Annotated in this window: 137 protein-coding genes, 4 tRNA genes, 2 pseudogenes and 1 riboswitch (1 of these 144 only partly in view); of the genes and pseudogenes, 111 read left to right on the top strand and 32 right to left on the bottom strand. The window is 62.0% G+C overall.

All coding sequences use genetic code 11. The annotated features are described in order from the left end of the window. The 3 genes in view from cydB to cydC are tightly spaced (at most 58 nt apart) and all read left to right on the top strand, a layout consistent with a single transcriptional unit that may run on beyond the window. Window positions 1-31: the 3' end of a cytochrome d ubiquinol oxidase subunit II gene (cydB, locus tag B0E55_RS08585; RefSeq protein WP_003939727.1), read on the top strand. Its footprint begins 1,013 nt before the window's first position; 31 of the gene's 1,044 nt are visible here — the last part of the coding sequence; the start codon falls outside the window, past its left edge; the stop codon is at window positions 29-31. 58 nt (window positions 32-89) lie between these two features. Then, a complete protein-coding gene (cydD, locus tag B0E55_RS08580; RefSeq protein ID WP_080909535.1) occupies window positions 90-1,778 on the top strand; it encodes a thiol reductant ABC exporter subunit CydD in 1,689 nt (562 codons plus the stop codon). Continuing rightward, window positions 1,768-3,456 carry a thiol reductant ABC exporter subunit CydC gene (cydC, locus tag B0E55_RS08575; protein ID WP_080909534.1) on the top strand — a complete coding sequence of 563 codons (1,689 nt, stop codon included), beginning with the start codon at window positions 1,768-1,770 and terminating at the stop codon, window positions 3,454-3,456. The genes cydD and cydC overlap by 11 nt, the downstream gene beginning before the upstream one ends. A gap of 233 nt (window positions 3,457-3,689) precedes the next feature. Here the strand turns inward: cydC and B0E55_RS08570 are convergent, their stop codons facing one another. The 8 genes from B0E55_RS08570 to B0E55_RS08540 form a co-directional block, all read right to left on the bottom strand. Further along, window positions 3,690-4,730, bottom strand: coding sequence for a type IV toxin-antitoxin system AbiEi family antitoxin domain-containing protein (locus B0E55_RS08570; protein ID WP_080909533.1), 1,041 nt, complete (start codon window positions 4,728-4,730; stop codon window positions 3,690-3,692). A 144-nt stretch (window positions 4,731-4,874) separates the two neighbouring features. Beyond that, window positions 4,875-5,480, bottom strand: a complete 606-nt coding sequence (locus B0E55_RS08565; protein WP_170320401.1) for an FABP family protein — start codon at window positions 5,478-5,480, stop codon at window positions 4,875-4,877. 291 nt (window positions 5,481-5,771) lie between these two features. Continuing rightward, complete coding sequence (locus B0E55_RS08560) at window positions 5,772-6,077, bottom strand: DUF1416 domain-containing protein (protein ID WP_003939797.1); 306 nt, start codon at window positions 6,075-6,077, stop codon at window positions 5,772-5,774. A gap of 2 nt (window positions 6,078-6,079) precedes the next feature. Continuing rightward, window positions 6,080-6,913 carry a sulfurtransferase gene (locus B0E55_RS08555; protein WP_020908929.1) on the bottom strand — a complete coding sequence of 278 codons (834 nt, stop codon included), beginning with the start codon at window positions 6,911-6,913 and terminating at the stop codon, window positions 6,080-6,082. A 74-nt stretch (window positions 6,914-6,987) separates the two neighbouring features. Beyond that, window positions 6,988-7,458, bottom strand: coding sequence for a DUF4395 domain-containing protein (locus tag B0E55_RS08550; RefSeq protein WP_080909652.1), 471 nt, complete (start codon window positions 7,456-7,458; stop codon window positions 6,988-6,990). Window positions 7,459-7,588: 130 nt separating this feature from the next. Continuing rightward, window positions 7,589-7,675 carry a putative leader peptide gene (locus tag B0E55_RS32630; RefSeq protein WP_350318872.1) on the bottom strand — a complete coding sequence of 29 codons (87 nt, stop codon included), beginning with the start codon at window positions 7,673-7,675 and terminating at the stop codon, window positions 7,589-7,591. A 10-nt stretch (window positions 7,676-7,685) separates the two neighbouring features. Then, on the bottom strand, window positions 7,686-8,159 hold the full coding sequence (locus B0E55_RS08545) for a thioredoxin family protein (protein WP_019745090.1): 474 nt from the start codon (window positions 8,157-8,159) through the stop codon (window positions 7,686-7,688). Continuing rightward, window positions 8,156-8,935, bottom strand: coding sequence for an LmeA family phospholipid-binding protein (locus B0E55_RS08540; RefSeq protein WP_080909532.1), 780 nt, complete (start codon window positions 8,933-8,935; stop codon window positions 8,156-8,158). The genes B0E55_RS08545 and B0E55_RS08540 overlap by 4 nt, the downstream gene beginning before the upstream one ends. A 141-nt stretch (window positions 8,936-9,076) precedes the next feature. Here B0E55_RS08540 and B0E55_RS08535 point away from each other — a divergent pair, with 141 nt between their 5' ends. From B0E55_RS08535 to B0E55_RS08475, 13 genes are all read left to right on the top strand, one after another. Then, the gene (locus tag B0E55_RS08535) at window positions 9,077-9,829 is read left to right on the top strand and encodes a winged helix-turn-helix transcriptional regulator (RefSeq protein WP_003939728.1); all 753 of its coding nucleotides are present in this window, start codon (window positions 9,077-9,079) and stop codon (window positions 9,827-9,829) included. Window position 9,830: 1 nt separating this feature from the next. Continuing rightward, window positions 9,831-10,730 carry a mycothiol synthase gene (gene mshD, locus B0E55_RS08530; protein ID WP_020970611.1) on the top strand — a complete coding sequence of 300 codons (900 nt, stop codon included), beginning with the start codon at window positions 9,831-9,833 and terminating at the stop codon, window positions 10,728-10,730. 193 nt (window positions 10,731-10,923) lie between these two features. Beyond that, a complete protein-coding gene (gene pstS, locus B0E55_RS08525) occupies window positions 10,924-12,042 on the top strand; it encodes a phosphate ABC transporter substrate-binding protein PstS (RefSeq protein ID WP_019745088.1) in 1,119 nt (372 codons plus the stop codon). Window positions 12,043-12,104: 62 nt separating this feature from the next. Continuing rightward, a complete protein-coding gene (gene pstC / locus B0E55_RS08520) occupies window positions 12,105-13,196 on the top strand; it encodes a phosphate ABC transporter permease subunit PstC (protein WP_007733846.1) in 1,092 nt (363 codons plus the stop codon). A 3-nt stretch (window positions 13,197-13,199) separates the two neighbouring features. Next, window positions 13,200-14,108, top strand: coding sequence for a phosphate ABC transporter permease PstA (gene pstA / locus B0E55_RS08515; RefSeq protein WP_003940100.1), 909 nt, complete (start codon window positions 13,200-13,202; stop codon window positions 14,106-14,108). Between the two features lie 58 nt (window positions 14,109-14,166). Further along, window positions 14,167-14,943, top strand: coding sequence for a phosphate ABC transporter ATP-binding protein PstB (pstB, locus tag B0E55_RS08510; RefSeq protein ID WP_019745087.1), 777 nt, complete (start codon window positions 14,167-14,169; stop codon window positions 14,941-14,943). A 281-nt stretch (window positions 14,944-15,224) separates the two neighbouring features. Next, complete coding sequence (ureA, locus tag B0E55_RS08505) at window positions 15,225-15,527, top strand: urease subunit gamma (RefSeq protein ID WP_003939800.1); 303 nt, start codon at window positions 15,225-15,227, stop codon at window positions 15,525-15,527. Then, window positions 15,524-15,994: an urease subunit beta gene (gene ureB / locus B0E55_RS32545; protein WP_020908924.1), complete on the top strand. Its 471-nt coding sequence runs from the start codon at window positions 15,524-15,526 to the stop codon at window positions 15,992-15,994. The genes ureA and ureB overlap by 4 nt, the downstream gene beginning before the upstream one ends. Beyond that, the gene (locus B0E55_RS08495) at window positions 15,991-17,700 is read left to right on the top strand and encodes an urease subunit alpha (RefSeq protein WP_019745084.1); all 1,710 of its coding nucleotides are present in this window, start codon (window positions 15,991-15,993) and stop codon (window positions 17,698-17,700) included. The genes ureB and B0E55_RS08495 overlap by 4 nt, the downstream gene beginning before the upstream one ends. 4 nt (window positions 17,701-17,704) lie before the next feature. Then, entirely contained in the window at window positions 17,705-18,394 is a 690-nt protein-coding gene (locus B0E55_RS08490; RefSeq protein ID WP_069145682.1) for an urease accessory protein UreF, read from the top strand. After that, a complete protein-coding gene (gene ureG, locus B0E55_RS08485; protein WP_020908922.1) occupies window positions 18,387-19,130 on the top strand; it encodes an urease accessory protein UreG in 744 nt (247 codons plus the stop codon). The genes B0E55_RS08490 and ureG overlap by 8 nt, the downstream gene beginning before the upstream one ends. Continuing rightward, on the top strand, window positions 19,130-19,867 hold the full coding sequence (locus B0E55_RS08480) for an urease accessory protein UreD (RefSeq protein ID WP_241896035.1): 738 nt from the start codon (window positions 19,130-19,132) through the stop codon (window positions 19,865-19,867). The genes ureG and B0E55_RS08480 overlap by 1 nt, the downstream gene beginning before the upstream one ends. 90 nt (window positions 19,868-19,957) lie before the next feature. Next, entirely contained in the window at window positions 19,958-20,704 is a 747-nt protein-coding gene (locus B0E55_RS08475; protein WP_020970607.1) for an SDR family oxidoreductase, read from the top strand. Window positions 20,705-20,779: 75 nt separating this feature from the next. Here B0E55_RS08475 and phoU read toward each other — a convergent pair whose 3' ends face one another. From phoU to B0E55_RS08450, 5 genes are all read right to left on the bottom strand, one after another. Continuing rightward, on the bottom strand, window positions 20,780-21,475 hold the full coding sequence (phoU, locus tag B0E55_RS08470; protein ID WP_003940130.1) for a phosphate signaling complex protein PhoU: 696 nt from the start codon (window positions 21,473-21,475) through the stop codon (window positions 20,780-20,782). 72 nt (window positions 21,476-21,547) lie between these two features. Continuing rightward, on the bottom strand, window positions 21,548-23,578 hold the full coding sequence (locus B0E55_RS08465) for an LCP family protein (RefSeq protein ID WP_029536959.1): 2,031 nt from the start codon (window positions 23,576-23,578) through the stop codon (window positions 21,548-21,550). A gap of 150 nt (window positions 23,579-23,728) precedes the next feature. Further along, complete coding sequence (gene dusB, locus B0E55_RS08460) at window positions 23,729-24,871, bottom strand: tRNA dihydrouridine synthase DusB (RefSeq protein ID WP_003939756.1); 1,143 nt, start codon at window positions 24,869-24,871, stop codon at window positions 23,729-23,731. Between the two features lie 81 nt (window positions 24,872-24,952). Then, a complete protein-coding gene (locus B0E55_RS08455) occupies window positions 24,953-25,912 on the bottom strand; it encodes an acyl-ACP desaturase (RefSeq protein WP_080909530.1) in 960 nt (319 codons plus the stop codon). A gap of 128 nt (window positions 25,913-26,040) precedes the next feature. After that, on the bottom strand, window positions 26,041-26,919 hold the full coding sequence (locus B0E55_RS08450; protein WP_046379182.1) for a LysR family transcriptional regulator: 879 nt from the start codon (window positions 26,917-26,919) through the stop codon (window positions 26,041-26,043). A 114-nt stretch (window positions 26,920-27,033) separates the two neighbouring features. Between B0E55_RS08450 and B0E55_RS08445 the strand changes: the two genes are divergently transcribed. Then, a complete protein-coding gene (locus B0E55_RS08445) occupies window positions 27,034-28,251 on the top strand; it encodes an MFS transporter (protein WP_080909651.1) in 1,218 nt (405 codons plus the stop codon). A gap of 56 nt (window positions 28,252-28,307) precedes the next feature. Here B0E55_RS08445 and B0E55_RS08440 read toward each other — a convergent pair whose 3' ends face one another. Together B0E55_RS08440 and B0E55_RS08435 are read right to left on the bottom strand one after the other, a co-directional pair. Next, the gene (locus B0E55_RS08440; protein WP_003940105.1) at window positions 28,308-28,898 is read right to left on the bottom strand and encodes a DUF937 domain-containing protein; all 591 of its coding nucleotides are present in this window, start codon (window positions 28,896-28,898) and stop codon (window positions 28,308-28,310) included. Between the two features lie 99 nt (window positions 28,899-28,997). Further along, complete coding sequence (locus B0E55_RS08435; protein WP_020970602.1) at window positions 28,998-29,444, bottom strand: hypothetical protein; 447 nt, start codon at window positions 29,442-29,444, stop codon at window positions 28,998-29,000. 99 nt (window positions 29,445-29,543) lie between these two features. Between B0E55_RS08435 and B0E55_RS08430 the strand changes: the two genes are divergently transcribed. Both B0E55_RS08430 and B0E55_RS08425 read left to right on the top strand, forming a co-directional pair. Next, on the top strand, window positions 29,544-29,921 hold the full coding sequence (locus B0E55_RS08430; protein ID WP_007733864.1) for an MmcQ/YjbR family DNA-binding protein: 378 nt from the start codon (window positions 29,544-29,546) through the stop codon (window positions 29,919-29,921). 45 nt (window positions 29,922-29,966) lie between these two features. Then, window positions 29,967-30,551, top strand: a complete 585-nt coding sequence (locus B0E55_RS08425) for a hypothetical protein (RefSeq protein ID WP_019745075.1) — start codon at window positions 29,967-29,969, stop codon at window positions 30,549-30,551. Window position 30,552: 1 nt separating this feature from the next. Here the strand turns inward: B0E55_RS08425 and B0E55_RS08420 are convergent, their stop codons facing one another. From B0E55_RS08420 to B0E55_RS08410, 3 genes are all read right to left on the bottom strand, one after another. Next, window positions 30,553-31,752 carry a low temperature requirement protein A gene (locus B0E55_RS08420; protein WP_080909529.1) on the bottom strand — a complete coding sequence of 400 codons (1,200 nt, stop codon included), beginning with the start codon at window positions 31,750-31,752 and terminating at the stop codon, window positions 30,553-30,555. A gap of 84 nt (window positions 31,753-31,836) precedes the next feature. Then, complete coding sequence (locus B0E55_RS08415) at window positions 31,837-32,925, bottom strand: NAD(P)-dependent alcohol dehydrogenase (protein ID WP_080909650.1); 1,089 nt, start codon at window positions 32,923-32,925, stop codon at window positions 31,837-31,839. 29 nt (window positions 32,926-32,954) lie between these two features. Next, window positions 32,955-33,428, bottom strand: coding sequence for a DUF4334 domain-containing protein (locus B0E55_RS08410; protein WP_019745072.1), 474 nt, complete (start codon window positions 33,426-33,428; stop codon window positions 32,955-32,957). 120 nt (window positions 33,429-33,548) lie between these two features. Here B0E55_RS08410 and B0E55_RS08405 point away from each other — a divergent pair, with 120 nt between their 5' ends. After that, entirely contained in the window at window positions 33,549-34,091 is a 543-nt protein-coding gene (locus tag B0E55_RS08405; protein WP_029256113.1) for a TetR/AcrR family transcriptional regulator, read from the top strand. Between the two features lie 94 nt (window positions 34,092-34,185). Here the strand turns inward: B0E55_RS08405 and B0E55_RS08400 are convergent, their stop codons facing one another. Continuing rightward, entirely contained in the window at window positions 34,186-35,379 is a 1,194-nt protein-coding gene (locus tag B0E55_RS08400) for a PrsW family intramembrane metalloprotease (protein WP_080909528.1), read from the bottom strand. Then, window positions 35,379-36,050, bottom strand: a complete 672-nt coding sequence (locus tag B0E55_RS08395) for a hypothetical protein (protein WP_080909527.1) — start codon at window positions 36,048-36,050, stop codon at window positions 35,379-35,381. Before B0E55_RS08395 ends, B0E55_RS08400 begins: the two co-directional genes overlap by 1 nt. A gap of 425 nt (window positions 36,051-36,475) precedes the next feature. Between B0E55_RS08395 and B0E55_RS31520 the strand changes: the two genes are divergently transcribed. Next, entirely contained in the window at window positions 36,476-36,742 is a 267-nt protein-coding gene (locus B0E55_RS31520; RefSeq protein ID WP_133053418.1) for a hypothetical protein, read from the top strand. Window positions 36,743-36,803: 61 nt separating this feature from the next. Beyond that, window positions 36,804-37,655: an alpha/beta fold hydrolase gene (locus B0E55_RS08390; protein WP_080909526.1), complete on the top strand. Its 852-nt coding sequence runs from the start codon at window positions 36,804-36,806 to the stop codon at window positions 37,653-37,655. Between the two features lie 244 nt (window positions 37,656-37,899). Here the strand turns inward: B0E55_RS08390 and B0E55_RS32625 are convergent, their stop codons facing one another. Together B0E55_RS32625 and B0E55_RS08380 are read right to left on the bottom strand one after the other, a co-directional pair. After that, a complete protein-coding gene (locus B0E55_RS32625; protein ID WP_443216806.1) occupies window positions 37,900-38,649 on the bottom strand; it encodes a tyrosine-type recombinase/integrase in 750 nt (249 codons plus the stop codon). A gap of 422 nt (window positions 38,650-39,071) precedes the next feature. Continuing rightward, window positions 39,072-39,509, bottom strand: coding sequence for a helix-turn-helix domain-containing protein (locus B0E55_RS08380; protein WP_080909524.1), 438 nt, complete (start codon window positions 39,507-39,509; stop codon window positions 39,072-39,074). Between the two features lie 194 nt (window positions 39,510-39,703). Here B0E55_RS08380 and B0E55_RS08375 point away from each other — a divergent pair, with 194 nt between their 5' ends. From B0E55_RS08375 to B0E55_RS08015, 74 genes are all read left to right on the top strand, one after another. Continuing rightward, window positions 39,704-40,102 carry a hypothetical protein gene (locus tag B0E55_RS08375; protein ID WP_080909523.1) on the top strand — a complete coding sequence of 133 codons (399 nt, stop codon included), beginning with the start codon at window positions 39,704-39,706 and terminating at the stop codon, window positions 40,100-40,102. Window positions 40,103-40,762: 660 nt separating this feature from the next. Continuing rightward, a complete protein-coding gene (locus B0E55_RS08370; protein ID WP_241896034.1) occupies window positions 40,763-41,032 on the top strand; it encodes a helix-turn-helix domain-containing protein in 270 nt (89 codons plus the stop codon). A 65-nt stretch (window positions 41,033-41,097) separates the two neighbouring features. Continuing rightward, window positions 41,098-41,907: a phage antirepressor KilAC domain-containing protein gene (locus tag B0E55_RS08365; RefSeq protein WP_080909522.1), complete on the top strand. Its 810-nt coding sequence runs from the start codon at window positions 41,098-41,100 to the stop codon at window positions 41,905-41,907. Continuing rightward, a complete protein-coding gene (locus B0E55_RS08360; RefSeq protein WP_080909521.1) occupies window positions 41,904-42,110 on the top strand; it encodes a helix-turn-helix domain-containing protein in 207 nt (68 codons plus the stop codon). The genes B0E55_RS08365 and B0E55_RS08360 overlap by 4 nt, the downstream gene beginning before the upstream one ends. Window positions 42,111-42,213: 103 nt before the next feature. Then, window positions 42,214-42,696 carry a helix-turn-helix domain-containing protein gene (locus B0E55_RS08355; RefSeq protein WP_157902077.1) on the top strand — a complete coding sequence of 161 codons (483 nt, stop codon included), beginning with the start codon at window positions 42,214-42,216 and terminating at the stop codon, window positions 42,694-42,696. 111 nt (window positions 42,697-42,807) lie between these two features. Then, window positions 42,808-43,167 carry a hypothetical protein gene (locus B0E55_RS08350; protein ID WP_133053417.1) on the top strand — a complete coding sequence of 120 codons (360 nt, stop codon included), beginning with the start codon at window positions 42,808-42,810 and terminating at the stop codon, window positions 43,165-43,167. A gap of 163 nt (window positions 43,168-43,330) precedes the next feature. Further along, on the top strand, window positions 43,331-43,681 hold the full coding sequence (locus tag B0E55_RS08345; RefSeq protein ID WP_080909518.1) for a hypothetical protein: 351 nt from the start codon (window positions 43,331-43,333) through the stop codon (window positions 43,679-43,681). After that, the gene (locus B0E55_RS08340) at window positions 43,678-44,169 is read left to right on the top strand and encodes a hypothetical protein (protein ID WP_080909517.1); all 492 of its coding nucleotides are present in this window, start codon (window positions 43,678-43,680) and stop codon (window positions 44,167-44,169) included. The genes B0E55_RS08345 and B0E55_RS08340 overlap by 4 nt, the downstream gene beginning before the upstream one ends. Next, a complete protein-coding gene (locus B0E55_RS31660; protein WP_157902076.1) occupies window positions 44,166-44,336 on the top strand; it encodes a hypothetical protein in 171 nt (56 codons plus the stop codon). Before B0E55_RS08340 ends, B0E55_RS31660 begins: the two co-directional genes overlap by 4 nt. After that, complete coding sequence (locus tag B0E55_RS08335; protein WP_080909516.1) at window positions 44,333-44,620, top strand: hypothetical protein; 288 nt, start codon at window positions 44,333-44,335, stop codon at window positions 44,618-44,620. The genes B0E55_RS31660 and B0E55_RS08335 overlap by 4 nt, the downstream gene beginning before the upstream one ends. Further along, window positions 44,617-44,922: a hypothetical protein gene (locus B0E55_RS31515; protein ID WP_133053416.1), complete on the top strand. Its 306-nt coding sequence runs from the start codon at window positions 44,617-44,619 to the stop codon at window positions 44,920-44,922. The genes B0E55_RS08335 and B0E55_RS31515 overlap by 4 nt, the downstream gene beginning before the upstream one ends. Next, entirely contained in the window at window positions 44,915-45,475 is a 561-nt protein-coding gene (locus B0E55_RS08325) for a hypothetical protein (protein WP_080909514.1), read from the top strand. The genes B0E55_RS31515 and B0E55_RS08325 overlap by 8 nt, the downstream gene beginning before the upstream one ends. Continuing rightward, window positions 45,472-46,353, top strand: coding sequence for an ATP-binding protein (locus B0E55_RS08320; RefSeq protein ID WP_080909513.1), 882 nt, complete (start codon window positions 45,472-45,474; stop codon window positions 46,351-46,353). Before B0E55_RS08325 ends, B0E55_RS08320 begins: the two co-directional genes overlap by 4 nt. Further along, window positions 46,350-46,706 (top strand): hypothetical protein, encoded by a 357-nt coding sequence (locus tag B0E55_RS08315; RefSeq protein ID WP_080909512.1) that lies wholly within the window; start codon window positions 46,350-46,352, stop codon window positions 46,704-46,706. Before B0E55_RS08320 ends, B0E55_RS08315 begins: the two co-directional genes overlap by 4 nt. Next, window positions 46,703-47,215, top strand: coding sequence for a WhiB family transcriptional regulator (locus B0E55_RS32620; protein WP_080909511.1), 513 nt, complete (start codon window positions 46,703-46,705; stop codon window positions 47,213-47,215). Before B0E55_RS08315 ends, B0E55_RS32620 begins: the two co-directional genes overlap by 4 nt. Before the next feature lie 808 nt (window positions 47,216-48,023). Further along, entirely contained in the window at window positions 48,024-48,464 is a 441-nt protein-coding gene (locus tag B0E55_RS08300) for a hypothetical protein (protein WP_080909509.1), read from the top strand. Next, window positions 48,465-48,857, top strand: a complete 393-nt coding sequence (locus B0E55_RS08295) for an HNH endonuclease (RefSeq protein WP_080909508.1) — start codon at window positions 48,465-48,467, stop codon at window positions 48,855-48,857. Window positions 48,858-48,892: 35 nt separating this feature from the next. Next, a complete protein-coding gene (locus B0E55_RS08290) occupies window positions 48,893-49,699 on the top strand; it encodes a hypothetical protein (RefSeq protein WP_080909507.1) in 807 nt (268 codons plus the stop codon). Then, window positions 49,696-50,265, top strand: a complete 570-nt coding sequence (locus B0E55_RS08285) for a hypothetical protein (protein ID WP_198538405.1) — start codon at window positions 49,696-49,698, stop codon at window positions 50,263-50,265. The genes B0E55_RS08290 and B0E55_RS08285 overlap by 4 nt, the downstream gene beginning before the upstream one ends. Further along, entirely contained in the window at window positions 50,262-50,825 is a 564-nt protein-coding gene (locus B0E55_RS08280; RefSeq protein WP_080909506.1) for a 3'-5' exoribonuclease, read from the top strand. The genes B0E55_RS08285 and B0E55_RS08280 overlap by 4 nt, the downstream gene beginning before the upstream one ends. A gap of 88 nt (window positions 50,826-50,913) precedes the next feature. Next, a complete protein-coding gene (locus B0E55_RS31650) occupies window positions 50,914-51,090 on the top strand; it encodes a hypothetical protein (protein WP_157902074.1) in 177 nt (58 codons plus the stop codon). Beyond that, the gene (locus B0E55_RS08275) at window positions 51,087-51,494 is read left to right on the top strand and encodes a hypothetical protein (protein ID WP_080909505.1); all 408 of its coding nucleotides are present in this window, start codon (window positions 51,087-51,089) and stop codon (window positions 51,492-51,494) included. Before B0E55_RS31650 ends, B0E55_RS08275 begins: the two co-directional genes overlap by 4 nt. 1 nt (window position 51,495) lies before the next feature. Continuing rightward, complete coding sequence (locus B0E55_RS31645) at window positions 51,496-51,645, top strand: hypothetical protein (protein WP_157902073.1); 150 nt, start codon at window positions 51,496-51,498, stop codon at window positions 51,643-51,645. Next, on the top strand, window positions 51,642-52,460 hold the full coding sequence (locus tag B0E55_RS08270) for a hypothetical protein (RefSeq protein WP_080909504.1): 819 nt from the start codon (window positions 51,642-51,644) through the stop codon (window positions 52,458-52,460). Before B0E55_RS31645 ends, B0E55_RS08270 begins: the two co-directional genes overlap by 4 nt. Window positions 52,461-52,462: 2 nt before the next feature. Beyond that, a complete protein-coding gene (locus B0E55_RS08265) occupies window positions 52,463-52,657 on the top strand; it encodes a hypothetical protein (protein ID WP_080909503.1) in 195 nt (64 codons plus the stop codon). Continuing rightward, the gene (locus B0E55_RS08260; protein ID WP_133053414.1) at window positions 52,654-53,013 is read left to right on the top strand and encodes a hypothetical protein; all 360 of its coding nucleotides are present in this window, start codon (window positions 52,654-52,656) and stop codon (window positions 53,011-53,013) included. Before B0E55_RS08265 ends, B0E55_RS08260 begins: the two co-directional genes overlap by 4 nt. Beyond that, window positions 53,010-53,396 (top strand): hypothetical protein, encoded by a 387-nt coding sequence (locus B0E55_RS08255; RefSeq protein WP_080909501.1) that lies wholly within the window; start codon window positions 53,010-53,012, stop codon window positions 53,394-53,396. The genes B0E55_RS08260 and B0E55_RS08255 overlap by 4 nt, the downstream gene beginning before the upstream one ends. Next, window positions 53,393-53,767 (top strand): hypothetical protein, encoded by a 375-nt coding sequence (locus B0E55_RS08250; protein WP_080909500.1) that lies wholly within the window; start codon window positions 53,393-53,395, stop codon window positions 53,765-53,767. Before B0E55_RS08255 ends, B0E55_RS08250 begins: the two co-directional genes overlap by 4 nt. Further along, window positions 53,764-53,949, top strand: a complete 186-nt coding sequence (locus B0E55_RS08245; protein WP_080909499.1) for a hypothetical protein — start codon at window positions 53,764-53,766, stop codon at window positions 53,947-53,949. Before B0E55_RS08250 ends, B0E55_RS08245 begins: the two co-directional genes overlap by 4 nt. Further along, window positions 53,946-54,152: a hypothetical protein gene (locus B0E55_RS08240; RefSeq protein ID WP_241896033.1), complete on the top strand. Its 207-nt coding sequence runs from the start codon at window positions 53,946-53,948 to the stop codon at window positions 54,150-54,152. The genes B0E55_RS08245 and B0E55_RS08240 overlap by 4 nt, the downstream gene beginning before the upstream one ends. Then, window positions 54,149-54,511, top strand: coding sequence for a hypothetical protein (locus tag B0E55_RS08235; protein WP_080909498.1), 363 nt, complete (start codon window positions 54,149-54,151; stop codon window positions 54,509-54,511). Before B0E55_RS08240 ends, B0E55_RS08235 begins: the two co-directional genes overlap by 4 nt. Further along, entirely contained in the window at window positions 54,508-54,801 is a 294-nt protein-coding gene (locus B0E55_RS08230; protein ID WP_133053413.1) for a hypothetical protein, read from the top strand. The genes B0E55_RS08235 and B0E55_RS08230 overlap by 4 nt, the downstream gene beginning before the upstream one ends. Window positions 54,802-54,947: 146 nt before the next feature. Beyond that, on the top strand, window positions 54,948-55,421 hold the full coding sequence (locus tag B0E55_RS08225) for a DUF6221 family protein (RefSeq protein ID WP_080909496.1): 474 nt from the start codon (window positions 54,948-54,950) through the stop codon (window positions 55,419-55,421). Then, on the top strand, window positions 55,418-55,615 hold the full coding sequence (locus B0E55_RS08220) for a hypothetical protein (RefSeq protein ID WP_080909495.1): 198 nt from the start codon (window positions 55,418-55,420) through the stop codon (window positions 55,613-55,615). The genes B0E55_RS08225 and B0E55_RS08220 overlap by 4 nt, the downstream gene beginning before the upstream one ends. Beyond that, a complete protein-coding gene (locus B0E55_RS08215) occupies window positions 55,612-55,950 on the top strand; it encodes a hypothetical protein (protein ID WP_080909494.1) in 339 nt (112 codons plus the stop codon). The genes B0E55_RS08220 and B0E55_RS08215 overlap by 4 nt, the downstream gene beginning before the upstream one ends. Beyond that, window positions 55,947-56,615, top strand: a complete 669-nt coding sequence (locus tag B0E55_RS08210; RefSeq protein ID WP_133053412.1) for a hypothetical protein — start codon at window positions 55,947-55,949, stop codon at window positions 56,613-56,615. Before B0E55_RS08215 ends, B0E55_RS08210 begins: the two co-directional genes overlap by 4 nt. 429 nt (window positions 56,616-57,044) lie before the next feature. Further along, window positions 57,045-57,614: an NUMOD4 motif-containing HNH endonuclease gene (locus tag B0E55_RS32615; protein ID WP_080909492.1), complete on the top strand. Its 570-nt coding sequence runs from the start codon at window positions 57,045-57,047 to the stop codon at window positions 57,612-57,614. Next, window positions 57,571-58,146 (top strand): PE-PPE domain-containing protein, encoded by a 576-nt coding sequence (locus tag B0E55_RS08200; RefSeq protein ID WP_080909491.1) that lies wholly within the window; start codon window positions 57,571-57,573, stop codon window positions 58,144-58,146. Before B0E55_RS32615 ends, B0E55_RS08200 begins: the two co-directional genes overlap by 44 nt. 9 nt (window positions 58,147-58,155) lie before the next feature. Beyond that, entirely contained in the window at window positions 58,156-58,338 is a 183-nt protein-coding gene (locus B0E55_RS08195; protein WP_080909490.1) for a hypothetical protein, read from the top strand. After that, window positions 58,335-58,523 (top strand): hypothetical protein, encoded by a 189-nt coding sequence (locus B0E55_RS08190; protein WP_080909489.1) that lies wholly within the window; start codon window positions 58,335-58,337, stop codon window positions 58,521-58,523. The genes B0E55_RS08195 and B0E55_RS08190 overlap by 4 nt, the downstream gene beginning before the upstream one ends. 580 nt (window positions 58,524-59,103) lie before the next feature. Next, on the top strand, window positions 59,104-59,307 hold the full coding sequence (locus tag B0E55_RS08185; RefSeq protein ID WP_080909488.1) for a hypothetical protein: 204 nt from the start codon (window positions 59,104-59,106) through the stop codon (window positions 59,305-59,307). 665 nt (window positions 59,308-59,972) lie between these two features. Beyond that, window positions 59,973-60,320 carry a hypothetical protein gene (locus B0E55_RS08175; protein ID WP_133053411.1) on the top strand — a complete coding sequence of 116 codons (348 nt, stop codon included), beginning with the start codon at window positions 59,973-59,975 and terminating at the stop codon, window positions 60,318-60,320. Further along, on the top strand, window positions 60,307-61,338 hold the full coding sequence (locus tag B0E55_RS08170) for a terminase (RefSeq protein WP_108912702.1): 1,032 nt from the start codon (window positions 60,307-60,309) through the stop codon (window positions 61,336-61,338). The genes B0E55_RS08175 and B0E55_RS08170 overlap by 14 nt, the downstream gene beginning before the upstream one ends. Continuing rightward, entirely contained in the window at window positions 61,316-61,915 is a 600-nt protein-coding gene (locus B0E55_RS08165; RefSeq protein ID WP_080909484.1) for a terminase, read from the top strand. Before B0E55_RS08170 ends, B0E55_RS08165 begins: the two co-directional genes overlap by 23 nt. A gap of 18 nt (window positions 61,916-61,933) precedes the next feature. After that, entirely contained in the window at window positions 61,934-63,277 is a 1,344-nt protein-coding gene (locus tag B0E55_RS08160) for a phage portal protein (protein ID WP_157902071.1), read from the top strand. Then, a complete protein-coding gene (locus B0E55_RS08155) occupies window positions 63,267-64,250 on the top strand; it encodes a VG15 protein (RefSeq protein WP_080909482.1) in 984 nt (327 codons plus the stop codon). The genes B0E55_RS08160 and B0E55_RS08155 overlap by 11 nt, the downstream gene beginning before the upstream one ends. A gap of 62 nt (window positions 64,251-64,312) precedes the next feature. Beyond that, window positions 64,313-64,855: a hypothetical protein gene (locus tag B0E55_RS08150; RefSeq protein ID WP_080909481.1), complete on the top strand. Its 543-nt coding sequence runs from the start codon at window positions 64,313-64,315 to the stop codon at window positions 64,853-64,855. Between the two features lie 15 nt (window positions 64,856-64,870). Then, window positions 64,871-65,233: a capsid cement protein gene (locus B0E55_RS08145; RefSeq protein WP_080909480.1), complete on the top strand. Its 363-nt coding sequence runs from the start codon at window positions 64,871-64,873 to the stop codon at window positions 65,231-65,233. Window positions 65,234-65,285: 52 nt separating this feature from the next. Beyond that, the gene (locus B0E55_RS08140) at window positions 65,286-66,194 is read left to right on the top strand and encodes a phage major capsid protein (RefSeq protein WP_080909479.1); all 909 of its coding nucleotides are present in this window, start codon (window positions 65,286-65,288) and stop codon (window positions 66,192-66,194) included. Window positions 66,195-66,205: 11 nt separating this feature from the next. Then, window positions 66,206-66,421, top strand: coding sequence for a hypothetical protein (locus tag B0E55_RS08135; RefSeq protein ID WP_133053409.1), 216 nt, complete (start codon window positions 66,206-66,208; stop codon window positions 66,419-66,421). Next, the gene (locus tag B0E55_RS08130; protein WP_080909477.1) at window positions 66,405-66,800 is read left to right on the top strand and encodes a hypothetical protein; all 396 of its coding nucleotides are present in this window, start codon (window positions 66,405-66,407) and stop codon (window positions 66,798-66,800) included. The genes B0E55_RS08135 and B0E55_RS08130 overlap by 17 nt, the downstream gene beginning before the upstream one ends. Before the next feature lie 23 nt (window positions 66,801-66,823). Further along, complete coding sequence (locus B0E55_RS08125) at window positions 66,824-67,177, top strand: hypothetical protein (RefSeq protein WP_241896031.1); 354 nt, start codon at window positions 66,824-66,826, stop codon at window positions 67,175-67,177. 2 nt (window positions 67,178-67,179) lie between these two features. After that, window positions 67,180-67,359: a hypothetical protein gene (locus B0E55_RS08120; RefSeq protein ID WP_080909475.1), complete on the top strand. Its 180-nt coding sequence runs from the start codon at window positions 67,180-67,182 to the stop codon at window positions 67,357-67,359. Then, window positions 67,359-67,673 carry a hypothetical protein gene (locus B0E55_RS08115; RefSeq protein WP_080909474.1) on the top strand — a complete coding sequence of 105 codons (315 nt, stop codon included), beginning with the start codon at window positions 67,359-67,361 and terminating at the stop codon, window positions 67,671-67,673. Before B0E55_RS08120 ends, B0E55_RS08115 begins: the two co-directional genes overlap by 1 nt. Continuing rightward, window positions 67,673-68,119 carry a hypothetical protein gene (locus tag B0E55_RS08110; protein ID WP_080909473.1) on the top strand — a complete coding sequence of 149 codons (447 nt, stop codon included), beginning with the start codon at window positions 67,673-67,675 and terminating at the stop codon, window positions 68,117-68,119. The genes B0E55_RS08115 and B0E55_RS08110 overlap by 1 nt, the downstream gene beginning before the upstream one ends. A gap of 119 nt (window positions 68,120-68,238) precedes the next feature. After that, a complete protein-coding gene (locus B0E55_RS08105; protein ID WP_080909647.1) occupies window positions 68,239-68,808 on the top strand; it encodes a hypothetical protein in 570 nt (189 codons plus the stop codon). A gap of 17 nt (window positions 68,809-68,825) precedes the next feature. Beyond that, complete coding sequence (locus B0E55_RS08100; RefSeq protein ID WP_080909472.1) at window positions 68,826-69,293, top strand: hypothetical protein; 468 nt, start codon at window positions 68,826-68,828, stop codon at window positions 69,291-69,293. A 29-nt stretch (window positions 69,294-69,322) separates the two neighbouring features. Then, entirely contained in the window at window positions 69,323-69,655 is a 333-nt protein-coding gene (locus tag B0E55_RS08095; protein WP_080909471.1) for a hypothetical protein, read from the top strand. A 66-nt stretch (window positions 69,656-69,721) separates the two neighbouring features. After that, window positions 69,722-74,662 (top strand): phage tail tape measure protein, encoded by a 4,941-nt coding sequence (locus B0E55_RS08090; protein WP_080909470.1) that lies wholly within the window; start codon window positions 69,722-69,724, stop codon window positions 74,660-74,662. After that, window positions 74,663-75,628 (top strand): hypothetical protein, encoded by a 966-nt coding sequence (locus tag B0E55_RS08085; RefSeq protein WP_080909469.1) that lies wholly within the window; start codon window positions 74,663-74,665, stop codon window positions 75,626-75,628. 1 nt (window position 75,629) lies between these two features. Further along, window positions 75,630-77,318: a Gp37-like protein gene (locus tag B0E55_RS08080; RefSeq protein WP_080909468.1), complete on the top strand. Its 1,689-nt coding sequence runs from the start codon at window positions 75,630-75,632 to the stop codon at window positions 77,316-77,318. A gap of 9 nt (window positions 77,319-77,327) precedes the next feature. Next, window positions 77,328-77,939 carry a translation initiation factor IF-2 N-terminal domain-containing protein gene (locus B0E55_RS08075; RefSeq protein WP_080909467.1) on the top strand — a complete coding sequence of 204 codons (612 nt, stop codon included), beginning with the start codon at window positions 77,328-77,330 and terminating at the stop codon, window positions 77,937-77,939. Beyond that, a complete protein-coding gene (locus B0E55_RS08070; RefSeq protein ID WP_080909466.1) occupies window positions 77,936-78,523 on the top strand; it encodes a C39 family peptidase in 588 nt (195 codons plus the stop codon). The genes B0E55_RS08075 and B0E55_RS08070 overlap by 4 nt, the downstream gene beginning before the upstream one ends. A gap of 277 nt (window positions 78,524-78,800) precedes the next feature. Further along, complete coding sequence (locus B0E55_RS32610; RefSeq protein ID WP_108912704.1) at window positions 78,801-79,703, top strand: glycoside hydrolase family 19 protein; 903 nt, start codon at window positions 78,801-78,803, stop codon at window positions 79,701-79,703. Next, the gene (locus tag B0E55_RS08060) at window positions 79,703-80,101 is read left to right on the top strand and encodes a hypothetical protein (protein WP_080909464.1); all 399 of its coding nucleotides are present in this window, start codon (window positions 79,703-79,705) and stop codon (window positions 80,099-80,101) included. The genes B0E55_RS32610 and B0E55_RS08060 overlap by 1 nt, the downstream gene beginning before the upstream one ends. A gap of 3 nt (window positions 80,102-80,104) precedes the next feature. Further along, the gene (locus B0E55_RS08055; RefSeq protein WP_080909463.1) at window positions 80,105-80,368 is read left to right on the top strand and encodes a hypothetical protein; all 264 of its coding nucleotides are present in this window, start codon (window positions 80,105-80,107) and stop codon (window positions 80,366-80,368) included. Then, a complete protein-coding gene (locus B0E55_RS08050) occupies window positions 80,365-80,556 on the top strand; it encodes a DUF7620 family protein (protein ID WP_080909462.1) in 192 nt (63 codons plus the stop codon). The genes B0E55_RS08055 and B0E55_RS08050 overlap by 4 nt, the downstream gene beginning before the upstream one ends. Then, window positions 80,553-81,020: a putative phage holin gene (locus tag B0E55_RS08045; RefSeq protein WP_198538404.1), complete on the top strand. Its 468-nt coding sequence runs from the start codon at window positions 80,553-80,555 to the stop codon at window positions 81,018-81,020. The genes B0E55_RS08050 and B0E55_RS08045 overlap by 4 nt, the downstream gene beginning before the upstream one ends. 3 nt (window positions 81,021-81,023) lie before the next feature. Beyond that, complete coding sequence (locus tag B0E55_RS32440) at window positions 81,024-82,007, top strand: hypothetical protein (protein ID WP_198538403.1); 984 nt, start codon at window positions 81,024-81,026, stop codon at window positions 82,005-82,007. Next, on the top strand, window positions 82,007-82,678 hold the full coding sequence (locus tag B0E55_RS08035) for a glycine-rich domain-containing protein (RefSeq protein WP_080909461.1): 672 nt from the start codon (window positions 82,007-82,009) through the stop codon (window positions 82,676-82,678). Before B0E55_RS32440 ends, B0E55_RS08035 begins: the two co-directional genes overlap by 1 nt. 1 nt (window position 82,679) lies before the next feature. Further along, complete coding sequence (locus B0E55_RS08030) at window positions 82,680-83,264, top strand: translation initiation factor IF-2 N-terminal domain-containing protein (RefSeq protein WP_080909460.1); 585 nt, start codon at window positions 82,680-82,682, stop codon at window positions 83,262-83,264. Next, a complete protein-coding gene (locus B0E55_RS08025; protein ID WP_080909459.1) occupies window positions 83,261-83,668 on the top strand; it encodes a hypothetical protein in 408 nt (135 codons plus the stop codon). The genes B0E55_RS08030 and B0E55_RS08025 overlap by 4 nt, the downstream gene beginning before the upstream one ends. A gap of 9 nt (window positions 83,669-83,677) precedes the next feature. After that, on the top strand, window positions 83,678-84,115 hold the full coding sequence (locus B0E55_RS08020) for a hypothetical protein (protein WP_080909458.1): 438 nt from the start codon (window positions 83,678-83,680) through the stop codon (window positions 84,113-84,115). Window positions 84,116-84,129: 14 nt separating this feature from the next. Then, window positions 84,130-85,230, top strand: a complete 1,101-nt coding sequence (locus tag B0E55_RS08015; RefSeq protein ID WP_080909457.1) for a hypothetical protein — start codon at window positions 84,130-84,132, stop codon at window positions 85,228-85,230. A 153-nt stretch (window positions 85,231-85,383) separates the two neighbouring features. On the opposite strand, the gene B0E55_RS08010 is transcribed toward B0E55_RS08015, so the two are convergent. The 4 genes from B0E55_RS08010 to B0E55_RS07995 form a co-directional block, all read right to left on the bottom strand. Continuing rightward, window positions 85,384-85,725 (bottom strand): hypothetical protein, encoded by a 342-nt coding sequence (locus B0E55_RS08010; RefSeq protein WP_080909456.1) that lies wholly within the window; start codon window positions 85,723-85,725, stop codon window positions 85,384-85,386. A gap of 158 nt (window positions 85,726-85,883) precedes the next feature. After that, window positions 85,884-85,956 (bottom strand) — tRNA-Lys (locus B0E55_RS08005). A gap of 12 nt (window positions 85,957-85,968) precedes the next feature. Next, window positions 85,969-87,360 (bottom strand): MFS transporter, encoded by a 1,392-nt coding sequence (locus B0E55_RS08000; RefSeq protein WP_080909455.1) that lies wholly within the window; start codon window positions 87,358-87,360, stop codon window positions 85,969-85,971. Next, the gene (locus B0E55_RS07995; protein WP_021345391.1) at window positions 87,357-87,848 is read right to left on the bottom strand and encodes a MarR family winged helix-turn-helix transcriptional regulator; all 492 of its coding nucleotides are present in this window, start codon (window positions 87,846-87,848) and stop codon (window positions 87,357-87,359) included. The genes B0E55_RS08000 and B0E55_RS07995 overlap by 4 nt, the downstream gene beginning before the upstream one ends. 405 nt (window positions 87,849-88,253) lie before the next feature. Here B0E55_RS07995 and B0E55_RS07990 point away from each other — a divergent pair, with 405 nt between their 5' ends. The 10 genes and pseudogenes from B0E55_RS07990 to B0E55_RS07945 all read left to right on the top strand — a co-directional run bounded on the left by B0E55_RS07990 (window position 88,254) and on the right by B0E55_RS07945 (window position 97,875). Then, entirely contained in the window at window positions 88,254-88,907 is a 654-nt protein-coding gene (locus B0E55_RS07990; RefSeq protein ID WP_019745065.1) for a TetR family transcriptional regulator, read from the top strand. 111 nt (window positions 88,908-89,018) lie between these two features. Further along, window positions 89,019-89,091 (top strand) — tRNA-Glu (locus tag B0E55_RS07985). A 135-nt stretch (window positions 89,092-89,226) separates the two neighbouring features. Further along, window positions 89,227-89,300, top strand: a tRNA-Asp gene (locus B0E55_RS07980). A gap of 70 nt (window positions 89,301-89,370) precedes the next feature. After that, window positions 89,371-89,447, top strand: a tRNA-Phe gene (locus tag B0E55_RS07975). Between the two features lie 241 nt (window positions 89,448-89,688). Then, complete coding sequence (locus tag B0E55_RS07970; RefSeq protein ID WP_020970592.1) at window positions 89,689-91,317, top strand: ABC transporter substrate-binding protein; 1,629 nt, start codon at window positions 89,689-89,691, stop codon at window positions 91,315-91,317. Window positions 91,318-91,496: 179 nt separating this feature from the next. Next, a riboswitch (SAM riboswitch) is annotated at window positions 91,497-91,592 on the top strand. Between the two features lie 4 nt (window positions 91,593-91,596). Next, window positions 91,597-92,672, top strand: a pseudogene (locus B0E55_RS07965) (LLM class flavin-dependent oxidoreductase). Window positions 92,673-92,701: 29 nt separating this feature from the next. Continuing rightward, window positions 92,702-94,096 carry an NtaA/DmoA family FMN-dependent monooxygenase gene (locus B0E55_RS07960; RefSeq protein ID WP_080909454.1) on the top strand — a complete coding sequence of 465 codons (1,395 nt, stop codon included), beginning with the start codon at window positions 92,702-92,704 and terminating at the stop codon, window positions 94,094-94,096. Window positions 94,097-94,165: 69 nt separating this feature from the next. Then, window positions 94,166-95,527 carry an MFS transporter gene (locus B0E55_RS07955; RefSeq protein WP_198538408.1) on the top strand — a complete coding sequence of 454 codons (1,362 nt, stop codon included), beginning with the start codon at window positions 94,166-94,168 and terminating at the stop codon, window positions 95,525-95,527. Between the two features lie 224 nt (window positions 95,528-95,751). Beyond that, the gene (ftsW, locus tag B0E55_RS07950) at window positions 95,752-97,128 is read left to right on the top strand and encodes a putative lipid II flippase FtsW (RefSeq protein ID WP_020908900.1); all 1,377 of its coding nucleotides are present in this window, start codon (window positions 95,752-95,754) and stop codon (window positions 97,126-97,128) included. Between the two features lie 114 nt (window positions 97,129-97,242). After that, complete coding sequence (locus tag B0E55_RS07945; RefSeq protein ID WP_019745059.1) at window positions 97,243-97,875, top strand: TetR family transcriptional regulator; 633 nt, start codon at window positions 97,243-97,245, stop codon at window positions 97,873-97,875. A 3-nt stretch (window positions 97,876-97,878) separates the two neighbouring features. Here the strand turns inward: B0E55_RS07945 and B0E55_RS07940 are convergent, their stop codons facing one another. Beyond that, a complete protein-coding gene (locus B0E55_RS07940; protein ID WP_198538402.1) occupies window positions 97,879-98,664 on the bottom strand; it encodes an SDR family NAD(P)-dependent oxidoreductase in 786 nt (261 codons plus the stop codon). A gap of 104 nt (window positions 98,665-98,768) precedes the next feature. Here B0E55_RS07940 and B0E55_RS07935 point away from each other — a divergent pair, with 104 nt between their 5' ends. Continuing rightward, entirely contained in the window at window positions 98,769-99,509 is a 741-nt protein-coding gene (locus B0E55_RS07935; protein ID WP_019745057.1) for a VIT1/CCC1 transporter family protein, read from the top strand. A gap of 54 nt (window positions 99,510-99,563) precedes the next feature. Here B0E55_RS07935 and B0E55_RS07930 read toward each other — a convergent pair whose 3' ends face one another. From B0E55_RS07930 to B0E55_RS07920, 3 genes are all read right to left on the bottom strand, one after another. After that, window positions 99,564-100,454, bottom strand: a complete 891-nt coding sequence (locus B0E55_RS07930; protein WP_080909451.1) for a universal stress protein — start codon at window positions 100,452-100,454, stop codon at window positions 99,564-99,566. 48 nt (window positions 100,455-100,502) lie between these two features. After that, the gene (locus tag B0E55_RS07925) at window positions 100,503-102,038 is read right to left on the bottom strand and encodes a CYTH and CHAD domain-containing protein (RefSeq protein WP_080909450.1); all 1,536 of its coding nucleotides are present in this window, start codon (window positions 102,036-102,038) and stop codon (window positions 100,503-100,505) included. Between the two features lie 75 nt (window positions 102,039-102,113). After that, the gene (locus B0E55_RS07920; protein WP_080909449.1) at window positions 102,114-103,037 is read right to left on the bottom strand and encodes a pseudouridine synthase; all 924 of its coding nucleotides are present in this window, start codon (window positions 103,035-103,037) and stop codon (window positions 102,114-102,116) included. A 140-nt stretch (window positions 103,038-103,177) separates the two neighbouring features. On the opposite strand from B0E55_RS07920, the gene B0E55_RS07915 reads away from it, so the two are divergent. From B0E55_RS07915 to puuE, 4 genes are all read left to right on the top strand, one after another. Beyond that, window positions 103,178-105,205, top strand: coding sequence for a CocE/NonD family hydrolase (locus B0E55_RS07915; RefSeq protein WP_080909448.1), 2,028 nt, complete (start codon window positions 103,178-103,180; stop codon window positions 105,203-105,205). A 62-nt stretch (window positions 105,206-105,267) separates the two neighbouring features. Beyond that, on the top strand, window positions 105,268-106,512 hold the full coding sequence (locus tag B0E55_RS07910; RefSeq protein WP_020908894.1) for a DUF6986 family protein: 1,245 nt from the start codon (window positions 105,268-105,270) through the stop codon (window positions 106,510-106,512). A 3-nt stretch (window positions 106,513-106,515) separates the two neighbouring features. After that, on the top strand, window positions 106,516-107,502 hold the full coding sequence (alc, locus tag B0E55_RS07905) for an allantoicase (RefSeq protein WP_080909447.1): 987 nt from the start codon (window positions 106,516-106,518) through the stop codon (window positions 107,500-107,502). A 16-nt stretch (window positions 107,503-107,518) separates the two neighbouring features. Further along, on the top strand, window positions 107,519-108,448 hold the full coding sequence (gene puuE, locus B0E55_RS07900) for an allantoinase PuuE (RefSeq protein ID WP_080909446.1): 930 nt from the start codon (window positions 107,519-107,521) through the stop codon (window positions 108,446-108,448). A gap of 7 nt (window positions 108,449-108,455) precedes the next feature. Here puuE and B0E55_RS07895 read toward each other — a convergent pair whose 3' ends face one another. Then, window positions 108,456-109,232, bottom strand: coding sequence for a class I SAM-dependent methyltransferase (locus B0E55_RS07895; RefSeq protein ID WP_020908891.1), 777 nt, complete (start codon window positions 109,230-109,232; stop codon window positions 108,456-108,458). A 46-nt stretch (window positions 109,233-109,278) separates the two neighbouring features. Then, window positions 109,279-109,848: pseudogene (locus B0E55_RS07890) on the bottom strand (mammalian cell entry protein); the annotation flags it as partial.

The following is a 109,848-nucleotide window of genomic DNA, read 5'->3' as shown; positions in this document are numbered from 1 at the left end:
CGGTCTGCGATTCAAGGAGAAGACGTGGTAGTGGCAAACCCGCAATCACAAAAGATTCGAAACACGAAAGAACTGACGGTCGAATTCACGTGACTATCGAAGTAGGCGACGCTCCCACCACTCGGGAGCGTCGCCGGGGGCCGATCGACCCGCGACTGTGGCGCCATTCCGCCTCTGCGCGCGGCTATCTGATCCTGACGGTCGCTCTGTCGATGGTGAACGTCGTGATGGTCATCGTCGCGGCGCTCATGATCGGCCGAGTGCTGGCCGGAGTGATCACCACTCGAACTGTGGATGTTTCTTCGTGGACAACCGAATTGGTTGTTCTGGCCGCAGCGGTGGCGGTCAGGGTTCTGGGGACCTGGTTGCAGACGAGGTATGCGCACCGGGCGTCGACTCGCGTCGTTGCCGAGATCAAGAACGGCGTGCTGACGTCGGCGACGGCGATGAGTCCGCGCGATCTGGATCCTCGGCGTGACGAGATCGCGACCGTGGTCACCCGCGGTGTCGACGGCCTCGGCCCGTACCTGACGGGATACCTTCCGGCTCTGGTTCTGTCGGTGACACTGACGCCTATCACCCTGATAGTCATTGCGGTGCAGGACATGACGTCCGCGGTCATCATTTTCGTGACGCTGCCGCTGATCCCGATCTTCATGATTCTGATCGGCTTGCTGACGAAGGGTAAGTCGGAGAAGACGTTGGCAGCGATGACCACGCTGTCTTCGCAGCTGCTCGATCTACTTGCCGGACTGCCGACGCTGCGAGCGCTCGGTCGTCAGCAAGGCCCTGCCGAGCGTGTCCGTGAACTCGGTGACGCCCATCGACGGACGACCATGTCTGCTCTGCGCGTAGCGTTCCTGTCCTCGATGGTGCTTGAACTGCTCGCAACACTCTGCGTCGCATTGGTGGCCGTGAGCATCGGCTTGCGACTCGTGTACGGGGACATGTCACTCGAGCCGGGGATAGTCGCGTTGATCCTCGCGCCCGAGGTGTATCTGCCACTTCGGATGGTGGGAACCCAGTTCCACGCCGCCGAGGACGGAATGGCAGCAGCCGACAAGGCATTCGAGGTGATCGAGGCGGATTCTGCGGCACCGGAGGGTGGTAGCACGACGGTGGTCGCTTGCGGCGCCGACATCGTCTTCGACGGACTCGGCGTGACCTCTCGTGGGGGAGTCGCACCGTCTCAACTTTCCGCCGTGGCGTCACCAGGGGCGATCACCGTGCTCACCGGTCCCAACGGCTGCGGCAAGTCGACGGCAGTGCACGCGCTGCTCGGACTGATCGAACCGAGCAGTGGCCGCGTGACGGTCGCCGGCGTCGATGTCCGAGACCTGGACGAGCACGCGTGGTGGAGTCAGTTGGCATGGCTTCCCCAACATCCGGTCCTCCTACCCGGCACCGTTCGTGAAAATCTCGATCTCACCGGGGTCGTCGATGCGCAAGCATTGGCTCGCGCCGCTGCTGCGACGGGATTCGACGCGGTATTGGCCGAGCTGCCTGCGGGTGTCGAGACCGTTATCGGCGTCGGCGGCACAGGTTTGTCGCTGGGGCAGCGACAACGACTGTCGCTGACACGCGTGCTCGCCTCCGACCGCGCAGTTCTTGTCCTGGACGAACCCACCGCTCACCTCGATTCCGATTCTGAAGGGACAGTGTTGGCTTCTCTGAGAGCACGGGCAGAGCGCGGCGACACAGTCGTCGTGATCGGCCACCGTCCGAGTGTGCTCGCCGCAGCTGACCGGATCGTCGAGGTGCGCGCTCATGAGAAGTGACGCTCACGATCCGCTTCTGCGTGCTCTTCGGCTACTGGAACTTCGACCACGACGCGTACTGACGGCGGTGGTCGCCGGTGTGGCAACACTCGGTAGCGCACTCGCCTTGGCCGCGCTGTCCGCATGGTTGATCACGCGCGCGTGGGAGATGCCTCCCGTTCTCGATCTCAGCGTCGCCGTGGTTGCCGTACGCGCATTGGGAATCTCACGTGGTGTCTTCCGCTATCTCGAGCGATTGACGACGCACGACGTCGCATTGCGCGGCACCACCGCAGCGCGGTCGAGGATCTACCAGCAGTTGGCAGCGGGAGATCCTGCGGCCGCCGCCGGACTACGACGCGGTGACCTGCTCTCCCGTACGGGCTCCGACGTGGACGCGCTGGGCGACGTCGTCGTCAAAGCGCTGATCCCGATTGCTGTTTCGGTTGTCCTCGCCTTCGCCGCGGTGGGAATCCTGTTGTTCATCTCGGTTCCGGCCGCACTCATTCTGGCTGTTGCGCTAGCGGTGTCCGGGATTGCGGCGCCCTGGCTGTCGGCGCGAGCTGCTCGACTTGCGGAGGCCGACAGTTCAGCGGCCGCAGCGCGATTCAGTGAGTCGGCGGTTACCGCGCTCGACCATTCCGCTGAGCTTCGAGTATCAGGTCGCTTGGATCAGGCGGTGAGCGAGGCTGTGTCCGCCGAGAACGAGGTGGTCGACGCGACCGATCGCGCGGCGGTACCGAGTGCCTTTGCCGCCGCTGCGACGCCCCTGGCAATCGGCGTGAGCGTCCTCGGTGCCCTGCTGATCGGAATTGCGCTGTACGGAACCACCGACATGTCACCGATGTCCATGGGAATCCTTGTACTGCTTCCGCTGTCGGCTTTCGAGGGAACCGCGATACTGCCCAGCGCGGCAGTTGCATTGACCAAGGCGCGGCTGGCGTCGGCTCGCATCATGGCGGTACTCGATCGAGCCGACGCGGAACACGTCGAAGGAAATCGTGCGTGGCCGGAGAACGGGATTCTCAGCGTGCATGCATTGCAGGCGGGTTGGCCCGGGGGAAAAGTGACCGAACCGCTCTCCGTGGATCTTCCTCGCGGTGCCCGCGTTGCCGTCGTCGGGGAGAGTGGATCCGGAAAGACCACCGCGCTGATGACGACGGCGGGGTTGCTGCCGCCCGTCGCGGGAACAGTTCGCGTTGGCGCAGTGGATATTTCGGATATCGATCCGGCCGAACTGCGCAGGCACGTCGGGTACTTCGCCGAAGACGCACACCTCTTCGAGACGTCGGTACTCGAGAACCTGCGCGTTGCGCGGGGTGACCTCACCGCCGAGGACGCGGAGAAGGCACTTGCCGCAGTTGGTCTCGGCGACTGGTTGTCGGAACTGCCGGAAGGGCTCGATACCTACCTGGTCGGCGGTATGCGAGCGGTTTCGGGCGGTGAGCGTCGTCGGTTGCTGTTGGCACGCGCGATCGTCTCGCCTGCGGAGGTGCTGCTGCTCGACGAGCCGACCGAGCACATGGACGCGGAGGCAGGCGCTCAGTTGCTCCGCGAGTTGCTCAGTCGCGACGCAACGCTGGTCGATTCTTCGCGAACCGTTGTTGTCGTCACCCACCAACTTCCGGACGGCGCAGCAGCTGACCAGGTGATATGCTTCGGAAAAGTTTCTGTGGAAAATACGTTGCCGTCGTCGTGAAGTGGGCGTACTTTCTCCTTTACACAAGGAAGGAGGTGGTCTGAAATTGAAGTACAGACGGACGCGTGAGGTGGCTGCCAGCTAGCCGCAATCGCTGATGGAATTCACTTACCGCGTGAGCGGCCGGCGAATCCCAGGCAGCCACCCGACCCCCGAGCCCCCGATCAGTCCGACCGGGATCCGCGCGAAAGCGTGGGTGTGGCTCGGGGGTCGCTTCGTGCCGTGCGCCTTTATTAACCCCCGGCGGTTAATAAAGGCGCACAGCGTGGACAAGGATTAGGCCCCCACCATCCACTGCGCTCGAGGATCGCTCTGACCTCGGCTGCAGTCCGGCACGAGGCCCCCTCCACCTCCTCCCAACCGAAGACCAGTGTGGCGTTGCCTGACAGTTCGGATGCGTTACCTCGCCGCCGATCCCGCAGTGCAGTCGCCCGAGAAGAGTGGAAGGCAAAGCCGTCGAGTCGAACGATCAGTGCGACACCGCAATTGCGGTAGTCGACGTCCTCGTAGAGAGTTCTCCCATCGACGAGGACCGGCGATTGCCGTCGCGCTTCCGGTAAACCGTGTGCGCGCTCGACTTCGATTGCGTAGCGATGTTCGAGTACCGACTGGACGCCGCGATCCAAGAGGTCCAACGTCGAGGACAGCGCTTTGACATATCGCCTCGGCCGGCGGCATTCCATTCGGGTGCGTAGCTCCATCCGGGACACCTTGCACGCCGTGGCCGATCGGACCAGAGAACGAGCGGCGTCGCGAGCCGACGGCTCTGCAACCGCCAGGTCAATTGCGGTGTCGGCCAGCGAAGTACGAGCAGGCTGCGTGGCAACGCCGATGTGGGCCTGAGCGCGTGAACGATGAACGATCACTCCGGGATGGGCAGTGGACCACCCCAACGGAACGGGGCGCGCCGGGGAGCGTTCGGGTCTGACCGTCGGACTCTGACAGCGTGAGGATCTGCCGTATCGGACCGTGATGTGGACCGGCAGTTCGGACTCGATGTGCGTGAGCCCCCACTCTTCAGCAGCAGTCCGGTGACTCAGGTAGGTCTCTCCGCCGCCGAACAGAAGGGCGGCCTCGAGAATCATTGCTCGGTTGAGTGGGCCGTTGGTGCTGGATTGAACGCCGTGGAGGACGGAAGTCCATTGACCCGATTCGACCAGATGTTGGATGCGCCGCGGTGAATAGCCGAAAGGGCGCAGCTGTTTATTGGTCGCGAGCCCGTGCTGGAAGTCGAAGAGTCTTCGGAGATCAGGATCGATGTAGTCGCAGTTCATGCGAATACCGTGAGATCGCGGTCCGACAGGAATCGGTCGAAACTGCCGCTCCAGAGCCCGCCTGTGGAATTTGTCGGTGCCTGTGGATGGATCTGCTGTGCGCCTTTATTAACCGCCGGGGGTTAATAAAGGCGCACAGCAGAACTAGCCGATGTAGCGGGTCAGCCGCGCCGAGAGGCGCGGTTCCAGGCCACCGTCAGACATGATCCGCTCTTCGACGTACGCGAGGTCGCCGCCTTCGACGATGCCGTAGAGGCGCTTCGCGCCGCCGTACAGTGCACCGGACTGGCTGCGGATCACCACGTCGGTGGCAAGTTCCCACGACGCCTGGGTGAGCGCACGGCCGTAGTACATTTCGACGACGCCGGAGCTGTGGCTGAGCAGGAGCTCGACGACTTCCTGGTTGACGCTGCCCGGGATGCCGTCGCCGCCCATGCGCCAGTAACCGCTCTCGCGCAGATCAGGGCTCACGTACTTGCCCTCGGCGTCGAGACGCCAAGATCGGGACTCCCAATTGAGGTAGGGGCCACCGTCGTGAGAGATGACGATCTGCTGACCGAAGGCGTAGTCGCCGGTCTCGTCGTGCCCTTCGCCTTCGCCGCGCCAGACGCCGACGAGGGGGAGCAGTGCGAGGAGTTCGGGATTGATGTCCGGGCCGAGGCGCAGGTTTGCGGTGTCCTCGGGCAACGGAAGGTCCGGCAGGGTCGGAATGTTGAGCGATGCCGTCGACTTGGAGCGCTCGACGGCGATGGCGACAGCTTCGTCCCCGCTGCCGCGCCTTACGGCACCTGCAGCGGCGGAATCGTCAGCGGTCGCGTCGGACCCTGAATCCGGAGCCTGACTCACGACTCGTCGGTGACCAAGCGGTACACGACGTACACGGAGAACCAAGCGATCATGACGGATGCGAGTGCGAGGAGTACCTCGAAGAAAATGACCACGGGTACATCTTAGACCGCGGCGACCGACCGGAAAAATCGGGAGCCGGAATGCAGAAGGCCCCGCACCGAAGGGGTGCGGGGCCGCCTGGAAAAGCAGGAATTACTTGCTGACGGTCACGTCCACGTTGTGCACGCCCGAGCCCTCGGGTGCGACGGTGGATGTGCCGTTGCCCGAGCTGGACAGTGCGCGCACGGTCCACTCGCCCGGAGCGGCGAAGAAGCGGAAATCGCCGGTTCCCGATGCCACGACCTCGGCCGTGAACTCTCCGGAGCCGTCGAGCAGGCGCACGAATGCGCCGCCGATGGGCTGGCCGTCAGCGGCGAGAACGCGGCCGGTGATGACCGTTTCCTTCTCGACGTCGACGCCGGCAGGCAGGGTCTGCCCCTGGGTAGGTGCTCCACACATGATCAGGCTCCCAATTCGATCGGTGCGCCGACGAGTGAGCCGTATTCGACCCAGCTGCCGTCGTAGTTCTTGACGTTGTTCTTGCCGAGGATCTCCTGCAGTACGAACCAGGTGTGGCTCGAGCGCTCGCCGATGCGGCAGTAGGCGATCGTTTCCTTGGTGTCGTCGAAGCCCTTCTCCGCGTACAGCTTGGTGAGGTCGTCGTCCGACTTGAAGGTGCCGTCCTCGTTGGCGGTGGTGCTCCACGGGATGTTGATGGCCCCGGGGACGTGGCCACGCTGCTGCGCCTGCTCCTGCGGAAGGTGGGCGGGAGCGAGGATCTTGCCGGAGAACTCGTCAGGGCTGCGAACGTCGACGAGGTTCTTGCTGCCGATGGCGTCGATGACCTCGTCGCGGAATGCGCGGATCGAGAAGTCGGGGGTCTCGGCCTTGTACTGCGTGGCTTCGCGGTTGACTGCGTCCTTGGAGAGCGGGCGTCCGTCGAGTTCCCACTTCTTGCGGCCGCCGTCGATCAGCTTGATGTCCTGGTGGCCGTACAGCTTGAAGTACCAGTACGCGTAAGCGGCGAACCAGTTGTTGTTGCCACCGTAGAGAACGACGGTGTCGTCGTTCGCAATACCCTTGGCGGAGAGCAGGTCCGAGAACTGCTCCTGGTTCAGGAAGTCGCGTCGGACGCCGTCCTGGAGGTCCTTGCGCCAGTCGAGCTTGACTGCACCCTCGATGTGGCCGCCGTCGTATGCGCTGGTGTCCTCGTCCACCTCGACAAAAACGGTCTTGGGGGTGTTGAGGTTCTGCTCAGCCCAGTCAGCGGAGACTAGGACGTCGGAGCGAGCCATGGTGTTCCTTTCGATGTGGTCTTGCATCGGTCGATATCTAGCAGGGGTTCAGCGGGGTTGTGTGGCAAGCGTTTTCATGCGGTGGTCGCGCGGCCGGTATTTCGCAGCCTGGCGACGAGTGGGTAGATCTGGCAGCCGAGGCAGATGCCGAACGCGGCGTTGAGCAAGGCCGCGAACAGGGCGAAGCCGGTGGCAACGGTGCCGACGATCGTCGACCCGGCCAGGAAACCGACCGTGCCTGCCAAGGCGAAGACGAAGCCGACGAACTGAGCGAAGCGCAGCGGCGCCACGGGTTCGCGTTCGCTGACCGGCGAGAGTCGCGGGGCGACGAACTTGCCGAAGATCTGGCCGTACGGGCTGCGCTTGGGGCCGAGTACCGCTCCGACTGCGAAGACGATCGCCTGCAATGCGAGAACGACGGTGGCGGCGGGCAGAGAGAAGGTCGAGAGGATGAGCGTGAGAACGAGAACGCCGGTGGTGACCCACGCGGCGAACCGAGGTCCGCGGACGTCGACTTGCTCGAGCTGGGCTGTGGTTGTGGACATCGGGAGTGCTCCTGCGCTGGATTGCATGGTGCTTGCCTGGACCGAGAAAAGGGGACGCAAAAGTCCCACTCGGTGGATTGATCACGTGAGCGAAAGCTCGAAGGTCAGAGAGATCTGACGGATGTGGTGATCAGCAACAGGTACAGCAACAGCCCCCGAGGCGGCACAGGTCTACTGCGCGGCGTCGGGTGAGCATCAGCTCGTGGCGGGTTTGCACGTCGGCGAGTTTACCCCGAATTCTCGGATTTTGGCTCGTGGGGTCCGGATAGTGGTACGAGCGCAGCTTTCAGATCGGCTGCGGACGGCACACCGGACACTCGGAACTGTTCCTCCAGGCCACCGTCGAGGATGAACGTGGTGGGCAGCGACAGGACGCTCATTTCGCGTGCCAGAGCCGGTTCTTTGTCGATGTCGAGCTCGATCTCCACCGGCGGACGGGGAGCGTCCGCCATCGAAACCACAACCTGGCCGACGACGCGGCGTACTGCCGCGCACGGTCCGCACCAGTCGGCGGAGAAATGCAGTACGACGGGCCCGCCGTTCGGCGAAGAGACTCCGGCAGAACTCAGCAGTTCGAGGCGGCTGTTGGTGGTGCCGGATGCCGCGGTGGTGGCTCGGACTGCTCCGTTGCGAGACTTGAGAAAGAGCCCGACCGCGACGACGGCGACGAGGGCGACCAGCAGAATTGTGATCCCGGTCATCGGTTCTGCAGCTCTGCGAGATCGATCGTCGTGTTTTCGGCGCTGCCTTCGATCACGATTCTTCCGCCTTCCGCGTAGACCAGGCTCGGCTGAATTCCGTAGGGGAGTGCCTGCGGATCGATCGTGTAGCTGAACAATCCGAGGACCACGGGTTCGAGTGCTGCGGGGATCGAGAAATCGGCTTTGCCCTCCGGACCGAAGTACAGGTTGCTTGCGACGATCTTGACCTGCCCACCTTCCAGAACCAGGTTGGCCTGGACGCTCACTGCAGTCTCGACCGGACCGACGGCAACCGTTCCGGTCAGCACGACGGCCCCCGCGGTGCTCGCGCCCGTTCCACCGCTGCCCCCGGTGCCATCCGACTTGTTGGCCGGCGGCGAAGATACCTGCAGGTCAGGGATGTTGAGCAGCTTTCCGAGGTCGGTGGCGTTGATTCCCATCCGGCCGTCGAGTTTGTCAACGGGGAGCTGGGTGACATTGCCGTTCACGATGTCGGAGAAGGGAACGGTGACCCCGCGCAGGTCTGCTTCGACGGTCACTTCGCCGACCACGTCGCTCTGGACGCCGGTAGCTCTGACGTAGACGTCCTTGTATTTCCCGCCGAGTGCTTGGGTGAGGAAGGGGAACCCGTTGAAGGCGACCTCCGGATCCGACTCGAGTGATGCGCCGGTTCGGAGCTCGCGGGAAACCCGGTACTCGGCGTACGCGGCAGCGCCGAAATCGGCCACCAGTCCGAGGCCGAGGAGAAAGACGATGCCGATGATCAGTTTGCGCACCGCACCATTGTGACGGACTCCGGTCGGGGTTCGATGCGACGGCCCCGGTACCAGGCACGCTAATGTAGGGACCGACCAAAAGCGTCGAACTACTCGAGCGTTGCCCTCGCGGGTTGCGCGGGCTACTAGATAGGAGGCCGTGTGGAACTGCTCCTCCTCACCTCCGACCCCAACCCGGAAGCTGTACTACCGGCGTTGGCGTTGCTGGCGCACTCGGTTCGGCCTGCCCCCACAGAGGTTTCCTCGCTACTCGAGGCAAGTTCCGCGGACGTGGCATTGGTGGATGCGCGCACTGATCTAGCTGCCGCACGCGGGTTGTGTCGATTGCTCGGAAGCACAGGATCCGCAGTACCTGTGGTCGCCGTCCTCACCGAAGGCGGACTCGTTGCCGTCAACGCCGACTGGGGGTTGGACGACATCCTGCTTCCCGGTACCGGTCCGGCTGAGGTGGACGCCCGATTGCGGTTGTTGGTCGCCCGCAGCGGCGGTGTTGCCAGTCCGGAAGCGTCGGGAAAGATCACGCTGGGCGAACTGGTTATCGACGAGGGGACGTACACGGCACGACTGCGTGGACGGCCCCTTGATTTGACTTACAAGGAATTCGAGCTGCTCAAGTACCTCGCGCAGCATGCCGGTCGGGTATTCACCCGGGCACAGCTGTTGCAGGAAGTGTGGGGCTACGACTTCTTCGGCGGCACCAGGACGGTCGACGTCCACGTGCGTCGTCTGCGGGCGAAACTCGGCACCGAATACGAGTCCTTGATCGGTACAGTCCGAAATGTCGGATACAAGGCAGTGCGTCCGACCAGGGCCAAGGGCGGCGCAGCTGCTCCCGTTCAGTTCGAGGACGACGAAGACGTCGACTACGACGCGGCCGACGGATCGGTGGTCTGACGTGGGTTGGACAGATTCACTGCCGGCCGGATCCGCCGAGCAGGTTTCCGCGCTTCTCGATCGCGCAACCGAGTTCGACGGCAAGGCGCCCGTGTCGGAACAGGGGCGCCATGCCGTTGCCGGGCGCGGCGCAGCACGACACTTTCTCGAACTCGACGGCGATACGGTCGTCGGTTATGCACAGCTGCAAGCCGGTTCGGACGAGCATCCCGACATGGCCGAGTTGGTGGTCGACCCGCAGGCGCGGCGCCGCGGTATCGGAACCAGGCTTGCCGCAGCGGTATTCGACGAAGGTCGGCCGGGCACGCGAGTCTGGGCGCACGGAAACATCGACGCCGCAGTGGAATTCGCCAAGAGCTTCGATTTGGTCAGCGTTCGTGAACTCCTCCAGCTGCGTCGACCGCTCGATGCTCCGCAGCTTCCGGAAATCGTTGTGCCCGAAGGTATAACGATGCGGACGTACCGTGGGCCCGAAGACGATTCCGAGATCCTTCGCGTCAACAATGCGGCCTTCTCCTGGCATCCCGAGCAGGGTGGCTGGACCCAGGCGGAGATCGACGAGAGAACGGCCGAAGGCTGGTTCGACCCGGCCGGTCTGTTCATGGCGTTCGCGGACACCGATCCCGATACTCTTCTCGGCTTTCACTGGACCAAGGTGCACGCACCCGAAGGTGACGATCCGGAGTTGGGGGAGGTGTACGTCGTGGGTATCGATCCCGCGGCGCAGGGACGTGGTCTCGGCCGAGTGCTGACGCTCGCAGGCATGCATTACCTGCGAGATCGCGGCCTCGGAACGGTCCTTCTGTACGTTGAAGGTGACAACACTGCCGCCCTCCACACGTACGAGCGACTCGGCTTCGATCGGTTCCACGTGGACATGGCTTACGCTCGCGCGCTCTGACGTCACAGTCGAACACGCAGAAATGTCCAGTCTGTTCATTCTCTGTTAACCATGTGTGGTCCAACCGGACACCGCGCCCGCCTACTTTTCTCTGTGGGCAGCGCCGTGTTGCCTGATGCAGATTTCAATCATTTTGCATCTCATGTCGCCGCCCGATCGTGGGCGTGGCGGTAGCGATTTCCGGAGGATCTTGGTGAATCTCAAGCGCAGTGGTGCCCTGCTCGGTGTAGTGGCCGTGGGCGCCATGACCTTGGCCGCATGTGGCAGCGACAACAACTCGTCGTCGACGGGTGTGGACGCGTCCGCATCGAACGCAACGTGCGAAGGCAAGAGCAACCTCTCTGCCGCTGGTTCCTCGGCACAGAAGAATGCCATGGACCAGTTCGTCGCCACCTACATCTCCGTGTGCCAGGAAAAGGGCAAGACCGTCAACGTCGCCTACAACCCCAGCGGTTCGGGCGACGGTCGCACGCAGTTCATCGCCGGCCAGATCGACTTCGCCGGCTCCGACTCGGCCATCAAGGACGAGCAGGCCGACAAGGCCAAGGAGCGTTGCGTCGGCGGCGAAGCCTGGAACCTTCCCCTCGTCTTCGGCCCGATCGCAGTTGCATACAACCTCGACGGCGTCGACAAGCTCGTTCTCAACGCAGAGGTTCTCGCGAAGATCTTCAACGGTGGCATCACCAAGTGGAACGATCCGGCAATCGCCGCGCTCAACTCCGGTGCTTCGCTTCCCGACGAGAAGATCACCACCGTGATCCGCTCCGATTCCTCGGGCACCACCGACAACTTCCAGAAGTACCTCGACGCGGCATCGAACGGTGCTTGGACGTCGGGCGCAGGGTCCGACTTCACCGGTGGCGTCGGTGAGGGCGCCAAGGGTTCGGCGGGCGTTGCACAGGCAGTTGCCACGGCACCGGGTTCGATCACCTACGTCGAGAAGTCGTTCGCCGATCAGAACAAGCTCTCGGTTGCAGAAATCAACACCGGCTCCGAGGCAGTCGCACTGACCAACGACTCGGCCGCAAAGTCGATCGCAGGCGCGAAGTTCAAGTCCGACGCAACCGGCGACCTGACGCTCGACCTCGCGTCGATCTTCAAGACCAACGAAGCCGGCGCATACCCGCTGGTTCTCGCCACGTACTCGATCGTCTGCTCCAAGGGCTACGACGCGGACACCACCGCAGCAGTGAAGTCGTTCCTGACGAGCGCGGCCAACGAGGGTCAGGCCAACCTGGCCGAGCAGGGTTACGTCCCGCTGCCGGCCAACGTCCAGGATCGCCTCAACGCGTCCATCACGGCAATCAGCTGACCTAGAGACTCGTGCGGACAAGCTCATGGATCTACATTCAGACGTGAAGGAAGTGAGCGCACATGAGTGACGCGCCCATCACCTCGACATCTCGTTCTCCCGGCCCCGCAACCAGCGGGGCCGGGGTGGGCGGTCCGAACGGCACCACGGAGGACACGATTACTTCCACCAAGGCTCCAGAAACCGAGCATCCTCCGAAGGGTGACGGTCCGGGAAGCGGCAACAGCAAGACGGTGACCCGTCCGGGTGACCGCATCTTCAGCTCGCTCGCTTCCGGTTCGGCAATCTTCATCACGGTTGTCATCGCGGCGATCGGCGCGTTCCTGATCTGGCGTGCTGTTCCTGCTTTGAGCCGGAACCAGGTCAACTTCCTGACCAGCCGTGAATGGGTGACGCAGAACATCAACGCGATGGCGTTCGGTGTCCTCGATCTTTTCCAGGTCACGGTGTTGGTCTCGCTGTTCGCACTGGTGCTCGCGATGCCGATCGCACTGGGCATCGCGATCTTCCTGACTTCGTACTCACCCAAGTGGCTCACGCGGCCACTGTCGTACACGATCGACCTTCTCGCGGCCGTGCCGTCCATCGTCTACGGCCTGTGGGGACTTCTCGTGTTCGCTCCGGCGATCACCCCGGTCGCGGTGTGGCTCAACGACACTCTCGGCTGGTTCCCGCTCTTCGCCGACGGCAGCGGATCGATCACCGGCGGCGGCACCATCTTCACCGCAGGCATCGTCCTCGCCGTGATGATCCTTCCGGTCATCACCGCAGTGACCCGCGAGGTGTTCATCCAGACCCCGCGCTCACAGATCGAAGCTGCACTCGCTCTCGGCGCCACGCGCTGGGAAGTTGTGCGCACCACGGTCATCCCGTTCGGTAAGTCCGGCTACATCAGCGGCTCGATGCTCGGTCTCGGACGCGCACTCGGCGAGACGATGGCGCTGTACCTGATCCTGCGCACCACCTCTCAGGCCTTCGGCTGGTCGCTGTTCGACGGCGGCTCGACCATCGCCTCCAAGATCGCCCTCGGCTACGCGGAGTTCAACAACGACATCCAGGCAGGCGCGTACATCGCGGCCGGACTGGTGCTGTTCGTACTGACCTTCGTCGTCAACGCGGCTGCCCGCGCAGTGATCGCCGGAAAGAAGGACTGACCCATGACCTCCACTCTGGACCGGCCGGTCAAGGCCCCCACTTTCCAAGGCGTCGGCGCCCGCCGTCGTGCCAAGGACGTCATCGCGACCATCCTGGTGAGCCTGGCAGTCGTCATCGCGCTCATCCCGTTGGTCTGGGTGCTCTTCACGGTCATCGCAAAGGGCCTGCCCGCTCTGACGTCGCCCACGTGGTTCACCAACTCACTGAGCGGATTGACGGCGTCGGCCGACGGCGGCGGTATCTATCACGCATTGATCGGCACCCTGCTGCAAGGCATCGTGTGTGCGGTCTTCTCCATCCCGCTCGGCATCTTCGTCGCGATCTACCTGGTGGAGTACGCCGACCGGAAGTCGAAGCTGGGCAAGCTCACCACGTTCATGGTCGACATCCTCAGCGGTGTTCCGTCGATCGTGGCCGCGCTGTTCATCTACGCACTGTGGATCGCGACCTTCGGCTTCCCCAAGTCCGCGTTCGCTGTATCTCTGGCTCTGGTCCTCCTGATGGTCCCGGTCGTCATTCGCTCCACCGAGGAAATGCTGCGCATCGTCCCGATGGATCTGCGCGAGGCGTCGTACGCGCTCGGTGTGCCGAAGTGGAAGACCATCTCGAAAATCGTTCTGCCGACGGCGCTTCCCGGCATCATCACCGGCGTCATGCTGGCTCTGGCCCGCGTGCTCGGTGAGACCGCGCCGCTGCTGATCCTCGTCGGCTACGCGCCGTTCATCAACTTCGACCTGTTCAACGGCGAAATGGGCACTCTGCCTTCCGTCATGGTCGCCGAGATGAACAACCCCACCGACGCCGGCACCAACCGCATCTGGGGCGCAGCACTGACCCTGATCCTGCTGATCGCGATCCTCAACATCGTCGCGAAGCTGATCGGTCACTTCTCACAGGTCAGAAGCAAGTGATGCGGCCTCGGAACATGTTCGTACTCAACAGCGTCAACAACTCAGTAGGGAGCCGGTAATGGCCAAGCGTCTGGATCTCAAGGACGTCAACATCTACTACGGCAAGTTCCACGCCGTCGCCGATGTGGGCCTGTCCGTCCCGCCCCGGAGCGTCACCGCCTTCATCGGCCCGTCCGGTTGCGGCAAGTCCACCGTTCTCCGTTCACTCAACCGCATGCACGAAGTCATTCCCGGTGCGCGCGTCGAGGGTTCGGTCCTGCTCGACGGCGAGGACATCTACGGCTCGAACGTCGATCCTGTCGGCGTCCGCAAGACCATCGGCATGGTGTTCCAGCGACCCAACCCCTTCCCGACCATGTCCATCAAGGACAACGTCGTCGCGGGCTTGAAGTTGCAGGGCGAGCGCAGCAAGAAGAAGCTCGACGAGGTGGCCGAGCGTTCACTGCGCGGTGCCAACCTGTGGACCGAGGTCAAGGATCGCCTCGACAAGCCCGGTGGCGGCCTCTCAGGCGGTCAGCAGCAGCGTCTGTGCATCGCGCGTGCCATCGCGGTCTCGCCCGACGTTCTGCTCATGGACGAGCCGTGCTCCGCGCTCGACCCGATCTCGACTCTCGCGATCGAGGACCTGATCACCGAGCTGAAGAAGGACTTCACGATCGTCATCGTCACGCACAACATGCAGCAGGCTGCGCGTGTGAGTGACCAGACGGCATTCTTCAACCTCGAGGCAACCGGTAAGCCCGGTCAGCTCGTCGAGATCGACGACACCGAGAAGATCTTCTCGAACCCGACGCAGAAGGCCACCGAGGACTACATCTCCGGCCGCTTCGGATAGCCCCTGGGATTGCACACTGCACGATCATGTTTCACCCCCGTTTCCAACAGGAGACGGGGGTGAAACTTTTTGGTTGTGGTGATAGTTCCCACTCCGGGGCGCAGAGCTGAGCGTCGTTGGGCGCCCGAATAATTCGATGAGCAGCGCAAGTGCGCCGAGTGGGCGCTGAAGTAGCCGACGATGTGAATCTCGTGGATACTGACGACGCTTCGGGCAATGCTAATCTCGGCCCGACAGCACGCTGTCGATCGATGTCGTTTCACAACCGGAAGGGCTTGTCAGTGCACCTCACCCCTTCAGATACCGAAAAGCTCCTCCTGAGCGTTGCGGGCATGGTCGCCCGCGACCGCCGCGAGCGCGGGGTACTGCTGAACTACCCCGAAGCGATGGCCCTGATCTCGTGTTGGATTCTCGAGCGTGCGCGTGACGGAATGACGGTTGCGGAACTGATGAACGCCGGTCGGCAAGTGCTCACCCGCGACGACGTGATGGAAGGGGTACCCGAGATGATTGCAAACGTCCAGGTGGAGGCCACTTTCCCGGACGGTCGCAAGCTTGTCACCGTGACGGAGCCCATTCGATGATTCCCGGTGAGGTACGTGTGTCCACCGAACCGCTCGAGTTCGGCACTGACGCGGAAAAGATCACGATGGTCGTCGTCAACGACGGCGATCGCCCCATTCAGATCGGTTCACATCTCCACCTTCCAGCGGCCAACCCGGCGTTGACCTTCGATCGCGAAGCGGCAGACGGCTTCCGGCTCGACATCCCCTCGGGAACGTCGGTTCGGTTCGAACCCGGGGTAAGCAGGACGGTGACACTGATCGCGCTCGGCGGACTCAAAAGGGTTCCGGGCCTGCAGATCGTGCCGGACGAAGACCTACCGACGCATGCGCGTGAGCCCAAGACCGTGATGCCGTTCGGCACGCCCGGTGTCGAGGTCGAAGAACCTTTGCGAGCGTCCTCGGTGAACGTTCGTGTGAGTGATGTTCCAGTCGAGGCGGATTCACCGGACGATGCCGCGACGCCAGTTGAGAGGACAGCCGAATGAGCAGGATCGATCGACGCGGTTACGCCTCCTTGTACGGCCCGACCGCTGGCGACCAGATCCGTTTGGCCGACACAGATCTGTGGATCGAGATCGAGCACGACTACACCGCGACCGGCGACGAGATGGTCTTCGGCGGCGGCAAGAGCATCCGCGAGTCGATGGGCCAGGGCCTGACCACTCGCGATCAGGGCGCTCTCGACGTCGTCATCACCAACACGGTGATCCTCGATCACTGGGGAATCGTCCGGGCAGACGTCGGAATTCGCGACGGACGCATCGTTGCGATCGGCAAGTCCGGTAACCCCGACATCATGGATGGCGTGCACCCCAAGTTGCTCATCGGGCCGAGCACCGACGTGATCGCCGGCGAGGGAAAGATCCTCACCGCGGGTGCGATCGACACTCACGTGCACTTCCTCAGTGAAATCGAGATGATGGAAGCGCTCGCGACCGGTACGACGACGGTGGCGGGCGGCGGAACGGGCCCAACCGAGGGAAGCAAGGCAACCACCGTCACGCCCGGCGCCTGGTCGCTGACGATGATGCACCGGGCCCTCGACCACATCCCGCTCAACGTTCTTCTCCTCGGCAAGGGCAGCACCGTCAGCCATGAGGCCATGCGTCAGGAAGCTCTCGCCGGCGCAGGTGGATTCAAGGTCCACGAGGACTGGGGTTCCACTCCGGCGGCAATCGACGCAGCTCTGCGAGCAGCTGACGAGTTCGGGCTCCAGGTGGCGCTGCACGCCGACAGCCTCAACGAAACCGGCTACGTACAGCACACTTTGGACGCGATCGCCGGGCGCGGGATCCACGTGTTCCATGCGGAAGGCGCCGGCGGCGGGCACGCTCCGGACATCATCGTGACGGCAGGTGAGCCGAACGTTCTTCCGGCATCGACCAATCCGACGTTGCCGCACACCGTAAACACGGTTGCCGAGCACCTCGACATGCTCATCGTGTGTCATGCGCTCAATCCCCGGGTTCCGGAGGATCTTGCCTTTGCCGAGTCCCGGATCCGGCCGACAACTATTGCAGCGGAAGACTTTCTGCACGACATCGGTGCCATCTCCATCACCTCGTCCGACGCCCAGGCGATGGGCCGTATCGGAGAGGTGACCCTGCGGACATGGCAGGTCGCCCACGTCATGAAGGCCCAGTACGGCAAGCTGGGTACCAGCATGCCGGCCGACAACGAGCGTGCGCGCCGTTACGTCGCCAAGTACACGATCTGCCCCGCGGTGGCTCACGGTATCGATCACGAGATCGGATCGGTCGAGGCCGGGAAGATGGCGGACCTGGTGCTGTGGGATCCCGCGTTCTTCGGTGTCCGTCCTTCTGCCGTGATCAAGGGTGGGGCGATAGTTGCTGCGCCGCTGGGTGATCCGAATGCTGCTATCCCGACCCCGCAGCCGGTGTTCGTGCGGCCGGCCATCGCGGCGACTCCGGGATCAGCCCCGCACCTGTCCACGACGTTCGTCTCGCCGATGGCGATCGAGGACGGTCTGGCCGGTCGTCTCGGTCTCACGCGCACCCTCACCGGTGTTCGTCCGACGAGGCACCTCACCAAGGCGGATATGCCGAACAACACGGCACTGCCGTCCATCGACGTCGATCCGGAGACGTTTGCCATCAAGGTCAACGGCGACCTGATCGCTCCCAACCCCGTTGACGTAGTGCCGATGGCTCAGCGCTACATGCTGTTCTGAAACCATGTCAATCGAGATGGCGTCTGCCGAGATAGCATCGATGCTCTTGGCAGACGGGCGTCTGCCTACCGGCGGTCACGCTCACTCGTCGGGGTTGGAACCGGCACTGGCGGGCGGACTCCTACAGAGTCAGGTCCCCGACTTCATTCGCGGTCGACTCGAAACAGTGGGACTTGTCGAGGCCGCTGCAGCGGTGGTCACGCGCCGCTGGGCCGTAAGTGCCGGTGGTGCAGGCGAACTCGAGGACATCTCGCGGGAACTGCTCGCTCGGACCCCCAGCGCACCGCTGCGTGAGGCGTCGATTCAGCTCGGGCGTGGACTGGCCAGGCTGGCGTCGCGATTGTGGCCGCAGCACCCCGCGGTGCAGATGCTCATGGCGCTGCCTGGGCATCCGATGCGTCCGCTCGCGTTGGGAGTCTTCACGGCGATCTCCGGGATGGACGACCTGCAGGCAGCCAGATCTTGTTTGTACGACGACGCTCAAACGGTGGCGTCGGCGGCACTGAAGCTACTGCCGGTGGATCCGGCAGAACCGGTCGAATGGTTGCTCCGAGCAGCCCCGACCATCGAAACCGTCGCCGCGGCTGCCGTGGCAGTCGAAGGCGTCACAGATATACCCGCAACAACAGGACCGTTGGTCGAACAATGGTCACTCGAACACCACGCTCGATCCAGGAGGATTTTCCGTGCTTGACAACCTGAACAACACCACCACTGCTGCAAGAGGTTTGAGGCTCGGAGTTGCCGGCCCCGTCGGCACCGGAAAAAGTACCCTCATCGCCACCATCTGCCGCGAGCTCGCGTCGGAGTACGAGATCGCGGTGGTCACCAACGACATCTACACCGACGAGGACGCGCGACTGTTGCGCGCGGCCAACGTACTTCCGATCGAGCGCATCGTCGCAGTCGAGACCGGAGCGTGCCCGCACACGGCCATCCGTGACGACGTGACGCCGAACCTCATTGCGGTCGAAGACCTCGAGCGTCAGTTCCATCCCCTCGACATGGTGATCGTGGAAAGCGGCGGTGACAACCTGACCGCCACGTTCAGCCCGGCACTGGTCGACGCCCAGATCTTCTGCATCGACGTCGCGGGCGGCGGAGACGTCGCACGTAAGGGTGGTCCCGGAATCGAGCGGGCAGATCTGTTGGTGGTCAACAAGATCGACCTGGCCCCGTACGTCGACGTCGACGCGGTCCAGATGGTGGCCGATGCCACGGCCGCGCGAGACGGACTTCCCGTTCTCGCGCTCAGCCAGAAGGATCACGCGACGATCGACCAGCTCAGTGCGTGGCTTCGCCAGGTCATCGCAGCTCACCGCGCGGGTAGTCACACCCCGCAGGATCCGGGGCCGATGGCGCCGCACTTCCATGCCGATGAAGAAGACCACGGACACGGTCACGGGCACAGCCACTCTCACGCTCACTGATGCGCACCGGAGCTACGCGGGTCGTCGTCGAGAGAGTGGGTGACACCGCTGTTGCGCGAGAGCTGATCTCGGGCGACTTCCTGGCCCCGCGGTTCGTCGACGCTCGCGGGCTCACCGTGCGAATTGCCTTGGTAGGGCACAGTGCAACGCTGCTGGCCGGCGACGACCTGCGTATCGAATTCGTAGTCGCTCCGGGTACGTGCCTCGAGGTGATCGAGCCGTCGGGGACCGTCGCGTACAACGCGCGTGCCGGCCGGGCGTCGTGGTCGGCTTCGGCGAGCGTCGGCGCCGGTGCGGCGCTGATCTGGCGCGCGGCACCGTTTGTCGTCGCGGGCGGCGCGGATGTGACCAGGCGCGTGGATATTTCACTGGAATCCGATGCGGTTGCGCTGCTCGACGAGATGATCGTGTTCGGCCGGACCGGCGAAACCGGCGGTGCCCTTCGCTCGGATCAGCGCATTACCGTCGACGGTGACGCGCTGCTCGTGGAAACACTCGACCTGCGTAGCGTGCCGGGCCGTTCGCTGCCGGGAATTCTCGGTGGCCATCGCGTGCTTGGTACGACCATGCTGTTGGGGATCAAGACTTCCGACGTGGTCGAAGGGCACGTGACGCCGCTGGCGGGAGCAGGGATGCTGGCACGGGCCGTGGCCGATCACGCACACGAGGCGAGCGCAGCGTTGGATCCGATCTGGTCGCAGTGGCGTGGGCGGGTTTCGCAGAAGTACAGCGACTGATTCGCCCGACCGTCACACTTCGGGAGGCTGCGTCGTCCAGTATGTGACCAGGCCGAAGAGAGCCGGGCGCACGGGTTTGACGGAGGCATCATGCAGATTGTTGTTCTGGGCGGAACCGGCCAGATGGGAAAGCTGGTCGTCGAGCAGGCGAAAATCGGGGGCCATGACGTCGTCGCCGCCGCTCGATCGACGGGAGTCGACATCTCCACGGGTGCGGGGTTGGACGAAGCATTTGTCGGTGCCGACGTTGTCATCGACGTGAGTGATCACGTCACCAACAGTGCCAAGAAGGCGATCGAGTTCTTCGAGACGGCAGCGAAGAACATCGCCGCGGCCGAAGCCAGAGCGGGCGTTAAGCATCACGTGCTGCTCTCGATCGTGAACTGCGACGATCCGCAGTTGAAGTCCTTCGGGTACTACCAGGGAAAGGCCGCGCAGGAACGCGCGGTGGAAGCGTCGGGCATTCCCTTCACGATCCTGCGATCCACTCAGTGGTTCGAGTTCGGCGAGAAGACCATCGCGCTCTTCGGACTGGGGCCGGTCGCGATGGTTCCCCGGATGCGCTCCCAACCGATAGCGGCGAAGACCGTCGCCGAGGCTCTGGTGACATGCGCTCAGAACGGTCCGACCGGGAGGGCTCCAGATCTCGCCGGGCCTGAGGTCCTCGAGATCCCGGCCATGACGCGTGAGATTTTGAAATACCGTGGCCGACGCAAGTGGCTGATCCCGATCTCGATGCCGGGAGCGGGTAAGGCGATGAAGGGTGGGGCGCTGCTGCCCGGGCCGGGATCCACAACTGCAGGACCCACGTTGAAGACCTGGTTACACGAGAACTGAATAGGAAAGGCGGCCGCGCAAGTGCGCGGCCGCCTTTTACTCACGTGGACGGTTGGGTTCAGAGATCCGGGTAGTTCAGAGATCCGGGTACGAGGTGAGGTTGTCGACCTTCTCGGTGGTTTCCGGCTCTTCGGGCAGCTTGCCGGTCACCAGGAAGATGACGCGTCGGCCGACCTCGACGGCGTGGTCGGCGAACCGCTCGTAGAAGCGGCCGAGCAGCGTGACGTCGACTGCGGCGGCAACGCCGTGCTTCCACTCGCGGTCCATGAGGACGGTGAAGAGGTGGCGGTGGAGGTCGTCCATCGCTTCGTCTTCTTCGCGCAGGCGGGCAGCGCGCTCGGGGTCGCGGGTCTCGAGGACGACCTTGGCGGCCGCACCGATGGAGACAGCGATGCGTCCCATCTCGGCGAAGTAGCCGTTGACCTCTTCGGGAAGCACGTGGTTGGGATGTCGGCGGCGCGCGATCTTCGCGACGTGCAGGGCGAGTGCACCCATGCGGTCGATGTCGGCGACGATCTGGATTCCACTGACCACCGAGCGCAGATCTCCGGCAACGGGAGCCTGCAGGGCGAGCAGCGCAAACGCGCGCTCCTCGCAAATGGTGCTGAGTTCGGTGATCTTGTCGTGTTCGCCGATTACTTGTTCTGCCAGGGACAGGTCTGCCTGGAGCAGGGACTGGGTGGCGCGCTCCATAGCGGCACCTGCCAGTCCTGCCATCTCGCCGAGCGTGTCTGCAAGCTCGGTCATCTGTTCGTTGTAAGCCACGCGCATGAGGTCAGAGCCTACGTGCCGTGAAAGACCAAGTCACAAGCACCAGGTGAACGCAAGGTGAATGAACGCGTGTCAGTCGCAGGTGGTGTCGCCTGCGTTGACGCTGGCGATGTCGGCGGGCAGAGCCGTCGAGGTGCTGGTGTCGACCGATGTCGGATTTGCCGCCAGGATGGTCCCCGGGTCCGCGGGGGCGACGACGGTGCCGGCGAAATTGCTTCCGACGACGACCTCGATCATGTCTCCCATGCTCGGAGCGAGAACGAGAACCGCACCGGGAATCGACGACGCGACAGTGACCGCTTCAGCCTCGTAACCTGCTGCGTAACGCACGACGGTGGTCGACGCTTGAGCATTCGCCAGGCCGGTGGCTGCGCTGAAGTTGCCGACCGTGGAGATCTGGAAACCGTAAGCAGCGAGGCTGTCGGCGATCGTCGCGGCCTGCCCGGCGATTCCCGACGCGTTGGAGACGTCGACCGAGATGTTGTAGGCGCTCATCGCTTCGACGGAAGTGGCGGCGGGCGGCGTGCTGGACGTAGGAGCGGTTGTCGTGGAACTGGTCGACGACGGTGTGGTGTCCTCGCGCTCTTCACCCGGAAGCGGTTCGTCGTCGATGATCGCCTGGAAGAGGGACTTGATCTCGTCGGTGCGAGGAATCTCGTTGCCCCAGTCGTTGGTGCCGTCCGTGGGGACCGTCAAGAACGTGACCGCGCCCGCGTCGACGTTCTGCAGCGAACGGCCGAGGGTGACCAGCGACTTCGTGTCGATGTTCTCGACGAACGTGTCGCTGGTGAAGGCGTTGATGAATCCGTTGAGCTTGCTCGGATTCAGGAGGACCTGGTTGGACAGGGCCGAGCGGAGCAGCGCCGACAGGAACTTCTGCTGACGGGTGATGCGTCCGTAGTCGCCGTTACCCTCGGCTTCGACGTGGCGCGCACGCACATAGTTGAGGGCGGTACGGCCGTCGAGCATCTGCGTTCCGCCGGATGCGAGGACGGTTCCGAGGATGCCGTCCTCGATCGGTCCGGGGGAGCAGACGTTCACGCCGCCGACGGTGTCGACCATGCGCTCGAAACCGGCGAAGTCCATTCCGACGAAGTGCCCGATTTTCAGGCCGGACATCTTCTGGATGACCTTGACCAGGCACTTGGGACCACCGAGTGCGTACGTCGCATTGAGCTTGTCGCCACTGGCGGCCGGGAAGGTTTCGCTGGTGTACTTGCCGGCGTCGTTGTCCCAGCCCTGGCAGATCGGACGTTCGACGTCGAGGTCACGCGGGAAGGAGACGGCGACGACGCGGCTTCGGTCGGCGGGAATGTTCACCAGCATGACCGTGTCGGCTCGGGCGCCTTCGGCGTCTTCGACGGTTCCGGCGCCGATCTCACCGCTCGCACCGGCGCGGGTATCGGTGCCGATGATCAGGTACGTCTCGTCGCCGAGCTGGCCGCCGGCGTCGATGATGTCGTCGGACTCGGTGTCGAGTGCCGCAATCTGATCGAAACCACCTTCGACTGACCGCAGATAACCCCAGACGACGCCGGTCAACGCGAGAGACATGACGGCCAGGAACGCTACCGCCGATCGGCCGATCACTTTTGCGCGATGGCGGCGGCGAATCTTGCTTTGCGCCAGACGGGTAGCGCCGGTGTCACCGACTACCCGCGGCACTGCGGAGGTGACGGGATGTTCTTCGGTGATCCAGTCCGCAGCGGCAGGCGGGACGGTCGGACGCGCGGGAATCGGCCGGGCCGGGGGCGGCGCGGACGCTGATGGAGGTGGAGTCCTGGGTGGCACGGATTTGGTCGGCGCCGGCTTGGGCGGCGCAGCCGGGGCAGGTGGCGGCTTCTTGTCGCCTACCCGACGGACCAACTCGGCGACCGAAACAGAGTCGTCGGTCGGAGGCGAATCCCGGCGGCCGGTCCGTCCACTGCTGCGACGCTCCGGGGGACTGGGTGGTTGCGGTGCTGGTCGCTGAGGTGTGGCAGGGCGCTGGGGCGTTGCCGGTTGGTCCGGTCGGGCATTGCGGAAGCGCTTGTCTGCGAGCGGACGTTCCCAGGGGGCGCGGCTCTCGGGCGGAGGTGGGCCCGAATCGTGATCATCACCCACCGATGCAACCTGTCCCGTCGTCGACTGTCAGTAACTCGTCATTCAGATGCCGGCGTCAACCGGTTGTCGACGAAGCTGGAGCCATATTACTGGTGAATCCTGAGTGCTTCACTCAGAAAGTGATGAGAGTAATCCGACGGCGTGTTCTCGCTAGCCACCGGAGTGCATCATGTCAGCCCCCACCGGCACAAGATCGTCCTCGGGATCGTCGAGCCAACCTTCCGGAAGTGCTACCTGACCGGGCGAGCCTTGGCGACCCCGCGGACCTTCGGCATCCTTGGGGAACGGGACGTCGTGATCGAGCTGTCCGAGCAGGTCGTCCAGTTCGGACAACGTGCTGACCAACGCCATCGAGACCCGCAGATCCGATCCGACCGGGAACCCACGCATGTACCAGGAGACGTGCTTGCGAAGTTCGCGCAAGCCCTTCATCTCACCGTGGTGTGCGGCGAGCAGCTGGGCGTGACGGGCGATGATCTTGGTGACTTCGCCGAGCGTCGGCGGCGTGGCGATCTGTTGTCCGTTGAGAGCTGCGCTGAGTTCCGCGAACAGCCATGGCCGTCCGAGGCAGCCACGTCCGACGACGACGCCGTCGCAGCCGGTCTCGTTCATCATCCGGGCAGCATCCGAAGCATCGAAGATGTCACCGTTGCCGAGGATCGGAACGTCGGTGACGTGTTCCTTGAGACGCGTGATCTCGTTCCAGTCAGCAGTGCCGGAGTAGCGCTGCGACGCGGTACGTGCGTGAAGTGCGACGGCAGCAGCGCCTTCAGCTGCGGCGATCCGGCCGGCGTCGAGGTGCGTGTGATGTTCGGGGTCGATGCCGACGCGCATCTTCACGGTGACCGGAATATCGGTGCCCTCGGTCGCGCGCACAGCGGCCGCGACGATCTGTCCGAACAGCCGACGCTTGTACGGCAGCGCGGAGCCACCGCCCTTGCGGGTCACCTTCGGGACGGGGCAGCCGAAGTTCATGTCGATGTGATCGGCCATGTTCTCGTCGACGATCATCTTCGCCGCGGCGTAGGTCGTATCCGGGTCGACTGTGTACAGCTGCAGCGACCGGGGCGTTTCGGTCGGGCCGAACGTGGTCATGTGCATCGTGGCCGGCTGGCGCTCGACGAGCGCGCGTGCCGTGACCATCTCGCAGACGTAGAGGCCGGACGTGCTGCCTGCACGTTCGAGTTCGAGTTCACGGCACAGCGTGCGGAAAGCGACGTTGGTGACGCCCGCCATGGGGGCGAGGACCACGGGGCTGTGCAGCTCGAGTGAACCGATACGTAGGGATGACATGTCTACCTCTGAACAAATACTTGTGACAATTGGAAGTGCCCGGTACCGAATCCGGTACCGGGCACAGAATAGCTGGTGAAACTAAGAAGCCTGCTGTTCGCGCTTGGCGGCTTCGCGTGCGAGCATGCGATCGCGCTGTTCCTCGAACTTCGTCGCGTTGGCGGCAAGGGTCTCGAGGAAGGTCGCCAACTCTTCGCGCGTGTTCTCGCCTTCGGCGCTGAAATCGTTTCGCTCGAAGATGTTCCACTTGCGCAAGACGGGCCAGACGACCTCGTCGAGGTGCTGGCGAAGGTCGTAGATGCCGTGCTTGGCCATGAGAGCGCCGTTACGACGGAAGTTCGGCATGCCGGCGCCCGGCATCTGGAAGTTCTGGACGATGTTCGCCACAGCCTTGAGAGCCTGATCGGGAGCAAGATCGAGCGCGGCGGCGCAAATGTTGCGGTAGAAGATCATGTGCAGGTTCTCATCAGCGGCGATGCGCTGAAGCATCTTGTCGGCAATCGGCTCGTCGCAAGCCTTGCCGGTGTTGCGGTGGCTGACGCGCGTCGCGAGTTCCTGGAAGGTCACGTAGGCGACCGAGTGCAGCAGGCCGGCGTCGCCCTCGTCGATGGGTGCGCTGTAACCGTTTGTCATGTGTTCCATGCGGAAGCGCTCGAGCTCGACGGGGTCGACTGCGCGAGTGACGACGAGGTAGTCACGCATCACGATGCCGTGACGGTTCTCCTCGGCGGTCCACCGGCCGACCCACGTTCCCCAGGCGCCGTCTTGCGAAAAGTTCTCGGCGATCTCGCGGTGGTACGAGGGCAGGTTGTCCTCGGTGAGCAGGTTGGTGATCATCGCGGCGCGAGCTACCTCGCCGAGCTGTGACTGCTCGAGGCTCCAGTCTTCGCCGCCCATGGCTGCGAAGTTACGACCCTCGTCCCACGGAACGTAGTCGTGTGGATGCCATTCCTTGGCCATGGAGATGTGGCGGTTGACGTTCTCCTCGGCAACCGGCTGCAGCTCTTGTAGCAGCTCCAGCTGCGTCAGAATCCTCGTCATTTCTTGCCTCCATGTTGAGTGAATGCGCGACTTCGCCCCAGCCTACGGCACCGTAGGTTTGAAAAGAATGGCATGAAAATTGCTCCCCTCGAGGGATGTTACCGATCCGTAGTTATCCGGGGGCACTTTCACGACCAAGTCGTTCTTTCGACGTAGTCGCGGAACGTCCGGGCGGGATCGGACAGCTCGCGGCTCTTCGACCAGATCAGCCCTATTTTTCGCTGTGCTCCTTCGATCGGTACGTAGACGACTCCTTCGGCCCAGATCGGTGGATCCTGCACCGGCATGACCGAGACACCGAAGGACGCGGAGACCAGTCCGCCGACCGTTGCCAGCTCGCTGCTCTCGAAGACGAAATTCGGAGTGAATCCTGCGGCCGCGCACAGTTCATCGAGAATTCTTCGCATCCCGAAGTTCGGATGCATACCGATGAACGGTTCGTCGGCCGCGTCCGCAAGCTCGACCGAATGCAACTTCGCAAAGCGATGATCAGCCGGAACAGCCAATGCCAGTGACTGCTGGGCGATCTGCATCCATGCCACCTGCGGATCACGCGGCTGCGGCGAGACGACGGCCAGGTCGGACGTGCCGGCGGCAATTCTGTCGACCAGGAACTGTGCACTGTTCTGATGCAGTTCGAATCGCACTCCGGGATGCTCGACGCGGTATCCGCGCAGCATGTGCGGCACCAACCAGGTGCCGAACGAGTGGAGGAAGTCGAGCCGGACCGTGCCGCTTTCGGGGCTCGCCAGCGACTGGATTTCGCTCTGCGCCGCGTCGAGTGAGTGAAGAGCGGTGCGAGCGTGTCGGTAGAGGATCTCGCCGTACCGGTTCAGTTCGAGCCGGCGTCCCTGACGGTCGAAGAGCGTCACTCCGATCTGTCGTTCGAGGCGTGCGAGTTTGCGCGAGAGTGTCGGCTGCGACAGGTGAGTCAGATCCGCGGTAGCGGTCACCTGTTGGGTTTCGGCGAGAACGACAAACCATTCGAGGTCTTCGGTCAGCATCACGAACCCAATCTATATACCTATGACGCATATAGAACTCCAAGTTTATGCATTTTCTTTTGTCGAAGCGCGGCGGGAGGATTCTTACCGGAGGTAAGCGATGCCTGGAGGTATGTGGTGACTGTCGAGAATGTGATCGAATCCGAAGTGGTGCCGCTTCGCCGCGGAACACCGGGGTATCGCACGGTGACCGTTGCGTTGTTCGCGGCCGGGCTGTCGACATTCATCTCGATGTACGCGGCACAGGCATTGCTGCCTGCGTTCGCCGAAGGCTTCGACGTCTCGCCCGCGGTGTCTGCACTTTCGGTCTCGGCGACGACGGGCATGTTGGCGTTGGCGATCATTCCGGCCAGTGCGCTCTCCGAGCGGTTCGGTCGCACGCGGGTGATGATCGCGTCGGCGTCGGCGTCCTGTGTGATCGGTTTGTTTCTGCCACTCAGTCCGACGATCGAGGTTCTGCTGATCGGACGCGCGGCGCAAGGCTTGGCTCTGGCGGGGGTCCCGGCGGTGGCGATGGCCTATCTGGCCGAGGAGGTCGATCGCAAGGACCTCGGTGCAGCGATGGGAAGGTACGTCGCCGGCACGACGATCGGTGGGCTGATCGGACGGCTGGTTCCGTCGGCCGTCGTCGATTTCAGTACGTGGCGCTGGGCATTGGTGACTGCGGCCTTGCTGTCAGCGTTGTTCGCGCTCACCATGATCCGGAAGCTCCCCGCGTCGAAGTTCTTTCGCCCGCAACCGGTGTCGGTGCGTGCGATCGCATCGAATCTACGACGCCACCTTGCGAACCCGTCGCTGCGCACGCTTTTCGCCTTGGGGTTCATCCTCATGGGCGGATTCGTCTCGATCTACAACTTCCTCGGGTTTCGGCTCACGGCAGCTCCTTTCGGACTTCCTGAAGCACTTGTCGGCCTGGTCTTTCTCTTCTACCTCGCCGGAACTTTCACCTCAGCGGTAGCCGGCGGGGCCTCGGACCGGCTGGGTAGGCGCAGTGTTCTGCTCGGCTCGGTTGTTGTCATCGGTATCGGTCTGGCACTGACTGTTCCGGACAATCTGGCGTTGACTCTCGTGGGGATGCTGCTCTTCACCGGAGGATTCTTCGCGGCACATTCGGTGGCCAGCGGTTGGGTGGGGCTGATCGCGACCGATCACCGGGCCGAGGCGTCGGCGTTGTATCTGTTTGCCTATTACGCGGGTTCGTCCGTGGCGGGCGCCCTCGCTGGTCTCGCGTACGCGGGCGGCGGTTGGGGTGGGGTCAGTGCCTTTGTGGGCGCGCTGCTGTTGGTTGCGTTTGCATTGTCGCTGAGGATGTTTCGATCTTCGACGGTCGAATGACAGAGCACTGCGGCGACCCCGAACGGGATCGCCGCAGTGCGAATCTGTCGAGCGTCTTACTTCTTGCCGCCGCCGAGGAGGCCGCCGAGCAGGTCTCCGAGGCCGCCGCCACCGGATCCACCCAGGATGCCGCCGAGTGCGCCGCCGATGCCGCCGCCGGAATTGCCGCCGCCGCCGAGAATTCCGCCGAGGAGATCCCCGAGCCCGCCGCCACCGGAGGCCTGAGTCTGCGCGCCGGCACCGCCACCGGTGAACTGCTTGGCGAGGTAGGCCAGGACGATGGGAGCGAGGATCGGCAGCAACTGCTTCACCAGATCGTTTCCACCGCCGCCACCGACACCGCCCAGTGCGCTGGCGACTTGATCGGTGTTGCCGCCGAAGATGTTCGAGACGATCTTCTGACCGTCAGCGGTGTCGACTTTGCTGATGTCGACGCCGTCGTCGAGAAGGCTGGTGTCGGCGTGCGACTGCAGCGCACTTTCGAGTGAGGCTGCGCCTGCGGGATCCTGAGCGTTGGCGCCGAGGCCACCGACGAGGGTCGGAAGTGCAGTCTTGACCGCCGATTCGGCAGTTGCCTGGTCCACGCCGAGTTGCTGCGCGATCTGGTCGATGGGGATCTGGGATAGAAGGTCGTCAAGCGATGCCATTGATGCCCTACCTCTTCTGGGGTACTACTCGTCAGTACCCGGCTGTTGCAGACACTAGTGAATGTCGGCGTCGACGGTAACCCTCCGGTTGCCGAGCGGTCAGGCTCGGGTCTTCTCGCGGGGGACCAGACACGCTAGGAGAGCGAGAATCAGTCCGCCGGCCGTCAAGATGAATCCTGTCTGATTTGTCAGGATCGTGGAGTAGTTTTCCCTGATGACATTGTCGAATTGATCGTTCACTCGGTAGTAGAACGTGCCCAGAGTTCCCAATCCCACGATGATTCCGATCCACGCTGAAATACGAGAACCGAACAAAGCGGCGATCAGAATCAATACGGCTGCAGCGAGCAGAAGTATCGCCATCGAACGGTAGAAGGTCACGGACTGATCGCCGAGTTGCTCGATTGCCCACCCGGCCGGAAAACCGTCCCGCAGGTCCTCGAGGCGAACGTTGTTGGGTTTGACCCCGGCCAGTACGTACATGAACGAGCCGACGGCAACGGCGATTCCACAAATGAGCAGAACCAGATGAACTAACGTGCGCATGCCACTCTCCCTGTGTTCGGAGTTCGGTAACGCGGTCGTCGCCGAGCCTAGCTGTGTCGCGGGTGTCAAGCTCGGTATCGAGCGTGCAGAATCGTCTCCATGCCCGACAACATGCGTCGACTCGAAGAGATCTCGTTGTCCCTGCCGGAGGCGGAGCGCGTCGACATCGAAGCGTGGGACGGTCACCCGACCTTCCGGGTCCGCGGCAAGAACTTCGTGTTCTGCAACGTCGAAGCCACCTCCTTGACCGTCAAGTTGAGCAAGGAGGAAGCCGAAGCGGTGGTGGCCACCGAACCAGGTGCAAGCGCTGCCGGCTACGGTCTCGGTCGGCACGGGTGGGTTGCGCTCGACATCGGCACCGACGTTTCCGAGGAGAAATGGTCGCAACTGGAGGAGTGGATCTACACCTCGTTCACCCTCGTTGCTCCGAAGCGGCTTGCCCGGATCGTTCTCGATGCGGATGAGGAACGCCCGTAACGGATAGATTCGTCAGTACAGACGCCGACTAGACGAGGATTTGTCATGACGACACCGGAAACTTCACCGGCCACCGAAAAACCGGGCATGCCGCCGTGGGCGAAGAAGGCCATCGGGATCGCAGTGATGGCGGTGGTCCTGGTCATCGCTTACTTCATCCTTGCCGCCTTCCTTCCGCGTTGGTGGGCGCAGCGAATTGCGTCGTTGGCGAACGGCAGCTTCAGCGCCGGAATCGCGTGGGGACTGCTGTTCGGTCTCGTCTGCACCCTGGTCCCGCTCATCTTCTTCCGAGCGGTCTGGCAGGTGCGCAAGCGCAAGCATGCTCGAATCATCCAGATCACGGCTCTCGCGTTGGGTGTGATCTTCGCGCTGCCGAACCTGCTCTCTCTGACAGTTGTTCTCGGCAACAACAATGCAGCGCATGCGGGCGAGCGGATCCTCGACGTCGACGGCCCCGGTTTCCGCGGAGCCTCCGTTGTCGGTGCAGTCCTGGGCGTTGCGTTGTTCCTGGGTCTTGTTGCGCTCGGCTATATGTACAAAAAGCGTGGCAAGGATCTCGACAAGATGCGCGGTGAGCTCAAGCAACACGAGCCGCAGAGTAAGGGCGAGGCTCCAGCCCCGGAAATCTGAGTCAGCTCTTCGACCGAGTACTCAGGCCGACACCGACTCCGACGGTTCCCGCCGCCACCAGTCCGGCGAGCGGGACCGCCCAGTGTCCGGCAAATGTGCAGGCGAGAACCAGGATTGCGCTCACCGGTAGAACAGCCTGCTCGATCCTGTCACGCTTGAAGTGTCGTGAGTGCATGAGCCACACGAAGATCAGGAACATCGCGGCGGGGATCGTGACCGCGGCAGATGCTGCGAACGTCGAAATGTGCGCCTCGCCAACTGCTTCCTCGACGGCTACTTCGATGCCGGCGCCGATGGCCGCAGCGGATCCGAATACGAAGTAGTGCCCGTATCCCCACAACAGGACGGCGCGATTGCCCTGGTCTGCGAGGTACTCGTGGATCGGGACGGCGAAGTAGATCCACAACGCGGAGAACACGATCAGAACTCCGCCGACAGCAATCGGAATCAGTAGGTCGGCGGCGTCGAAATCACGAATGCCGGATTGGACCGCGATGGTGGCGGCAGCAATGGTTTCGCCGAGCATGATGATGGTGAAGAGGCCGTAGCGTTCGGCGATGTGTTGCGGGTGCCACGGAGTCTGATGGTTGCGCTCGGCGATTGCCGGCACCGCGAGTTCGGCGATCATGAGAACGAAGAAGCCGGGTATCCACGCCGACGCCGGCATCAGGAGCAGCACGATCCAGCCGGCCTGGACGATCACGAGCCCGGCGGCGTATTGCATAGCAGTGGTTCGCGCTGCACCGGATTCACCGCTGGCGGCTCGAAGCCATTGGCAGGTGAGCGCAATTCGCATGATGAGGTAGCCGACGATGGCCGTCGTACGGTCGGTTCCGTCGAATGCGTCGGGGATTCCGGCGGCGAAGACGAGCACGCCACAAATCTGTACGAAGGTCGCGACCCGGTAGGGGACGTCGTCCGTGTCGTAGGCAGACGCGAACCAGGTGAAGTTCACCCACGCCCACCACAGCGCGAAGAAGACGAACATATAACCGGCGATGCCGTCGACGTAGTGGCCCTCGGCAACAGCATGCACCAGTTGAACTCCGGCCTGTGCGGCCGCAACCACGAAACACAGGTCGAAGAACAGTTCGAGTGGCGTCGATGCGCGATGGTTCTCGTCGCGGCTGCGTGCGCGCATCCGGATGATCGGCATAACGGCCCGGCCGTGGCCCGCGCCCGTACTGGTGTGTTCTGTCATCGTCCCCACCTTGCTCCGACGTCTAGTGCAGGAGCGCAGTCTAGGGCGAATTCCGTCGGGTCGACGAATGAGACATTTCGCCCCTCACCACACGAGAACGGGTTTGATGACGCGCCCCGACGCTTGATCTTCGACGGCTTTGTTGATGTCGGAGAAGGCGTAGCGCGTCACCAAGCGGTCGATCGGAAACCGGCCACCAGTGAAGAGTTCGACGAGTTCGGGGATGAACGTCGAGACTTCCGACTCTCCTTCGATGCATCCTCGAATTGTCTTTCCGCTCAGCATGATGTCGGCCATGTTCACCTCGACCGTGGATGCTCCGAGTCCGACTACCGCCAGTGTTCCCCGTGCTCGAAGTGATGTGACGGCTTGATTGATCACGGAGCCGATTCCGGTGGTGTCGAGGGAATGCGTCGAACCTCCGTCGGTGGCGGCGCGGACCGCGTCGAGCGCATCTTCATTCGAGGGATCGACAGTGACGGCGCCGAATTCCTCGGCGAGTTCGCGCCGCTGCGCAACGGGGTCCACGGCGACCAGGGTGGAAACGCCGGCAGCCCTCGCCGCCAGCAGCGCTGCGAGTCCGACGCTGCCTGCCCCGAAAACGACAAACGTCGAGTCGGGCTCGGGGCGAAGTAGATTCAGCACGGCACCCGCGCCGGTTTGAAACCCGCAGCCGAGCGGAGCCGCGACGGTCAGGTCCACTGCAGAATCGACGACGACGGTGTTGTCGGCAGAGGCTATGACGTATTCCGCGAAGCTGGACTGGCCGAAGAATGCGGACCGTATCGGAGTTCCGTTTCGCCGGACCGGCGTCGAGCCGTCAGTGCGTGCGCCAGAGCTGTTGAGCCCGTGTGAGCTTTCGCAGTACGCCCGATGGCCGCTGAGGCATTGCCTGCATACACCGCAACTGCGGTAGCTCAGCAATACGTGATCACCAGCCGCGATGTTGTCGATCGACGAGCCAACGGCTTGCACCACGCCGGCGCCTTCGTGTCCGAACACGCAGGGCCCGAGCTTTTCCGGTAGCACCGTCTTCGTGAACAGATCCGTGTGGCACAGGCCCGTCGCGACGATGCGAACCAGGATCTCGTCTGCGCGGGGTTCGTCGATCTCGACGGTGTCGAGTGTGAAGGGGGAGTGCGGGCCGTGTGAGAGCGCCGCTGTCATCTGCATGGCGGACGTCGAATTCTGTTCGGCGCGAATCACGCTCGCTCGAGCAGGAAGTAGTAGTGCTGTCCGCCGTCGAGAACCAACGCCGATTTTCCGTTCATGATGCCCATTAGCGTCGAATCGTCGACTTTCTTGAAATGGTCGAAGATCGGCGCGCCGTCGTAGACCATCGTCGCCGTGACTTCGCCACGGAACTCGATGTTCCACAGACTTGCCTCGCCATTGCCGCTCTTGACGTCGGAGTAGAGGTTGCCGTCTTCGTCTCGGCAGATCAACGGCTTGGCATCCTCGACGGAATTGAAAGTCTTGCCGTACCAGCGGCTCGCGAACAGTTTTTCGTGCAGACGATGACCGGTGGCGAAGTCGTCGCCCTTCCATTCGCCGAGGATTTCTTCGGCGGCAACGGTTTCCAGCGCGGCCCACACTTCGTCGAGTTCTGCTGGTGAAACACCACTTTCCGATCCACGGAGCCGGGTGAATGCGGTTCGAGCGTCATCGAGATTCATGTCTCTCCTTGCGTCGGCGGGTGAGTTGGCCGAAGTTCGCGAACCAAATTGTTCGTCAACTCTGCACGCTACGCCGAACCGGATGGTTCGGCAACGGTCGATTCGTTCTAGGCTGTGAACATGCGCTCAGCAGGGGAAGCCACGAGAGACCGCATTCTGGCGGCCGCAAAGGACGAATTTGCGACGTACGGCCTGGCCGGCGCGCGGATCAATCGGATCGCCGCGCAAGCGCGTGCCAGCAAGGACCGTCTCTACGCGTACTTCGCGAGCAAGGAAGAGTTGTTTTCTGCCGTCACTGAGCAATGGACGTCCGAAACCACAGCGGAGACAGCGCTACGAGGTGATGATCTGCCGGGGTATGCAGGTCGACTCTTCGACAACTACGTCGCGCATCCCGAGAACGCTCGATTGCAGCAATGGGCGGATCTCGAAGCACCGGACGTCATGAGCGAGGACGACATACGAAGCAAGACGTTCCGGCCGAAGGTAGCCGAGATTCGCAAAGGTCAACTCGAGGGACACATCGACCCCGAGTGGAATCCCGCGGAGTTGATTCTGTTGATCACCGACATCGCCCGGATGTTCGCGCTCAAGTCGTCCCGTCCCGTCGCTCAGCGTCGCGAGGCTGCGGTCGGGGCGGTTCAGCGGTTGATCGCGACGTGACGAACCGGATGTGCAACGTGATCAATGGCCAACGCCGCGTTCCCTTGTGCTCTCGCACGAGGGGACGCGGCGTTGAATTCCAGTTCGGAGCGGGTCAGAGCTTGACCGACGGCTGACCACTCCTGATACGACTTACCTCGGATCGAGCGAATTCGACTCGGCCGGTGTTGGTTCCGTGGGAGTCTGCCAGAGCGTCGGCGAGGTCTGCCGCGGCTTCGAGGACGTATTCGGCGCGTTTACGGGCCGCGTGTCCGCCTGCAGATTTGCGGAAAGCCCTGCGTGCCTTGTGGTCGCCGCACAGAGCGACGAATTCTTCGTCCGTGATGACACCACGGTCGACTTCCGGTGCCAGGATGTCGCTCAGGAACTGGCGTTCACGTGGAACCGTCATTCGAAACACGCGGACCACGAGGGTCAATGCAGCGCCGACCATGACAAAGAAGAGCGGAAAGAGGAGTGCATTCTTGCCTTGTGTCAAGGCACCGGCGGAATCCCACAGGCCGTGGAGCAGCATCGCGGTCGCCATCAGCGCGAGTCCGCGCCCCACACGACGCGGTTCCGCCGGCCGTCCCAGTAGATAGACGAGTCCGGCACCGAAGATCGCACTGTACAGAGTGTGTGCGGCCACTCCGAATACCATGCGGAGGATGATCGTCGGCATCGCAGCGCCGACCGGATCGGCTCCGAACTGCGACGCGGCCGAGTTCAAGGCGTACAGAACGTCTTCGAAGATCTGGAAGCCGAGTCCGATGAAGGCGCCGAGGATGAATCCGTCGAATGCGGTGCGTACCAATCGAGATGCCAGTGCGATGAGCAGGAGCAACCCGATGCCCTTGGCGATTTCTTCGGTGAACGGAGCTGTCAGGCCGGGGCCCCAGTCCGATGCCCACGCCTGTCCGAATGTCTTGGCGTACAAGGACAAGATGGCGTCGTTGGCGTTTGCGGCCATCACCCATGTAGCGGCGAAGCTGCCCCACAGGAACGCAACGACGATCAGTTTGACCGGTTGGCGCGCGTACCTGTCGATATGCTGCGTGAACCACCAGAAGATGGCGCCGTACACACCGAACAGCACCAGCGAAAGCGCGATGGCTTCTCCGTAAGCGCCGGCGGACGACGACAGCAGCGAGAAGAATTTGAAGGCGCCGCTCACCACCAAAGCGAGGTAAACCCAGAAAGCGGCGTTGCGCGGCTGGTAGAACGTAAACGACCTACCCCAACCGGAGTTCTCGATCGCACCGGCGCGGGTGAGGAGATCGTTTGCGGGTTGTGTTGTGGGAGTGCTCATCAGGAACCCTCTCCGGCTCGGTGGCTGATGCTCACGATCATGTGAGCAATGTCGTCCGTGATGGTCGGAGCTACATCGCTCGGCCCGGTGGAGACAACTTCGATGCCTTTTCCGTCGATGACAAATGCTGCGATCACGCCGTCGGCAGTCGAGTTCGAGTAGCTGGTGATGACACCACGAATGCCGCTCGCCGTGGTGATCGAGGAAGAGTCGCCGCTGACGCGCAAAGACTCTGCTGTTGCCAGGGCGTCCGAGGTCTTTTTGATCTGTTCGAGTAGAGCGTTCGCGTCACCGGCGAAGGGTGCCGTGTAGACGGTGAACAGTGCACCGCTGTTCACCAGAGTTGCGCGCTGCGGGAACGAACCGGAGACGGGAGCATCAGTTTCGCGGACCCCGTCTGTGATTCCCCAGCCGACGGCGGGAACGAAGGTGATGCCGTCTTTGAGTTCCATGACATCCCCGGCCACGACTTCGTCGTCGTAGGCGACAGAGTTGTTGACGGCCGGGATGAGGATGCTCATGACTATCGCAACGGCCAGCACTATCGCTGCCGGGATGATGGTCACTCGGTCCAGGCCGAACCATCTACGGTCGACGGGAACCCAGCGATCCTCGGGTTCGAATGGCGTCCGCGGCGGGTCGTCCCGCACTGTGGTTTCCGTTTCGGTCATGTTTGCCCGGGCTTTCGTGAGTGCTTGGTAAGGCGTTCGCGGGCCGCAGTATCCGATTTGTACTGCACGCCGTTTGTGCTGGGTCGACAGCGAATCTGAGGAGTGCGCCTCAGGGGGTAAAAGTACCAAACAGAACGATTCAGGCAGGACGTGAACCTGGACATCGCTTTGGGGGAGTTTCGAAAGGCGCCGGCCCCGGCGTCTGCACGATGTTTACGTGATTCTCAGTATTGGTGCGTAGCTTGGTCGTTGGCTCGTTGACGCCCTCGGGATGTTGACGTGCCGCCCAAACTTTTGTTGTCGACTGTTCAGATACTGGTGAGCTAAAGGATCGCGGCCGGCCACCCGTACTGAATATCGTCGACACTCAGCGTGTTCCTTAGACGCGCGCACCTGTTCAGTATCTGGAGTGGAACCGTGTCTCAGTGGCCGTGCCAATGAAGATCTCGAAGAAGGTAGCCCTGGTGCTGGTGGCTGCATTCGCGTTGACGTTGGGTTCGGCGGAAGTCGGAACCGCCCGCGCAGACACGTCTGTCCGGGTGAGTGTGGCCGGTCATGTTGTGAGCGCCGGACACTTCGAGCAAGTGCGGCGCCCCAACCGGTGTGTGAAGGCTGGGCCGGGGAAGTCGAAACCGAGCGAGCAGAAGTCCACGAATCGCAGTGGGCGTCGAGGTAGCGGGGGATGCTTCTGACGTGGTTGCGAAGTTCCGCAATCAGCCGTCCTAAATCTGTAACACGTTCTAATCTTGCGTGATGGACGTGACCTATGAGGGGACCAAACGCGAAGTCGCTACCGACAAGGGGACTTTGCGTTATCACAAGACGGGCGATGGTCCGCCGTTGATCCTGTTGCACGGCTCAGGGATCGGTGTGAGTGGTTGGCGGAACTATCGGGGGAACCTCGAGGTATTCGCGAAGCATTTCCACTGCTACATCCTCGAGTTCCCGGGTTTCGGCGTGAGCGATCCCGTCGACGGCCATCCGGTGATCACGGCAGCGTCGTCGGTGATCCGATTCATGGACGCGCTGGGAATCGAATCGGCTGCGATGATCGGCAATTCGATGGGTGGGGTAGTCGGCGTCAACGTCGCGATGAGGTTCCCGGAGCGTGTCTGCAGGCTGGTCACCATCGGTGGCGTCGGCCCGAACATCTTCAGTCAGAATCCAAGTGAAGGTACCCGTCTCCTGCAGGACTTCGCCGATGCTCCCAGCCGTGAGAAGTTGGTTCGATGGCTCGAATGCATGGTGTACGACAAGACTGTCGTCACCGAGGCGCGGATCGAGGAACGATGGGAAACGGCCAACGATCCGGCCTCGCACCAGGCATTGACCGCGATGTACGGATCCAAAGCCTTTGCCGCTCAGCAGCAGATGATGTCCAACTCGGATGTGCCGCCGTACTGGTCGATGATGCACAAGGTGCAATGCCCGACCTTGCTGACATGGGGGCTCGACGACAGGCAGTGTCCACCGGACATGCCGATGATTCCGATGCGACTGATTCCGAACGCCGAACTGCATGTATTCCCGAACTGCGGGCACTGGGTGATGATCGAAGCCAAGGAGGCATTCGAGCGCGTGAGCCTCGAGTTCCTGCTTCGATGACCTGCTGATGCATTCACGTGGCACGGATTGATGTGGCACGAACGCACAAGACCCGGCGCCTCCGAATGAGGCGCCGGGTCTGTGTTTGTGCCCCCAGTAGGACTCGAACCTACGACCTGCGGATTAAAAGTCCCAAATCGGCAATATAGCAAGCTGCAACATAGTGAGTTATAACGTTGCCGGGCAACAGGTTTCAGATTATCTGAGTGTAACCGGACGTGCCACAATATGACCTGATATAGCCCTAGTGTGTGGCACGTTTCGTGGCACGGCGGCCGTACCCCTTGGGGGTATCGCCTAAGGCAGTACGAATTGAGTCCCACTGAGTCGTCGCAAGATGGGCGTATCGCTGCGTCGTGACGATTGATTCATGGCCGAGTAACTCTTTCACTGCCATTAGCGGGACCCCCGCCTGAACCAGACGCGAAGCGTAGGTGTGCCGGAGGTCGTGCACCCGAGCTGGCGGTATCGGCATCTTCTTCTGCTTCTTTAGGATCGCGCTCGCATCCGCGATCGCAGCCTCCCATCGGTGCCGAAAGTTGTCACCATCCATCGGCCGACCCTCAACACCCTTGATTACTCGGAGTCCGGGCATTACGAGTCCGGTGTGCGCTCGCGCTGAACGTACATACTTCACTGGAGCGGGGCGGCCTGGTCCGCGGGACTCCAGTTCGGCCTTGAGTCGCTTCGCCAACTCCTTCGAGATTGGCACAACTCGATTGCTGTAACTCTTCGTCGACTTGATCTGCTGCCCCGTTGGATCCCATGATCGACACACCGAGATTGTGTTATGTGCCAGGTCCACTGATTCCCAGTGCAGGCCAAGCCCTTCTCCGAGCCGCATTCCAGTGCCGAGAAACAGATGCACCGCGAACGTGTCTCGATCACTCAAATGGTAGGTGATGTCTGCGATTTCCTGATCTGTCAGATACCTTTCCAGTGCGGACCCCGACTTCGGGAGAGTTACGCCGATGCAGGGTGATTTATCAACCATCCTGGCGGCAACAGCTGCCTTGAGGGAGCTAGACAGAAGGTGGTAGCACTTGATTACGGTAGACGGCGCAAGCCCGGCGTCTTCAAGTTCTCGCAGCCACACCTGAACGTCATGTGTAGTAATGTCTCTAAGCTTCACGCGTGCCCACTTCGGACGGACATGGTTCTTGAGTCTCCCCTTGTCTCGCGCCTCTGTTGACTCTGCGACACGGCGTGCGGATTCCCATCTTGGCTCCCACTCGCCCCATGTAATTCTCTGAGACTCAAAGTCGGTCGGACTGGAGCGCTCCTTATCCTCGGCTACTTGAGCCTTTGCGATCGCCTGCTTCTCTCGTGGCCATACTCCCGCCGATCGGTCCGTCCCGGAGGCGTCCCGATAGCGGCCCTGCCACTTCCCGGAGGCGAGCTGCCTTGCAGATGCCATCAGTCACCTCGATTCTCTTGAACTACAGCAGAGTCGCCCATCGTCAAGTTCACCTGAGTTGCATCGATGTGCGGCACTCCGGAGTCAATCAGTAATTCCGGGATCGGCAACCCTTGTCCGACACGTGAGAGGATCCGCATGATCACGGCCATGGTTTCGGGGAGCTTGTCCCTGGGCACCCGCGCCACGAGTGGGGCGAACACGCCCAACATGTCTCGCACCTCATGTGTGATCAGCCCGTAGTCGGATGGAGTTACGCCAAGTGCCGAGAAAATCTTGACGAGGTTGTCCTGTTGTCCCGCTGCGCCATTCTCGATTCCTTTGATGGTTCCTGCCGGCACTTCGGATTCGCTTGCCAATTGGTCCCTTGTCCAGCCGACCGCATCTCGGATGGCGCGTATTTGCGGCCCGTATGACCGCCGTTCTGTTTCGTCCATGACTTCTGCTCCGTTGTGCAGGATGTGCGACGTGATTCGCCGCAGTGTAAGTGCGAGTTGAGGTTTCAGATAAAGGTTGATTCCTCAATTCGCACTCGAGTTTTCAAGGGTGGCAATAGACTTCGTTCAATGCCATAGAGAGCGTTCAACTGAAGATTACCGCCCCTGAAGGGCCGACTCGAGGGAAATCCATTATGCCGAACCGGGTTGCGTTCTTGTGTCCAATTCTGACCGTCAGCCCTCATGAGCTTCATGTTCTCGGCATCGTCCCCTGCGAGGCGTCGGAGGAGATCTTCTACCAGGTGGACCGCGGCGAGATCATGGCCGAGATCGGCGCTCTCGTCTCCACCGAAGGGAAGGTCTACGTAGTTCCTCGACATGGGTGCACTGAACTTCAGTGGTCCCTATTGCTGGGCGCGGCCGAGTACGCCTTCCTTTCGACGCCGTCAGCGCAGGGTGGTTGGTACTTCAATCCTGATGCTGAGGAGTGTTGGGAGACGTATGTTTCCGTTCATATTCCCTCCGCTCCCGCTCGTCAAGAGGCACTACTTTCGGACCAGCGCGCCGAGGACTGGGGTCGGGCTGCTGCCTAGAGGCAGCAATCATGGGGGCTCCGCCAAACCCAGCTTCTCCATCAAGCGTCGGATTGCGCGTCGCGTCCTGCGTGCTCGTGTCTTCATTGCCTAACTCCTGTCGTTGCGCTACCAGTACGCGAAGCAGCCCGATTACTGCTTCACGCTCTTTCGGCGACAGGTCGTCAACACCTGGGGGTAGCTCCGCTGCAAACGGAGGGCCCGGTACGCGACGCCCAGCTGCCATGAACGCGGTCTCTTCGCCAACGCCGGCCAGCCATGCAATCGCCCGGATGGTGTCATCCGAGGGAGTGGACTTGTAGCTCCCACTCTCGATCGCATTAAGCGTGGTGCCGACGATCTTGTAGCCGGCTGCCTTTGCCTGCATGGCCAGCTGGCGGATCGATGTCGCTCGCTCCCTGCGAGCTTTCCCGATCAAGCCTTGGAGACTGTCGACCTCGTTCATGGTTGATACGTTCCCCTGCTGGTTGTCGCTTGTGCCAGATGGCTGTGCGAATTTCGTGACAAGTAACAAACACATCATTGCAGGGTTGGGCAGTGTTTCGCCGCTTGTCCTCTTGACAAGTGGATGACAAATGCTGTGTACTCTACTTGTCAAACCAAACATGGGAGAGCATGATGAGACGAGTACGACCACCTGTTCGACGAAAGGACGTTTGGATGAGGGTCAAGGACCCCGGCCAGATCCGGAGATGGAGGAAGCAGTGCCACTACAGCCAGCGCGAACTCGCATTCCTTTGTCGGAAGAGTCAGAACGCCATCTCGCTAGTCGAGAAGGGTGAACTGAGAAACATCACCGAAGACTTCGCTGTCGCACTAGCCGGTCGCCTCGGCGTCCCGTGGGAGGACCTCTTCGAGGCTCACGAGATTGAAGCCAGGCCTGCTGTTTCAAGTGCTGTGCGCAGCGTTGGTGAGAAAGTCCCCGCATAGAAAAAGCCGCCACCTGCTCGAACAGATGACGGCCAGCGAACCCCACCACACAGAAAAGGAATCCAATGACAGATCTTACTTTGTTCTCCGGCGAATCGCCCTTCGACTCAATCCGTCAGGTTCGGCCAGATGGTTCGGAGTTCTGGTCGGCCCGCGACCTCATGCCGCTACTTGGATACGAGAAGTGGGAACGGTTCGAGGACGCTATCGATCGGGCTGTCGACAGTATGCGAAATAGTGGGCAAGACCCCTTGCGTAACGCTTCCCGGCGACGGGAAGCGATCGCGAAGACCGCCCGCACCAACTGGCATCTCTCCCGCTTCGCTTGCTATCTCGTGGCCATGAATGGTGATCCCCGTAAGCCGGAGGTCGCTGCCGCGCAGGCATATTTCGCGATCCGTACTCGTGAGGCTGAAGTAACCCCCAAGCCCGCAGAGTTGTCGCGGCTCGATCTGATTGAGATCGCCCGCTCTGCCGAAGTGGAACGCCTGGAACTCGAAACAAAGGTTGGCGAGCTCGCACCAAAGGCAGAGTATGTCGACAGATTCGTCACCGACTCTGATCTACTCAGCTTCCGCACAGTCGCATCCACGCTTGAGGTCCCCGAGTCCGAACTCCGTCGAATGCTGATCGAGCACGGATGGATCTATGTCGAGTCCGCAACGCGATGGTCCGAATCGAAGCAGGAAAAAGAGTCCATCAACCGGTACTCGGAGTACTCGCACAAGAAGCCGTACTTCCGTCGCATTGAAGAACATAAGGCTCCGCGATTCCGCGGCGAAGTTATGCACACGTTGAAGATCAGTCCAGCTGGCGCGAATGCGATTGACCGAGCGGTGGCGCGTTGGCTGTCGGGCGAAAAGGATGCAGCATGAGTGCAATCATCGAATCCCCCTGGATGGATGTGAACGAGGCCGCGGCTTACATGCGCCGGCATCCCGTCACTGTCCGCAAGGATCTTGAGTCCGAGCGCCTTCTCGGGTATCAGCGCAAAGCACCGAATGGTCACTGGCGAATCCATCGCGACGACTGCGATCGGTTCCTCCGTGGCGAACGACCATTGTCGGTGGCGTCATGACCATCAACGCCCTCCGAGCCACCATCCTCGCCGCTACCTTCGGTCTCGCTGCCTGGGTTGTCGTGGTGTGGACGATCGTCACTCTCGCCGATGGGAGGTTGTCATGAACCGAGATCGACTTGTCGGACAGGATTTCGCAGCAGCCGGAGCCAGGCTCAAGGCATGCCGCTCCAAGGCGGGCCTGTCCCAGGCGCATCTTTCCCGGAGGTTGTCCGAGGTTGGGCTGAAGATCCACCCGACTGCAATCTCAAGAATCGAATCCGGTTCACGCGCCTCAACCTTTGTTGAGATCGCATGGATCTGCCAGATCCTTGACGTTGACGCACGGGATCTGGTCGAGGCGGTGACGGAACCCCCACCAGGGACGTCGATTCCGCGAGCCATGATTCGCACCTTCGACGGTCTCGAGGTCGACACCATCGAGCCCATCCCCGCGCACAACCTGTCAGCCCAGATGACCGACCTCGCCCACGGTGGCTACTGGAATTGCGAACTCACCGGTGGTGGATGTGTCCAGCAGTTCGGTGATGAGCTTCTCGTCGGCCCGGACGAACAGCATCTAGTTCCCCTCGCCCTCACCGGCTGACCCCCAATCTCCGGTGACGTCAACCGAGTAAGACCGCGACCGGTCCCGATGGCCGGCACCCCGACGTCACCGGCTCAACTTCCCACTCCTCCCTGAAAAGGACATTTTGTGATGACGCATACCCAAATGGCCCCGGCGTACGTGGCCGCAAGCAACAAGAAGTGCCCCCTGACTGTGCCGTTGGCGGCGCTGGAACCGGTCGATGCTCCTGTGTTCGACGCTCTCACTACGGCTCTCGCGGTTCAGTGGCCGGATGAGTCGGATGTCGATCCGTACGACTTCGACGAGATCACTGTCGAGGACGGCGAGATCTACTTCGCCGATGAGGATCGTCTCGATGAATTGCCAACGGAGCCAGCGCCTCCGCTGGTTACGAACTTCGGCGTCATAGCCGGGGGAGTGTGCACCACCATCGTCGTGGTTGCACTCGGAGTCATTCACCACTTCGCGCCCTTCGGCGGTGTGGCATGAGCGGCGCAGTGTCGGGCGCACTCTTCTCGGTAGTCGGCCTACTCCTGTGCTTAATCCTTGCGGGATGGGAAATCCGTGACGGAAGACCTGGTCGAGCCACATTCTGGGGAGTCGTCGCAGTCTTCAATCTCGCCGCCCTTGCATATGGGCTGAGTGGTGCATCATGACCGCCAGTCGAGCCTCCGGAATCGTCGCCTCCGCACTGGCTTCCGCGAAACAGGACGGCATCAACTACCCCGAGCATGTCGCTGACCGAGTCCTCGAAGCGCTGGAGGCCAAGGGGTTAGCGGTCACCGCGAAGACGGCGCAGCAACCGTTCCATGGTTGGCCGACATGGGCCGACGTCCCCGAGGGGGTGTGGGTCCGTGGCGAGAAGGCATCTCCGAATTGGGAGTGGATCAAGCGCCACGGAACCGCATATGCGTTGGACCTCAACCACAACGCCGGATGGTCGTCGATTCTGACTCCGAGCCAGTTGGATGCTCTGGCCCCATTCAAGGCGGTGCGGTCATGAGTGAACAGTTGACCGATCCCATCGCAGCGCACCTGACGGAACTCATCACGGATGCACCTGATGAAGACAACTATGACGCGGGATATGTTGCCGCTCTGGCAGACCTCCGTGGCTCGGCTGCCTTCAAGTTGGTGGTGGAGCAGCACACCAACGGGCGGATCGCGGAACTCGACTGGGACGAGCTCGTCGCAGCGATCCCCGACGGCTGGGAACTACAGGAAAGCGCTCACCTCGAAGAGGTCAGCCGAGTACGGCAACGAGACCTCGAAGCATCCCAAGCAACAACCGCACGGTGGCGTGCCCGCGCCGAGAAGGCTGAGGCCACGATCGCCCGGGTGGAGAACGCGCTACCCGACACCAAAGACGCCGAAGCTGACGACATGCACGACATCGGCTGGGGCCGAGGACAGCAAGTTCTCGCCGGGTACATCCGCTCGGCAATTAAGGGCGACGAACTCCGCGCAGCCCTGGAAGGGAAACAGCCATGATCCCCGACCCACCCACCGGCATGGGGCCATGGGAACAGGTGCGGCAGTTGGAGTTCCTCCGCGCCTACAAGGATGACCTCCCAACCCTGCGCATCGAATCGACCATCGCCGATCGGCACTACACGACGTTCTGGATCTCCCACTACAAGAACGGGGGTCGACCATGAAGACGAAGAAGTGTGACCACTGCGGTCGGAAGCGTCCGATCATGGCCGGAATGTTCGTCGGCAAGACGGGGGAGAGGTTTAATCTCTGCCACCCGGACTTCGCCGACCACCCCGTATTCGAGCCAAACGGTGACAGCCCTGACTGCTATCGGCTTGTGACCGTCTACGGCGAAGAGATCGGCACGCGAAAGGATCTCAGCCTCGACGACCCCTGCGAGAAGTGGGACCAGCGAGACACCGACCACGACGTCGACCGGCTACGCGACGTGGAGATCGGACTATGAACCACCCCGATTGCACATGCGCCGGCGGCAACGACGCAGCCCACTTCAAACACGAAGCATTCTGCCGACTCCGAAACCCAGGCGGCCGACCACCACCAGGCAACTGGCGACCACCGGTGACCGAAGAAATCATCGACGGCCACAACAAGATCGTCATCGCCAACTACGGCAACCGCGTCGAAGTCAACACCTACGAACGCAGCATCCACGACGAGAACAAGTGGGAATGCGTCAGCTGCGTAGGAATGACCACCGCCACCCTCCGCCTCAAACTCAAATCCATTGGAGTACTCAATGACTGACATCATCGATGTCTACACGGACGCCGAACTGGCGAACCGTGCCGTCGTCCTCAAAGCCCTCGCGTCCGCGGTGCTCGACGAGTTCAACCACGTCAAGTCCATCGCAGGAAACCAGCTCGACAAAGGCGACAGCAAAGCGGCCCGACTCGGTGACGAGAAGCTGGGCCGGTTGTCGAAGTCGGACCCCAAGCCGACCGCGAAGGTCACCGACCCGGTGAAGTTCGATGCCTATGTCCGTACACGTTTCGCAGACAAGCTCGAGCTCCGAGTCGAACTGGGGGATACCGCGGAGATTTGCGCGGTTCTCGCCGACGCTGGTGCCGACGACTTGTACAAGCACGTCGAGTCCATCCCCGACTGGCTGATCCAGGAGCAGTTGAAGTCCGCCCTCGCTCCCGGTGCTGACATTCCCGGCATCACCGTCACCACACCTCCCGGCGTCGTCTCCGCAACGCCGACACCCGCGGCGAAGGCTCTCGTTCAGGAACTCCTGGCAAAGTCCCCGATCCCGCTCCTCGCTCTCGAATCTCCATCGCAGGAGGATCGACCATGATTCAGTTCGAACCCGCAACCAAGAAAGCATCGAAAGCCCGCATCGCCCTGTGTGGTCCGTCAGGATCCGGTAAGACCTACACCGGCCTGGCCATCGCTACCGCTCTCTCGGATCGCGTCGCAGTCATCGACACCGAGCGCGGATCAGCATCGAAGTACGTCGGCCTCAATGGCTGGCAGTTCGACACAATCTCACCCGACAAGTTCTCGCCCCTCTCGCTCGTCGAGGCATTCGGAGTGGCCGCAGGAGCTGGATACGGCTGCGTGCTCGTCGACTCCCTCTCGCATTACTGGATGGGCACTGACGGAATGCTCGAGCAAGTCGACCGCCGTAGCACGTCGAATAAGTTCACCTCGGGATGGAAGGCAGTCGGCCCCGAAGAGAAGCAGATGATCGACGCCATGCTCACCTACCCGGGGCATGTGATCGCAACTCTCCGAACAAAAACCGAGTACGTGATCGAGGAGAACGAGCGCGGCAAGAAGGAACCCCGCAAGGTTGGCATGAAGCCGATCCAGCGTGATGGAATCGAGTACGAGTTCGACTTGATCGGCGACCTCGATCATGAGAGTCGTCTGACAATTTCGAAGTCCCGCATCTCTTCCTTGGCTGGTCAGGTCATTGCGAAGCCCGGTGTGGATCTGGCTGCGACGATCGCCGACTGGCTGGCTGACGGTATCGATGTCCCGTCTATTGCCGACTACCGCCAGCGTGCGGTTGACGCCGGCACGCGTGACGAGCTGTTGGCAATCCTCAAGGAAATCGATTCGGCTCATCTGTCGAATGCGCCAACGGTTGACGACGACGGTCGGCCGACTGTGTTGCGCGCCTTCATTGTCGCTCGCGGCCAGGCGCTGACCGATCCCGGTGCAGCATGAATGACTACAACCCAGTCACCGTCGAGCAGGCCATCCGCGACTGCTCGAACCGAATCTCCAAAGGCGTCACCGTCTGCGCCAACACCTACGCCGCATTCCTGAACGCCGATCGCGCCTACGACCAGGCATATGCGTCTGAGTACATCCGCGCATCCGACAAGCCTGCGCATGAGCGCAAGTACGTCGCCGAGCTCGCCACCACAGGGGAGCGAGAGACTCGCGACCTTGCCGACGCTGCTTATCGATACTCGGACCGTCAGGCCCGAGCGTTGGAATCCGAACTCCGCGCCTGGCAAAGTGTCGGCGCTTCCATCAGATCGGCGTATGCCGTTGCAGGACGGGGCGAATCATGACCAGTATCTATCTTCCCTTGCTTAATGTTCTCGACCACGAGCCCTGGACAGGCAAGGCGCTCTGCTGGGGCGGGGATCCGGACACGTGGTTCCCGACCACCGGCGGGAAGTCGCACAATGCCGCAATTCGAGCGTGCCGATCCTGCCCGGTAATCGGACAGTGCGCCGTGGAGGCTTATGCCGCCGACGAAGCGTGGGGCATCAGGGCTGGCGTTTATCTCGACACAATGCCGAGCAAGGTCCGCCAGACAGCACTCGCCGACATAGCCACCGAGAATGGCTTCGAGGTGCCAGATGGGGAGACAGCGAGTTTCGTTCATCATTCGAGTTCGATTGGCGCTCAAGTACTGAAGGAGCGAACACACTGCAGGCAAGGTCACGAGTATACATTTGAGAACACAGGCACGCATCGTCGGCGCAATGGGGCCGAGTCTCGATACTGCAAGACGTGCGCTGCTGCTTCTGCCGCCCGCCGTGAAGAGCAGAGGGCCGCGGGGGTGCCATCATGACTACCTCGGCCAAGCTCCCGTGGCGCCTTGGTCGCGAGGTAACCCGGCGACGTAGCGCCCATCGAGCAGCGCAAGGCGCGCCATCCAGGGTTCCAAGCTCTCGTGTGCAGCAGCACGTGAAGGAGCTCCGAGCGGTTGGAGTTTCTCGGGGGATGATCTCGGCGGCTAGTGGGGTGTCGGTACAGGCGCTCACCTTCATCGAAGACGGAACATTCGAGTGGACCTTGGTTGATCGAGCTGACGCGATCCTGAAGGTCACGGTGCATCCACTTCCTTGCCAGTCTTGGGTTGTCTCGGTTGGCGCCCTACGTCGAATGGAAGCACTTCGCGCCCTAGGGTTCACAGTTCCGAACATCGCCGACAGGCTGGGAGTGAGCCGTACGAGGGTTCTCGACATGTGGGGAAGACCTGCGTGCACCTATCGTCGCTGGGCTGCGATCCGCGACCTATATGACGAGTTGTCAATCACTCCAGTAGGTGAGCTACAGGGCAGTCCGCATGGGCGGGCTCGAGCCCTCGCGATGCGGTCCGGCTTCATCCTCCCCATGGAGTGGGAGGGGTACGACATCGATGACCCCCGCGTGGTGCCTCCAAGAGCCGTGCGGAAGTCGGGCGATATGGCGGCGACCCGGGAGGTCGATGAGGTCCTTGTGCAACGCATCGTGGATGGTCGACATGAGGGTGTGCCTCCAAAGTTGGAACGAGATGCCGCATTTCGACGGCTCGACGAAGCGGGATGGTCGGCCACTCGAATTGCCGAGCGTCTACATGTCACACCAAGGACTGTCGAGCGACTGAGGGCGGCCGCATGAGCCTCCGCAGAACACCCCTCAAGCGCACACCCATGAAGCGAACCCGCTCGAAGAATCAGCCCACCCGGAAACGTCAGCGTGACACCGGCTTCCCGGAGTCGGTGAAGAAGCTGATCCACGAGCGGTCCGGTCGACGCTGCGAAGTCCGTCGGGTCTGCCATGGGGATGCGGCGGTGCAGATCCATCACCGTCGCCCTCGTGGCGCCGGCGGGTCGTCGGTGGCATGGGTGAACCAAGCGGCGAACGGGCTCGACGTATGCCATGCCTGTCACCTCCGAATCGAGTCGGCCCGGGAGTTCTCCGAGGCTCACGGCTGGCTCGTGTCGATGAACAAGAAGCTGCGTTCGGACGAGGTTCCAGTGCTCCTCGCCCACGACGCAGAACCGGTCCTGCTGTCCGACGACGGCACTATCCACCGACCAACCAAGGGGGACTAGATGGCACGAGAGCATCGCAAGAAGGTCAGCAGGTCGGTGCGGGCCAGTGTCTACGTCCGCGACGGCTGGACGTGCCAGTACTGCGGGCTGAAGTTCACCCCCGAGGATGGGCATGTGAGCGGCCGATATGCGCCCTACGAAAACGGCATCTGGCTCGAATTGGATCACATTGAGCCATATTCAATTTCACTCAATAACAGTGCCGACAACCTGCTCGCCGCCTGCACTCCATGTAACCGGCAGAAAAGTACGTCGACAGTTGCAGTCGATTGGCCGGTCCGAATCAAGGTGGCCCGAGAAATCCTGGATTCAGGGCCTGCCAACAGTCGCACCGCAGCCCGCGCCGTAGAGGCATTGACGGGCGCCCGGTTCAAGCCAGGTGGTCCGTCATGAGAATCCGATCCATAAAGCCGGAGTTCTGGCGCTCAATGGACATCAGCAGTCTCGACAACTGGATCGACAGGTTCATTTTCATCGGCCTCTGGTCCTACGTGGATGACAACGGCGTTGGGATCGACAGGCTTTCGCTCATCACCACAGACTTGTTCGCAGATGACGTGGAGCGAGACCCTCGCGAGACATTCGCGAGAGTCTCGCGAGGGTTACAGAACCTTTCCGAAGCCGGTCTCATCGTTCGCTACAGCGTCGCGGAACGCTCATTTCTCTACATCACCAACTGGTCGAAGCATCAGCGGATCGACAAGCCGAACAAGTCCCGCTACCCCGACCCCACCTGCGACGATGCCGAAATTCGCGAGACCCTCGCGAGAGTGTCGCGAGAGTCTCCGGAGATCCCCGCGCCTGGAACAGGGGAACAGGGGAGCAGTGGAACAGGGGAACAGCGGAGCAGATCTTCTTCGTCGGCGATGCCGCCGAGGGAGGATGTCGAATCGATCTGCGGCAGATTGCATGACCGAATCGTCGCCAACGGATCGAGGGCAACCATCGGTGACTCTTGGCGCAATGAAGCCCGGCTTCTGATCGACCGAGACGATCGAGACATCGACGAGGTGCTCGAGCTCATCGACTGGTGTCAGGCCGACGACTTCTGGAAGTCCAACATCCTGTCGATGTCGAAGTTCCGCCAGCAGTACGACAAGTTGCGTCTGCGCCGCGAATCCGAACGACCATCCGCGCGCCCTGGGGCGCTACAGAACGGCATCTCACGCCAAGACGCCAAGGTCAACGGATATCTCGCCTATGCCAATCTCGATAACCAGAAGGAAATCTCGTGAACGAACACCAGCAGACGGCAGCTCTCGTCCTGGCGAAGTGTGCGGCGAACGATCCCTGGTTCCCCAATGGCGGCGAGGCGATCGTGATGGCGTGGGCGGAAGTGTTTGCCGAGTCCGGGCTCGCTCGTGAGGAACTCCTCGCGGGCGTGGCCCGGGCCTACCGGCTCGAGACCGAAGGCTTCAAGCCGCTGGCGGCGTCGATCGTCAAGCATGCATTCGCCGCGTACCACGACTCGCTCAAGTCCCTCTCGGATGAGAAGCGGGAATCGATGGAGGAGGCGTCTCACATCCTCCAGGAGCTCGGTTTGACTCCGCCGCAGGCTCATCGCTACGTCCGGCGGATTGCGCTCGGCAGGAAGCCTCTGGTGGCCCTGACGCCGGAACAGGATTCGCAGCTCCGGATCCGACTGGCGGAGCGGCAGGCATTGAAGGCACTCCCGGCCCGTAAACGGTTCCTGATGGGAATCGTTGGCGAGTTCGGGCAATCACCCCAACCTAACCCCGATGGCGCGCCCACGTCGCGCACAGCCCCGGGAATCGACCTCCAAGAACAGGACCACTCATGAACCGCTACTTCTACGACACCGAGTTCCTTGAAGATGGCAGCACGATTGATCTGATTTCCATCGGAATCGTTTGCGAAGACGGGCGTGAGTACTACGCCGTCAACTCCGAAGCCAACTGGGATCGAATCAGGAAAGACGACTGGTTGATGGTCAACGTCGTGAGTTCACTTCCAACACACAGCAGAGGGCAAGTCGAGAAGCGCCGGGGATTCGGACAGTCGGGTTACTCGTGGGGCGGCCTCGATATGAGTTCCACTCTCGTGAAGCCGAAGTGGGTCATCCGGAATGAGGTGCGTGAGTTCCTACTCGCAGAACCGAGTCCTGAGCTGTGGGCCGACTACGCGGCTTATGACCATGTGGCGCTCGCTCAACTGTGGGGGAAGATGATCCATCTTCCCTCCGGCCTGCCGATGTACACCCGGGACTTCCAGCAGCGACTCGACGAACTGGGCCGCCCAGAGATTCCCGAGCAGGTCGACGGTGTGCATAATGCGCTCGAAGACGCTCGGCACCTAAAGCTTTGCTTCGAGGCTGTCCGACCAGGCGGTGAGCCAGCATGAACGACCACGGACCCGACTGCATCTGCGCCACTTGCGATCCCGAATGGGCGAATGACATCGCACGCCACAACTCAGTGCAGGTGGCGGCATGAGCTACGTCATCCTCGAATTCAGCAAAGGCGCGAAGACCGCCGACGGCGTTCATGGCCCCTTCCAGCGCCGAGGTGACGCGGAAGAAGAAATCGACGCACTACGTGACCAAGAGTTCCACCTGCGTACGGGATTCACTTACTCCCTCGCTCGAATCTTTGGGGTGAGGGAATGACGAACCGCAACAAGGCCAAGGGCGATACTGAGGAGCGGGCAGTCCTCGCCATCCTCCGTGCCGCAGGATTCCCCCACGCCGAACGAACCAGAGCAGGCCGCGCCGAAGATCAAGGCGACATCTTCCTCGACAACGCAGTCGGCCTCGCGCCCAGCGTGATCGCCCAAGTCAAGAACGTCGCAACCCCGAACTGGACCGCATGGCTAGGGGAGCTCGACGACCAGAAGCGGCGATCGAAGGCGGTGCACGCATTCCTGACATGGAAACGCTCCCGCCCAGGGGGTAAACCACCCCACCGACTCGCCATCATGCCGCTGACCGATTACGCCCAACTTCTACGAGAAGCGGGCTACGGCGATCCACTCGAAATCGATTCTGCGCCAACCGAAACCGAGGTGAAATAGCATGACCAGCCTGGTAAAATTCAGGTATCACTTCACCTCCACCGCAACAGCTTTCGGCATCACTGCGGCCGGTTTGGCGTTCGCAGGTTTCCTGACATTGACCGCGCTCTCGGATGTTCTCGAGCGCCATCCCGGAACGAGGAACTCATGACTGACATCACCGCAGATGAATACCGCACCGCAGCGAAAGTTGACCGCCACCATGGAGGCCAGTCGGCAGCCCAGTTTTACGAGGACAACGCACGCGCTCTCGAAGCCGTTGAAACCGAGGACATCACCACCCAGCTCGCGAAGGCGATGTTGAACCAGCTGGTCGGTAACCCGGAGACTTACGATCTCGCATCCGAAGCGCGGCGTAAGGAATGGCGCAATATCGCCGTGGTCGGTCTGTCCACAGTCAATCGCGCTGGCCGTCTCATCCCTCCCGGCGGTATGACACTCACCGCCGAACAGGTGGAAGACGTGCGGTATGACGGCTGGGTGGGTGCGGATACGTACATGGCAATGCGCAAGGTGGGAATCTCCGAGGAAACTGCTGAGGCTGCTATGGATTACATGAAATCCGTCGGCTTGGTCGTTAAGCGCAAGGGAGTTCGAATCACCCCGTCCGACTGGACGAACCCCACCCCTGCCGAACCCGCCGAGGAGGAGACGAAAGCGGACACTACGGCGATCAAGCGGGACGCATGGTTCAAGGGTTACGACGCGTGCCGTCAGGGCGACCAGCGGCACAACCCGCACCCCGCCTCCTCGCCGGTTGTCCCTGCCCCCACCGAAACCGGACCGTGGCCGACATGGGAAGCGGTGCCGGAAGGGGTGACCGTCAAGTCTGCGAATGGCGAGAGGTTCCGCAAGACCGGAGTCGGCGCTATCCATCTCCTCACAAACGGCGTGGGCGACTGCTGCAAAATCTCCGTAGCTAATGACCTTCAGCCCACCCCGTTCGTTGCGGCCAAGGAGGGGTGAGCATGAGCGATATCAAGGTTGGCGACCTCGTAGACCTCAAGCCGGAAGTGATGTTCGGTCCAATTGGCCCGCCACTCAAAGTCACGCGCATCACGAGGAATTGGCTGTACGCACGACGCGAAGGGCGGCTGGCCGTAGCTGTGCAAGTCCGCATTGGCGATGTGACTCCAGCCAGGACGGACGAGGTGGCGGCGTGACTGGGGTGGATGTTGAGCACACGAAAGCGCTGAAAGAGCGAGCGCATTTGGGCCACCTGGTCGCCATGACATCAGGCGTTCGGAACGGCGACCACTGGTACATCTGCGACGACAACGAATCAGTCGCCACGATCAGCGCCAACGACGGCATCGACGAAGAGTTGCGCCAACCTCGCGCCGAACTGTTCGCGTACGCCGTCAACACACTGCCCGCCCTGGTTGCGGCTGTCGAGCGAGTCCAAGCACTGCACACGCCTGACGAGTTCGGGATGTGCGAAGGCTGCGGAGACAACGAGCACGGATACGCCATCGTCCCTCACCCCTGCCCCACAATCCGAGCATTGGAGACGCCATGAGCACCTTGATCGAAACACTGGCCGCACACCTTCCTGAGAATCACGGCGAATTCGAGGTTGGCAATTGGCGTTGCATTTGCGGGAAAGAAGGCTGGGCCGAGGATGACAACGATGCAGAGAAAACGCGCCAGTTCGCTTCGCATGTCGCCAAAGTGATCTCCGAAACCCATGCCATTGTCGAACTTCCGAAGCCGCATCGCGCCGAGGAAGGCGAATTAGAGGACGGCGACGACCCGCGAGTGTGGCGCGGGTACGTCACCAACTACTTCGTCAACGAAGGTCAGGTTGTCAGCGACGGCGCATGGATCTTCACCGCAGACGGAGCACGACAGGAGGCCGCTGCACTTCTCGCAGCCGCAAACGCAGCCGAGGTGTCGTCGTGACCGCGCCTGATCCGGGGTTGACCGACCTCATCGCAGCGGCGTTGGGCGACAAGATCATGCACACGAACGGTTCCGGCGATCGAAACCGTGCCTATGCCGCGCATGTGGCGTTGGTGGTGGAGCAGCACACCAACGGACGGATAGCGGAGAACACTGGTCTACGTAGGGAACTCGCGGATGAGCAGCAACGGCAGTCCGACGCGTCCGCAGAGTTGCGAGTGCTCCGGGCCATGGTCGCCAGGGTGGAGAAACTCGCAGCGGAGTACGCCCGAGACAACCAAGAGCATCTCAACACCTTCGGTCAACATCACCCTGTCGCGGGAATCGCCCACGACCACCTCCGCGCAGCTTTGGAAGGGGAACAGCAATGAGCGAGATTAAGGCCGCTATCCGTTGGGCGCTCAATCAGCCGAATAGTCACTACTACATTGCCGGATACCGCGCACGGACAAAAGATCCCGGCCGCGACTACGGGGACCGCGATTTCACTGACGCGAACGACTGGATCGTCAGCGAGTATCGAACCGCCAAGCCGTCTGAGGAGTCGTTGTGAGTGACCAGTTGAGGCAGGCCATGATCGCCGCACTGGACCGGCGGGCGCAGAACGGACGCCACCTGCACCACAAGGACTGCATCCACAACCTGGCGCCCGAAGAACAGGTCGCGTTACGTGGCAGGACAGTTGAGTGGTGGATGACGGTCGTCGGATCAATGCCCGAGCAGATCACGCCAGACCAGTGGGAGGAGTCGTTGTGAGTGAGATCCGATCACAGGCCACACCCGCGAGGGACGAACTGGCCGGCATCATCCACGTCCACGTGTGCGCCAACAACCTCGAAGACTGCACACGTGAATGCCATCTCGCCGCCGCCGCACTACAGAAGGCTGGTTGGTCGAAGCCTCACACGGTGAACAGCATCGAAGAAGCACTGACGCTCCCGCAAGGAACAGTCATCCGACCCGGACCCATAGTGTGGCCACGCTCCGGAGAAATCAGCGTCAACATCAGCGACCAGCGGCACTACGTCCACTGGACAGGCAGCGACTGCCCAGACGAACTCGCCACATGGATGCTGCCCTTCACCGTCCTCTTCACTCCGGGGGAGGCGGGATGAGCGCCGATGGTTCATGGGCCGAGTTGGGGCCTGGCGTGTACTACGCACCGGTGGGCACGATATTGCCGGCCAGCGCGGGGGAGGACTTCGGCGGAAAGCCGTTCAAGTTGCCGCCGCCGGTCGAGTCCGTCCCGCTGGGCAAGTGGTCATTTCGCGAGGAATGGCCAGACGACGGCAACCCGACCGCGTACTCACTCGCGCCGATGCCCAAGCAATCCCCGCCGATGTGGGCGAACGATCCAGCCCATACCCGTAGGACTGCGTTCGGTCCGACGAAGCGGGTGAAGTGATCGCCTTGATCCTCGTCGTCCTCATCTTGGCTGCGGCTGAGGTGGGGGTGACGGTGTGGATGAGAGGTATTGCGCGGCAATGCAATTGGTGATATGGCGTGGTAGAATCAGGGAGGAGTTGCGGACCATCTGAGAGTGGGGATCACATGGGGATTGTCGAGTTTCTCGAGGCTCGGATCGCGGAGGATGAGGCGGTCGCGCTAAAGGCTGGTGGAGCCGAGGCGGAGTGGCTGTACCGCGACGAGTATGACCGCGAAACCAATAACGAGGTCGTGTGGGCTAACTCCCGCGCTGAAGAGTGGTTCGGTCCGGCGCAGAAGGAACCGTGTGTCTCATACGGCCGCACGGTGACGCAGGATTCCGAGGGCTGCCTACCTGCCGTAGGTAAGGAGGATGGCACCCACATTGCTCGCCATGACCCCGCCCGAGTTCTCCGTGAGGTAGCCGCCAAGCGGGCGATCATAAAGGCGTACGTCGATGCGGACATTAAGGCGCATGACACCTACAACTTCCATGAGGACATTCTTAATGGAGAGTCCAATGGGCTCGAGACGGCAGTCGAGGCACTCACTATTTGCTGGTCCGATCATCCTGACTTCAATAAGGAGTGGCGTCCATGAGCGTTCTCGTATCCTTCGCCTATCGAGGCGACCCGCTGCCTGTCTGCCTGAACTGCGCCGAAGTCCCTCGCGTTGGCGATCATGTGTCGATCGACAGCGTGAAGGTCCATACCGTGACCTCGGTCAAGTGGTCAATGGCTCACCTGTACGACGAGATGAGGCCGTGGGTATTCCTGGATGGAGAGCGACCATGAGTGAGACGTTCATGTTCGACGAGCTCGGATATCCCAAGTTTCGGATCACTTCGGAATCTAAGCCAGGCGATCTCTACTTCACATTCAATGCCGACTCGGTCGTTGCTTGGGAGGACGACAAGAAGCCTGTCGAGTTCGAGAAGTACCTCATCGGAACGATCAAGTGGGACTCCTGCTCGCACCTGTATTTCGGTATCGACAGCGACAATGACGGATATGTGCATATGTGTGGCGTTGGCGACTTTCAGGACCATATCGCACTGTTGAAGTTCCTGTACGAGTTGGCGTTCGAGCGCATGGGGCAGAAGCCTCAAGATGGCGAGGAGTGGTCATGAGCGAGATCTACTTCGTCTGCCGTGAAGACCGTCAAATGCTCGACAAACTCCTCGGCGAGATCCCCGGCCTGATCGACGATCTTGCGATCACGATTTGCCGACAGGACCGCACCGGCAAGGGTGGGATGAAGATCAGCTCAGGCAGTGACGAGCAGCCGATGCCGTTCAACGTCGGAGCCTCCGATGCCGGCGACTACCTCCGCAACGAGCTGAACACCTGGGCTCGACTGGTATGCGAGGAGCGCTACATCTCCTATGACGGTTCTGATTCCGTCGTTGGGGTGTCGGTGTGGTTGCGGAAGAATCTGGCGTCTCTGGCGATGACTCAGGGTGCGGAGGATGCGTTGTCGGGGATCGAGTCGGCGATGAAGCGGTGCCGGCGGGCGATGGACCTGCCCGCTGAGGATCCGCCGTCATGGGACGAAGAGATGGTTGAGCGGGCAATGAACCAGGCAGTGACCGCAACTCAGGCACAGCTGCTGATGGGAAGGCTCGGACACCCACCCCTCAAGGCCGCGACGATCAGCAAGTGGTTCGAGCGAGGTCATCTCGAAGTGGATGATCGTGGATTCTTCAGACTCGGAGACATACTGGCGCGCAATCCTCGGAAGGTGGTCGACGAGGATGGGTGCAGGTCAGATGCGGTGTCGAGATTGGCATGTTAAGCTGACGCCGCAGGCGCGAGAGTTATGCAGAGATGCAGACCTTGCGCCATCGTCATATCTGGGGTGAGTTTCACCGCTCACCCGCCGGTGAGTGATGTTGCCTCACCTGCACATTCTTGTGGTCAATCACTGCGCACACATCTGCATCTTCGGCGCTCCGTGAACTGACCACAATCCCCTGCGAGCAGCTCGCCAGCGCCCAGGGAGGCCCCGCCGATACGCCCATGAGGCGCGGCGGGGCCACAAACTTCGCGTCACTCGGTAGTCCTGGACCTGAATCGAGGGCCTTGATGCGCGCAACGATGACTGTCCTCGCCGTGTCCGCCTTCGCTTCACTACTCCTCGCCTCACCTGCCAATGCCCGCAACGTGATCGTTGTCGACGGCACAGGCCGAATCCATTTCTGACTCAACTTCATAGCGATAGCGGGTGGGCACTTTGTTGTACGCAAACGAAGAGTGGCGCGCGGTGGTTGGCCGAGAAGGTGAGTATGAGGTCAGTAGCCTCGGTCGCGTTCGCTCACTCGATCGGGTCGTTTCGAATGGAAGCTATCGAAGAGGTCGAGTACTGCGGCCCCGAGTACTGCCATCCGGATACTTGCGGGTAGCGCTTGGAGCCAAGGACGATAGCTACATACATCGAATAGTCGCAGCAGCATTTATCGGACCAGCTCCAGACGGTTTCGATGTGCGCCATCTGGATGGGTCGCGAGCGCATAACGTGCCAGAGAACCTGTGTTACGGAACGCGACTGGAGAACATGGCGGACCAGAGGCGACATGGAACGCACGGAAACACCCTGAAATCCCATTGCCCTCGCGGGCATCTGCTGCAGTCCCCGAATCTGGTTGCCTCAAACCTTCGTGAAGGCCGTCGCTACTGCCTGTCGTGCCGAACGGCCAGCATGGCCCTTCGCCGCCGAAAGACTCCATTCACTGACGCGGAGATGAAAAGCCATGCGGATCGCGAGTATTCGAAGATGTGCATTTCTGCTGCTTAGTTCCGCGTGTGCTCTGGTTGCCCTCGGCTCCACGGCAACGGCCCGCACCGCGGTCGTCGTTGGCGGAACGTCGGCGCCTGAGGCTGAATACATCATCAACACCCTGGTTGGGTATGACGACATTCGGGTCGTGGATTACCCTGCGTCCGTCTTGATTCCGTCGTATGACATCTCGGTCGCGACGGGGTCGGGCAATCTTCGTGCAGCCCTCGCTGAAGTCGATGATGACGAAGTCACTGTCATAGGTTTTTCTCAGGGCGCCCGCATCGCCGGTGACGTCCTCACTGAACCGCAGAACGCCGGCGTGACCGGGGTGCTGTATTCCGATCCCCGCCAAGCCGGTTCGGGCGTGGAGACGCAGACGTGGCTACCGGGTGTTCTCGGGGCGACTATGTCGGGGGAGCGTGGCGAGTTCACGGTCCCGGTGGAATCGAAGTGCATCCCCGGCGATGGCGTCTGCGATTGGCGCAACGACGATCCTCTCGGGTCGGTAGTCGGATACCTGCAACACCATCAGCACTACTTCGACTGAGGGGCTGAGATGACTGCAGACCAATCCAACCGCATCGCCCTCGCCGAGAACCTGGTCAACGAAGCTGAGGCCCGCATGGTCAGGGCTGAGAACGAACTACTCGCAGCCCAGGTCGGTTGCGATGCAGCACATCAGCGGTTGCAGTGCGCACGTAAAGCAGCCCAGGCATTCATCGAAGGAGTAGTCGTATGAGCGATGAAGAAGAGGGCTTGGAAGTAGCGCGGATCACCATCATCAGGCGACTGCTTGATGACGGCAACGACACCTTCGAGGTAACTGCGGAAACATCCAGCGTCCTCGAATCTCTCGGCCTACTTGAGTTGGCCAAGATGGATCTCATTGCGCCCAGCATGCTCGACCGTGCCGACGATGCGTGACCTCGTCGAGTTCGCCCGTATCGCACTGGCTCTCATCCGGTTCTGGATCTTGTAGGCAATGGGGGTTGCGATGCGGATCATCGAACGCTTCACTGCTCAGTGTGTGTGTCCTGTTTGTAAACTCCTGGACTGCCACCCCATCCGGGAGCCGAAGCCTTATGGGCAAGGCACTCCGATGCGAAGTTGGCGCAAGGCGGATGGGGCCACCACGGAGTATTGGGGATTCGACGTGTGGCGAACCTTTGACGAGTCCAGCTTTGAGGTAATCCGCGTCTGTCGATGTGGCTACCAGTGGGGACAAGGCTGATGCCCAGCCTCGCGCTACTGCGTTGGGCAGCAGCCGGCATCTACCGCATGTGGTTCAACCGAGACTGAATAGCGGTGACTAACTGTGACTGGATTCAAATCAGGCGGACTAATCCAAACTGATTCAAACCAAACTGAATCCACACAGACTGATTCGGATTCCGTGCCCTACATCAACAGCAGCGGCTACATGCTGCCGGCATCCAAGGCTCACGAGTACTCAGCCGTCTTAGCTCTCATCAATGCCACGCCTTCACAAAGGTAGGTGACTGCAATGCCCAGTCTCGAAGACCTCATCGTCGACACCCTCGCCAACCTCCGCTCAGTACGAGCCGACTACGACGAGGCCGTGTTCATCACCGACTTCTCGGACAAGGCACAGGCTCGACACGTCGAGGTACTTGAAGCAAGAGTCGAGATCCTCACCGATCAACTCGACACGTACCTCAGTCAAGTCCCGCATCACATGGCTGCGTGATGGCACGAGCACGGACCCGAGTGTGCAGCAAGCCCGGCTGCCCTCACATGCAAGCCGAAGCCCAATGTCCCGAGCACCGAGCAGAGCGCGACCGGTACCAGCGAGCGACCACACCTACCAAGGTCACACGCGACCATGCTGAGCGACAACGACGAGCACAGACAGTCAACGAACATCGAGCCATGCAAGGTGACTGGTGCCCTGGGTACCTGAGAGCCCCGCACAGCTCCTCCGACCTCACCGCCGACCACATCGTCGACATCCAGCACGGCGGCTCGCCTACGGGCCCCCTGCAGGTCCTCTGCCGCAGCTGCAACAGCCGCAAGGCCGGCCAACGATGGCCCTGACCTGCGGCGATGCAACCCGTTCGACCTGCGAACGACCCCTCTGACCTGCGCAAACGCACGGGGTGGGGGGCATCCCCAAACGGGAAAAACCGTCCCGCCGCGGGGGAGGTGAACTTTTCCCGCGACAGGTTCAAGACCTATCGGTCGGCGCGATGCCGGCCGTCTTCCGTTGGTGGCGCGATGCCGCCTTGAGGAGTGATTGCTATGCCATCAGGTGGTGCTCGTTCAAGATCTGGCCCTCCGAAGGATCCGAACTCGCTTCGGTCTGCGAACTCATTGGCAAAAGGGGAGTGGCGAACACTTCCTCGTGAATCCGGCATGGATACACCCGAATGTCCGCTGCCTGAAGTGAATGCCGCCGAGTTGCAGATGTGGGAAACGTATTGGCGCAAGCCGCAGGCGGAGATCTGGCGAGAGAATGGCATGGAGATCGAGGTTGCGCTCCATGTGCGGCACCTCGTCGAATCCTTGGCAGCGGGCGCCGCTTCCAATGCGCGCACGCTGGTTCGTCAGCAGATGGATTCGCTTCTCTTGACCCACAAGGCAATGCAGGACGCGATGATTCGCATCGGCGACGATCAGCTGACTGATGCTCCGGCGCCTGTTTCGAAGCGTCCTTCTGCTCGCGATCGGCGCTTGGCGGCCGTTCCCGATGCAACCGCCTGACCTCACGCTGGACATCGTCCCGGACTGGATCGAAACGCACTGCGCCGTACCCGACGGGTTCGATGCCGGCGAAATGCTCGAGCTCGTACCCGAGCAGTTGACGTTCGTGCAGAACCACTACGCGATCAGGACTAGCGCTAAGCGCGGAGAGCTGGCTCAGGCGTTCGTGTATCGGCGTTCCCAACTAGTTCGGGCGCAGAAGTGGGGCAAATCTCCTCTGATTGCCGCGTTCGTCTGCGCCGAAAGTGTTGGGCCGGTCTTGTTCGACGGCTTCGCTGAGGGTGGCGAGCGGTATCGATGCTCCGATCACGGCTGTGGCTGCGGGTGGGTCTACGGGTACGTGCCAGGGGAGCCGATGGGCAAACCGTGGCCTACGCCGTTGATTCAGGTGACTGCGACGACCGAGGATCAGACGGACAACACGTACGGGGCCCTGCGGCCGATGATCGACCGCGGCCCGCTGGCTGATGTCATCACCCGCACCGGTGAGGAGTTCATTCGCCTCCCTGGCGGCGGGCGAATCGACGTCGTGACATCGAAGGCGACATCTCGTCTCGGTCAGCGCGTCACATTTGTGCCTCAGGATGAGACGGGGATCTGGACAGATTCGAACTCGATGACGAAGACAGCGCGCACGCAGCGTCGAGGGCTTGCCGGCATGGGCGGTCGGGCCATCGAGACGACCAACGCCTGGGATCCTTCCGAGAACTCGGTCGCTCAACGCACTTATGAGTCATCGGCCGTGGATATCAACCGCGATTTCCGTATTCCGCCCGCGGACTTGTCATTCAAGGACAAGCGGAAACGCCGGAAGATTCTGCAGTTCAACTACGCAGGTGTGCCGTGGGCGCTCAACAACCTCGACGGCATCGAGGCCGAGTGCGGCGAAATGATGGATACCGACGCCGCTGAGGCTGAACGGTTCTTTGGTAATCGAATCGTGCATGGCCAAGGTTCATGGCTGCGGGACGGACTGTGGAAGTCGAGGTTCGTCAATGCTGTGGCTACCGAATCCTGAACCGGGAACGGCGATCTGCGCAGGCTTCGACGGCAGTGAGAACAACGACTTCACTGCCATTCGCTGCGAGACGCGTGACGGACTGCAGTTCACGCCGAGGTATGGCCCGGATCGTCGTCCGACCGTATGGAATCCGGCGAACTGGAACGACCGGATTCCCCGCGGCGAAGTACATGCGGCGGTGGATGAGATCTTCTCGACCTGGAATGTCGGTCGCTTCTACTGCGACCCGCAGGACTGGTACTCGGAGATCGGCGACTGGGCACTGACTCATGGCGACGAGCATGTTTCCGAGTGGCCGACGAACAAGATCGACCGGATGTATCACGCGATCCGCCGATTCGAGACCGACCTCTCCACTGGGCGCATCACCCAGGACGGCTGCCCGATCACGGAAACGCACATGGCGAACTGTCGGAAGATCGCCAAGCCCGGCCAGAAATACATCCTCGGCAAGCCTGCGGATCACCAGAAGATCGACGCCGCAATGGCATCCATCCTCGCGCACGAGGCGGCAGCAGACGCTCGCGAAGCTGGCTGGTCCGACGCCCCTAGTAGTCAAATGATCGTCTTCTGAAAGTAGGTGATGTGGCCGATGGCCGAGACTGTTGACCTCATCCCGATCCTCGAAAAGGGCCTCGCGGCTGATGTGGCGAACCTGACGAAGTGGGACAACTACCTTGAGGGCGAACAACCCTTGAAGTACATGTCCGAGGCCATGCGGGAAGAGTTGGGCGACACTGTCGCTGAGCTCGTTCTGAACTGGGCCCGCCTCATCGCCGACGCATACGAGAGTCGCCTCGACGTCGAGGGGTTCCGCTACGCCGACTCCGACGCCGAAGACGATGAACTCTGGGCGGGATGGCAGTACAACGACATGGATGAGCAGTCCCAGCAGGGGCATCTCGACTCCATTGCACTCTCTCGCTCGTACGTCTTGATCAGTGCGAATGAGGAAGCGGACAAGCCTCCCCGCAACACGATTGAATCGCCGTTTCAGGTGTGGGCGCGACGCGATCCGAAGACTCGCAAGGTGTCGTCGGCAATCAAGAAGTGGAAGGACCTCGAAGACCTCGAGCATGTTCTCATCTACACGCCGATCGAGACTGTGGAGTTCGTCAAGAAGGACGGCGAATGGAAGGCCGGCGGGTTCAAGGACAAGCACAACTTCGGCATCGTTCCGGTCGTGCCACTGGTGAACAAGCCGAGAATCCTGCGCCCGGATGGCGTGTCGGAGTTCAAGGACATCATCCCGCTCGCCGACGCGGCCAACAAGATGGCCACCGACATGATGGTCTCCGGAGAGTTTCACGCAATGCCCCGCCGGTGGGCCTTCGGGCTGAAGCAATCCGACTTCGTCGACAAGAACGGCAATCAGCTCAGCGCGTGGTCGAAGGTGAAGTCGCGCCTGTGGGCGAACGAGAACCCGAATATCAAAGTCGGGCAGTTCGATGAGGCAGACCTCAAGGTCTTCCATGACACCATCAAACTGCTGGCGCAGTTGACCTCTCAAATGGCCGCCCTGCCGCCCCATTACATGGGATTCAACAGCGACAATCCACCCTCGGCCGATGCGATGCGCTCCTCGGAGTCGCAACTGGTCAAACGGATCGAACGTAAACACACCTTCCTCGGCGGAGCCTGGGAAGAGGCGCAGCGCATCAACCTGATGTTCATGCGCAACAAGGCCGAGCTCGAACCGAATGACTACCAACTCGAAACTGTATGGCGAGATCCTTCGACGCCCACCGTGTCGCAGAAGGCCGATGCTGCGCAGAAGAAGTACGAGTCCGGCATTGTGCCCCTGGAGCAGACGCGGATCGACCTCGGCTACAGCGCAACCCAGCGCAAGCAGATGAAGAAGATGGACGAGGAAGCTTCAGCTGCTGGTTCCGTTGCGCGCTTCGGTCGAGAATTGAACCCCGACAATGTTGCCTGACGCTTCCGCGGACTACTACCGGAAGCAACAGGGGATCACACTCGAACTGCTGGCGATTGCGAGTGACATCTGGGGATCTCGACCCCCCAAGGATTTCGACCGTTGGTTTGCATCCAACGTCGACATGCTGATGGAGCTCGCCCTTGCGGGTCAGGCGAGAGCGATTGCCGGCGCCGACGTGTACGTGGCGGATGTTCTCGATGAGATCGGCGTATCTATTGCCGCGGATGCGGTGACGGCGCCCGATGGACTCATCGGTGTGGCATCGGATGGCCGAGCGTTGGACACGCTGATGTACGGCGCGGTGATCACCTCAAAGGGTCGAATCGCTAAAGGGTTGTCGACCTCGCAGGCATGGGCGTCCGGCTTGGATGTGCTGATCAATCGACTGCAAACGCAAGTGGCTGACGCTTCACGAGTCTCGACCAGTTTGTCGATCGCAACACGTCGGCGTGTCGGGTACGTGCGAATGCTCAACCCGCCATCCTGTTCGAAATGCGCTGTCCTGGCTGGAAAGTTCTACCGCTACAGCACAGGATTCCTCCGGCACCCAGGCTGCGATTGTCGGCATATTCCATCAACCGAGAACATGTCCGGCGACATGACCACCGACGTGGACTCCTACTTCACAAGCCTGTCCGAGGACTTGCAGAACAAGTACTTCACCAAGGCTGGCGCCCAGGCCATTCGAGACGGCGCCGACGTCAATCAAGTGGTGAATGCCCGGCGTGACATGCAAACGGCGCAAGTCTTCGGGCGCGACTTACTTACCACGACCGTGGGTGTCAGCCGCCGCGGAGTGGCCTACCGGGCGATGTCCAACGCTGGATATGCAAACCGCGGCACCGATGTTCGCTCTGGCGGAAGATTCCGCGCCCGTGCGCCTCGACTGATGCCCGAATCGATCTACCAGATTGCCGAGAGCCGTGATGACGCGCTCCGGCTCCTCAAGTTGTACGGCTACCTCGCGTAGTCCGTCATTCCCATGCGGGCGATCCGCATGGGCAACCACCCCCGCGATGGAGGTCTACACCCATGTCCGATCCCACTCCCACTCCGCCTGTTGCCGATCCGGCACCGTCCGCACCTCCTGTAGTTCCCGACGGCGCGACGCCTCCCGGAACTTACCCGGAAGGGCTTGGCGATCCAGGCAAGAGGGCTCTCGACGCAGAACGTGCACGAGCAGATCAGGCCGAACGAGACCTTAAAGCTCTGCGCGACAAGGCCGACGCCGACGCGAAGGCTGCCGAGGACGCGAAGCTCTCCGAGCTCGAGCGTGCCCAGCAGACCGCAAACGAGGCTCGCGCCGCTGCCGACAAGCAGTTGGAGGAAAACCAGCGACTCCGCTTTGCATTCGAAAACGGAGTCCCTGCGGCATGGGTGAACCGGCTTCAAGGCAGTACCCCCGAAGAACTGGCGGCTGACTGGGCGATCCTGCAGCCGACACTCGCCGTTCAGGTCGACCCGAACGCGCCGCGAGTTCCCGCCCCGGTCCCGAATCCGGGTCCGCAACCGGGTCCTCCTCAGACCGAGGACGACCTCCTCTACGAGGAGATCTACGGATCTACTCCAAAGTGAAAGTGAGGGCCTGACATGGCCGAATATGTTCCGATCCGGACACCCGGAGCGGCGCTTGTCTCTCAGGCGTCTGCTGCGATCACCGGAGGCCAGCTTGTTGCGGTGTCCGGAAACAGCACCGTCGCACCGACATCCGCAGCTACGGCAGCCTTCCTGGGCATCGCCGCGTTCGACGCCGCAATCGGCGACAAGGTGACCATCCACTCCGTAGGTGAGCATGAACTCACCGCTTCGGGTGCGATCGCCGCCGGCGCCAACGTCATCGCCGCGGCTGCAGGTGCCGTCGCCACGATCGGTTCTGTCACGGATTACTCGCAGGTGGTTGGTGTCGCGGTCGCCGCGGCGTCCGGCGGCAAGGTCCGCGTCGTTCTCCGCTAAGTCCAATTCACCCATGGGGCCGTGAGGCTCCGGTAACTCAAGGAGGGGCCAGATGGCCATCACCTACCCCCCGGTACCGCCCACGTTCAATGGGGATACCACCACCGTCAACCGCTTCCTCGCCAACCCGACCTTGGTGTCGCGCCGAGCAACCGAGTTGGCGCGTCAGCGCTTCATCTCCGATGTTCTCCTGACTGCCCGCCAGGACGTCTCCGGCGGCGCGATCGTCTTCGAGCAGGATGACCCGCTGTATGTCGATCGTCCTGTCGAAATGGTCTCGCCCGGTGGCGAGTACCCGCAGACCGGGCTCGGCGACGGGGTTCCGCAGGCCGTGAAGGTCAACAAGTGGGGCCAGGATGTGCCGATCACCGACGAGAAGATCAAGCGCTCGAACTTCTCCGCAGTAGAGAAGGCGCTGCAGCGACTGGTCAATACCGCGGTGAAGAACTGCGACTCGATCAGCCTCTCGTTGATCGCATCGCAGGTCACCCAGACCCAGGCCGTCACAGACGGCGTGTGGTCGACGTCGACCAAGATCTTGCGCGACATCATGCTCGCAAAGTCGCAGATCGTCGCACAAAACAAGGGCTACGACCCGAACATGCTCATCGTCGACGATGTCACCTGGGCGTACCTTGCATCTGACCCAGCCCTCATGACCGCTCGCGCTCGTGAGGACAAGTCGAACTCCGTGTACTCGGGAGACTTCCCGACGATCGCCGGTTTGACGATCCTGTCGACCCCGAACCTGCCTGCGCCCGGCGCCTGGGTCATCGACACCAACGCACTCGGCGGTATTGCCGACGAGAAGTTGGGCGAGGGCTACGCCGGCGAGACGATCGAAACCAAGACGATCCGCGAGGAAAAGAACGACCAGTGGCTCGTTCGCGCCCGCCGCGTCTTCGTTCCGTACGTCAGTGAGCCCGGTGCGGCCATCAAGATCACCGGCACTGCGGCCTGAGAGGAATGACCATGAGCTACACAGTCAAAGCTCCGCTCGTCGGAGTGAACGGCGCCGACGGCAAGGTCAAGTACCTCTACATCGGCACGCCAGTCCCTTCGGATGTCTCCGCAGAAGATCTCGAACGACTGGAGGAGGGCGGGCTGATCGTCAAGGACGAATCCGCCGCTCGTCCGAAGGTTGCGGCCAAGAAGCCCGCAGGGGATTCGAGTGACGTCGCCGCTTAAGCCGCCACTGATCACGGTCGAAGACGTTCAGGCTCGCCTAGGGGAAACCTTGAGTGAGCCTGAACGTCTTCAGGTCGAATCGCTGATCGAGTACGCATCGGCGCGACTTCGGGCGTATCCGCTCGATATCGACAATCGGATCCTGCAGGGTTCACTCGATCCAGTCTTGGTGACTGGAGTTGTTGTTACTGCGGTCATTCGAGCGCTCGACGCGATGCGCATCGGTCTTCGTGTCCGATCAGAGCAGTATCCGGAGATCAGTACCACTTATGCGGACGCTGACCCTTCGTTGCTGTTCTTCTCGGCCGACGATCTGGCTGTTCTCGATCCCGCCACCGGTGTGCAATTCGGTGGCGCCTTCTCGATTCAGCCCGGCTGATGCCGCGCCTGCCCGAGCAGTGGGTGCTACTGCAGGATAACCCGGCGGTCGGTGTCGATCCTTCGACCGGCAACCGGCGTCCTGGCGTCCCGATCGAGACTCCATGGACCGGACTGTTGCAGCAGCGCCAGTTGTCCGCATCGTCCGTCGATGCCGGCAACGTCGAGTTCTCCGATGGGCATGTGGTCAGTTCATATGTCCTACTGCTCGATCCTGGCCTGCAGCCGCATCCGGAGCGACGTGATCGTTTCCGGGGGCCTGACGGAACGGTCTACACCGTCGTCGGCAAACCCCGAGTCCGCCGGCCCGCCCGCGGGTCTCGCCGACCTGCCTACATTTCCGCGATCGTTCGTAATTCATCTGACTACCAGGAGTAATCATGGCAATCGTCACCTACACCGACGATGACGGTGTTCACTACACCGACGAACACTCGAAGGCGTACGAGAACCACCAGAAGGCGCAGGCGGCCAAGCCTGACGTCAAGGAATCGCCGAGGCTCGACCCGCCCAAGCCGGTGGCGAAGGTCGACGTGAAGCCGGAGCACAAGGCGCTGTAATGGCCCGGGTGACGATCTACCGCGACAACGCCGAACGTGATGCCCGGAGGTTATCCACCGAGGGCCGCAAAGATGTTGCGGAGCAGATCAAGTCCGAGTTCGAAGCGATCGCACCACGCCGCACCGGCGAGTATGCCGGCGGCGCATCGGTGACGGTCGACGGCGATCGCGTGTACGTCGAAGACAATGACCCCGAAGCGTTCTGGAAAGAGTACGGAACTTCCAGGATGCGGGGGATTGCGGCATTGACGAACGCGGCTCGTAAGCACGGTAAATACAGCGGCTTCAAGCCTCGCGGATCCAGGAGGGGCTGATGACAGCATTCACCCCCTTCGCTCCGGGTGCGATTCGAGATTTCCTGATCAACAACGACGAGTTCGTTACTTACGTTGCGGCTGATCACATCTCGACCCGCGATATCCCGGACCCGATCACGAAGCCGTTCGTGACCTTGTCGGCGCCCAGCAATTATGGCGTCGACCCCATGCATCGGAAGCCGATGATCCAAGGCGACATCTGGGTTCCGATGCTCGAAATCCTCGGTGGCGATACCGATCCCGAGGAACTGGCGTGGATTATCGCCGACCTGGCCGGTCGACTGGTTCACAAAGCCCCTCGTTCGCAGCGGCAGTTTCGCAATGCGTCATGGGTTGCTCGTTGGATTGACGGCCCGATCACGGCCATCGACGACGAGCGAGGGCCCGACACCCTTCTCTTCCGGGCAATTGTCCGCTGGGACATGTCGATGGTCGTCCGCTAACTCGCCGAATCTCGGCGTCTCAACTGTCCCACCTCGGGTGATCTGCCGCGCCAGGCGTGCCCGAGGTGGGGCTCACCAACCGTGCTCACGTCCGTGAGCTCACCTCAGGAGGAACATTCGTGAGTACCTACGCAGATCCCAACAAGGCGTACGTCTGGCAGGATGGCGACGCATTCCGCGCCCCTGCCGGAACTGCAGCGCCCGCCGACCCGTTCGCATCCACACTCGTCACTGGCACTTCGCCTGGTGTGACCTGGGATGCCTTCGGTGGCATCGAGGCAGGGTTCGAGCAGAACCCCAGCCAGGACACCAAGGAGCTGCCGATCTGGAACTACCGGCAGTCGTCCTACAAGATCGCCCGCGGACCCCGCTCGGATCGCCTCAAGCTCAAGCCTGTCGACTACTCGAAGGCGACCGTGCTGACCCTGCTGCAGGGCGGCGAGATCATCACGACCGGCACCGCCCCCAATGAGGTCCACAAGTGGGTCATTGGCGATTCGGAAGAGTTCGCAATCCTGCTCCGCCTCGAAGACGAGGACGACAAGCAGGTTCTGTACTGCGAGCGCGCAACGCTGTTCACGCCTCCGCCGCGCTCCCTCGGTGGTGACAAGATCGACGGTTTCGAGCTCGAACTTCTCGCCCTGTCGCCGGTTCAGCTTCTCACCAACACGAACCCGCTCGCACCCTGATCTGAGGAGAACTCACAATGCCTGGCGCACCCCGCAAGACCGCACCCCGCAAGGCTCAGCCCAAGCCGGCTGAGCCTGCGGTGGTTGCAGAAGAAGTCGATGACGACACCTTCGATCTACTTTCTGTACTCGATACCGAGGATCTTCCGCCTGTTCCGGTCGTGCTCCGAGGAGTCCGAGCCGAGATCCGGCGAAGCTATACCGGCGAGGAGTCGGTGAAGTTCACCGAGTATCTCCGCAAGCAGCAGGTCGAGGAGGTTCTCAAGCTTCTCGCAGGCGAAGAGGATGGCCTCGCATTGTCTGCTGCGCTGTCTGCCTTCAATATCGAGCAAGGCGTGAAGCTCTTCAATTGGCTGGCCAAGAAGTCCACACTGACTTCGGGGGAAGCCATGGCGCTCTTGCCTGCCTACGCACGCGGGATGGATGGAGCGCAGCCCTCGCAGGATGCAGACGATTCTACGGACGAGACCTCCGAGACATCCTGACGGAGCCGCAGCGGGATGCGGTAATTCTCGTGGAGCAGGCCATCGAATGGCTGGCCGCAGAGAAGCGAGATTCCGAGAACCTCGCAATGCTCGTCGATCGCGACGACTACTGGCTCAACTCCGAATACGCCTCGTGGACATCTGATCCGGATGACCCTGAAGCGAAAGCTGAACGGGAGCGGCGGAAGAGGGCGGGCATCAAGCCCCCTCCGCTGCCCATTCTTCCGCCGATCGCATGTCGCGGACCGACTGAGATGGCAGCTGCTGCGGCCGATTTCGTTGCCCGGCGTCAGGAATTGAATCCTCCTGAACCGGCGAAGCCGAGACTTGCCGACATGGTCGGCCAGTGGCAGACCGGCTGACAACTCAATTCATTTTCCCGAACCGCCAACGGCCTCTGTGCCTCGGGGGTTCTTGCGTTCCAGGAGGTGGTCCCAATCGCTGGCGGACGCATTGATGTCGAGGTTGCAGCCGATCTATCGGAGTTCAACTCCCAGTTCGAAGAGGGTTTGGAGGGTGCCGGTGATGCTGCATCCAACTTTGCCGGGAAGATCGCCGGCGCCCTTGCGCTAACCGGTGCGGCTGTAAGTTTCGCGTCCGTCATCGACTTGGGTAACGAGTTCACTCGCACGCTCAATTCGATGTCGGGCGTCTCGGGTGCAACTGCGGCACAGATGGACGTCGTCAAGCAGAAGGCAATGGAGCTCGGCAACGATGTCGAGTTGTCGGCTACGTCGGCGAATGATGCAGCCGCGGCGATGACGGAGCTTGCCAAGGGTGGCTTCTCGGTCGATCAGTCGATGGAGGCAGCCAAGGGAACGCTGCAGTTGGCGGCTGCTGCACAGATTGATGCGGCCGAGGCTGCGACGATTCAGTCCCAGGCCCTTCAGGCGTTCGGCCTCGATGCCGACTATGCGGCGACTGCTGCTGACGTGTTGGCGAACGCGGCCAATGCGTCGAGTGCTGAGATCACGGATATCGCTGCCGGACTTCAGCAGTCCGGTGCGGTGGCCAATCAGTTCGGGCTCTCGATCGAAGAGACTGCGGCGACTCTCGGCGTTCTCGCGAATGCCGGTATCACCGGTTCTGACGCCGGCACGCTGCTGAAGTCGACCCTGCTGTCCTTGACGGATACGAGCAAGCCCGCTCAGGCCGCGATGGAAACTCTCGGCCTGAGCGTGTATGACGCCCAGGGCAATTTCGTCGGCATGGAGTCGCTGTTCGGCCAGCTCAAGGAAGCATCTGGCGAATTGACGCCAGAGATCTATCAGCAGGCATCGGCGACCCTGTTCGGGTCTGACGCGATGCGCCTCTCAGGCGTTGCTGCAGAGCAGGGCTCTGAGGGCTGGAACGTCATGCGCGAAGCAATCGGCCGCCAAGGAGCTGCCGCTGAGCTTGCCGCTGCCCAGAATCAGGGCTTGCCGGGCGTTTTCGAGCGTATGCAGAACACGTCCGAGCGTCTCCAGCTTCAGCTCTACGACTTGATCGACGGACCACTCGCAGGTTTCGGAACTGCTGTGGTCAACCTGGTCGACGGCGGACTCGACAAGTTCGACGCGGCAATGCACAACTCCAACGGCCTGATGGCCGGAATGGGCGAGTCCGTCTCAAGCTCGCTCACTGGCGTGCCCCTACTTGCGGGAGCTTTCGACAATGTCGTCAGTGCAGGTGAATCCCTCTGGGGGATGGTCACCAACATCGGTGAGGGGCTGGGCAACCTTGCAAGCGGAGCTGTCAAGTCGGGCGGTGCTGTCGATACTCTCCAGACCGCACTGACTCTGACGACTGGCGCTATCGCAGGTGTCTTCAATGTAATCGAGCCGGTAGTCGGCGTACTGGCTACGGCAGTCGGAGCATTCGGCTCACTGCCCGCTCCGATCCAAGCTGTCGCCACAGGTCTCATTGCACTCAAGCTTGCGTCGATGGCGTTTGGCACCGTCATGGCGAGAACTCCAGATCAGGTGGGACGCTTCGGCGCCGCCCTCCAGTCGACTGGTCGATTCGCGCAGGGCATTGGACCCGGACTTCGGACCGCCGGCTCCAACATCACCGCCTTCGGATCTGCAATCCGCACCTCGGCGCAGATGGTCAATCAGGCCAATCCGAACATGTCGGCATTCGGCCGGACGATGACCGTGCTGACGGCACAGTCGTCCGGGTTGACGAGTATGCGCACCGCATTCACTGGCGCGGCAACCGGGGCGACGCGATTCAGTGGAGCTCTCGCTGCAGCCCAGGTCGCCGGCAGGGGCATGGTCACTGCGGCCGGAAGTATGGTCTCCGCACTTGGTGGCGGATTCATGATCGGCATCGTCGCTGCGACAGTGGCGATTACGCAGATCAGTCGAGCGTCGGCAGATATGCGCGCTCAGCAGGCCGCGATCGTCGAAGGCTCGAACGCGGTCGGCGCTGCACAGCGTGACATGGCGAAGGAAATCCAGGCAGCCAACGGCGCTGTCTCGAACGGCGTTACGTCGGCTGTGGCAATGCAGGTCGATGCAATCCAGACTGAGCAGAAGAAGCTCGCCGACGCGAAGCCCTCGAAGTTCTGGTCGACGATCAAAGACAACTTCCAGGACGACGCCAAGGGCGCACGCGACGCTACCGATGCTGCGATCGCCCTTGGTGAGCAGGCTGAACGGATCAACACATCGTTCAACGAAGTGGGACTGACCTCCGCCGAGTTGAGTGGCAAGATCACCGGCACAGACGCCGCCTTCCAGGGTCTCGTTACAAGCCTTCAAGGTACGAGCAATGGTGGCGCGGATGCGGTCGCGGAAATGCAGGCGCTGCGCGACAAGTTTGTCTCCGCTGAGAACGCGGCAAAGGATACCACCCCGGGATTCTTCGACCTCACCGAGGCTATTCGAGTCCTGGGTGACGAGTCCTCCAGTTCCGCTGACCGTGTCAATGCGATCAAGACGGCGCTGGATGTGCTGTCAGGCAAAGCGATTCCGCTCTCCGATGCGGTGCAGCAGTACAACAAGACTCTGCGGGAGACTGCGGAAGCTGCTGCTGCAGGAATTGACCCAGCCAAGGGGTTCGGCGACGCACTCGTTGGCGATGGCGGTGCGCTGAGCACTGCTACTGCTAACGGCTCAGCACTACGTGACTCCCTGACGGGAATCACGAGCTCGACCGTCACCTTGACCGAGGCGACGATCGCTGCGGCGCTGGAGCAGGGCAAGTCGCTTCCTGATGCGCAGGCTGCTGCGCGTGCAGCAATGGCGCAGAACGAGACTGCATTGCAGAACCTCGCGCTGCAGTACAACCAGCCCATCGAGAAGATTCGCGAATGGGCTGCGGCTGAAGGCTTGCTGCCGGATCAGATCATCATGTTGGCCTCGCTGACTGGCACAACCGATGTCGAGCAGCAGCTCGCTGTAATTGGAGCAATGCTCAAGGGTGTCGGCCAAGGCGTCGACATTCCCGTGGATGCGTTGACTGATGAGGCAAAGCAGAAGCTCCTCGATACGGGCGCAACAATCGACGAGGTCACAGGCAAGCCTGGCGTTGTTCGCATTACGGCGCCGAATCAGCAAGCCTTGGATCAGATTCGAGCGGTCCAGCAAAGTCGCGATGGTCTGCAGAACAAGACCATCACGATCACGGTCGATGCCGTGCGAACTGCAGCAGCTCAGCAGGCATTCAACTCGACAGGTCAGTTTGGTCCAGTTGCTCCGATATTCAGAGCATTCGGCGGACCGATCGAGGGCGGCACGCCAGGCAAGGACTCAGTCCCTGTCATGGCAATGCCTGGCGAGCACATGCTCACCACGCAGGATGTCGACAACCTGGGCGGCCAAGACGGAGTGTTCCGATTCCGTGCCGCACTGGCGCAGGGCAAGGTTGGGAAGTTCGCAGACGGTGGAGCTATCGGCTCCGACGGCCTCGACAACATGATCAACTTCGCCCGGGCAAAGGCCGGTATCGGCTACAACTACGGGCCGTGGGACTGCTCGATGTACATGTCCCACATCGCCGCAACGGGCATGGGGCAGCAGCCTCGTCGACTATGGACGACGTACTCGATCCTCGGCGGCGACCTGCAGGGTATGCAGCCCGGTGGCGGTGAAGGTCACTTCCGGATCGGTGTCAGCCAGGAGCATATGGCCGGCACCTTGTTCCTGAAGGACGGATCTCGGGTCGATGTCGAGAACGGTGGCAGCAACTCCGGATCGACATTCGGCGGCAATGCGGCCGGATATGACGACGGCCAGTTCCCCAATCAGTTCCATCTTCCCGACGCGGCACTTTCGCCGGCGCTGCAGATGGCACTCACTGGAGGTTCTGGCGGTTCCGGAGCGTCGTACTCGGCTGGAGTCGCGAAGGATCCCTGGACTGAGAAAGATGCCCTCGCTCTCGAATCGGCTCGCGTAGCGGTCATTCAGGCGAAGGAAGCTCAGGACAAGGTCAATTCGAGTGACAAGAAGACCGAGGCGGATCGACAGCAAGCCGAACTGAAGGTGCAGCGCGCCGAACTCAAGGTTAAAGATCTCGAGCAAAAGCGCGACGGTGCCGGATCGGCAGCCTCACTGACTCCCGCTCCGGAACTTACGGGCGGGATGACCGAGGATGCGATCTCCATGCGCAACGCGGAGATCGCTGTTGTCGATGCGCAGTTGGCTCGCGACAAGGTCTACGCCGATGCCACGTCTACCTCCATTGACAAGGAGAAGGCGGACATGGCCGTCTACTCGGCGCAGAACGCGCTGGCCAAGGCCAAGACCGAGGGGAGTGGCGACGGGCAGACCTTCAACTTGAAGGACCGGGTGAAGAAGTTCGGTTCCGATGTTGCAGGGATTCTCGTCGATGCCGCGTTCGAGCAATTGCCGAGCGAGTTGTCCGAGTCTCGTTGGATCACAACGGACTGGGAAGGCTTGATGGGCAAGAAGGCTGCCCCGACACCCGCTGTTGCGGCACCGGTGTTCAGTACTGCGGAGATTCAGGCTCAGCTCCCGACCACCCCTGGCGTGCCTGGTTGGCAGAACATGCTGGCCGACATCAACGGGGACAACTGGCAGGAGCGACTCGCTGCTGCATTGAATCTGCCGACCGTCCTGCGCGACGGCGGTGGACCGGTTCCTCACGGCACTGCGGCACTGAACCTGTCGGGCGCCGAGGAGTGGATGCTCACCGCGGATGAGCGACTGAATCTCAGTCGTGACTTCGCGCTGATGCGTGGCACCAAGGGCGGCGATGGGGCAACCCAGATCGCCGGACTCGACGCCCTCGCCGCAGAGGTTCGCACCCTCGCATCTCGCCCGACGAGTAACTACACCTTCAACACTCGTGACGTCGAAGAAAACGCACGCCGAGTCCGCCAGATCGAAAACACAAGGGCACTTGGTGCGGGATCGAGGTTCTAAGTGAGCGTCCGTGAAGCGGAAGCAACGATCGACATCTTCGGTGCGGATGGAAGTTTCATGCGCATCGCAGGCGAAGGTCAGGGTGAACAAGGGGCTCAGCTCGCTACGGAAATGAAAGGCTTCTACGACGCCCCGGTGAAGACATTCCGAAGGGAAGGTGCTCACCAGATCGGTGGCAACTACCTCGGGAAGAAGTACACGATCCGGGACGTCGCCTTCGGCCTCCATGTTCACGGCAACGAGACGGAGTGGTGGGAGTCGCGAGACTCCGCCGTCCGCAAGGCCTTCTCGTACGAGTTGGACCCATGGAATCCAGATGCGCAGTTGGCTCGGATGCAGATCACGACGGAGATTTCGGGGGCCCGGAGTCTCCGTCTTGCATTGTCGGAGTCAATCGGGTTCGAGTCGGAGTTCGACCCACTGTTGATGCAGCGGGGCGTAACTCCAGTTCTCGCGGCAGCAATGCAGCCGATGTGGTTCGAGGACGACTTTCTCGGTACGCCGGAACATCCGGCGCACTGGGAGTTGACCTCGGGCACATCGGGTGAGGGGTCTGTGTGGATCTCCAATCCGACAGACCAGCCGATGGCGCACTCGTGGATCTGCAGCGGTACAGGAACCTTCGGACTCCCGGACTTCTCGTGGACCGGTCCGGAGTATGCGCGAGTCCCTGGCGTGGATTTCAAGACCGGGCGCGACGACTCGGAGCGGATGTACACAGTTCCGACGATCACGAGCGCCGACGGTGGTGGCGCCACGGTTCATGTGAGTCGGATGAAGATCCCGGTTCGCTCGTTCTCGAACACCAACATCGCCGGCCGCACCAACGGCAAACGTCTGCTCTACGCGGTTCCTCCGTACACGCCTCCGACCGAGGTTCCGGTCTACGTCACCGGAGCAAGTCCCGGTGCCGGCGTTCAACTTCGTATGCCTCGGCTGTGGTCGAGGCCATGGGGATTGGAATGATGTGACAGCACCAGTTCTCGAAGGAACACTCCTCGAACGCTGCAATGCGATCTGGGAAGCTACTGTCGCCCAGGAAAAGCGAGAGACACTTTGCCGTCTCGAACCTCCACTCGTACGCCTCTGGGACGGCGAATGGCACTGGCAGGGCGAAGTTGCCGCCGAGTACATGGGCAACTTCGAATGGAAGGACAACGACACCGGATCTGGTGTCATCGAGATTCCGTTCGATCACTACACCGCCCGGTGGATCTGGGACGAGAAGGGCCGCATGGCCCGCGGCGAGAAGCGCAACGTCCACATCACCGTCGACAAGAACGGCGCACGCTGGTCGGGCCGACTTGAAGACGTCACTGTCGACAACCGCGAAGACGGCTCAGTCGTTCTCGTCGCCAGGTTCTTGCATGACTACGAGAACTTGAAGTGGTACCAGATCTGGTCCAACGCTTTCCTGCCGGCAGCGGTGCAGTTCCCGCGAGTGTTCATGCTTGCCGGAGGCGCACGTTGGGCACTGCTCACCAGCCTGTTCCTGCAGGTGATGCGCGAGCAGACCTCGGCTTGGCACCTGCCCGACGACCCCCTACAGAAGGCTACGTGGGGATCGGGCGGACTGGACATGTCCAACTGGTCCGTCGCTGTCCAGCCGCACAGTTTCATGGACGACCTCAATGAGGGAATCTTGTGGGGCTTGGTCATTTCACGGTGGCAGACGTGGCACGACGTAGCGAAGCCGATTCTCGAAGACGCTGAACTGTCGGTCGTTCCGCGGCGCTACCTCGAAGGCGATCCGCCTCCGTGGCCCGGCGCGAACCTGCGTCACGGCTGCCTGGTGATCGACATCGTCGACAAGTCCGGTTACTACACCGGCACCGCCAATGGTGGCAATCAGTGGGATGGCCTGCAGCGGACGATCGCGAACTTCACGTCCGACTTCATCGACAGCACCGAGTCGCTGATCAGTGACACGAACATGCCGTCCGAGTACTCGCAGCCGGACTTCAAGAGCACCAACAAGATCGCGCCGTATGTCTCCTACCTAATGGGTGACGAGACCGGCATCCAGACCTCGAAATTCACCCGCATTCCCGCCAAGGGAATTCAGGTCAACTGCGGTGGTCACTCGATGCCCGGCGTGAACGAATTGATCTCCGCGACAGTTCAGATGGTCGGCGACCTTACCGCGATGATCCCCGGCGTTCCGCCTATGGGCGGTGTTGCGGATGCGGTACTCAAGCCGATCTACACCGACACCCTCCTTGCGTGGATGTCGGTCAAGTCGAATCAGCGTGCCGTGAACTCGGGCTGGTCGAGATACTTCGAGTACTTCCAGGATGGTGCGGACAAGGCGTACACCCTCTCGTCGCTGATGGTTCTGCGGCAGGGGTTCTGGGCTACCCGCTCACGGTTCGCCCACGAGGTTGCGATCCTTGACGGCTCTCCGTGGTTGATCGGAGATCGCGGGCAAGGTCACCTCTGGCTGTCGGATCGCATGTCCGCGCAGATCACCGGCGACTGGACCGGAGACCTCTACGTCGACCGGGTTCGCTCAATCGTCCTCGCATGGGATGAGAACAGTCCGGCCGAGTGGGTTCCGGTCATCGGCGACAACTCGGTTCTCAAGGATCCGGCGCAGCGCGCGATGGAGCAGCTCGAAAAAGCAATGACCGGGCTGTCCATGCTCGGCGTCTTCTAAGGGAGCGAAATGGGATTCACCTTGGGCGAGATGCCCACACGCGACAACTGTGATCCGAACGATCCACGCGAAGCGTTCCTGTGGATGCTGATTGCACTCCCAGGCATGAAGGGTGCCCCAGTTCCGTGGCCGATCGAATACTTCATGGAGATATCCGAGCGGCTCTGGAACTGCGGCGCCAGGCCTGGGATTGGCGAGCAGACGATCTGGTACAACCCACCGCAGTCGGGTGACATCTCGCCGATGTTCGCTGCCGGCGCATGGGAGGACCATCCGCCCGAGGTGCAGGATCTCGGCATCGACCTGAAGTCGCTGGGCATGGCTGTCCAGCGTGAGGTCAGGCGTCAGGCGCTGGAGCTCGAGCCCGACGCACCGACCGAGGTCGAGGCTCCGGCGACGGTGACAGAGCCGGCAAAGTGGCCCGAGAAGATCCGGGTTCACTACCTCGCAAAGAAGTTGGGCTCGACGTCGGCGGATGTCCTTGCGGTGTGTGCCGAGATCGGCGTGCCTGCGAAGTCTGCGCAGTCCAGCATTCCCGGCAATCGGTGCGCGGCGATTCGAGATCAATTGCGCATCAACGCGCTGCTTGCGCAGCGCCCTCGACCTGGAGGTCACCGATGAAGGTTCTCAATCATCAGTACACCGTCCAGGAAACTGGGTTCTGGTGCGGCCCTGGCTCGACGCAGATCGTCCTGACTTGTCGAGGCATTGACGTGCCGGAGCAGCAGCTCGCGCTCGAGCTCGGCACGACAACGAACGGCACGGACTGGATCGGGCAGATCACTCAACTGCTGGCCCGGCGAACCGGGTTGCCGTATGTGACTCGTGAGATGCCGAACGACCCACCGACGCGGGCGCAGATTGATCTGCTTTGGAATGACATCCGAGCAAGTATCAACGCCGGCTGCGGCTTGGTGGCGAACATCGTGGCGCCTGCCAACAATCACCCTCCTGGGTATCCGAACTACACGATCTATCACTATGTGGCGATCGTCGGCTATGACGAGAAGAACGGCGTCTACGTGGCTGATCCGGCACGCTTCGGCGGGATTGAGCACTATTGGCTCTCGCTGGAGAAGATGGCGTCGCTGATCTGCCCGAAGGGGTATTCAGCCGCGCCCACCGCGGCTCCACCAGCATCTCCGGCGCCTGCTGTCGATGCATGGCTTCCAGTCTTCGAACAGTTCATAGGGCCGGTGAAGTAATGGGCAACAGGCCGATACCGGATCTCACCCCGCCAGGATTCACCCGCTCCGCCGACCATGGCCGCGTGCACTCGCTGCATTACCCGGACGGCACCATCCGTATCAGGCATGAATGCCACCGGCCGAGAGATGGCCGGACGTTAATTCACGCGCCGACGTTGACCATCCCCGGACATGTCGTGGTATCGACCGATCCGGTGACGATCACGCCGTCGATCCTGTGCTGCGACTGCGGCATGCACGGTTTCCTCACCGATGGAATCTGGAGGGACTGCTGATGGACGTTCAAACCCTGGCGCGGATCATGGATTACCGCGTGCCGATGTCCCGCTACGAGGAACTGTGCGGGCCGTTCAATGCCGCGATGATCCAGGCCGGCTGCACGACCGAGCGTCGGGCGACGATGTGGTGCGCTCAACTCGGGCACGAGTCCGGCGGGCTGCAGTGGATGGAAGAGATCGCCAGCGGCAGCGCCTACGAGGGGCGCCAGGACCTCGGCAACACACAGTTCGGCGACGGCGTTCGGTTCAAGGGCCGCGGTCCGATCCAGATCACCGGCCGCTACAACTACGGCAAGGTCTCCGAGTGGGCGCACAGCAAAGGCTATGTACCGACGCCGACCTACTTCGTCGACAACCCCGCCGAACTGTCCAATCCGACATACGGATTCCTCGGCGCCGTCTGGTACTGGACCGTCGCCCGGAACATCAACGCCCTCGCGGACGACGACGACCTGATCGGCGCGACCCGAGCGGTCAACGGCGGCACGAACGGACTCGACGATCGCCGCGACTACTGGCATCGCGCCGGGAATGCAGGCTCCGCGATCCTCCCCACTCAACCTCAATCAGGAGGCAACCCCATGGGTACACCAGAACTCGTTCAAGATCAGCTCTCAGGCCCCGGCGGTCAGGGGTGGCCATTCCTTGGAGGTCCATCCAAGCAGGACCCCAACCGCGCAAACACCCTCCCTGAAGCCGTAGGCGAGGTGCGCGATGCACTCACAACCCCTCGCCCCTCGCTGATCAATCCCGCCGTTTCATTCGATGCGGTGACTTACCTCCAGTTGGTCGACGCTGCGGCGTATCGAACTGAGAAGGCTGTCGAGGAGCTGACCAAGCAGGTCGCGGAACAGTCCAGGCAGATCGCGTTGCTGGTCAAGACGATCGGGGGCAAGTGATGTCGAAACTCGTGCAGGCATTCCCGCAGGTTCGTCTCGCCATCTATGGCATCGCTAGTGCGACGCTCGCGGGTCTCGTGATCGCTGGCGTTGTCACCGAGGGGCAGTCGAGCAATATCCTGAACTACGTCGGCCTTGGCCTCGGCGCTCTCGCAACATTGCTGGCCGGATTGAATGTCTCAAAGCCGCCCGTAGCAGACCAGTCCACAGCCTCAGGCGGGGCTAATGGGTTCGAGTTGGTCCTTACCGGCGCCGGTGGCGGAGGCGGCGGCTCGATACCTGGGGTCAATGACGTAATTAGCCAGGGCATTCAGCAGGTCCAAGCGGCCATCACTCCGTCCGTCGATCAGATCCGAGCGCAGCTGGAGCAGCAACTCGGCCGCCGGACCGAGGGCTAGCTAGTGCCCGCGGGGTTTACCCCCGAAAACCTCTCCAGCCCCTGGATCCTGGTCGGTCTCGTCTTCTGCCTCGTCATGTTCGGCGCCCTCGTCCCACGCTGGATCCACAAGGCCATCGTCAACGACAAGAACAAAGAGATCGAAGCGTGGAAAGCGACAGCAGGTAAAGCGCTGGAGCAGAACTCGGACCTCATCGGCCATTCCACCACTGCACTTCACATTGGCGACGAGATCAAGCGGCTCGCCGAGAGGGGCGGTACCGGATGACGTGGTGGTGGAAACAGAGGCGAGATGCGCAACGGGGGCGCGAAGAGGCTGAGCAGGTCCTCAAAGAAGTGAAGTCCCGGGATCCGTTCATCGCGGAGTTGGGACGTAAGCACCGATTGATGGTGCAGATCAACGGGTTCGGCGAGGACGTCGAGCAGGCCATGGGCAGAAAGAAGGGGCACGCATGAAACTCATCATGCTGCTGGCCGCGCTGGCCGGAGTGGTGATTGTCGGGATATTCGATCCGGAAACTGAGGCTCGAATTTTCTTGACGTCGATGACTGTCCTGGCTTGGACGTTCACGATCATGTATGTGACCCGTTCTCCGTGGCGGGCGACTCAGGGTGGTCGGGCGTTACTGTACACGTCGGCTGCTATCGCTCTGCTTGGCACTCAACTGATTTCGGTGTGGTGGTTCGGAGACTACCGATTCCGTGCCGAGGTCCGAGACCTCGTTGTCGTCCTACTAATCCTGACATTGCTGTACCGGATTCTCGTGCTGTTCCGCATTCAGCAGGCGGCGCGTCGAGATGGCGAAAGTGATCACAGAACTCTCGTTGCGAAATTGCGTGAACTGCTCACGCGCTTGCGGAAACGCATTCAGCAGAGTGCTCGTCGAGTAAGCGAATCGGATTCCACCAAGGAGGTCTAGTCCATGACCATGCCTTCAGGTGGAAACCCACCAGGTTCACTGGCTCCCGGCGGCTTCGCCGCATGGCAGGCGATGACCGAGGCCGACGCGAAGACGATGATGGCCGGCGGCACCAAAGGCGCTTTCGGTGGCGCTCAGAACGCCTTTCGATTCAGTATCCAGTCGCCATTGGCCGAGCAGATCGCGATCACAAACTCGCACGAAATCGAGATCACACAACTGAAAGACGCCTACCGGCAGATGATCCTGCAGGGCGAGGCCCTCGTGTTCACCACTCCGGGTGTCTATTACCCATCTGAGGGGATCGTGTCAGTCGACCTGATCCTCATCGGCGCCGGTGGCGGTGGCGGTGGCGGCAAGTGGGACACCCAGATCGGCAACCGGCAGGGCGGATCCGGCGGCGGCGGAGGTGGTGAAATCACGGCCACAATCCCGGCGAACCTCCTCCCATCCTCGGTGAGTATCACGATCTACCAGGCCGGAGTCGGTGGCGGTCGCGAAGCTGCAGGATCCGGCGGCGGCAACGTCCTGTTCGGAAACTACCTCATCGCAGGCGGAGGGCAAGGCGGCCTCGGCGGCAACGGCAACGACCACCCGACACCAGCAGGAGGCTCCGGACTCATTGGCGGCGGCCTCGGCGGAGTCGGCGGTTTCACGCCGAACACTGCTGGCGGATGGTCGAACTACCCCGGCGAACTTCGCGGTGGCGGAGGCGGCGGAGGCGGCGCAAGTAGCATCGGTGGAATCGGCGGAACTGGCGGAGCATCACCAGGCGGGCTCCCCGGCCTGAATGGCACCGCACCAGCCGAGATCATCGCGACCGGCGGCGGTGGAGGCGGAGGGGGCTACTTCGGAAGCCTCAACGGCGGCAACGGGGCACACCCCGGTGGCGGAGGCGGCGGAGGCATGGGCGGCGGGATCAACCAGACCGGCAACGGCGGCAACGGCGGCATGGGGAAGCTCTTCATCATCGAACGGAAGTTCTGATGTCCCGCAACATCACCCGAGTGTTCACAACCTCGGGAACATGGACGAAAGATCCGAAGCTGTATTCGATCGAGCTGGTAGTTCGTGGCGGTGGCGGGGGCGGGAGTTGGCCGGCGGCGAATGGCAACGGTCACGGCGGTGGGGGCGGAGCTTCCGTGAAGTCTCCCAGGCGCCGGATCGCGGCGATGGACCTGCCCGACACAGTGCAGGTCACAGTCGGAACGGGCGGCCTTGGCGGCAACTCCTCGAATCGCAACGGCGGCGATGGTGGGCGATCTGCATTCGGCGACATCCTCGAGACCGAGGGCGGCAAAGGTGCTACGACCACAACTCGCGGCAAGGGCGGCCAATCGCCATTCCCCGGTGGCGATGGATCCCAAGCCGGTGCGGCTGGCGGCATTGCTTTCAATCCTCGCTACTCGCTACTGGCGGGCGGCGGCGGTGGAGCTGGTGGCGGTAATGCCAACGGCGGCAAGTCCGCTCTCGTTCCTGGCGGTACAGGTAGCCCAGCGTTCTGGCAGACACTCCAGTCCGGCGGCGGAGGCGGGTCAGGTGCCACTGGCGGATTCCCGGCAGGCGGGGGCGGTGGTGGTCAGGCGCCCAGTGTTCCTGCAGGTAAAGGCGCCAATGGCTGCGTGACGGTCATCGAATATCTCTACGACGAGGATTGATATGCCAACAGCAACTTTGATCGACGCCAACTATGGCGGATGCCCCGGCCCCGCGCACCTGTACGAACTGTCGGAACCGTTGGCGGAGAATCGCCGCGAACTTGTCGGTGGGCAGTGGGTGACATTGACGCACGCTCGCGTAATCGTTTGGGTGCAGCCCGCTTTCGGGTCGATGAGCCCTTGCGTGAAGGTAGTCCCACTGCGGACGACAGAGGCGCCAGCACTGAACGTGGAGATGCCTGGTTCGTACATCTTGCAGCATGAGGTGTCGATCGACGAGGCCGCATGGTGGGCGCTGATGACGGCAGGTGGTTACGAGATTGTGGTGCCCGATCCGGTGGTTGACGACAGTCCTGCCGAGTTCGACGAGCCGACAACCCTCGAACCTCTCGCCCTCGACAAGGCTGAACCTGAAGTTGCCGAGGTGATCCGAGTCCACGAACTCGCACATGAACTCGGCATCGACTCCGCTGCGCTCCTCGCCAAACTCGCCGAATACGGCAGCACCATCACGAACGCATCCGCGAACGTCGACCACGACACCGCCCAGATCATGCGCGGCATATACGCAGAGGGGGAGTCGTGACCGTTGTAAGTGAAACCCTCACCGACGCGGCGGGCAATCCTGAGACCAAGCCGCTCACTTTCTTCATTGAGCAGATACGTGAATCGGCTTCAGGCACTTCGACGATCAGCGTCAAACGCGTCGATGCGCCCGTTGTCGGCGGAGTCCTGACAGTCAACCTCGACCCAGGTCCGGCCCGAGTCGAATGGCGCGGCAAAACCTACGCGATCATCGTCCCGGTTTCCGCCACTCCTGTCAGGCTCTGGCCTCTCATTGATGCCGGCCTCCCTGCGCCGGGACTTGGCGAACCAGGCTTCGTTCGCAACGCGGGCGGCATCGCACGAATCCAGCGAACCACCGTCGCCAACTACGCGGCGATTCCCAGCAAAGACCCCGAGACCCTCTACATCACTTTCGAGTCCTAGGAGACCGACATGGCAGTTACCGCGAAACTCTATGGCAAGGCGCTGCAGTCTGCCTTCAATGGTGAAATCAACTGGCTCAGCAATGCCTTGAAGGTAATGCTCTGCACCAGTGCATACACCCCAGATCAGGACACCCACCAGTACAAGTCGTCGGTAACCAATGAAGCGTCCGGCACTGGTTACACTGCCGGCGGCGCGGCGCTGGCGACCCCGACCGTGAACTACACCGCGGGAACGAACACCCTCGTTCTCGATGCCGCTGACACGGCATGGACCGGATCGACGATCACCGCACGATACGCGGTCATCTACAACAGCACGCCCGGCACTGATGCCACCCGCCCGCTGATCGCTTACGTCGACTTCGGCGCTGACGTCTCCACGACCGCCGGTACCTTCACAATAACTTGGGATGCAGCAGGTTTGGTCACGCTCACTGCCGCTTAACGGAAGGCTGACCGATGGGGTTGTTCAACAGAGGTCAGTCGATCTCCGGAATGTGGCTCGACGGTAAGCCTGCGATCCGGGCGTATCTCGGTGACGTGTTGGTGTGGGATGGGACGACGCCGGCGTTCGTGAATGTTCCGCGAGCGCTGGCGTCCGCCCTGGCGGTTGCTCCTGCCATTCGAGCGGATGCATCCATAACCGCAGTCCGCACCTTGGGTTCATCCGCTGCGTACGCGCCGTCGCTCACCGCGTTCGCGACAGTCGGCCCCGAGACCGCAGTGATCGTGACAGCCCAGGCCGGCACTCCGGCAGTGCGTGCAGATTCGCTGATCCTGGTCGATGTCATCACGGTTGCGGCGCAGGCACTACCGGCAGTGGCAGCTCAGTCTTCATCGGCCGCGGTTGAAGTGCCATCCATTTCGGTTTCCGTCAGTGCCCCCACTCCGACCGTCGCGGCACACTTCGCGACCACCATCCCGGCGATCGCTGTAAACGCCTCCGCACAAGTTCCGGTCATCACCGCGACCGGTGCGGCGGTGGTGAACGTCCCAGTGTCGGCAGTCAATGCCACGGCTCGCGTTCCCGTCGTGTCCGGCAACTCGTCGGTCGCCGCGTTCGCTGTGACTGCTGACGCAACCGCGAAGACGCCCGTCGTTACCGCATCGTCCAACGTCTCTCCACCGAAGGCCGCTGCCACCGGGCTCGCTCGCGTGCCAGTGGTTCAGGCAAACAACTTCATCACGGTCAGCATGACGAAGAATGGCGACCAGCAGCTCGCGGCATCGACGTGGGCGGAAGTCGGACCGTGGACGGCGGGATCGAACTCCACTGTCACCGGCAACGCACTCCGAGTCAACGGCTCCGGCAACGCCACCATCCAGGTCGGCTCCGAATGGCCCACCTCCACTTCGGTGAAGGATTGGCGGGTCCTCAAGAACGGCACCGTCGTCTGGACGAAGGGTTCGGGCACAGGTTTGACGTTGGCGGACACGTTCGCCCTCGCGGTCGTCGACGGAGATCTGCTCACATGCGAGGCATGGAACAGCTCCGGCGTGACAGCGAACCGCATCGTCAAGACCGGCGCGAACACATACCTTCGCGTCGTGCCGACCTAGGCCAGAAAACAACAACGCACCACAGCACCGACAAGGCGCCTCTCGCAACTGGCGGGGGGCGCCTTATCGTGCATAACGGCGGCACCTCAGATCGAAACAAAAGCCCCCAACCTCATTGCGAGGTTGGGGGCTTTTCGTCGTCTTCAGGTATGGCTAACTCAAGTTCATCACATCGCCGACGACCGTTCCGTCGTCCTTGACGATGCCTTTGCAGTCAAAGGTCGAGCGGACCAAGGCGCCGAAGCCATTCTGGGAATCCACCCATCCGCTGGCGATGTGACTGTAGTGATCACCGTCTGGCGTCGCCGCAAAAGCGAGATCCCCGAACTCGGCGGACCCTGGAGACTTGAGCCGGTTAGTCACCTTCTCGCGGCACTGGTCGGCCATCTGCTGGGTCTGTTGCTCCTCTTTTGACGGCCCCTCCGCCGCATTGGAGCATCCCGCAAGAACCAAGGCTGCAGACGCTGCGAGTGAGGCAACGAAAATCTTCTTCATCAGCAATGCATACCAGACCGGTCGGACGAAATCTCCCTGGTCAGAGGATTTGGAATCACTTCGAAACGCTCCGATCAAATTGGGCAACTGTGGCACGTTTGTGGCACGAACGAGGAAATGAAAAAGCCTGACCAAGCATATTGCCTGGTCAGACTATGTGCCCCCAGTAGGACTCGAACCTACGACCTGCGGATTAAAAGTCCGTAGCTCTACCAACTGAGCTATAGGGGCGCGGCGCAGAGTCTAACGGGACCGCAGAGTCCGTGAAAACACCACCCCCACCAGAAGGGCGATTCCGATGACGGCGATGGTCCCGCCCGTGCGATGCAGACCCGCGTCGTCGATGGTTCCGCGCATGGTCAGCTCGATGACGACGGCCGCAAGGTTGGCGCCGATGTACTGGATTGTTCGGTACAGGCCGATCGCGGTCCCGACGTCGGCGGAGGTGGTCACCGAGTTGATCAGGTTCTGGTTTCCCATGTTGTTGAAGCCGTTGGGGATGCCCAGGATCGCCGCTATCAGCAGGAGTGCCACAAGGGGAGTCGAACTAGATTCGACAAAGGCGATCAGAATCCCGCCGACAGCCAACGCGGCGGTGCCGATCAGGAGGGTGATTCGTGCGCCGAATTTCCCGTACACCCTGGACGCGGACATGGTCGCGAAGATCCCGACCGCAGCGACGGGCAGCATGAAGAGCCCGGCGCTGATCGGTGACATTCCGCGGGCTACCTGTAGCCACTGGGGGAGTCCGAAGAAGATGCAGTAGAACGCTGTGTAAGTCAGCAGGGTCCGGCCGAGAGTCATGCTCAGTGCGCGGTTTCGGGCGATGGCACGGACGTCGATGAACGCCGAGGTGGTTCGACGTTCCCACCAGACGAACAGGAACGCGAAGAGGGCCGTCGACGGGACGAGATACCACTTCGCGTGCTCGGCGAGAGACAGGAGGAAGAGCATCGTCGACGTCGTCAGGGCCAGAAACAGCGTGATACCGAGTGGGTCGAGTGACTTGAACAACGCAGTGGCGCCGGCCCGGTCGGGCAGGGCGGAGTCGCTCGGAGCGGCGAAGAAGACCCATATGGCAGTGACGACGACAAGCGGGAGGTTCACCCACATGATCGACTGCCAACCGAGTGTGCCGACCAGCAACCCGCCGAGAGTAGGCCCCAGCGCGACGACCGATTGAGCGCAAATGGTGAGTGTTGCTATAGCTGAACGGGTTTGAGCCCGGTGACGGTCAGCGTATTCGCGGATGACGGTCATCGCATTCGGATACTGTGTCGCCGTGCCGATTCCGAGCAGAATCCGCGCCGCGATAAGCCAACCCAGCGACGGGGCGAGCGAGCCGAGGATCGATCCGGCAGCGATCAGACCCAATCCCGCCAGATAGACGCGTTTGGCGCCGAGGATCGATCCGAGTCGCCCCGCCGCCGGTGCCGTGACTGCAGTCGCGATGTAGAGAGCCGAGATGACCCACGCTGTGCCCGAACTGGAACCGAAGTATGTGGCGATCGGGACGATTGCCACCGCAATCATCGACGAGTTCAGTGCCTGAAGAACGGTTCCCGAACCGAGAGCAAGGCTCAGTTTCAGGGGAACGGAGGCTTGGGGTGTCGACGTTTCGACGACGGCGGTCACGGGTTCATCAGTGACTCCTCTGATATCGATGTCGATGCTGGGGACGCGCCCTGGCCTAGTCTGCGCAGGATTCGGCCGGCGATCAGAAGCAAGTCACGCTCGGCTTCGGTGCACTCGGCGTCGATGACCTCGGCCAGCCACTGCGTGCGTTTCGTTCGGTCTTCGTGAAGGGTCGACGTGCCTAGTTCGGTCATCGTGACCAAGGCCGCGCGGCCGTCCGATGGATCCGCCCTTCGCGTCACCATGCCCTGTTCCTCGAGCGCGGCCACGGTCTTTGCGATGGATTGCGGTGTGACGCGCTCGAATTTCGCCAACTCTTTTGCGGTCAACGGACCTTGTCGGTCGAGGTGGCCGAGAGCTTGGATCTGGCTCGGCGTGAGTTTGTGGTCGTGGCGTTTGGTGCGGAGACGCCGGACGAAGGCACCCAGATCGTCCCAAAGTACGTCGATCTCGTCCCGAGTCTTGCTGCGACCCTCGCCATCGTTCATTTAGACAGTCTAACTGTGTTATTTCGATGCTGCCAGCACGGTTTCGACAAAAACTGGGGAATAAACAATCGCATTAGTTGTTTAAAACCTTGGGATTGCCGTTCATCCGTCGGCGAAGCAGTTCCGTCTGCGAGGTCGGATTATCGGAATCTCGGACACGAAAAAGCTCGGATGCGCACCCCCTGCAGCGCACCCGAGCGGCCAAAACCATACCACTTGGTGTCTTTTGGGCATAAAGTCGGTTGTTGTCCCCCGAACAGCCGATTGCCTCTAGTACTTTTGGCGGGTATCGCTCTAGTCCTTACGTAGGGTGTGTTGGAGGGGATATTGTGAGGTTTCGGGGGATGACAGGCGCCGATCACGGCGATTCTGCGTACCAACTCTGCGAGAGGCACAACACCGTAAATGGCACGTCAACAAGAGCGTGCGCGGCGTACCCGCGCCGCCCTGGTCGAAGCGGCTGCAGTCGAATTCGCCAAGCGCGGCTATGCAGCTGCGTCGGTGAACACGATCCTCGAGGGCTCCCGCGCCACCAAAGGCGCCATGTATTTCCATTTCCAGTCCAAGGAAGAGTTGGCGCGAGCGGTTCTGACCTCGGCTATCGAAACCTTCACTGGAATCACTGATCGTTGGGCCAAGAGAACAGACCTCGATCCATTCGTCGCTTTGCACGGGCTTGTGCTCGACATTGCCGAGGTCTTCCGTACCGAGGTAATCGTGCAGGCGGAATTCCGGCTGATCATCGAGCCGGAGTTCTACAAGGATGTGCAATCGGGTGGCGGGCAGGTCTGGGGAAAGACCGCCTACGAGTTGGCATTGCGCGCCAAGGACGACGGTTTGCTCCGCGAAGACGTGGACCCGGAGAAATTCACGCGCGTACTGGCAGCGAGCCTTGCCGGCCAGCGGTACATGGCGGACCTGATTGCCTCGAGTGGTGATCTGGGTGTGTGGTTCGAGGAGTCCCTCGAAGTGGTGCTCGAAGCCATGGCCACACCGGAGTGGTTGGAGAAGTTTCATCGCGACGGCTGGCCACAAGTGGAGTTCCCCGACGCGGAATAGACCATTTTTCGCCCATGACCAGGCGATTTGTGATTTCCGAACGCTGTGCCATAAGCTATCCAAGCTCCCAACGGAACGCCGTTGGGGTACTAGTTCGGAGAGATCCGGCGGGCCCCCTTCGTCTAGCGGCCTAGGACGCCGCCCTTTCAAGGCGGTAGCGCGGGTTCGAATCCCGTAGGGGGTACGTTTTGCGAAAGCGAAACGATGCAGTATGGTTTGACCCGCACGACACGCTTTGAGATGCACAAATGCCAGGCCAGGACAGTGGTTTGGGAGCGGCTCGAAGATGTAGTACGGTTTCACAGCAAGGAAAAAGCAAGGCCCTGTGGCGCAGTTGGTTAGCGCGCCGCCCTGTCACGGCGGAGGTCGCGGGTTCGAGTCCCGTCAGGGTCGCAAAGCTTTGTTCTCAATCAATTGGTTGAGAACAAAGCAATGCGATAGGCATTCGGTTCGGGTGCCGTCCGGCCAGGTAGCTCAGTTGGTACGAGCGTCCGCCTGAAAAGCGGAAGGTCGCCGGTTCGATCCCGGCCCTGGCCACCATAATTCTTATCGACAAGCTCCAATCTCATGTTCTTCGAACATAAGGTTGGAGCTTTTTCGTGCTCGGATGTCAGTCGCCGTCAACCACTCGGCCCGATCATCTCAGTTGTGCGCATCCTTTGTCTCCGTGAATGTTTCCGGTCACCGGGAACGTGCTGGGCGTCACTCCACAGAGGACATCACTATTAGCCGATTGCGGCCGATCCGTGGCTGCGTCTACTGGAAGTGAGGTGGAATCTCCGTGTCGCACTCGAGATCTTGGCGCATCGGGAAAGTCAGCCGGGTCGCCGTCGCATTGCTCGGTACCGGGGTTCTGTTGGTGGGCTGCGCGAGCAACGGTGACGACAGCGGGACCGATACGACGAACACGTCGGGGGACGTCGTGACCGGCATGGTCAACGAGCAACCGGACCCAGGCGACGCGGTCGCCGGCGGGACCATGACGTACGGCGTGCAGGTGCTCGTTCCCTCACTCGACCCGACCAAGACGGCAGCGCGCGGCGGTTCCGGCGGTGAGGCCTTCGCTGCTGTGTACGACGTCCTGATGAGTTACGACACTGCGAGCGGCGAGTTCGAGCCCAAGTTGGCTGAATCGCTCGATACCAGCGACGACGGAAGCACGTGGACGTTGAAACTTCGCGACGGTGTGAAGTTCAGCGACGGTTCCGCGCTCGACGCCAACGCCGTGATCACAAGCATCGATCGGTACAACGCGGGCAAGGGCAATGGCGCCGAGTTGTGGCTGGCTTCGGTGGAATCGGCGCAGGCAAGCGGTCCCACGACGGTCGACTTCAAGCTGAAAACGCCGTGGATGCGCTTTCCGTCGATGCTCGCTCTCGGGCACGGGATGATCGTCGCCCCGAGTTCGCAGCAAGGCGACAAGTTCACCGCGGTGGGTGCCGGACCCTTCACCGAAGATCTCTTCACACCGAGTGTCGAGCGAATCTTCAAGGCCAACCCGTCCTACTACGGCGGTGCTCCCAAGCTGGACAAACTGCGGATGGTTGCACTCAACGGTCCGCAGGCCAATCTCGAATCATTGAACAGCGGTCAGCTCGATGTTGCCTACATTCGCGGCCTTACTTCGGCGATCAATTCCGCCAAGTCCGCTGGTTACCCCGGCTACATCGACGTGCTCAACGCCGGTAGTGCCGAGATTGTCAACAATCGTGAAGGCCGACCGGGCTCGGATGTTCGCGTTCGACAGGCTATCGGCTACGCGCTGGACACGACATTGATCGATCAGCGCGTGGAAAACGGTGAGGGACTGCCTGGCTCGGAGTTGTTCGGTCCGACGTCGCAATGGCACGTAGACACACCGGGTATTGCCTACGACCCCGAAAAGGCCAAGGAGCTTCTGAATCAGGCGAAGGCAGACGGATACGACGGCACTCTCGACTACGTCGTGCTCAGTGAGCCCAAGGACCACGCGATCGGCCTCGCCGTGCAGTCACTGTTGCAGGCCGTCGGGTTCGAGGTGAACTTGATCTTGGCCAACAACGCCGGCGACATCGTGCAGAACGTCTACGTCAAGCACGATTTCGACCTCGCGCACGCGGGCATCGGAATGTACGAGTCGATTCTCGATCTCGGATTGTTCTCCACGACCAACAGCACCTCGATGGCGAATACTGCTGGATATGCGAACCCGGCGATGGATCAGCTGATCGCAGATCTACAACAAGCCAAGGATAATTCGTCGACCCTGGCGATCATCGGCAAGATTCAGACGCTGTGGAACGAGACGGTTCCGTCGGCGCCGATCGGCGGGCTCACGTCGTTCTGGGCTTGGCAGAAGAACGTGCACGGTGTGGTTCCGACTGCAACCGGCATCATGCTGTTCGATCAGGCATGGATGGGCGCGAAGTAGCGTTCCAGCGCACACCGAGAGCCCCGTCCGACGCGAGTCGGGCGGGGCTCTTTGGTGTCTACGTCGGCTAGCGTTGCGCAACCCTTTCGATCAGGATGATTGTATTGAAATATGTTGTAGGTCAATATGATTCGTCAAGTGCGATTTGACTTGTTCAGTGTCGCCCGCATAGATTGCATCCACCATCCAGAGTGGCTGAGAGACCTGGCTCGATGATGCCGCAGCAACCCGCTACCTAACCGCAGTGTGGGTGCTACCGCCAGGACCGATGGAGGACACATGACTGTATTTGCCGTGGGTATCGAACTGGACGGCGAGGGCACTCACCCCGCTGCCTGGCGCCGAAGCTCACATCGCCCGGATCAGTTGCTCACGGGTAAGGCTGTGCGCGATCGCGTCGCGGCTGCCGAGAATGCGGGCTTCACCTTCGCGACGTTCGACGATTCCATCCTCCCTCCGAGTGGTGACGTTGTCGGCCGCATCGATGCCGTCTCCAGGGCGTCATACGTGGCGGCGACGACCAGCACGATCGGACTGGTCCCCGTCGTCGGGACCACGTACGCCGAACCGTTCCACACCTCTTCGCAATTGGCGACATTGGACTACTCCTCGCGTGGGCGTGGCGGCTGGCTTGCTGTTCCGGTCGAAGACGATGCCGCGGCGAGGGCGTGGGGGAGGGCTCCGGTAACGACGGAGTCGGCGCGTCAGCAGGAGCAGCGGGATTCGGTTACCGTCGTGACAGATCTCTGGGATTCGTGGGAGGACGACGCCGTCGTCCGTGACTATCTCAGTGGGCGTTTCCTCGAGCGTGATCGTCTGCATTACGTCAATTTCGAGGGCGACACCTTCTCGGTGAAGGGGCCGTCAATCGTTCCGCGGCCGCCGCAAGGCCAGTGGTGTTCGGCCGCTACGGCGCCATCGAACCACACCAGGCCGATGTTGTTCTCGTTTCCGGTGATTCGGTGGAGGCCATTGCACAGTCGGCTGCCAAGGCGCGCGATGAGGGCGCGTCATTGGTGGTCGCCGAGGTCGATGTGGCATTCGATACGCCGAATCTGTCTGCGGCGCAGCGGTTGATCGAGCTGAACTCGTACGGGAATGCCGTCGTCACTGGCCGACTGCTCCTGGCTGCAGATCCGGGGGAAGCGGCCGTGGTTCTGAAGGAATTGGCCGGACACCTCGACGGTGTTCATTTCCACGCTCTCGTGATCGACGAGGACCTTCCGGTGCTGGCCAAATTCGTGCTTCCGGCGCTGTCGAAGTCCGGATTGGCGCGACGCCCGGTTCCGGGATCGACTCTGAGGGGCAACCTCGGCCTGCAGCGGCCCGCAAATCGATTCGTCCACTCCTCCTGACTTGACTTCGCGCTAAGGACATTTCGGCTATGACTGCATCACGCTCCGCCGTACCTCGACCCGACGCACACGTTCACTTCGGCGTCTTCTTCCAAGGGGTCAACCACACCACCATCTGGTCCGATTCCTCGAGCGGATCCCAGATCGACTTCGAGACGTTTCGGCGGTTGGTACTCACCGCCGAGCGAGGTCTGTTCGACGCCTTCTTCCTCGGTGAGGGCCTTCGTCTTCGCGAGCAGAACGGCAAGATTCTCGATCTGGATATCGCCGGCCGCCCCGACGCCATTGCGCAGTTGGCCGCCCTCGCCGGTATCACCGACAAGATCGGGTTGGTCGCGACACAGAACACCACGTACAACGAACCGGCCGACCTCGCCCGTCGACTCTCCGGCCTCGATCTACTTTCCGACGGACGGGCCGGCTGGAACGCGGTCACCACTGACAACGCTTGGACGGGAGAGAATTTCCGTCGCGGTGGTTTCCTCGACCACGCCCTGCGTTACGAGCGTGCCGGGCAGTTCATCGAAACTGCACGGGCACTGTGGGATTCGTGGGCCGACGACGCGATCTCGGACTCTCGCACGTCCGAGAACTGGTCGACTCCGGGAGCCGTGAGCGACGTACGCCGCCAGACTTCGCAGTTCGACATCACCGTGACGCCGACGCTTCCCCGCAGCAGACAGGGACATCCGGTCATCTTTCAAGCGGGCGATTCGCCGGCTGGACGCGATTTCGCGGCGACGCACGCCGACGTCATCTTCTCGCGACACGGGACGCATTTCGACGGCGCGCTCGATTTCGCCGACGACATTCGGGCTCGGTTGCGTAGCGTCGGGCGACCGGAGGACGACGTCAAGATCCTGCCCAGCACGCAGATCGTGTTGGCGGAGAACGAGTCCGAGGTCGAAGAGAAGGCGCGGTGGGTCCTCGAAGGTCAGTTCACCGGCCAAACCGCACTGTCCCTCGTCGGATTGGTTTGGGGGAAGGACCTTTCCGACCGAGACCCGGACGGTCCACTACCGGAGGAAGATCCGGTTGCCCGCCCGGTGTCCGAGACGCGCGGTTCCGCGCGAGACGGCAACGACCCCATTGCGATTGCACGTGAATGGCGGGCTCTCGCCGAGGCAAAGAACCTGTCGCTACGTCAGGTCGCCATCGAGACCTCGCAGCGTTCGGGTTTTGCGGGCACCCCGGGGCAGGTCGCAGATCAGTTGGTCCATTGGGTGCGCAACGGAGCTTCGGACGGCTTCAACATCTCGCCGTACCTGGTGCCGACCGGGCTCGACGAGATCGTGGACTGGTTGATCCCGGAACTGCAGGAGCGTGGGGCGTACCGCACCGAGTACTCCACGTCGACGCTGCGAGAGCACTTGGGGTTGCGACCGCCGCTCACGCGTCGGGCCGCGTCTGAAGTTGCGGGGTAACGGGTCCTGTCCCACACGGTCACAGCGGCGGCCGAATCCACCAAGCTCGATTCGGCCGTCCGCTGGGAGATCATCGTCTGCGTAGCCGCGGGCTTCACCACTCTTCTCGATTCGGCGGTGCTCGGAATCGGGGTTCCGTCGATCCGGGCGTCGCTGGGCGCGTCGACCTCCGAGGTGCAGTGGATCCTTGCGAGCTATTCGCTGACTTTCGGCTTGGCCCTTGTGCCGGCGGGCCGACTCGGTGACGTCGTCGGGCGTCGACGCTTGTTCTTGGCGGGGCTGAGCATTTTCGCTGTGATGGGAATCCTCGGAGCATGTGCGTCGGATCCGTCGATGATCGTGTTGGCTCGTCTTGGGCAGGGGATCGGCGCAGGCACCATCAGTTCGCAGGTGCTCGGCATCATCACCGACCGGGTGTCCGGAAAGGCTCGGGCGAAGGCGTTAGGCGCGTACAGCACCGCGGGTGGTCTGGCCGGCGTTTCCGGACCGATCCTCGGTGGCGTTCTGCTGAAGTATTCCGACGCCGACTTCGGATGGCGGTTGCTTCTCGTTCTCAACGTGCCGTTTGCCGTGATCACTCTGATTTTGGCGTTTCGCTTTCTGCGCCGTGATCGAACTACCCGATCGGGCGCATCGATCGATCCGGTTGGGCTGTGTCTGCTGGCGACTACGACCGGGCTCCTGTTGTGGCCCATCGTGACCCGAACCAGTGTCACTGTGGCTGCGGCTTTCCTGATCGGTGCGTTCGGCGCTGCCGTTGCCTTCTGGTTCTGGGAACGTCGGTACGCCGAGCGCGGCGGGACGCCGGTACTGCTTCCGTCGTTGATCGCCTCGAGGGGCTTCCGGTTGGGTACGACGGTTGCACTCTTCTGGTTCGGATCCATCCTCGCCGTCAACGCGGTGCTCAGCCTCTATCTGATCGAGGGTTTGGGCTTCGCCCCGCTGAGTGCGGCGTTGATCATGACCGGTAGCTCACTCGCGATGGCATTGACGTCGGCTCTCGGATGGCGGCTGGTTGCCAGGTTCGGCCGAAGTGCAGTGGTTTGCGCCATAGTCGGCGAGATCCTTGTCATCCTCGGGTACATCGCAGCGGTCAATCTGATTCCGCGGGAACATCTGATCCCGGTGCTGGTGGTCCTGGCGGTGTTGTCGGGAGTTGCCAGCGGTTTGGTCGACGCGCCCAATCGGGTGCTGACTCTCGAATATGCACCGCCGGGCGCGAACGGTGTTGCGGCGGGTTTCCTTCAACTGTCTCAGCGCCTGTCAGCGACCATCTCGCTGGCCGCGGTATCGGGGTTGTATCTCGGTGTACTCGGATCGTCGCCCGACGGATACGGACGTGCGTTCGGGATCGCGCTTGCCGTCTGCGTGGTCATGTTGACGCTCTCGTTGGCGGGGGCGGTGGCAGACCGACGCCGGCGAAGGACGTGACCTGGTATTTCGTGGGTCTCCATGGACCTCGGGAGGCCGAGCCCGTGTGACTCATGGGACTTGTGTTACCCATGGGTTAGGAGTCGTGGGACGATACTTGTGTGGTGACCGGTCGCAGTGAAGACAAGCCCAACGGTCGCGGGAGTGGAGAGCCAGTTAACTCACCCCGTGGATCGTCGGACAAACGTGACCGCACATCGACACCCTTCCGCGCTCGAACGGCGATGTGGACGAATCGGCCACTCTTCGATTTCCATATGATCGTCGGTCTGGTCGTGCTGATCGTGGCGTTCGGGCTGCTGATGGTGCTGTCGTCTTCGGGCGTCGAATCCTATGTTCTGTCCGGGACGTCCTACGCCCGCTTCTGGCCGCAGTGCATGTTCGCAGCGATCGGTTTGGTGATGTTCGTGGCGGTCGTGCGGTTGCCGACCGAAACGATGCGTAGAGCCTCACCATGGCTGCTGATTCTGTGTCTTGTTCTGCTTGTCCTGGTGCTGATTCCAGGTATCGGCTCGGAACAGATGGGTGCTCGCAGCTGGTTTGTGATCGCGGGTATTTCCTTCCAGCCGTCGGAGCTGGCCAAACTTGCTCTGGCGATTTGGTCCGCGGCGACGGTTGCGTCGTTCATGAACGCGCGGATGGATGTCAACCGTGCGCTGCCGGTGATCGGCGGTACGACGCTGCTGGTTCTGGTTCTGGTGGTGTTGGAGAAGGACCTCGGAACCACGATCACCATCGGCATCATCTTCATGTCGGTGCTGTGGTTCGGGTTGTTCCGGATGAAGACGTTCATCAGCCTCACGCTCGGTTCCGCAGTCGCATTTCTCGTGCTCGGGCTTACTGCTGGTTACCGCTCGGATCGCATCAAGGCTTTCCTCAATCCTGATCTCGACCCGCAAGGCTTGAACTTCCAGAGCACGCAGGCCAAGTACGCATTGGCGAACGGCGGCATCTTCGGTCGCGGTCTGGGGCAGTCCGACGCCAAATGGAGTTACCTCCCTCAGGCGCACAACGACTTCATTTTTGCCGTGATCGGTGAAGAGTTGGGTCTGGTCGGTGCGCTGATCGTCGTTGCTCTCTTCGCCGCGGTTCTGATCGTCGGACTGCGAATCGCGAAGCGGTCGACCGATCCGTTCCTCAAGGTCATGACGGCGACGGCAACGACGTTGATCGTCGTGCAGGCGTTCATCAACATCGCCTACGTCGTTGGCCTGATTCCGGTGACCGGTCTGCAACTACCGCTCATCTCGGCGGGCGGAACGTCGATGATCACCACCTTGCTGATGTTCGGGCTCATCGCGCACGCAGCCTTCCGTGAGCCCGAGGCTGTCGCCTCTGCCGAGAGCAGCGGTCGCGGTTGGATTCCGCTGGTCTTCGGCAAGCCTCGGTTCGGCATTGCCAAGAAGCCACAGACTGACCGACGTCGGCCGCCTGCTCGCCGCGCCCAGCCGGCCCCTACTGGTCAACGCCGACCGGAGCGACGGGCGCCGCAACCCGACCGGCGCCGGACTCAAGCGCCGGGCCGACGCGCACCGTCGCGCGACTGGTCGGAAGATCCACGTAGACGCGGCCGATCCGATCGGCCGCGGCGCGCTTCCTGATCTCGGCCAGTCTTACTGGCGGCCAGCTCGGAAGCGGGCAGTCATGCACCCGACGATTGCGTTGGGCGGCTACATTGGGAGTCGGCAAAACGACGTCTAATTAGGGTTGTGGACATGGCAGGTGGCGACAAGGCAGACCAGTCGGTGGTCGAACGTAGCTCGGTGACCGGACGTCGTACGACGCCGTCGCAACGAGCGCGTTTTCGCCGGATTGTCGACGCCGCAATGGAATCCGCCTCCGAAGGCGGCTACGACGCGGTGCAGATGCGATCGGTCGCCGATCGCGCCGGCGTCGCGATCGGCACTGTTTACCGGTATTTCCCGTCCAAGAACCACATGCTTGTCGTCGCATTGTTGTGGATGTTCGAGGGTTTGCGTGACAGATTCCAGGACTTTGTAATCCCGGGTGAGACTCCGTCGGACCGAATTCTGTTTGTGCTGCGCAAGAATACGGAGGTCCTCGAGACCGATCACCTCCGTTACGAAGCGTTGGTTCGGGCGTACATGTTCGCGGACGCGTCGGCGACTCCGGAACTCAACGCGCTCGGTGGGGTCGTGACCGAGATGTTCGCGAAGGCGATCGGCGTCGAGGAAGTCTCGCAACAGCAGATGGATGCGGTGAAGGTCATCGACGACGTCTGGATGTCGAGTCTGGTCTCGTGGGTTGCCGGCCGGATGACGACGGACGAGGTGATGGCGCACCTCGAACTTGCCGTGCGACTGGTCTTTCGCAAGTTGGGTGGATAGCGCTCAGACGGTGTAGCCGCCGTCGACGTTGAGCTTTTGACCGCTGATGAATCCGGCCGCGTCGCTTGCGAGGAAACATACTGCTTCGGCGATGTCGGCAGCTGATCCGAAGCGCTTCAACGGAATTCGGCTCATTGTCACGTCGAGTGCGCTCTGGTCGAGTTCGGCGGAGTTGATCAGTCGCTCCGCCATTCCGTCCGTCAACATGCCTGGTCCTACCGCGTTGAACCGAACGCCGTGGCGTCCTTCCTCTGCGGCGAATCCGCGAACAAGTTGTTCGACAGCCCCTTTGGTGCCTGCGGAGAGTCCGTCGCGCACGGGAAAACGATCCGTTGCCGCGGTTGTCACCGCTACCACCGAACCCGAAGATGCACGCAGCGCAGGCAGGGCGGTGTGGACGAGTGTGAAGAACGCCGCGGCTTCCTGGTTCAGTTGTTCGGTGAAGAACGCCGGCGTCACGCGCGAGAGGTGTGTCATCGGGACGTGCGGTCCCGCAGCGTGGACCAGTGTCGTCAACGCGCCCAGATCGCTGACCGCATCGCGGACGGCGGAGCTGATCGACAACTCGTCGGTCAAGTCGAGAGAGTACGAGTGGGCGAGCACGCCATGCGCTCGAATCTGCTCGCTCAGTTGCTCGGCAGCGTTCTTGTTGTTTCGGTAGGTGAAGGCGACGTCGTGTCCGCGTTCGGCGAGGGTCAGGGCGATCGCCGACCCGATTCCACCGGTTCCGCCGCTGACAAAAGCGGTGCGTACTGCGCTCACAATGCCTCCAGAGGTGTGCCGTTTCATAACCTAGCAAATGCTTGGTTGGGTTATGTCAGGGAATATATCAGTACGCGAAGGACAGGCTCAGATTGCTATCGCAACCGGACTGATCGTCCTAATCTGTTGCCATGTCCGGAGACAGTGTGCAGTTGACCGACGGGGCGCCCGGTGGGGAATCGGAACCTCACGCACCGAGTTTGAACAATCGCCTGAACTGGCTGCGTGCAGGTGTTCTGGGGGCAAACGACGGAATCGTCTCGACCGCAGGCCTCGTGGTCGGTGTTGCGGCAGCCACAACCGAGCGCTCGGCGATCTTCACGGCCGGTTTCGCGGGTCTGGTTGCCGGCGCTGTGTCCATGGCGTTGGGCGAGTACGTCTCGGTCAGCGCTCAGCGAGACACCGAACGCGCACTCCTGCAGAAGGAGAAGAAGGAACTCCTCGAGACGCCGGAGGCGGAACTCCAGGAACTGACCGAGATCTACGAGAACAAGGGATTGAGTCCGGAGACGGCTCGACGCGTCGCCGAAGAATTGACCGAGCACGATGCTTTCGCGGCACACGTCGAAGTCGAATTGGGTATCGACCCGGACGATCTCACCAATCCATGGCATGCGGCGATTTCGTCGGCAATCTCGTTCACGATCGGCGCGGCGATCCCGTTGGTCGCAATCCTATTGCCGCCGACGGGTATCCGCGTCCCCATCGCCTTCTTCGCAGTGCTGATCGCACTTGCACTGACCGGGACGATCAGCGCGACGCTCGGCGGAGCCCGCAAGACCAGAGCGGTGCTACGAGTGGTGATCGGCGGCGCGCTCGCGATGGCTGTGACCTACGGAGTAGGTCAGCTGGTGGGCACGGGCCTCGCCTGACCCCTGCTGTGCGCCTTTATTAACCGCGGGGGGTTAATAAAGGCGCACAGCAATTCAGGCGCGACAGATCATGACCGGCCCTGGCGCATGGTGCAGCAGATTCTGGCTGGTCGAGCCCATCACGGCGGCGGCCACCGCACTGCGGCCATGGCTTCCGACAACTATCAACTGCGCGTCGTCGGCGTACTTGAGCATGACGGGGGCGGCGGCGCCGGGTTCACTGATGCGGGTGACCGGCACGTCCGGGTACTGATCGGCCATGCCGGCCAGGTTCTCTGCCAGCAGTGCCGATTCCTCCTGCTCGACGGCCTCCCAGTCGATGAGGATTCCCGCTCCGCCTTCGCGGAAGGTGGACGAACCCTGCCAGGTGTGGACCGCGATAAGCGGCGCGTCGAACTGATCGGCATAACGAAACGCGTACTCGACGGCCTTCTTGCTCAACGCACTTCCGTCGACTCCGACGATGACGGGACGTTGATCCGGACCGGGATTCTGCGCCGAGCCACGCCAGACGGTGACCGGACAGGTTGCGTGATTTGCCACCTTCAGTGCGGTCGATCCGAGTAGCCGCGAGCGCAGTGCGCCGGATCCGGTCGACCCCATCACGATCAGGCGTGCGGTACCCGAGGATTCGAGGATGTGCGTCGACGCCGGGCCCGGTGCGATCTCGGATTCGATGGTCAGTTCCGGGAATTCAGCTGAAATCACCGCGGCGGCGGCATCGATGATCGCTTCGCCGTCTTCGCGGATCTGGCTGAGGAACTGCGACTGCAACATCACTGCAGCGGGACTGTAGATCGGGCCCTCCTGCGGCAGGGCATGCGCCAGAATCAGTCGTGAGTTCACCGCGTTCGCGACCGAGGCTGCCCACCGGGCCGCCGCCGTCGAGGCCTCGGATCCGTCGATACCGGCGACGACGTCCTGGTGTCCTGCAAGTGTGTTCATGTCTACTCCTCTGAAATGATCGAGATCGGTCGACTGGTTACAGCCTGGTCACCAGAGTGACGACGCTGATTTGACGGCTTCCTTCCACGTCTTGCGGAGCAGTGTTGATTGCCCGTCGGCGATTTCCAGTTCTCGTCGGTAGGCCATGCCCAATCCGAAACTGGTGAGCGAGGTGTGCTCCTGCTCCGCAGCAATTTCGAGCAGATGATGTTGGGCTACAACGGAATCCTGATGCTCGCCGAGAACGTCCTGGAAGTGGCTGAAATGCTTCAAGGCGCGCTTGGCCCGGCTCTTCGACACCGGTTCCATGACCTCGATCGCGTACTTCATCCGCTTGGCGCCCTTGCGTGCGCGGTGCATTCGCTCGTCACGCTCGGTGCGGGTATCGGCATCGAAGACGTGATCGACCCGCTTACCGACCTTGTGAGCTAGATGGCGCAGGGTATGCGCCAACTCTCGCGCCGACGCCTTCTTTCCTACACGGTGGGCGGCAGTGTCGAATTCGAGGTCGCCGACGTACTCGTCGAGTCGATCGAGCAGTGTGGTGTAGCGCTCGGAATCGAGCGCTTCGAGGGCGGTTTCCTGTGCGGTTTCACCGCGGGCCGAGAAGTACTCGTCGATTCGAGCGCGCACTGCTTCTCGCTCGGGCATCTCGTCGATTTCACCGAGTCGTTCCACAAGACGCTCCCACTGGACCTCGACGTCGCGGGCGTCACCGAACTTTCCACCGATCCACCGAAGATCCGTGATGAGATCGTCGGCCTTGGGGGAGTGACCGGCGTACGACTGTAGAGCGCTGCGGATACGACGTGCTGCGACCCGGAAGTCGTGAACGGCTTCGTCGTCGGCGCGGCGCGTGCCGAGATCCGCGGCGACCAGTGCGCGCAGTTGTTCGATGAGGTAATTACGCAACAGAATTCGCGGATTCGACGCTTTGCCAGTGGTGACCTCGTGGCCGACGTATGGAGTGACCGAAGTGCCCAGTGCTCGTTTGAGTTTGGACGGACTCGCAGAACGCTCGAGCCCCGCGTCCAGTAGAACCGACTCGATTGCATCGGCCAGGGCTTGCCCGCCTGCGCCTTGTTCGACCTCGACTTCCTGCCACGTCGACTCACCGGAACCGTCTGCCTTGCAGGCGATGACGGTGTCGGAGACCACTTCGGCAAGCAGAACACCGTTTTCGCCGTTGAGTCTGGTGCGCTCCCGATCGGTGATGATCAGGGCGACCGGCACCAGATCGTGACCGCGGATGACCGCCCGGATCAGACTCGCCAGCGGCGAGGGCACATCGGTGCTCTCGTCCGGGGGAAGTTGGATTTCGGTTCTAGTGTCCTCGCCTGCGGGAAGTTTCATGTGCCACCCCGCGTCATCGCCGCCCTCACGCTTGCGCAGCGTGATCTTCTCGGCGAGCAACCGGTAGTCGGCGGTGTCGAAGTAGGTGGCAGAGAGCTGTATCGAGTCGTGGACCGGTTCGCCGACGACACCGGGAAGTCCACCCAGCGCGGGAACTTCCTGCTCGGCCGGCGCCTCGTACTTGCGCTCGATCTCCCGTACGGCTTCGGGTACGACGGCGGTCTTGCTCATCTGGTCTCCTCTTGCGGTGCGGTCTGCGCTTCCATCCTCCCGGTATCGGAGGCGCAGTGGAAGGGTCCGGGGTCCCTACGGCGAGTCGCCACGGCCTGATTCGTCCGGCCAGGACAGGGTCCGCCGACTTTCGAACCGTTGCAGCCGGCCGGTCGTGGGATCCTCGAACTCGAGAACCTTCGACAGCAGGCGCAGCGGGTTCGAATAATCCTCTGCGGCAACGTCGTAGAAGTCGGGATAGAAGTTGTCGCCGTGGATCGGGAGCCCGAGCGAGGTCATGTGCAGGCGAAGTTGATGGGTCTTGCCGGTATGGGGAGTCAACCGGTACCGCGCGAAGCCGTCTCGCGTCTCGATCAGTTCGATCCGCGACTCGCTGTTGGGTTCGCCCTCGATCTCCGCGGCCTTGAGCACGCCGCGTTCTTTCACGATGCGACTGCGCACGATCACGGGAGTGCTCACCTGCGCGTCGTAACGCGCGATGGCCTCGTATTCCTTGGTGACGCGACGCTCGGCGAACATGGTCTGATAGCCGCGCCGGGCCGCCTGATGCACGGTGAACAGCAGCAGTCCTGCCGTGACGCGGTCGAGGCGATGCGCTGGACTCAACTCCGGCAGATCGAGATCCCGACGCAACCGCACCAAGGCCGATTCGGCGATGTATCGCCCGCGGGGCGTGCTCGCGAGAAAGTGCGGCTTGTCCACGACCAGGATGTTTTCGTCCCGGTAGAGGATGTCGATCTCGAACGGCACCCGCGCTTCGACGGGAGCGTCGCGGTACAGGTAGACGAAACGCCGGGGAGCGAAAGCGCTCGTCTCGGTGATCGCGACGCCCTTCTCGTCGACGACCTCCCCGGCTGCGACTTTCTCCCGTAGGCGGACGGCGTCCTGGGGAAACCGTTCGAGCAGGTAGTCGAGCGTCGTCGCCCACATGCCGTCGTCTGGCTGACGGATGCGACTCGGGTTCAGGCCGTCGCGGACGGGAAGGGGAGATCGTGACACATCTTCAAAGCTAGCCGTCCGGGCGGCATCGAGACCTATTGACGACATATGGGACGGAAGTTACTATCCGGTAAGTTCGTGACGCCGGTCACTGTCGTGGGGGCAGGGCTGGGTCATCACAACAGAAAATTGGGGTTTTCGTGAGGACACGACTTCTACGTCGAAGGTCGACAACGATTGCGGTGGGGCTGTGCGTCGTGGGATTGACGGTGCCGAGCGCCGTCGCTTCCGCGGATCCGACGGGAGGGTCGGACGGACAGACCTGGCTCGCGGCCACGGAGACTGCGCCGCAGTATCCGGGCGTCTCCGTCGAGTGGGACGTACCCATCACGATGAGTGACGGCACGGTTCTGCAGGCAAATGTGTACCGACCGGCGGATGCGTCCGGGCGCGCTGTGGAATCGAAGGCGCCTTCGGTCCTCAACATAACTCCGTACACGAAACTGCTGGACACGTTGGTGGATTCAGCTCTGTCGATCCCGCAGGTGGGTGAGACGTTGATGGACGTGGCGAACTCGCTCGACCTCGCGGCGCCGTTCGACGGAGTCTCGGAGTTGACGGGCGTCATTGCCGGCGGAGGCGCCAGGGTTCTCGGCGTCAACCGTGATCTGGTCCAGAACGGATACACGCAGGTAGTGGTCGACGCACGTGGAACCGGCTTCTCCCAAGGTAATTGGGACGTGCTCGGCAAGCGCGAGCAACAGGATTCGGTCGAAGTCATCGATTGGATGAGCAAGCAGGGGTGGTCCGACGGCAAAGTGGGGATGGCCGGAATCTCGTACTCCGCGATCAACTCCGTACAGGCCGCGAGTAACAATCCGCCTGCGTTGAAGGCAATCTTCCCGGTCGAACCAGGCAACGATCTGCTACGCGACATCGTCGGAACCGGTGGCGGACTCGGAGTCGGGTTCATGCCGTTGTGGCTGACCGCGGTCAACGGGCTCAAACTCATTCCGAACGTTCAGGACATCCTGCAAGGCAACTTCGATCCACTGTGGTTGGCGAGCCGCCTCGAGGATCCCGGCACCCTGATTCCTGAACTGGTACAAGCGATGACGGCCCAGAGAATCGAGGACGTGTCACCGACGACTCTGCAAGTCGCACAGGACGGTCAGTTCTATCAGGACCGATCCGCTGACGTCGGCAACATCACTGTTCCGACGATGGTCTACGGCGGTTGGCACGACATCTTCGCCAACAGCGAGCCGCGGATCTACAACGGAATCGATCTGCCGGCCGGGCAGAAGCAGTTGATCATGGGCAACGGCTATCACGTCACTCCCGGTGGAGGATTCGGCAAGGACGGTGCGCCGCCTCGCCTCGACGTACTCGAACGCGCGTGGTTCGACAAGTGGCTCAAGGGCATCGACAACGGAATCGAGCGATACGGTCCGGTGACGATGTTCCAGCAAGGTGGCGGATGGATCACGGATGATCAGTTCCCGCGAGCGGGCGCGACGTACGAACGTATGTATCTGAACTCCGCGCCCAGCGGAACTGCCGCACACGCGGCCTACGACGGTTCACTGACCAGTGACCAGCCCAGTGCCGCAGCGCGATTGACAGTCGCACCCGGACTGCGAGGCTTCTGCTCCGGTGACGGAACTCAGGGCACTGCCGGGATCTCCGTGGTGCTCGGTGCGTCGTGTTCCAAGGATTCCCGATTCCAGGAAGCGGAGGGTCTGACGTTCACCGGTGAGGCAGTCACGGAGCCGACCTCACTCTCGGGCCCGATCAACGTCCACCTCGAGACAGTCCTGGACGTGACGGACGGATTCTGGGCAGCGACGGTCAACGACGTAGCGCCGGACGGAACATCGACACCGATCACGAACGGCGCTCTGACTGCGTCGCTCCGGGCGGTCGACGATTCCAAGAGCACTCGCTCGGCCAACGGTGACTACAGTGAACCGCACCACTATCTGACGATCGACACGCGTCAGCCGGTGGTTCCCGGTGAGGTCACCGCCGTCGACATCAACATGCTCCCGACGGACGCAGTGCTACAACCCGGTCACCGGCTCCGCGTCGACGTCTACGCTGCCAGCGTGCCGCGATACCTGGCGCTCGGGCCGATGCTTGCCGACAGCCAACTGAAGCCGCAGCACATCGAATTGGCTGCGGATCGGCCGAGCTTCGTCAACGTTCCGTTCGTCGGGGGTCGCTGACCCGGACTGGATCGGCGGCGTGAGAACCTGCGGGCTCGCGGACGTTCTGCGAAGATCGTCCGATGACAGAATCCCGACTCTCCGCCGCCGTCCACGATCGTCTGGACGGACTTCTGGATCCGGTGGACGAGCGGCTCGCGGCGCAGTACCCGGGAAACCGTGACGAGATCCAGCCCGTGCACACGATTTACGTCAGTGCCGCGGATGCAACCGTCGACACCCCTCGTCTCTGGGGTGAGCAGGCGATCGCGCTTCTCGATTCCCATGCGCATGTGTTCGCCGATCTCGACACGGAGAATGCGCTCGCAGATGTGCGAGTTCAACTCGGCCGCAAGCCGGTCCAAGACTTTCGGATCGATTTCGAGGACGGGTACGGACGCCGCAGCGACGAAGAAGAAGACGCAGCAGCGACGTCGGCCGGGCGGACACTTGCAGCGTTGAGCGCTGATCCTGCCGGGCCGAACTGGGGCGGCATCAGGTTCAAAGGGCTGCCGGCCAGTGAGCGTCGACGCTCGATCAGGACGCTCGAGCTTGTGCTCGACGCGGCCGGCGGAGTGCCGGACGGATTTGTCTTCACCGTTCCCAAACTGCGCGCGGTGGAGCAGGTCACGGCGACGGTGGTGCTCTGCGAAGAACTGGAGAAGGCGCACGGACTCGAGACCGGTTCGCTTCGGTTCGAGCTGCAGATCGAGAGCCCGCAGGCGGTCATCGCTGCCGACGGAACTGTGGCAGTTGCTCAGGCCATCCATCGCGGTGCCGGCCGTCTGACCGGTTTGCATTACGGCACTTACGATTACAGTGCGGCTTGCGGAATTGCATCGCGTCATCAGTCGCTCGAACATCCGGTGGCAGACCACGCAAAGGCTCTCATGTTGGCTGCTGCCGCGCAAACCGGCGTCTGGGTGTGCGACGGGTCAACTCAGGTCGCGCCCGTCGGGAGCGCCACGGCGATCCGCGACGCGATCACTCGGCACCATCGTCTCGTCACGCGGTCCCTTGAACGCGGTTACTACCAGGGGTGGGACATGCACCCCGGGCATCTGGTCACCCGCTGGCTCGCCACGTTCGGCTTCTACCGCAACGCACTCGGCGCCGCTGCCCCGCGCATCCAGTCGTACCTGGGGCGCCAAGGTGGCGACGTGATGGACGAACCTGCAACTGCCCAGGCGCTGGCAGCGGTGGTACTGCGTGGGCTCGACGCGGGGGCTTATCCAGAATCCGACGTTCTCCGGCTCGCCCCGAGCGCGGACACCAACGCACTCCACCACCTCGTAGGACGCACCACACCGATCACAGGAGAACACTGACCGATGAGCACCACCGCATTCACCTTGCTGCCCGACCTGGCACTGCGCACCCTCGGCGGAGCCGTCATCTGGGCGAACGACGAGGCATTCGCCGAGCGCGAGGCCCTGATCCGACCAGGTAAAGCCGGATACCAGCCGGCGACGTTCGGACACAAGGGGCAGGTGTACGACGGTTGGGAGACGCGTCGCCGCCGTGTGGCAGGCCATGACGAGGCGATCGTGCGCCTCGGTGTTCCTGGAGTGGTGCGAGGCGTCGTGGTCGACACCGCGTGGTTCAAGGGCAATTACCCGCCCGAGATCTCGGTGGAAGCAATCTCCGTCGACGGGTATCCGGATCCCGTCGACCTGGCCGGATCCGGCGAGTGGACAACCATCGTCGAACGCTCGACCGTGCAGGGTGACTCGGAGAATCCGTTCTCGGTGGTTTCGGAGGATCGATGGACGCACGTCAAGCTGACCATTTATCCGGACGGCGGCGTTGCGAGATTCCGTGTTCACGGTGAAGCACGGCCAGACCCGCGTTTCCTCGATGCCGGGCCGTTGGACCTCGCAGCACTCGAAAACGGTGGCCGCGTGACCGATTGCTCCAACATGTTCTACAGCTCACCGCAGAACATTCTGTTCCCCGGACGCGCTGCTTCGATGGGGGACGGGTGGGAGACCGCCAGGCGCCGCGACGATGGAAACGACTGGGTGCAAGTACAACTCGCGGGTGAAGGCGTGTTGAGTTTCGTCGAGATCGACACCTCGTACTTCCTCGGAAACAGTCCAGGTGAGGGCGCTCTGACCGGCCGAACTCCGGAAGGGGAGTGGATCGAACTGTTGCCGCGTACGACGCTGCGTCCGGACACGCGCCATCGCTTTCCGATCGATTCCGAAGTTCCGGTCACCGATGTCCGTCTGGACATCTTCCCGGACGGTGGCCTGGCGCGGCTGAGAGTATTCGGCGTACTCACCGACGCTGCTCGCGCTGTGATCTCCGGGCGCTGACGGTAAAGTTGTTGCCATGAGCGACTATCCGCGCGACGACTATCCCCGGGACATGGTGGGGTACGGACCTCATCCGCCGCATCCGCACTGGCCCGGCGACGCGCGGATAGCGGTTCAGTTCGTACTCAACTACGAAGAGGGAGCCGAGAACAACGTCCTCGACGGGGACGCGGCTTCGGAGACTTTTCTGTCGGAAATGACTCCGGCGGAGGCATTTCCGAATCGACACATGAGCATGGAATCGCTGTACGAGTACGGCTCCCGGGCCGGGTTGTGGCGTGTCCTGCGGACCTTCGAGCGGCGAAACCTGCCTCTCACGGTCTTTGCGGTGGCGCGGGCAATGCAGCGTAACCCGGAAGCAGTCAGTGCTTTTCAGGAGTTGGGTCACGAGATCGCGTGTCACGGATTACGTTGGAAGTCTTACCAATCCGTGGACATCGAGCGTGAACGCGCCGACATGGCCGAGGCAGTCCAGATTCTGCAAGATCTGATGGGTTCGGCGCCTCTCGGTTGGTATACCGGACGCGATTCACCGAACACCCGCGAATTGGTGGTCGAGCACGGCGGCTTCGTCTACGACTCCGATTCGTACGCCGACGATCTGCCGTACTGGGTAGACGTTCCGCGTGGCACAGAGTCGGTGAAGCATCTCGTCGTTCCGTACACGCTCGATACCAACGACATGCGTTTCGCCTCTCCAGCAGGATTTCCCAGCGGCGATCAGTTCTTTGCGCACCTACGTGACGCCTTCGACGTGCTGTATGCGGAGGGAACGGCCGGATCACCGAAGATGCTCTCCGTCGGGTTGCACTGTCGCATAGTCGGACGCCCTGCCCGAGCTGCCGCCCTCGAGCGTTTCCTGGACCATGTGCAGTCACACGAAAAGGTCTGGATCTCGCGGCGAATCGACATCGCCGAGCACTGGAAGACCATTCACCCCGCGTAATGCGGGGCTATTTGCGCGCCTCGATCAGAAATCGACTCGAGTACGCGACAAAAGATCCGTCGCGACGGATCTGCTGATCGAGTTCCCGGAGCCGGTCCAGATACTGCGCGACGGTGAATCCCGGAACCATCCAGATCACCTTGCGTAAGAAGTAGACAACGGCGCCGATATCGAAGAATTCCATGCGCAGCCGCTCGAAACGAAGGTCGACGACGGTGAGCCCGGCCGCAATCGCGTCGGCGCTTTCGTCCTCGTAGTGCCGTCCGCGACGAGCCTGCGGCTGAGGACCGAGGAAGAACTCGACGAGTTCGAACACGCTGGCGTGACCGACATGTTGAGCGAAGTACGTTCCTCCCGGTTCGAGCACCCGAGCGATCTCGGCCCACCACACCGTCGCAGGGTGTCGACTGGTCACCAGATCGAAAGCCGAATCGGCAAACGGTAGCGGTGGCTCGTCCGGATCCGCGACCACCACCACACCTCGGGGACGCAGAAGCGCGGTGGCCTTGGTTACGTTCGGTGGCCAGGATTCGGTTGCCGCCATCACCGGCGGGAGTGTCGGTGCAGCGGCGAGGACTTCGCCGCCGCCGGTCTGGATGTCCAGCGCAGCGCCGGCACCACCGAGACGTTCACCCATCAACCTCTGATACCCCCACGACGGACGCTGCTCCGTGGCGCGCCCGTCGAGCCACGAGAAGTCCCACCCGTCGACGGAGGCGGATTCGGCTTCGGCGACAAGTTCCTCGAAACTTCGTGACGTCCTCTCAGGCGTTCCTTGCGACATCACATCATCATCGTCGCGGAGCGTCGACGGTGCCAGTTGTTTACGGCTACTTCGGGGTGGCACCGAGCATCGGTGCGAGTTGTGTGGCAATCGGGTTCAGGTTGAGCTTGTCCGGGTCCACCTTGGGCTTGCTGTCCCACGGTTGCGAGGTGTTCGGGTCGGCGAACGCGATGCGGTTGGCGCTCCGAACTCCCGTTTCGCTGCCCTGAGGTGCCTGGCAGTTGGCGGCTGTGTTCAACGGGAAGTTCTGCGTCGTGTCGTCGAAGTTCGGGTCCTTGCGCTTCATCTCGTCGAGGATCGCCATGGTCCCTTCGTAACCGACGGTGCACGAGAGCGGGTTGTTGGTCTCGAGTACCAAGCCCAGATGTACTGTGCCGTCTCCCGGTGCAACGGTGGGCGCCGCCCCGGCGAGGGCAGGCAGGAAGAGCAGGAAGGGCTGCAGCGAGGGCAGTGTCGGGGCGGCTGCCGCTGCAACGGCGGAGAGGTTGGAGAGGTTGGTCGTGAGCGCGGGGCCGGCTTCGGTGACGAGAGAGCCGACTTGTTCGCTGGCCGGTATGCCGTTGTCGATCACGCGTCGGATGTCGGGGTCGCTGGTGCGCAATTGCGCAGCCAGTGC

The organism is Rhodococcus sp. 66b, assembly GCF_002076325.1.
GTDB classification, from domain to species: Bacteria; Actinomycetota; Actinomycetes; order Mycobacteriales; family Mycobacteriaceae; genus Rhodococcus_F; species Rhodococcus_F erythropolis.
The sequence above is the reverse complement of the archived record's forward strand: the minus strand, read 5'-3'. Positions and strand labels throughout refer to the sequence as shown.

Bases quoted from the DNA above. Each gene is read 5' to 3' on its own strand.
- B0E55_RS07995 (WP_021345391.1), bottom strand. From the start codon at position 87,848: ATGAACGATGGCGAGGGTCGCAGCAAGACTCGGGACGAGATCGACGTA.
- B0E55_RS08115 (WP_080909474.1), top strand. From the start codon at position 67,359: ATGGCCCGGGTGACGATCTACCGCGACAACGCCGAACGTGATGCCCGG.
- B0E55_RS08495 (WP_019745084.1), top strand. From the start codon at position 15,991: ATGAGCAGGATCGATCGACGCGGTTACGCCTCCTTGTACGGCCCGACC.
- dusB (WP_003939756.1), bottom strand. From the start codon at position 24,871: ATGTCATCCCTACGTATCGGTTCACTCGAGCTGCACAGCCCCGTGGTC.
- pstC (WP_007733846.1), top strand. From the start codon at position 12,105: ATGAGTGACGCGCCCATCACCTCGACATCTCGTTCTCCCGGCCCCGCA.
- B0E55_RS08435 (WP_020970602.1), bottom strand. From the start codon at position 29,444: ATGCGCACGTTAGTTCATCTGGTTCTGCTCATTTGTGGAATCGCCGTT.
- B0E55_RS08555 (WP_020908929.1), bottom strand. From the start codon at position 6,913: ATGGCTCGCTCCGACGTCCTAGTCTCCGCTGACTGGGCTGAGCAGAAC.
- B0E55_RS07910 (WP_020908894.1), top strand. From the start codon at position 105,268: ATGACAGAATCCCGACTCTCCGCCGCCGTCCACGATCGTCTGGACGGA.
- B0E55_RS08375 (WP_080909523.1), top strand. From the start codon at position 39,704: ATGCCGAACCGGGTTGCGTTCTTGTGTCCAATTCTGACCGTCAGCCCT.
- B0E55_RS08145 (WP_080909480.1), top strand. From the start codon at position 64,871: ATGGCCGAATATGTTCCGATCCGGACACCCGGAGCGGCGCTTGTCTCT.
- B0E55_RS08195 (WP_080909490.1), top strand. From the start codon at position 58,156: ATGACTGCAGACCAATCCAACCGCATCGCCCTCGCCGAGAACCTGGTC.
- ureB (WP_020908924.1), top strand. From the start codon at position 15,524: ATGATTCCCGGTGAGGTACGTGTGTCCACCGAACCGCTCGAGTTCGGC.
- B0E55_RS08075 (WP_080909467.1), top strand. From the start codon at position 77,328: ATGGGATTCACCTTGGGCGAGATGCCCACACGCGACAACTGTGATCCG.
- B0E55_RS08270 (WP_080909504.1), top strand. From the start codon at position 51,642: ATGACTGACATCACCGCAGATGAATACCGCACCGCAGCGAAAGTTGAC.
- B0E55_RS07990 (WP_019745065.1), top strand. From the start codon at position 88,254: ATGGCACGTCAACAAGAGCGTGCGCGGCGTACCCGCGCCGCCCTGGTC.
- B0E55_RS08020 (WP_080909458.1), top strand. From the start codon at position 83,678: ATGGCAGTTACCGCGAAACTCTATGGCAAGGCGCTGCAGTCTGCCTTC.
- B0E55_RS08410 (WP_019745072.1), bottom strand. From the start codon at position 33,428: ATGAATCTCGATGACGCTCGAACCGCATTCACCCGGCTCCGTGGATCG.
- B0E55_RS08490 (WP_069145682.1), top strand. From the start codon at position 17,705: ATGTCAATCGAGATGGCGTCTGCCGAGATAGCATCGATGCTCTTGGCA.
- B0E55_RS32440 (WP_198538403.1), top strand. From the start codon at position 81,024: ATGACCATGCCTTCAGGTGGAAACCCACCAGGTTCACTGGCTCCCGGC.
- B0E55_RS08475 (WP_020970607.1), top strand. From the start codon at position 19,958: ATGCAGATTGTTGTTCTGGGCGGAACCGGCCAGATGGGAAAGCTGGTC.
- B0E55_RS08300 (WP_080909509.1), top strand. From the start codon at position 48,024: ATGAGCCTCCGCAGAACACCCCTCAAGCGCACACCCATGAAGCGAACC.
- B0E55_RS08350 (WP_133053417.1), top strand. From the start codon at position 42,808: ATGACGCATACCCAAATGGCCCCGGCGTACGTGGCCGCAAGCAACAAG.
- ftsW (WP_020908900.1), top strand. From the start codon at position 95,752: ATGTGGACGAATCGGCCACTCTTCGATTTCCATATGATCGTCGGTCTG.
- B0E55_RS08315 (WP_080909512.1), top strand. From the start codon at position 46,350: ATGAATGACTACAACCCAGTCACCGTCGAGCAGGCCATCCGCGACTGC.
- B0E55_RS08480 (WP_241896035.1), top strand. From the start codon at position 19,130: ATGCGCACCGGAGCTACGCGGGTCGTCGTCGAGAGAGTGGGTGACACC.
- B0E55_RS31645 (WP_157902073.1), top strand. From the start codon at position 51,496: ATGACCAGCCTGGTAAAATTCAGGTATCACTTCACCTCCACCGCAACA.
- B0E55_RS08120 (WP_080909475.1), top strand. From the start codon at position 67,180: ATGGCAATCGTCACCTACACCGACGATGACGGTGTTCACTACACCGAC.
- B0E55_RS31660 (WP_157902076.1), top strand. From the start codon at position 44,166: ATGATCCCCGACCCACCCACCGGCATGGGGCCATGGGAACAGGTGCGG.
- B0E55_RS07925 (WP_080909450.1), bottom strand. From the start codon at position 102,038: ATGAGCAAGACCGCCGTCGTACCCGAAGCCGTACGGGAGATCGAGCGC.
- B0E55_RS08550 (WP_080909652.1), bottom strand. From the start codon at position 7,458: ATGTCCACAACCACAGCCCAGCTCGAGCAAGTCGACGTCCGCGGACCT.
- B0E55_RS08230 (WP_133053413.1), top strand. From the start codon at position 54,508: ATGAGCGCCGATGGTTCATGGGCCGAGTTGGGGCCTGGCGTGTACTAC.
- B0E55_RS08220 (WP_080909495.1), top strand. From the start codon at position 55,418: ATGAGCGTTCTCGTATCCTTCGCCTATCGAGGCGACCCGCTGCCTGTC.
- B0E55_RS08320 (WP_080909513.1), top strand. From the start codon at position 45,472: ATGATTCAGTTCGAACCCGCAACCAAGAAAGCATCGAAAGCCCGCATC.
- B0E55_RS07935 (WP_019745057.1), top strand. From the start codon at position 98,769: ATGTCCGGAGACAGTGTGCAGTTGACCGACGGGGCGCCCGGTGGGGAA.
- B0E55_RS08150 (WP_080909481.1), top strand. From the start codon at position 64,313: ATGTCCGATCCCACTCCCACTCCGCCTGTTGCCGATCCGGCACCGTCC.
- B0E55_RS08545 (WP_019745090.1), bottom strand. From the start codon at position 8,159: ATGACCGGGATCACAATTCTGCTGGTCGCCCTCGTCGCCGTCGTCGCG.
- B0E55_RS08200 (WP_080909491.1), top strand. From the start codon at position 57,571: ATGCGGATCGCGAGTATTCGAAGATGTGCATTTCTGCTGCTTAGTTCC.
- B0E55_RS08430 (WP_007733864.1), top strand. From the start codon at position 29,544: ATGCCCGACAACATGCGTCGACTCGAAGAGATCTCGTTGTCCCTGCCG.
- B0E55_RS07895 (WP_020908891.1), bottom strand. From the start codon at position 109,232: ATGTCGCAAGGAACGCCTGAGAGGACGTCACGAAGTTTCGAGGAACTT.
- B0E55_RS08155 (WP_080909482.1), top strand. From the start codon at position 63,267: ATGTTGCCTGACGCTTCCGCGGACTACTACCGGAAGCAACAGGGGATC.
- alc (WP_080909447.1), top strand. From the start codon at position 106,516: ATGAGCACCACCGCATTCACCTTGCTGCCCGACCTGGCACTGCGCACC.
- B0E55_RS08560 (WP_003939797.1), bottom strand. From the start codon at position 6,077: ATGTGTGGAGCACCTACCCAGGGGCAGACCCTGCCTGCCGGCGTCGAC.
- B0E55_RS08295 (WP_080909508.1), top strand. From the start codon at position 48,465: ATGGCACGAGAGCATCGCAAGAAGGTCAGCAGGTCGGTGCGGGCCAGT.
- B0E55_RS07945 (WP_019745059.1), top strand. From the start codon at position 97,243: ATGGCAGGTGGCGACAAGGCAGACCAGTCGGTGGTCGAACGTAGCTCG.
- B0E55_RS08135 (WP_133053409.1), top strand. From the start codon at position 66,206: ATGAGCTACACAGTCAAAGCTCCGCTCGTCGGAGTGAACGGCGCCGAC.
- B0E55_RS08225 (WP_080909496.1), top strand. From the start codon at position 54,948: ATGGGGATTGTCGAGTTTCTCGAGGCTCGGATCGCGGAGGATGAGGCG.
- pstA (WP_003940100.1), top strand. From the start codon at position 13,200: ATGACCTCCACTCTGGACCGGCCGGTCAAGGCCCCCACTTTCCAAGGC.
- cydC (WP_080909534.1), top strand. From the start codon at position 1,768: ATGAGAAGTGACGCTCACGATCCGCTTCTGCGTGCTCTTCGGCTACTG.
- B0E55_RS08325 (WP_080909514.1), top strand. From the start codon at position 44,915: ATGACTGACATCATCGATGTCTACACGGACGCCGAACTGGCGAACCGT.
- B0E55_RS08420 (WP_080909529.1), bottom strand. From the start codon at position 31,752: ATGACAGAACACACCAGTACGGGCGCGGGCCACGGCCGGGCCGTTATG.
- B0E55_RS08390 (WP_080909526.1), top strand. From the start codon at position 36,804: ATGGACGTGACCTATGAGGGGACCAAACGCGAAGTCGCTACCGACAAG.
- B0E55_RS08355 (WP_157902077.1), top strand. From the start codon at position 42,214: ATGAACCGAGATCGACTTGTCGGACAGGATTTCGCAGCAGCCGGAGCC.
- B0E55_RS07930 (WP_080909451.1), bottom strand. From the start codon at position 100,454: ATGAACACACTTGCAGGACACCAGGACGTCGTCGCCGGTATCGACGGA.
- B0E55_RS08210 (WP_133053412.1), top strand. From the start codon at position 55,947: ATGAGCGAGATCTACTTCGTCTGCCGTGAAGACCGTCAAATGCTCGAC.
- B0E55_RS08265 (WP_080909503.1), top strand. From the start codon at position 52,463: ATGAGCGATATCAAGGTTGGCGACCTCGTAGACCTCAAGCCGGAAGTG.
- B0E55_RS08010 (WP_080909456.1), bottom strand. From the start codon at position 85,725: ATGAAGAAGATTTTCGTTGCCTCACTCGCAGCGTCTGCAGCCTTGGTT.
- B0E55_RS08360 (WP_080909521.1), top strand. From the start codon at position 41,904: ATGAGTGCAATCATCGAATCCCCCTGGATGGATGTGAACGAGGCCGCG.
- B0E55_RS08365 (WP_080909522.1), top strand. From the start codon at position 41,098: ATGACAGATCTTACTTTGTTCTCCGGCGAATCGCCCTTCGACTCAATC.
- B0E55_RS08415 (WP_080909650.1), bottom strand. From the start codon at position 32,925: ATGCAGATGACAGCGGCGCTCTCACACGGCCCGCACTCCCCCTTCACA.
- B0E55_RS08030 (WP_080909460.1), top strand. From the start codon at position 82,680: ATGCCAACAGCAACTTTGATCGACGCCAACTATGGCGGATGCCCCGGC.
- B0E55_RS08395 (WP_080909527.1), bottom strand. From the start codon at position 36,050: ATGACCGAAACGGAAACCACAGTGCGGGACGACCCGCCGCGGACGCCA.
- B0E55_RS08215 (WP_080909494.1), top strand. From the start codon at position 55,612: ATGAGTGAGACGTTCATGTTCGACGAGCTCGGATATCCCAAGTTTCGG.
- B0E55_RS08060 (WP_080909464.1), top strand. From the start codon at position 79,703: ATGTCGAAACTCGTGCAGGCATTCCCGCAGGTTCGTCTCGCCATCTAT.
- B0E55_RS07940 (WP_198538402.1), bottom strand. From the start codon at position 98,664: ATGAAACGGCACACCTCTGGAGGCATTGTGAGCGCAGTACGCACCGCT.
- B0E55_RS08425 (WP_019745075.1), top strand. From the start codon at position 29,967: ATGACGACACCGGAAACTTCACCGGCCACCGAAAAACCGGGCATGCCG.
- B0E55_RS08380 (WP_080909524.1), bottom strand. From the start codon at position 39,509: ATGGACGAAACAGAACGGCGGTCATACGGGCCGCAAATACGCGCCATC.
- B0E55_RS31650 (WP_157902074.1), top strand. From the start codon at position 50,914: ATGAGCTACGTCATCCTCGAATTCAGCAAAGGCGCGAAGACCGCCGAC.
- pstB (WP_019745087.1), top strand. From the start codon at position 14,167: ATGGCCAAGCGTCTGGATCTCAAGGACGTCAACATCTACTACGGCAAG.
- B0E55_RS08190 (WP_080909489.1), top strand. From the start codon at position 58,335: ATGAGCGATGAAGAAGAGGGCTTGGAAGTAGCGCGGATCACCATCATC.
- B0E55_RS08455 (WP_080909530.1), bottom strand. From the start codon at position 25,912: ATGACGAGGATTCTGACGCAGCTGGAGCTGCTACAAGAGCTGCAGCCG.
- B0E55_RS08570 (WP_080909533.1), bottom strand. From the start codon at position 4,730: ATGAACTGCGACTACATCGATCCTGATCTCCGAAGACTCTTCGACTTC.
- B0E55_RS08440 (WP_003940105.1), bottom strand. From the start codon at position 28,898: ATGGCATCGCTTGACGACCTTCTATCCCAGATCCCCATCGACCAGATC.
- B0E55_RS08290 (WP_080909507.1), top strand. From the start codon at position 48,893: ATGGACATCAGCAGTCTCGACAACTGGATCGACAGGTTCATTTTCATC.
- B0E55_RS08140 (WP_080909479.1), top strand. From the start codon at position 65,286: ATGGCCATCACCTACCCCCCGGTACCGCCCACGTTCAATGGGGATACC.
- B0E55_RS08170 (WP_108912702.1), top strand. From the start codon at position 60,307: ATGCAACCGCCTGACCTCACGCTGGACATCGTCCCGGACTGGATCGAA.
- puuE (WP_080909446.1), top strand. From the start codon at position 107,519: ATGAGCGACTATCCGCGCGACGACTATCCCCGGGACATGGTGGGGTAC.
- B0E55_RS32610 (WP_108912704.1), top strand. From the start codon at position 78,801: ATGGACGTTCAAACCCTGGCGCGGATCATGGATTACCGCGTGCCGATG.
- B0E55_RS08405 (WP_029256113.1), top strand. From the start codon at position 33,549: ATGCGCTCAGCAGGGGAAGCCACGAGAGACCGCATTCTGGCGGCCGCA.
- B0E55_RS08110 (WP_080909473.1), top strand. From the start codon at position 67,673: ATGACAGCATTCACCCCCTTCGCTCCGGGTGCGATTCGAGATTTCCTG.
- B0E55_RS08345 (WP_080909518.1), top strand. From the start codon at position 43,331: ATGACCGCCAGTCGAGCCTCCGGAATCGTCGCCTCCGCACTGGCTTCC.
- B0E55_RS08185 (WP_080909488.1), top strand. From the start codon at position 59,104: ATGCCCAGTCTCGAAGACCTCATCGTCGACACCCTCGCCAACCTCCGC.
- B0E55_RS32620 (WP_080909511.1), top strand. From the start codon at position 46,703: ATGACCAGTATCTATCTTCCCTTGCTTAATGTTCTCGACCACGAGCCC.
- B0E55_RS08280 (WP_080909506.1), top strand. From the start codon at position 50,262: ATGAACCGCTACTTCTACGACACCGAGTTCCTTGAAGATGGCAGCACG.
- B0E55_RS08340 (WP_080909517.1), top strand. From the start codon at position 43,678: ATGAGTGAACAGTTGACCGATCCCATCGCAGCGCACCTGACGGAACTC.
- B0E55_RS08400 (WP_080909528.1), bottom strand. From the start codon at position 35,379: ATGAGCACTCCCACAACACAACCCGCAAACGATCTCCTCACCCGCGCC.
- phoU (WP_003940130.1), bottom strand. From the start codon at position 21,475: ATGCGCGTGGCTTACAACGAACAGATGACCGAGCTTGCAGACACGCTC.
- B0E55_RS08035 (WP_080909461.1), top strand. From the start codon at position 82,007: ATGTCCCGCAACATCACCCGAGTGTTCACAACCTCGGGAACATGGACG.
- B0E55_RS08160 (WP_157902071.1), top strand. From the start codon at position 61,934: ATGGCCGAGACTGTTGACCTCATCCCGATCCTCGAAAAGGGCCTCGCG.
- B0E55_RS08165 (WP_080909484.1), top strand. From the start codon at position 61,316: ATGCTGTGGCTACCGAATCCTGAACCGGGAACGGCGATCTGCGCAGGC.
- B0E55_RS32625 (WP_443216806.1), bottom strand. From the start codon at position 38,649: ATGGTTGATAAATCACCCTGCATCGGCGTAACTCTCCCGAAGTCGGGG.
- B0E55_RS08275 (WP_080909505.1), top strand. From the start codon at position 51,087: ATGACGAACCGCAACAAGGCCAAGGGCGATACTGAGGAGCGGGCAGTC.
- B0E55_RS08175 (WP_133053411.1), top strand. From the start codon at position 59,973: ATGGATACACCCGAATGTCCGCTGCCTGAAGTGAATGCCGCCGAGTTG.
- B0E55_RS08245 (WP_080909499.1), top strand. From the start codon at position 53,764: ATGAGCGAGATTAAGGCCGCTATCCGTTGGGCGCTCAATCAGCCGAAT.
- B0E55_RS08370 (WP_241896034.1), top strand. From the start codon at position 40,763: ATGAGGGTCAAGGACCCCGGCCAGATCCGGAGATGGAGGAAGCAGTGC.
- B0E55_RS08070 (WP_080909466.1), top strand. From the start codon at position 77,936: ATGAAGGTTCTCAATCATCAGTACACCGTCCAGGAAACTGGGTTCTGG.
- B0E55_RS08100 (WP_080909472.1), top strand. From the start codon at position 68,826: ATGCCTGGCGCACCCCGCAAGACCGCACCCCGCAAGGCTCAGCCCAAG.
- B0E55_RS08015 (WP_080909457.1), top strand. From the start codon at position 84,130: ATGGGGTTGTTCAACAGAGGTCAGTCGATCTCCGGAATGTGGCTCGAC.
- B0E55_RS08050 (WP_080909462.1), top strand. From the start codon at position 80,365: ATGACGTGGTGGTGGAAACAGAGGCGAGATGCGCAACGGGGGCGCGAA.
- B0E55_RS08335 (WP_080909516.1), top strand. From the start codon at position 44,333: ATGAAGACGAAGAAGTGTGACCACTGCGGTCGGAAGCGTCCGATCATG.
- B0E55_RS07960 (WP_080909454.1), top strand. From the start codon at position 92,702: ATGACTGCATCACGCTCCGCCGTACCTCGACCCGACGCACACGTTCAC.
- B0E55_RS31515 (WP_133053416.1), top strand. From the start codon at position 44,617: ATGAACCACCCCGATTGCACATGCGCCGGCGGCAACGACGCAGCCCAC.
- B0E55_RS08045 (WP_198538404.1), top strand. From the start codon at position 80,553: ATGAAACTCATCATGCTGCTGGCCGCGCTGGCCGGAGTGGTGATTGTC.
- B0E55_RS08255 (WP_080909501.1), top strand. From the start codon at position 53,010: ATGAGCACCTTGATCGAAACACTGGCCGCACACCTTCCTGAGAATCAC.